Origin of the sequence: Bacillus sp. SH5-2, assembly GCF_008368905.1 — a bacterium.
In the GTDB taxonomy this organism is placed as follows: domain Bacteria; phylum Bacillota; class Bacilli; order Bacillales; family Bacillaceae_G; genus Bacillus_A; species Bacillus_A luti.
On sequence record NZ_QOSD01000013.1, the window covers coordinates 107,776 to 213,825 of the forward strand.

General features: G+C 35.4%; 103 protein-coding genes and 7 pseudogenes. 76 read left to right on the forward strand and 34 right to left on the reverse strand.

Going from position 1 to position 106,050, the window contains the following annotated elements; genetic code table 11:
- Positions 1-643 precede the first annotated feature (643 nt).
- On the reverse strand, positions 644-973 hold the full coding sequence (locus DN410_RS10705) for a 6-aminohexanoate hydrolase (RefSeq protein WP_149176476.1): 330 nt from the start codon (positions 971-973) through the stop codon (positions 644-646).
- 139 nt (positions 974-1,112) lie between these two features.
- Between DN410_RS10705 and DN410_RS28750 the strand changes: the two are divergent.
- The 5 genes and pseudogenes from DN410_RS28750 to DN410_RS10730 all read left to right on the forward strand — a co-directional run.
- Positions 1,113-1,226: pseudogene (locus tag DN410_RS28750) on the forward strand (transposase); the annotation flags it as partial.
- A 378-nt stretch (positions 1,227-1,604) separates the two neighbouring features.
- Complete coding sequence (locus DN410_RS10715) at positions 1,605-2,051, forward strand: MarR family winged helix-turn-helix transcriptional regulator (RefSeq protein ID WP_000817662.1); 447 nt, start codon at positions 1,605-1,607, stop codon at positions 2,049-2,051.
- Positions 2,052-2,083: 32 nt separating this feature from the next.
- Complete coding sequence (locus DN410_RS10720) at positions 2,084-3,028, forward strand: acetyl-CoA carboxylase carboxyltransferase subunit alpha (RefSeq protein WP_149176478.1); 945 nt, start codon at positions 2,084-2,086, stop codon at positions 3,026-3,028.
- Positions 3,029-4,153: 1,125 nt separating this feature from the next.
- Entirely contained in the window at positions 4,154-4,768 is a 615-nt protein-coding gene (locus DN410_RS10725) for a stage II sporulation protein M (protein WP_149176479.1), read from the forward strand.
- Positions 4,769-5,083: 315 nt separating this feature from the next.
- Positions 5,084-5,611 (forward strand): hypothetical protein, encoded by a 528-nt coding sequence (locus DN410_RS10730; RefSeq protein WP_149176480.1) that lies wholly within the window; start codon positions 5,084-5,086, stop codon positions 5,609-5,611.
- 607 nt (positions 5,612-6,218) lie between these two features.
- On the opposite strand, the gene DN410_RS10740 is transcribed toward DN410_RS10730, so the two are convergent.
- The 3 genes and pseudogenes from DN410_RS10740 to DN410_RS10750 all read right to left on the reverse strand — a co-directional run bounded on the left by DN410_RS10740 (position 6,219) and on the right by DN410_RS10750 (position 8,830).
- Positions 6,219-7,310 (reverse strand): low temperature requirement protein A, encoded by a 1,092-nt coding sequence (locus DN410_RS10740; protein WP_149176481.1) that lies wholly within the window; start codon positions 7,308-7,310, stop codon positions 6,219-6,221.
- A 237-nt stretch (positions 7,311-7,547) separates the two neighbouring features.
- Positions 7,548-8,247: pseudogene (locus DN410_RS10745) on the reverse strand (IS6 family transposase).
- An 82-nt stretch (positions 8,248-8,329) separates the two neighbouring features.
- On the reverse strand, positions 8,330-8,830 hold the full coding sequence (locus DN410_RS10750) for a cupin domain-containing protein (RefSeq protein ID WP_149176482.1): 501 nt from the start codon (positions 8,828-8,830) through the stop codon (positions 8,330-8,332).
- Between the two features lie 593 nt (positions 8,831-9,423).
- Here DN410_RS10750 and DN410_RS10755 point away from each other — a divergent pair.
- From DN410_RS10755 to DN410_RS10775, 5 genes are all read left to right on the forward strand, one after another.
- A complete protein-coding gene (locus DN410_RS10755; RefSeq protein ID WP_149176483.1) occupies positions 9,424-10,266 on the forward strand; it encodes a hypothetical protein in 843 nt (280 codons plus the stop codon).
- 72 nt (positions 10,267-10,338) lie between these two features.
- Entirely contained in the window at positions 10,339-11,073 is a 735-nt protein-coding gene (locus DN410_RS10760; RefSeq protein ID WP_149176484.1) for a hypothetical protein, read from the forward strand.
- A 280-nt stretch (positions 11,074-11,353) separates the two neighbouring features.
- Positions 11,354-12,247 carry a helix-turn-helix domain-containing protein gene (locus DN410_RS10765; protein ID WP_149176485.1) on the forward strand — a complete coding sequence of 298 codons (894 nt, stop codon included), beginning with the start codon at positions 11,354-11,356 and terminating at the stop codon, positions 12,245-12,247.
- 286 nt (positions 12,248-12,533) lie between these two features.
- Positions 12,534-12,890 (forward strand): ATPase, encoded by a 357-nt coding sequence (locus tag DN410_RS10770; protein WP_098268475.1) that lies wholly within the window; start codon positions 12,534-12,536, stop codon positions 12,888-12,890.
- A 420-nt stretch (positions 12,891-13,310) separates the two neighbouring features.
- Entirely contained in the window at positions 13,311-13,688 is a 378-nt protein-coding gene (locus tag DN410_RS10775) for a hypothetical protein (protein ID WP_149176486.1), read from the forward strand.
- Positions 13,689-14,573: 885 nt separating this feature from the next.
- Here DN410_RS10775 and DN410_RS10780 read toward each other — a convergent pair.
- Complete coding sequence (locus tag DN410_RS10780; protein ID WP_255446725.1) at positions 14,574-15,632, reverse strand: Ig-like domain-containing protein; 1,059 nt, start codon at positions 15,630-15,632, stop codon at positions 14,574-14,576.
- 710 nt (positions 15,633-16,342) lie between these two features.
- Between DN410_RS10780 and DN410_RS10790 the strand changes: the two genes are divergently transcribed.
- Positions 16,343-17,095 (forward strand): metallophosphoesterase family protein, encoded by a 753-nt coding sequence (locus DN410_RS10790; protein ID WP_149176488.1) that lies wholly within the window; start codon positions 16,343-16,345, stop codon positions 17,093-17,095.
- 244 nt (positions 17,096-17,339) lie between these two features.
- Here DN410_RS10790 and DN410_RS10795 read toward each other — a convergent pair whose 3' ends face one another.
- A complete protein-coding gene (locus tag DN410_RS10795) occupies positions 17,340-17,465 on the reverse strand; it encodes a YjcZ family sporulation protein (RefSeq protein ID WP_000540377.1) in 126 nt (41 codons plus the stop codon).
- 199 nt (positions 17,466-17,664) lie between these two features.
- On the opposite strand from DN410_RS10795, the gene DN410_RS10800 reads away from it, so the two are divergent.
- From DN410_RS10800 to DN410_RS10810, 3 genes are all read left to right on the forward strand, one after another.
- Positions 17,665-17,910: a hypothetical protein gene (locus DN410_RS10800; RefSeq protein WP_016716656.1), complete on the forward strand. Its 246-nt coding sequence runs from the start codon at positions 17,665-17,667 to the stop codon at positions 17,908-17,910.
- 633 nt (positions 17,911-18,543) lie between these two features.
- Positions 18,544-19,128: a CGNR zinc finger domain-containing protein gene (locus DN410_RS10805; RefSeq protein ID WP_149176489.1), complete on the forward strand. Its 585-nt coding sequence runs from the start codon at positions 18,544-18,546 to the stop codon at positions 19,126-19,128.
- A gap of 118 nt (positions 19,129-19,246) precedes the next feature.
- Entirely contained in the window at positions 19,247-19,801 is a 555-nt protein-coding gene (locus DN410_RS10810; protein WP_149176490.1) for an HPP family protein, read from the forward strand.
- A gap of 163 nt (positions 19,802-19,964) precedes the next feature.
- Here the strand turns inward: DN410_RS10810 and DN410_RS10815 are convergent, their stop codons facing one another.
- A complete protein-coding gene (locus DN410_RS10815; protein WP_000505679.1) occupies positions 19,965-20,075 on the reverse strand; it encodes a YjcZ family sporulation protein in 111 nt (36 codons plus the stop codon).
- A 152-nt stretch (positions 20,076-20,227) separates the two neighbouring features.
- On the reverse strand, positions 20,228-20,494 hold the full coding sequence (locus tag DN410_RS10820) for a YmzC family protein (RefSeq protein WP_149176491.1): 267 nt from the start codon (positions 20,492-20,494) through the stop codon (positions 20,228-20,230).
- A gap of 371 nt (positions 20,495-20,865) precedes the next feature.
- On the opposite strand from DN410_RS10820, the gene DN410_RS10825 reads away from it, so the two are divergent.
- The 8 genes from DN410_RS10825 to DN410_RS10860 all read left to right on the forward strand — a co-directional run bounded on the left by DN410_RS10825 (position 20,866) and on the right by DN410_RS10860 (position 27,992).
- Complete coding sequence (locus DN410_RS10825) at positions 20,866-21,222, forward strand: DUF4259 domain-containing protein (RefSeq protein ID WP_149176492.1); 357 nt, start codon at positions 20,866-20,868, stop codon at positions 21,220-21,222.
- A gap of 215 nt (positions 21,223-21,437) precedes the next feature.
- Positions 21,438-22,286, forward strand: coding sequence for a BglG family transcription antiterminator LicT (licT, locus tag DN410_RS10830; RefSeq protein WP_149176493.1), 849 nt, complete (start codon positions 21,438-21,440; stop codon positions 22,284-22,286).
- 139 nt (positions 22,287-22,425) lie between these two features.
- Positions 22,426-24,318: a beta-glucoside-specific PTS transporter subunit IIABC gene (locus DN410_RS10835; protein WP_149176494.1), complete on the forward strand. Its 1,893-nt coding sequence runs from the start codon at positions 22,426-22,428 to the stop codon at positions 24,316-24,318.
- Positions 24,319-24,412: 94 nt separating this feature from the next.
- Positions 24,413-25,852 carry a 6-phospho-beta-glucosidase gene (locus DN410_RS10840; protein ID WP_149176495.1) on the forward strand — a complete coding sequence of 480 codons (1,440 nt, stop codon included), beginning with the start codon at positions 24,413-24,415 and terminating at the stop codon, positions 25,850-25,852.
- A gap of 155 nt (positions 25,853-26,007) precedes the next feature.
- Positions 26,008-26,466 carry a MarR family winged helix-turn-helix transcriptional regulator gene (locus DN410_RS10845; protein WP_149176496.1) on the forward strand — a complete coding sequence of 153 codons (459 nt, stop codon included), beginning with the start codon at positions 26,008-26,010 and terminating at the stop codon, positions 26,464-26,466.
- On the forward strand, positions 26,459-27,043 hold the full coding sequence (gene pssA / locus DN410_RS10850; RefSeq protein WP_149176497.1) for a CDP-diacylglycerol--serine O-phosphatidyltransferase: 585 nt from the start codon (positions 26,459-26,461) through the stop codon (positions 27,041-27,043). Before DN410_RS10845 ends, pssA begins: the two co-directional genes overlap by 8 nt.
- A complete protein-coding gene (locus DN410_RS10855; protein WP_149176498.1) occupies positions 27,034-27,522 on the forward strand; it encodes a DedA family protein in 489 nt (162 codons plus the stop codon). The genes pssA and DN410_RS10855 overlap by 10 nt, the downstream gene beginning before the upstream one ends.
- Before the next feature lie 98 nt (positions 27,523-27,620).
- The gene (locus tag DN410_RS10860; RefSeq protein ID WP_149176562.1) at positions 27,621-27,992 is read left to right on the forward strand and encodes an ATP synthase subunit I; all 372 of its coding nucleotides are present in this window, start codon (positions 27,621-27,623) and stop codon (positions 27,990-27,992) included.
- Between the two features lie 90 nt (positions 27,993-28,082).
- Here DN410_RS10860 and DN410_RS10865 read toward each other — a convergent pair whose 3' ends face one another.
- The 4 genes and pseudogenes from DN410_RS10865 to DN410_RS10880 form a co-directional block, all read right to left on the reverse strand.
- Positions 28,083-28,865 carry a hypothetical protein gene (locus tag DN410_RS10865; protein WP_149176499.1) on the reverse strand — a complete coding sequence of 261 codons (783 nt, stop codon included), beginning with the start codon at positions 28,863-28,865 and terminating at the stop codon, positions 28,083-28,085.
- Positions 28,866-29,126: 261 nt separating this feature from the next.
- Positions 29,127-29,287 (reverse strand): annotated as a pseudogene (locus DN410_RS28915) (IS66 family transposase); the annotation flags it as partial.
- A gap of 87 nt (positions 29,288-29,374) precedes the next feature.
- Positions 29,375-29,812, reverse strand: coding sequence for a hypothetical protein (locus DN410_RS10875; RefSeq protein ID WP_149176500.1), 438 nt, complete (start codon positions 29,810-29,812; stop codon positions 29,375-29,377).
- Between the two features lie 268 nt (positions 29,813-30,080).
- Entirely contained in the window at positions 30,081-30,959 is an 879-nt protein-coding gene (locus DN410_RS10880; RefSeq protein WP_149176501.1) for a phosphotransferase family protein, read from the reverse strand.
- 189 nt (positions 30,960-31,148) lie between these two features.
- Here DN410_RS10880 and DN410_RS10885 point away from each other — a divergent pair, with 189 nt between their 5' ends.
- On the forward strand, positions 31,149-31,802 hold the full coding sequence (locus tag DN410_RS10885; RefSeq protein ID WP_149176502.1) for a DUF2306 domain-containing protein: 654 nt from the start codon (positions 31,149-31,151) through the stop codon (positions 31,800-31,802).
- Positions 31,803-32,135: 333 nt separating this feature from the next.
- Positions 32,136-32,774: a VanZ family protein gene (locus DN410_RS10890; RefSeq protein ID WP_149176503.1), complete on the forward strand. Its 639-nt coding sequence runs from the start codon at positions 32,136-32,138 to the stop codon at positions 32,772-32,774.
- A gap of 98 nt (positions 32,775-32,872) precedes the next feature.
- Here DN410_RS10890 and dhaQ read toward each other — a convergent pair whose 3' ends face one another.
- Together dhaQ and dhaS are read right to left on the reverse strand one after the other, a co-directional pair.
- Positions 32,873-33,871, reverse strand: a complete 999-nt coding sequence (gene dhaQ, locus DN410_RS10895; RefSeq protein ID WP_149176504.1) for a DhaKLM operon coactivator DhaQ — start codon at positions 33,869-33,871, stop codon at positions 32,873-32,875.
- A gap of 19 nt (positions 33,872-33,890) precedes the next feature.
- Positions 33,891-34,457, reverse strand: a complete 567-nt coding sequence (dhaS, locus tag DN410_RS10900) for a dihydroxyacetone kinase transcriptional activator DhaS (RefSeq protein ID WP_000204221.1) — start codon at positions 34,455-34,457, stop codon at positions 33,891-33,893.
- 178 nt (positions 34,458-34,635) lie between these two features.
- Here dhaS and dhaK point away from each other — a divergent pair, with 178 nt between their 5' ends.
- Positions 34,636-36,387, forward strand: a complete 1,752-nt coding sequence (dhaK, locus tag DN410_RS10910) for a dihydroxyacetone kinase subunit DhaK (protein ID WP_149176505.1) — start codon at positions 34,636-34,638, stop codon at positions 36,385-36,387.
- 304 nt (positions 36,388-36,691) lie between these two features.
- The gene (locus DN410_RS10915) at positions 36,692-38,368 is read left to right on the forward strand and encodes a GMC family oxidoreductase (protein ID WP_149176506.1); all 1,677 of its coding nucleotides are present in this window, start codon (positions 36,692-36,694) and stop codon (positions 38,366-38,368) included.
- Between the two features lie 109 nt (positions 38,369-38,477).
- Here DN410_RS10915 and DN410_RS28755 read toward each other — a convergent pair.
- Positions 38,478-38,576, reverse strand: a pseudogene (locus DN410_RS28755) (helix-turn-helix domain-containing protein); the annotation flags it as partial.
- Positions 38,577-38,840: 264 nt separating this feature from the next.
- Here DN410_RS28755 and DN410_RS10925 point away from each other — a divergent pair.
- Positions 38,841-39,230, forward strand: a complete 390-nt coding sequence (locus tag DN410_RS10925; RefSeq protein ID WP_029437700.1) for a hypothetical protein — start codon at positions 38,841-38,843, stop codon at positions 39,228-39,230.
- Between the two features lie 292 nt (positions 39,231-39,522).
- Here DN410_RS10925 and DN410_RS10935 read toward each other — a convergent pair whose 3' ends face one another.
- Both DN410_RS10935 and DN410_RS10940 read right to left on the reverse strand, forming a co-directional pair.
- A complete protein-coding gene (locus DN410_RS10935; protein ID WP_149176507.1) occupies positions 39,523-39,981 on the reverse strand; it encodes a hypothetical protein in 459 nt (152 codons plus the stop codon).
- 238 nt (positions 39,982-40,219) lie between these two features.
- On the reverse strand, positions 40,220-40,426 hold the full coding sequence (locus tag DN410_RS10940; protein WP_149176508.1) for a hypothetical protein: 207 nt from the start codon (positions 40,424-40,426) through the stop codon (positions 40,220-40,222).
- Between the two features lie 302 nt (positions 40,427-40,728).
- Here DN410_RS10940 and DN410_RS10945 point away from each other — a divergent pair, with 302 nt between their 5' ends.
- From DN410_RS10945 to DN410_RS10955, 4 genes are all read left to right on the forward strand, one after another.
- Complete coding sequence (locus DN410_RS10945; protein WP_149176509.1) at positions 40,729-42,468, forward strand: S-layer homology domain-containing protein; 1,740 nt, start codon at positions 40,729-40,731, stop codon at positions 42,466-42,468.
- A 572-nt stretch (positions 42,469-43,040) separates the two neighbouring features.
- Positions 43,041-43,664, forward strand: a complete 624-nt coding sequence (locus DN410_RS10950) for a DUF6241 domain-containing protein (RefSeq protein ID WP_149176510.1) — start codon at positions 43,041-43,043, stop codon at positions 43,662-43,664.
- 121 nt (positions 43,665-43,785) lie between these two features.
- Positions 43,786-43,932, forward strand: a complete 147-nt coding sequence (locus DN410_RS27915) for a hypothetical protein (RefSeq protein WP_179958600.1) — start codon at positions 43,786-43,788, stop codon at positions 43,930-43,932.
- A gap of 236 nt (positions 43,933-44,168) precedes the next feature.
- The gene (locus tag DN410_RS10955; protein WP_149176511.1) at positions 44,169-45,077 is read left to right on the forward strand and encodes an alpha/beta fold hydrolase; all 909 of its coding nucleotides are present in this window, start codon (positions 44,169-44,171) and stop codon (positions 45,075-45,077) included.
- Positions 45,078-45,349: 272 nt separating this feature from the next.
- On the opposite strand, the gene DN410_RS10960 is transcribed toward DN410_RS10955, so the two are convergent.
- Positions 45,350-45,589, reverse strand: coding sequence for a DUF2798 domain-containing protein (locus DN410_RS10960; RefSeq protein WP_149176512.1), 240 nt, complete (start codon positions 45,587-45,589; stop codon positions 45,350-45,352).
- 249 nt (positions 45,590-45,838) lie between these two features.
- Entirely contained in the window at positions 45,839-46,291 is a 453-nt protein-coding gene (locus DN410_RS10965; RefSeq protein WP_149176513.1) for an ACT domain-containing protein, read from the reverse strand.
- Positions 46,292-46,494: 203 nt separating this feature from the next.
- Here DN410_RS10965 and DN410_RS10970 point away from each other — a divergent pair, with 203 nt between their 5' ends.
- Entirely contained in the window at positions 46,495-46,806 is a 312-nt protein-coding gene (locus DN410_RS10970; protein WP_000637511.1) for a YbjQ family protein, read from the forward strand.
- Between the two features lie 514 nt (positions 46,807-47,320).
- Here the strand turns inward: DN410_RS10970 and DN410_RS10975 are convergent.
- The 3 genes from DN410_RS10975 to DN410_RS10985 all read right to left on the reverse strand — a co-directional run bounded on the left by DN410_RS10975 (position 47,321) and on the right by DN410_RS10985 (position 49,005).
- Entirely contained in the window at positions 47,321-47,626 is a 306-nt protein-coding gene (locus DN410_RS10975; protein ID WP_149176514.1) for a hypothetical protein, read from the reverse strand.
- 116 nt (positions 47,627-47,742) lie between these two features.
- A complete protein-coding gene (locus DN410_RS10980; RefSeq protein ID WP_149176515.1) occupies positions 47,743-48,735 on the reverse strand; it encodes a zinc-dependent alcohol dehydrogenase family protein in 993 nt (330 codons plus the stop codon).
- A gap of 129 nt (positions 48,736-48,864) precedes the next feature.
- On the reverse strand, positions 48,865-49,005 hold the full coding sequence (locus DN410_RS10985; protein WP_000273536.1) for a YflJ family protein: 141 nt from the start codon (positions 49,003-49,005) through the stop codon (positions 48,865-48,867).
- A gap of 152 nt (positions 49,006-49,157) precedes the next feature.
- On the opposite strand from DN410_RS10985, the gene DN410_RS10990 reads away from it, so the two are divergent.
- Positions 49,158-49,520 carry a hypothetical protein gene (locus DN410_RS10990; RefSeq protein WP_000582780.1) on the forward strand — a complete coding sequence of 121 codons (363 nt, stop codon included), beginning with the start codon at positions 49,158-49,160 and terminating at the stop codon, positions 49,518-49,520.
- A 25-nt stretch (positions 49,521-49,545) separates the two neighbouring features.
- Here DN410_RS10990 and DN410_RS10995 read toward each other — a convergent pair whose 3' ends face one another.
- Complete coding sequence (locus tag DN410_RS10995) at positions 49,546-49,731, reverse strand: YhzD family protein (RefSeq protein ID WP_000539551.1); 186 nt, start codon at positions 49,729-49,731, stop codon at positions 49,546-49,548.
- A 168-nt stretch (positions 49,732-49,899) separates the two neighbouring features.
- Here DN410_RS10995 and DN410_RS11000 point away from each other — a divergent pair, with 168 nt between their 5' ends.
- From DN410_RS11000 to yhaM, 3 genes are read left to right on the forward strand one after another with little or no spacing between them, the layout of a single operon-like run.
- Complete coding sequence (locus tag DN410_RS11000; protein ID WP_149176563.1) at positions 49,900-51,141, forward strand: metallophosphoesterase family protein; 1,242 nt, start codon at positions 49,900-49,902, stop codon at positions 51,139-51,141.
- Positions 51,138-54,062: an ATP-binding protein gene (locus DN410_RS11005; protein WP_149176516.1), complete on the forward strand. Its 2,925-nt coding sequence runs from the start codon at positions 51,138-51,140 to the stop codon at positions 54,060-54,062. The genes DN410_RS11000 and DN410_RS11005 overlap by 4 nt, the downstream gene beginning before the upstream one ends.
- 41 nt (positions 54,063-54,103) lie before the next feature.
- Positions 54,104-55,048 carry a 3'-5' exoribonuclease YhaM gene (yhaM, locus tag DN410_RS11010; protein WP_149176517.1) on the forward strand — a complete coding sequence of 315 codons (945 nt, stop codon included), beginning with the start codon at positions 54,104-54,106 and terminating at the stop codon, positions 55,046-55,048.
- 54 nt (positions 55,049-55,102) lie between these two features.
- Here the strand turns inward: yhaM and DN410_RS11015 are convergent, their stop codons facing one another.
- Positions 55,103-55,984: a helix-turn-helix domain-containing protein gene (locus DN410_RS11015; protein ID WP_149176518.1), complete on the reverse strand. Its 882-nt coding sequence runs from the start codon at positions 55,982-55,984 to the stop codon at positions 55,103-55,105.
- Positions 55,985-56,926: 942 nt separating this feature from the next.
- Between DN410_RS11015 and DN410_RS11020 the strand changes: the two genes are divergently transcribed.
- From DN410_RS11020 to glpD, 12 genes and pseudogenes are all read left to right on the forward strand, one after another.
- On the forward strand, positions 56,927-57,871 hold the full coding sequence (locus DN410_RS11020) for a ring-cleaving dioxygenase (protein WP_149176519.1): 945 nt from the start codon (positions 56,927-56,929) through the stop codon (positions 57,869-57,871).
- A 44-nt stretch (positions 57,872-57,915) separates the two neighbouring features.
- On the forward strand, positions 57,916-58,893 hold the full coding sequence (locus tag DN410_RS11025; protein ID WP_149176520.1) for a ring-cleaving dioxygenase: 978 nt from the start codon (positions 57,916-57,918) through the stop codon (positions 58,891-58,893).
- Positions 58,894-59,242: 349 nt separating this feature from the next.
- Positions 59,243-60,115: an alpha/beta fold hydrolase gene (locus tag DN410_RS11030; protein WP_149176521.1), complete on the forward strand. Its 873-nt coding sequence runs from the start codon at positions 59,243-59,245 to the stop codon at positions 60,113-60,115.
- Between the two features lie 74 nt (positions 60,116-60,189).
- The gene (locus tag DN410_RS11035; RefSeq protein ID WP_000449226.1) at positions 60,190-60,390 is read left to right on the forward strand and encodes a sporulation YhaL family protein; all 201 of its coding nucleotides are present in this window, start codon (positions 60,190-60,192) and stop codon (positions 60,388-60,390) included.
- Between the two features lie 171 nt (positions 60,391-60,561).
- Positions 60,562-61,413, forward strand: a complete 852-nt coding sequence (locus DN410_RS11040; protein WP_149176522.1) for a DUF2935 domain-containing protein — start codon at positions 60,562-60,564, stop codon at positions 61,411-61,413.
- A gap of 276 nt (positions 61,414-61,689) precedes the next feature.
- The gene (locus DN410_RS11050; RefSeq protein ID WP_149176524.1) at positions 61,690-62,337 is read left to right on the forward strand and encodes a DUF7018 domain-containing (lipo)protein; all 648 of its coding nucleotides are present in this window, start codon (positions 61,690-61,692) and stop codon (positions 62,335-62,337) included.
- 28 nt (positions 62,338-62,365) lie between these two features.
- Positions 62,366-63,439 carry a DUF3994 domain-containing protein gene (locus DN410_RS11055; RefSeq protein WP_149176525.1) on the forward strand — a complete coding sequence of 358 codons (1,074 nt, stop codon included), beginning with the start codon at positions 62,366-62,368 and terminating at the stop codon, positions 63,437-63,439.
- Positions 63,440-63,926: 487 nt separating this feature from the next.
- Positions 63,927-64,022, forward strand: a pseudogene (locus tag DN410_RS28415) (DNA-binding protein); the annotation flags it as partial.
- Positions 64,023-64,102: 80 nt separating this feature from the next.
- Positions 64,103-64,663, forward strand: a complete 561-nt coding sequence (gene glpP, locus DN410_RS11060) for a glycerol uptake operon antiterminator GlpP (RefSeq protein WP_149176526.1) — start codon at positions 64,103-64,105, stop codon at positions 64,661-64,663.
- Positions 64,664-64,890: 227 nt separating this feature from the next.
- The gene (gene glpF / locus DN410_RS11065; protein WP_149176527.1) at positions 64,891-65,712 is read left to right on the forward strand and encodes a glycerol uptake facilitator protein GlpF; all 822 of its coding nucleotides are present in this window, start codon (positions 64,891-64,893) and stop codon (positions 65,710-65,712) included.
- A 13-nt stretch (positions 65,713-65,725) separates the two neighbouring features.
- Positions 65,726-67,216, forward strand: a complete 1,491-nt coding sequence (glpK, locus tag DN410_RS11070; RefSeq protein ID WP_149176528.1) for a glycerol kinase GlpK — start codon at positions 65,726-65,728, stop codon at positions 67,214-67,216.
- Between the two features lie 133 nt (positions 67,217-67,349).
- The gene (gene glpD / locus DN410_RS11075; RefSeq protein ID WP_149176529.1) at positions 67,350-69,032 is read left to right on the forward strand and encodes an aerobic glycerol-3-phosphate dehydrogenase; all 1,683 of its coding nucleotides are present in this window, start codon (positions 67,350-67,352) and stop codon (positions 69,030-69,032) included.
- Positions 69,033-69,231: 199 nt separating this feature from the next.
- On the opposite strand, the gene DN410_RS27920 is transcribed toward glpD, so the two are convergent.
- Positions 69,232-69,396, reverse strand: a complete 165-nt coding sequence (locus tag DN410_RS27920; protein WP_000561154.1) for a hypothetical protein — start codon at positions 69,394-69,396, stop codon at positions 69,232-69,234.
- 394 nt (positions 69,397-69,790) lie between these two features.
- On the opposite strand from DN410_RS27920, the gene DN410_RS11080 reads away from it, so the two are divergent.
- The 4 genes from DN410_RS11080 to DN410_RS11095 all read left to right on the forward strand — a co-directional run bounded on the left by DN410_RS11080 (position 69,791) and on the right by DN410_RS11095 (position 72,665).
- Positions 69,791-70,201, forward strand: a complete 411-nt coding sequence (locus DN410_RS11080; protein WP_149176530.1) for a DUF2283 domain-containing protein — start codon at positions 69,791-69,793, stop codon at positions 70,199-70,201.
- A 245-nt stretch (positions 70,202-70,446) separates the two neighbouring features.
- Positions 70,447-70,980: a sigma-70 family RNA polymerase sigma factor gene (locus tag DN410_RS11085; RefSeq protein WP_149176531.1), complete on the forward strand. Its 534-nt coding sequence runs from the start codon at positions 70,447-70,449 to the stop codon at positions 70,978-70,980.
- 4 nt (positions 70,981-70,984) lie between these two features.
- On the forward strand, positions 70,985-71,392 hold the full coding sequence (locus tag DN410_RS11090; RefSeq protein WP_149176532.1) for a PadR family transcriptional regulator: 408 nt from the start codon (positions 70,985-70,987) through the stop codon (positions 71,390-71,392).
- Positions 71,393-71,399: 7 nt separating this feature from the next.
- Complete coding sequence (locus DN410_RS11095) at positions 71,400-72,665, forward strand: FtsW/RodA/SpoVE family cell cycle protein (RefSeq protein ID WP_149176533.1); 1,266 nt, start codon at positions 71,400-71,402, stop codon at positions 72,663-72,665.
- A 57-nt stretch (positions 72,666-72,722) separates the two neighbouring features.
- Here the strand turns inward: DN410_RS11095 and DN410_RS11100 are convergent, their stop codons facing one another.
- Positions 72,723-73,208 carry a MarR family winged helix-turn-helix transcriptional regulator gene (locus DN410_RS11100; protein ID WP_149176534.1) on the reverse strand — a complete coding sequence of 162 codons (486 nt, stop codon included), beginning with the start codon at positions 73,206-73,208 and terminating at the stop codon, positions 72,723-72,725.
- 282 nt (positions 73,209-73,490) lie between these two features.
- On the opposite strand from DN410_RS11100, the gene DN410_RS11105 reads away from it, so the two are divergent.
- From DN410_RS11105 to DN410_RS11125, 5 genes and pseudogenes are all read left to right on the forward strand, one after another.
- A complete protein-coding gene (locus tag DN410_RS11105; protein WP_149176535.1) occupies positions 73,491-73,856 on the forward strand; it encodes a DoxX family protein in 366 nt (121 codons plus the stop codon).
- A gap of 188 nt (positions 73,857-74,044) precedes the next feature.
- Positions 74,045-74,227, forward strand: a pseudogene (locus DN410_RS11110) (MFS transporter); the annotation flags it as partial.
- 22 nt (positions 74,228-74,249) lie between these two features.
- Positions 74,250-75,701, forward strand: a complete 1,452-nt coding sequence (locus tag DN410_RS11115; protein WP_149176536.1) for an MDR family MFS transporter — start codon at positions 74,250-74,252, stop codon at positions 75,699-75,701.
- 146 nt (positions 75,702-75,847) lie between these two features.
- Positions 75,848-76,393 (forward strand): TetR/AcrR family transcriptional regulator, encoded by a 546-nt coding sequence (locus DN410_RS11120; RefSeq protein WP_149176537.1) that lies wholly within the window; start codon positions 75,848-75,850, stop codon positions 76,391-76,393.
- Between the two features lie 256 nt (positions 76,394-76,649).
- Positions 76,650-79,244, forward strand: coding sequence for an efflux RND transporter permease subunit (locus DN410_RS11125; protein WP_149176538.1), 2,595 nt, complete (start codon positions 76,650-76,652; stop codon positions 79,242-79,244).
- Positions 79,245-79,280: 36 nt separating this feature from the next.
- On the opposite strand, the gene DN410_RS11130 is transcribed toward DN410_RS11125, so the two are convergent.
- The 4 genes from DN410_RS11130 to DN410_RS11145 all read right to left on the reverse strand — a co-directional run bounded on the left by DN410_RS11130 (position 79,281) and on the right by DN410_RS11145 (position 84,224).
- Positions 79,281-79,850, reverse strand: coding sequence for a hypothetical protein (locus DN410_RS11130; RefSeq protein ID WP_149176539.1), 570 nt, complete (start codon positions 79,848-79,850; stop codon positions 79,281-79,283).
- 87 nt (positions 79,851-79,937) lie between these two features.
- Positions 79,938-82,271 (reverse strand): RNA polymerase recycling motor HelD, encoded by a 2,334-nt coding sequence (helD, locus tag DN410_RS11135; RefSeq protein ID WP_149176540.1) that lies wholly within the window; start codon positions 82,269-82,271, stop codon positions 79,938-79,940.
- Between the two features lie 472 nt (positions 82,272-82,743).
- Entirely contained in the window at positions 82,744-83,604 is an 861-nt protein-coding gene (gene prsA / locus DN410_RS11140) for a peptidylprolyl isomerase PrsA (RefSeq protein WP_149176541.1), read from the reverse strand.
- Positions 83,605-84,029: 425 nt separating this feature from the next.
- Positions 84,030-84,224: a hypothetical protein gene (locus tag DN410_RS11145; protein WP_000172690.1), complete on the reverse strand. Its 195-nt coding sequence runs from the start codon at positions 84,222-84,224 to the stop codon at positions 84,030-84,032.
- Between the two features lie 113 nt (positions 84,225-84,337).
- Here DN410_RS11145 and DN410_RS11150 point away from each other — a divergent pair, with 113 nt between their 5' ends.
- A complete protein-coding gene (locus DN410_RS11150) occupies positions 84,338-84,673 on the forward strand; it encodes a DUF1878 family protein (RefSeq protein WP_149176542.1) in 336 nt (111 codons plus the stop codon).
- A 5-nt stretch (positions 84,674-84,678) separates the two neighbouring features.
- On the opposite strand, the gene DN410_RS11155 is transcribed toward DN410_RS11150, so the two are convergent.
- The 3 genes from DN410_RS11155 to DN410_RS11165 all read right to left on the reverse strand — a co-directional run bounded on the left by DN410_RS11155 (position 84,679) and on the right by DN410_RS11165 (position 86,509).
- Positions 84,679-85,236: an HTH-type transcriptional regulator Hpr gene (locus DN410_RS11155; RefSeq protein WP_000834920.1), complete on the reverse strand. Its 558-nt coding sequence runs from the start codon at positions 85,234-85,236 to the stop codon at positions 84,679-84,681.
- A 298-nt stretch (positions 85,237-85,534) separates the two neighbouring features.
- Positions 85,535-85,897 (reverse strand): YtxH domain-containing protein, encoded by a 363-nt coding sequence (locus DN410_RS11160; protein WP_071711168.1) that lies wholly within the window; start codon positions 85,895-85,897, stop codon positions 85,535-85,537.
- 177 nt (positions 85,898-86,074) lie between these two features.
- Complete coding sequence (locus DN410_RS11165; RefSeq protein WP_001016832.1) at positions 86,075-86,509, reverse strand: HIT family protein; 435 nt, start codon at positions 86,507-86,509, stop codon at positions 86,075-86,077.
- A 558-nt stretch (positions 86,510-87,067) separates the two neighbouring features.
- On the opposite strand from DN410_RS11165, the gene ecsA reads away from it, so the two are divergent.
- The 13 genes from ecsA to DN410_RS11230 all read left to right on the forward strand — a co-directional run bounded on the left by ecsA (position 87,068) and on the right by DN410_RS11230 (position 102,324).
- A complete protein-coding gene (gene ecsA / locus DN410_RS11170) occupies positions 87,068-87,811 on the forward strand; it encodes an ABC transporter ATP-binding protein EcsA (protein ID WP_149176543.1) in 744 nt (247 codons plus the stop codon).
- Positions 87,804-89,015, forward strand: a complete 1,212-nt coding sequence (gene ecsB, locus DN410_RS11175; protein WP_149176544.1) for an ABC transporter permease EcsB — start codon at positions 87,804-87,806, stop codon at positions 89,013-89,015. The genes ecsA and ecsB overlap by 8 nt, the downstream gene beginning before the upstream one ends.
- A 13-nt stretch (positions 89,016-89,028) precedes the next feature.
- Positions 89,029-89,733, forward strand: coding sequence for an ecs operon protein EcsC (gene ecsC / locus DN410_RS11180; protein ID WP_149176545.1), 705 nt, complete (start codon positions 89,029-89,031; stop codon positions 89,731-89,733).
- 374 nt (positions 89,734-90,107) lie between these two features.
- The gene (gene gntR / locus DN410_RS11185) at positions 90,108-90,839 is read left to right on the forward strand and encodes a gluconate operon transcriptional repressor GntR (RefSeq protein ID WP_149176546.1); all 732 of its coding nucleotides are present in this window, start codon (positions 90,108-90,110) and stop codon (positions 90,837-90,839) included.
- Positions 90,832-92,367: a gluconokinase gene (gene gntK, locus DN410_RS11190; protein ID WP_149176547.1), complete on the forward strand. Its 1,536-nt coding sequence runs from the start codon at positions 90,832-90,834 to the stop codon at positions 92,365-92,367. The genes gntR and gntK overlap by 8 nt, the downstream gene beginning before the upstream one ends.
- Positions 92,368-92,484: 117 nt before the next feature.
- Positions 92,485-93,831: a gluconate permease GntP gene (gene gntP, locus DN410_RS11195; protein WP_001131717.1), complete on the forward strand. Its 1,347-nt coding sequence runs from the start codon at positions 92,485-92,487 to the stop codon at positions 93,829-93,831.
- Between the two features lie 264 nt (positions 93,832-94,095).
- Positions 94,096-95,505: an NADP-dependent phosphogluconate dehydrogenase gene (gene gndA, locus DN410_RS11200; RefSeq protein WP_149176548.1), complete on the forward strand. Its 1,410-nt coding sequence runs from the start codon at positions 94,096-94,098 to the stop codon at positions 95,503-95,505.
- A 102-nt stretch (positions 95,506-95,607) separates the two neighbouring features.
- On the forward strand, positions 95,608-95,718 hold the full coding sequence (locus DN410_RS28420) for a hypothetical protein (RefSeq protein ID WP_255446726.1): 111 nt from the start codon (positions 95,608-95,610) through the stop codon (positions 95,716-95,718).
- Positions 95,719-96,186: 468 nt separating this feature from the next.
- Positions 96,187-97,554 (forward strand): APC family permease, encoded by a 1,368-nt coding sequence (locus tag DN410_RS11210; RefSeq protein ID WP_149176549.1) that lies wholly within the window; start codon positions 96,187-96,189, stop codon positions 97,552-97,554.
- Between the two features lie 10 nt (positions 97,555-97,564).
- A complete protein-coding gene (locus DN410_RS11215) occupies positions 97,565-99,181 on the forward strand; it encodes an amidohydrolase (RefSeq protein WP_149176550.1) in 1,617 nt (538 codons plus the stop codon).
- Positions 99,182-99,470: 289 nt separating this feature from the next.
- On the forward strand, positions 99,471-100,196 hold the full coding sequence (locus DN410_RS11220) for a (Fe-S)-binding protein (protein WP_149176551.1): 726 nt from the start codon (positions 99,471-99,473) through the stop codon (positions 100,194-100,196).
- 15 nt (positions 100,197-100,211) lie between these two features.
- Positions 100,212-101,642: a LutB/LldF family L-lactate oxidation iron-sulfur protein gene (locus DN410_RS11225; protein WP_149176552.1), complete on the forward strand. Its 1,431-nt coding sequence runs from the start codon at positions 100,212-100,214 to the stop codon at positions 101,640-101,642.
- The gene (locus DN410_RS11230) at positions 101,623-102,324 is read left to right on the forward strand and encodes a LutC/YkgG family protein (RefSeq protein WP_149176553.1); all 702 of its coding nucleotides are present in this window, start codon (positions 101,623-101,625) and stop codon (positions 102,322-102,324) included. Before DN410_RS11225 ends, DN410_RS11230 begins: the two co-directional genes overlap by 20 nt.
- Before the next feature lie 116 nt (positions 102,325-102,440).
- On the opposite strand, the gene yjcZ is transcribed toward DN410_RS11230, so the two are convergent.
- Entirely contained in the window at positions 102,441-102,584 is a 144-nt protein-coding gene (yjcZ, locus tag DN410_RS11235; RefSeq protein ID WP_149176554.1) for a sporulation protein YjcZ, read from the reverse strand.
- Positions 102,585-102,740: 156 nt separating this feature from the next.
- On the opposite strand from yjcZ, the gene DN410_RS11240 reads away from it, so the two are divergent.
- The 5 genes and pseudogenes from DN410_RS11240 to DN410_RS11255 form a co-directional block, all read left to right on the forward strand.
- Positions 102,741-103,322: a TetR/AcrR family transcriptional regulator gene (locus tag DN410_RS11240; protein ID WP_149176555.1), complete on the forward strand. Its 582-nt coding sequence runs from the start codon at positions 102,741-102,743 to the stop codon at positions 103,320-103,322.
- Between the two features lie 2 nt (positions 103,323-103,324).
- Positions 103,325-103,495 (forward strand): hypothetical protein, encoded by a 171-nt coding sequence (locus DN410_RS27925; protein ID WP_170959451.1) that lies wholly within the window; start codon positions 103,325-103,327, stop codon positions 103,493-103,495.
- Between the two features lie 83 nt (positions 103,496-103,578).
- Complete coding sequence (locus DN410_RS11245) at positions 103,579-104,055, forward strand: PH domain-containing protein (RefSeq protein WP_149176556.1); 477 nt, start codon at positions 103,579-103,581, stop codon at positions 104,053-104,055.
- A complete protein-coding gene (locus tag DN410_RS11250; protein ID WP_149176557.1) occupies positions 104,048-105,499 on the forward strand; it encodes a PH domain-containing protein in 1,452 nt (483 codons plus the stop codon). Before DN410_RS11245 ends, DN410_RS11250 begins: the two co-directional genes overlap by 8 nt.
- A 298-nt stretch (positions 105,500-105,797) precedes the next feature.
- Positions 105,798-106,050 (forward strand): annotated as a pseudogene (locus DN410_RS11255) (RNA-guided endonuclease InsQ/TnpB family protein); the annotation flags it as partial.

Genomic DNA, 106,050 nt, shown 5'->3' on the forward strand with positions numbered 1-106,050 from the left:
GTTCCAGGGAAACCGCCCATACCCATTCCAGGGAAACCGCCCATACCTGTTCCAGGGAAACCGCCCATACCCATTCCAGGGAAACTACCCATACCTGTTCCAGGGAAACCGCCCATACCCATTCCAGGGAAACCTATAATACGGTGAGAATCTAATGTCATGTTTACACCCACTCTTCATAAATATTTCATATTCTTTTACATGCTATGCTTAAAGAAAATAAAAGAGCTTATTCTCATTTGAAATTAGGCAGACTAACTACTGATAAGAGGGTTTTATGTCAATTAGTTGGTGAGACCCCTACTAATAAAAATCTTCTATTGCTATAAAAATAAAGAAAAGGCACTGATAAGAGTGTCTTTTCTTTATGGGGGATTGACGGCAAAACGCAGATTTTATACGCTAAGAATATGCAGGATCTCATGCAGACTACAAGAACTGTTTGAGCTCCCAAATACTGTTGTGACAGGAATGTATGAAATCTTGCATACAAAGAAGGGAACGGAAAGCCAGGAACCTACTGATAATGAGACGTTATGTTAACCTCAGATGTATAGAATATACAATTAACTAAAAATGAACAATAAAAAACAGTAGTGTATAAAAAAATCACTACTGTTTTTTATTGTTTCTTACAAGTAAATTATTTAAATTCTTGTCTATATAATTTAAACGAATAAATAGCTCCAACGAAGAATACAAAGGCTTCAAATAATATAAAGATTTGACGGAAATTCTCGATATCTTTACCAACTAAAGAAATAAATATGCAATTCATTAGAATTTGAGTAGTAAACATACAAGAAATAATTTTAAAATAAATAGGATTTGTTTTTTCATCTGGTTTACCAATTTTTTTGTAAATAATAATAAGTGCAATTACTGAACCCAAAAATAGAAGTGCTGTAAGTCCTACAACGATATTGAAATTGCCTGTACTTTCTAACATCCATTTATTTAATAGATCAATCATTATTATCTTCCTTTCCTACATAAGAGAATATTTCGTTCTTCTTCTTCACTATAATAAAAAAAGAAAAAGGAAAACATCGAACTTTCTTACAAACATTCGTGTATTCTTACAGTTTTGTCATTTTGTAAATGTATTCATCGCCGTGCCTTTCACTATTTTCTTTGGAAAACATAGTGAATTACGAGAAAGAGCGCTACAAGATCAACTTCCAAGAAGTAGTGCACTAAACCTCTTAATTAATGCAATTAGTATGTAGAATACTATTTATTTAAGTGAAGCAATAAAAGCTTTGAAGAAAAAACAACATTTTGTTGGTGCTACCCCATGCCCATCAACTTAAGAATTTAGAATTCCCCCCAAAAACGAAATTTTGTTACAAGTTATCACAAAATTTCGTTTTTGAGGTAGTTTTATTTTCTTAGCTTGATTTCGATGAGCGGGACCCCATAAAGGCCCCTGATACATAATTGATGTTCTGCCATTTGTAGAAAACAATCCACTTATACCATTTTAACAAGAAGAAATATCTCGTCCATGTTGTAATATTGGCTTACGTTAAGCTTGTGAAAAAATCATATTCATGTATAATACAATTGATGTATGATACAATAGTTGTAGGAGGGTGACCTTTTTGAAAAGAGAAGATGCCTTAAAACTAAGAACAGATATTAAGAAAATGATTATAATAACTGGGGTTTTTGAATCTCAAAATTTGCCCAATGGACCATTTGAAAAACCTTTACCAACTTCTCAAATGATGGCGTTAGAGGAACTAGAGGTGGAAAAATTAACTGTTTGGCAACTATCCAATAAACTTAGATTAGAGACTTCAACTGTAAGTAGATTGGTAGATAAGTTAGTAAAAAAGGGGCTTATTTATCGTGAAGTAAATGAAAAAAATAGAAGAGAACTTTTTCTGCACCTCACAGAAAAAGGTCACATAACTGTTAATTGCTTAAGAGAGCAATCCATTACGTTTTATCAAAGTATTCTCAATAATTTATCAGAATCAGAACAAAAAATAGTTGTGGATGGTTTTGAATTATTTATTGATTCTATTTCTAAGCCTTTTGATTAGAGTGAGGTAAATCATAACATTTGGAGGATAAAATGAGCTTGGATTTTGAACGTCCTATTATTGAATTAAAAGAGAAATTTGATGAATTAAAGAAAATTATGAAAGAAAATAATGTAGATTTATCGTCAGAAATTCATGAATTAGAAAAACGTTTAAATAAAATGCAAGATAAAATTTATTCTAATATTACATCTTTTCAACGAGTTCAAATTGCAAGGCTACGTAACCGGCCCACGACATTGGACTATATACCTTTATTGTTTACAAACTTTCTCGAACTTCATGGTGATCGATTATATGGTGATGATAAAGCAATGATAGGTGGTATTGCAAAATTTAAAGGGATGCCCGTTACGGTTATTGGTCATCAAAGAGGTAGAAATACAAAGGAAAGTATAGAAAGAAATTTTGGAATGGCACATCCAGAAGGTTATAGAAAAGCGCTAAGACTTATGAAGCAAGCTGATAAATTTAATCGCCCTATTATTACATTTATTGATACAATAGGCGCCTATCCAGGGATAGGGTCTGAAGAACGTGGAATTTCTGAAGCGATAGCTCGAAATCTATTTGAAATGACTATACTTAAAGTGCCAATTGTTTGTATTGTAATTGGAGAGGCATCAAGTGGTGGAGCTCTTGGCATTAGTGTCGGTAACCATATCCATATGTTAGAGTATTCATGGTACTCGGTAATTTCGCCAGAAGGAGCAGCATCTATCCTATGGAAGGACGCTAAGTATGCTCCAGAAGCTGCTGAACATATGAAAATTTCAGCAAAAGATTTAAAACATTTAGGAATTATTGATGAAATCATTCCTGAAATTAAAGGTGGAGCACAAAATGATATAAAATCACAGGCAAAAATGATTGAATCTGTAATCGAATCATCTCTAAAAAAATTGATACTATTATCCTCGGAAGAGCTTATACAACAGCGATATGAAAAGTATAGACAAATAGAGAATTATAAATGAAAGTATTTAAAGTCCGTATTACATTTCGGAGGATTCTCGCAAAAAAATTCTAAATATTTTGTAAGTAGCCTCTTGAACTGGGATATGCTGATACTATTACTCTACAAAAGATGTGTGATCGGTATGGAAAAGGAAAATTTGTTCAAATGGAAGCATTATCACATCGCCATCAACTTAAGAATTCAGAATTACCCCAAAACGAAAAAAATGGGTTCAATTCTTATGGACACCTATGAAAAGATGAAATTTTTACTTTGGGGACACTTCAAAATATTAGCTTGATGGGCATGGGGGACTGACGGCAAAACGCAGATTTTAAACGCTAAGAATATGCAGGACTTCATGCAGACTACAAGAACGGTTTGAGCTGCCAAATACTGTTGTGACAGGAATGTATGAAATTTTACATACAAAGAAGGGAACGGAAAACTAGAAAACTATTGATATGAATGACTTTCCGGGATTTGGTTACCACTGATAATGGGACGTTATGTTAACCTCACATATATACTATATACATTCAAAATTGAATTTAAGTAGGCTACTAGGCATACATCCAATCTAAGCTTTGCCCCTGAGCATAAAATTAGTTATAAGTCTAATTTCAATAAGGAGTGAACCTCGAATCATGGTATATATACGACAAATGCCACTCTATGCCCAGAGCCCTTGGGGTCTTCAAAATTGTATATTTCGATTCACGTATCTGTGGCTTAGAAACGAAGACAATTTCTGGTTTTTTTTGACGACTGTTGGGCACGAAAGAGTTTATGGCTATAGGTTTTTCGGCGGGAGATGGAATCATTATTCGGTTGCTATAAATGATATTGTTTCCTTCCATTGTTCTCCTCCGACTCCAACTCTGTATTAAACACTACGCCTGACCTTCGTAATCTGAACTAACCCATTAGATTTCCATCCTGAACATAAATGATAGAACTTCTGAGAACAAGAATTATGTGGACACGAAAGTCCTCCAGATTATTTAACTGGAGGACTTTTAATAGTCTTCTAAATACATTGAATCCCGATAATGAGACGTTATGTTAACCTCTTGTGTATATGATATACAAGAAAAATTTCTTTACTACCGTATTATTCAGATGGTAAAATTTAGAAAAAGAGGTGAGAGTTATTTCGAATGTAATTAATAAGGTTGTATTTAAAAGAGCTACTAACTTTTTCATATTAGGAGTAGCACTAACAGTTATTGCAACCATAATAACCTTTGTAATCAATCCCGATCTAAAAGAAATAATGGAAGGGCTAGGAAATAGACTGCCAGACCAAGTAAAGGAATCAACAGGTATAGAAAAGGTATGGTCATATATTGTTAATAATGGTTTTATAGTACCTTTACAAATGTTTATATTAGCTTTGATACCAATACAATTTTTATATGTTATACATATAATTTTAACTGTTTCACTTCCTGGGATTCTTTTTGGAATTGGATTACAAGCTGATTTTCAAAAAGGTTTTGGGATAATAATTTCTTCTATCCCTCATTACCTTTTTGAAATTTTCGCTTTTTGTTTATTTGCGGCCATTCTTTTTGAATTAAATAAATGTATTAGAATCAAATTAAAAAATTTATTCAAAAAGGATAAAGAAAGAATATCTCTTGGTAAAAAGATTTTAGAAGTAATAAAAATTTATGTTGTTTTAACTTTACCTATAATTATCATTGCTGCATTCTTAGAAACTTACATAGCTAATATCATACTTGATTTATTTTAGGAACTTTATATGCTTAATGAAAATTGAGATTTACCTAAACATAATACAAACTATGCTTATAACTTCCAATAACGAGAATTATGTAAATGAGCTGTCCAAATGGAGGGCTTATTTTTTTACTTAGCGTGATTTTTTTCCAAAATGCTAGCGGTACGCAATAAATCCTAATGAAATGTAATAGAATCCAATAATTCTATTACAAGCATGAAGCAAATCCGCTTTCGAATTTCAGTTAATGACTTAGGTCATCTTAACTTTCACACTCGAGTATTTATGCATATGATATTAAAAATACTCGAAAGGACAAGTGAGATCATGGATAAAAAACAAGATTGCAAGTGTAGAGAACGAGATTGCGAGTGTACAGAGATTATTAGTGTTAAGGAAATGAGAGAAGTCTTATATAATTTTAGAAATTCACCTAGTGACATTCAAACTGTTAATAGAAGCAATACTGTGTTGAATTTTTCGAATGTTTCCTGTGGAAGTGTTACAGCAAATCTTCCTAATGATGGTGGACAATTGGATTTGGCAATATGTTTTATTTTTTCCTATAGGCCATTAACAAATTCGTCAACATGTGTTCCGGCAACATGCGTTCCGCCAACATGCAATAATTGTCGTTGTCTTGTAGACACCTGTGTAATATCCATACGCAAACGGTTGAAATTACACAAAAAAAATAAACAATTATTAAATATTCATTCAGTTGGATTACAATCGATAAACCGAGTAAAGGTGATTGATGTCTGGGATGGTATAGCTGTATTAAAAGAACCTGGTGTAGAAGATGTAATTTTTGTATCAATATCATTAATTGAAAGTTTAGAACCCACAGTTTAGTAAGTACATCACTCGAAGACAAGGCTCTCCCCAGTAAGCCATAGTTTTGTATAAAGAAACGTAGGAGAAAAACCCAGGAACAATAATAATAAGTTATTGTGTATCATGTAGGGAAGGGTTTGCTTTTACTTCCTACAACGAGAATTATGTAAAAGAGCTGTCCAAATGGATGGCTTATTTTATTTTTTGCTTATCGTGTTTTTTTCCAAAATGCTGGCGGTACCCCTTTTAAGTTTACAAACGCTCTTACCATTAGTGTTGATATGTGATTACCTACTATATTTTAGGAATTTCCCTAAGTAAACCTAGAAGCTGTTTTTTCCCTTGTAAGTCAAGTTGGAAAATTGTGATGCTTGAAATTATTCTTGTTTCAAAACAGCTTCATTAAAAAAACCTTTTCCTTCCTCAGTCAATGAAAGGTATTTTGTTTTCCATTCCTGTTCCCGATTAATTAATCCCGAATCTTCCATTTTGGTAACGTATTACAGCATTTATTTTCTGTTCTGAATTAAATTTAGTCATAAAAAACCGCACCTCAATTGTTAGACTGTGTCTAACAATTGGGGTGCGGTTCAAGTTTTGATACTGGTTTTTTTGATGCTTTTATTTATGTAGTTGTTAATTTAGCATAGATGATAAAAAATAGGGTTAATTGCCCTATTATCACAATATTTGGTACTACTACAACCAAATTAATAACAAAAAAGACTGCTAAAATCCCTAAAAACAAGCATAAATGATAAATTTTCAAACGGTGTTTTTCAAACCTGTATTGATGAAAAACAATTGTAGTTGATAGGAAATAGAGCAATGCAGAACCAAAAACAAAATATAAGATAAAAGAATAATAGACCTCATGTAAAAATAATAGTCTAATGGATGCCGCAACCATACTCAAAGACATTAAAATAAACAGATGACCGTAAATAATAATTTGACCGGAAGTTTGTCTAGACTTGTCGAGTTTCTTCTCCATGTTATCGAAATATTGCCACCACATCGAAATAATGAGGATAAATGAAATGATCGCGAAGCTTATTGAATCCCAATTTCCTTGTTTAGGTTGAATGACCACAAGAGTACTTATAAGTGCTTCCCCAAAGAGAATAATGGAAAATAGACCAAATCTCTCTAACAAGTGAGCTGTATTTGTAGGAACTTTTTCTAAACACTTTCTTCCAAGCAGTGGGACAATAATATCGATAAAAATTCCTAAATACAACGCAGCATATCGAATCCAAGAATCAAAAAAGACGGAGAATAATGAAATAACGATTCCAATCCAAAAATATCTTCCTAAAAAGAGTGCTGCTTTTTTTCGAGCTCCCTCTTCTATACGCTGGACAATAAGATATTGGATTGCAGTCACTGCCCTTAAGCCAATATAGCCAATTAAAAAAGAAAGATAATAAGGATCAAAATCAGCGGATAAGCTTGATGTCATTATTAGGACAAAAAACATCTGCAGGATCAAAAAGATTCGTTGATGAAATAAATCTTTTCCAAACCGGTTAATAAAGATGGTTTGCCCTACCCAAGCCCACCAGATTGGAATAAAAATTAGGACAAACTTTACTAAATACTCTGCATGGATATGACCATCTTCAACATGGAGTAAAACATGAGTCGCAGCCGTCACCGCTGCCACAAATAACAAATCATAAAAGAGTTCTAACCACGTCACTTTCTTTTCTTCCATTTCTACACTCCCTCCTTATAGTTAATAGTATGCTAAAAACATATAGTAATTGGAAGAGAAAATAATACAGACATAGAGCATTTGTCATAGCTTGAAAAACTCGGACCAATAATAAGAAAACTAATGAGAAATCCTTACATCCTAGGCCTTTTGTAGTAAACACTTCATTAAATTGGTTCTGGTGCAAAGATAAACTAAAAGAGAATATAGCACATATATTTCTAGCGGAATTGTATTTTATACTGTTAGCCCGAATAATTGATGGATAAATTCTTTCTGTTTTTGAACAGACTGATCCTGTAAATCAATCTGTTCTTTTTTAATCATATGCATTGCTTCTACTCCTGCAAGAATGGATGTAGCTGTGCTAAAAGACTTGAACCCTAACATAGAACGCACACGTTTTTTAATAAAACGATAATCTTGTTCTACTATGTTATTGGGATATCTAATTTGTCTTAGTTCTATATCTTTGGGCATATGCTTTTCTTCTTTCAACGCTCGAATTGCTACAGGATAAGCGGGGGTCTTATCTACCGTTATCACGCGAGGTTTAGAAACGTATGAAAAAGCCAAGGCTCTCTTGAAAAAGCACTTGGCTGCTTGTTTATCTCCTGATTTACTTAGATAAAAATCAATGGTATTCCCTTCTGAATCAACGGCGCGATACAGGTACATCCATTACCCTTTTAATTTAATATAGGTTTCATCGACTCTCCACGAGTCATTTGTTGATGTCCCGTACTTTCTCTTCTAATTGAGGTCCATATTGATGAACCCAGCTCATAATGGCTGGATGAGCAAAGGATAATCCCTTTTCCTCCATCATTTCCACCAGATTACGAAAGCTTAAATTGTACCGCAGATACCACCTTACTGTTAATAAGATCAGTTCAGACTGATAATGCTTCCACGTGAATAGGTTTTGCTTTTCCATACTGATTACGTCTTTTTTTAGAGTAGTAGCATCAGTATGTCCAAAATTTATAGATGTCCTAAAGTTTTTGCACCAGAACCAGTTATATTTTCAAATCTGGATATGTGATATTAAAAGTCTCTGAAACTTTTACAAGTTTTTGAAGTTCTTCTAAAGAAGGTGGCTTCACTTCAGGAAGAGGTGCATTTTTTGAAACGAGAGTTCCCAATTGTTTTACAAATCGATCAAAACCTGCTGGAGTTGCAGTAACAATAAATTCAGATTGTTCTGAGCCTGATACGAATCTATGAGGAATACCTCGAGGAGCAAATACATAATCTCCAGCTGATACTTCGATAATCTGGTCCCCCACAAAGAAAGTAAATTGTCCTTTTAAAATATAAAATGCTTCGTCTTCATCTTTATGAATATGAAGTGGTGGTCCTAATTTTGGGGGTTCTATAACATGTGCAATAGCATATTCTCCATTTGTTTGTTCTCCTGATACTAAAACCGTCACTTTTTCACTTAGAAAATGATATGTGTTTTGATTGCTTGGAGTACTATGAAAAGCTTCTTTATTTTTATTGTTAATTAATTCCATATTTTGAATCCTCCTTGATTTTTTGAATGAAAAATAAAAATCCAAACAAATAAATTCTACGTAGAGGATTAAAGAACCTTCTTAATACCAAACACGTAAATTTTGTGATTTTAAGCTTTCTCCTTGTTTTTGACTTAATCGGAGATTCCTATAACCTTTAACATTTTTTCAATCTCAAAATTTCATTTTCTCGTCCTAAAACGGTTGTCGCTTCGCTCGATTTTAAGTGAAAGTAAACTTTTAAATATTATTTAACATTCAGATCCCCTGATATCCTCAAAATACAAAATAAAAGTATACATTCAAAACATAATTAAAAATTAAATTACCGCGTATCACCTTTCAGAAAGCAAACAATAGATTGGGATCATACTTCTCAATGAAGAAAATAACTTAACATGGTAAAATAAGTCCAATACATATTATTAAAATTAAAGTGGTTCAAGTCAGAGGAAGGCACCTTTAGGTGTCTTTTTTGTTACCCTCCGACAAAATACGACAAAATAATTGTAACTAAGTCTGTTATGATATTTCAGGAAATCTTACATTTTGCAAATTGCATCCAGGAAAAACAACAAGAATTGAGGACAACTATGAAAAGAATCATTTTAACTATTATCACAGCAATGTTAGTTTTATCAGGTTGTGGTGGACCAGAACAAACCACTGAAAATTTGGATGGTATTGTATCCGGAATATCAAAGGATAAAGAGATTAAAAATCATCTGAAGTCTGTAATATATAAAGAAACGGAGAAATCAGACCAAAATGCTAAAAATCCATATTATTATTATGACATTGTAGCGTACCTTAATGATTCATTTGATAACTTACAACCTAAAGAACAATATGAATACTTGACAACTATAGGGAAAATAATCAAAAAACAGAGCGGAACACCACAAGGTAATGACCGAGAGGGAGAGGTATTCTGTGGTAAAGGTGTAAGATGTGAATTGGGTAATGTAGTTCTAAAAACTGATAAACATGAATACTATGCAAACTATGATCTTCCTGGCTTAATTGGGGAGTGGCTTCGTTTAGATGATAAAGGCAAAAGTGCGGATGAGAAGAATATTATTTACGATGCAAGTGCTAAAGATGGAAAATATATTAAACCTGATATAAGTAATCAACCTGCAAGTAGTAATCCATCACCTTCAACTAGTACTTCTTCACCAGCTAATGAAGAAGTAGAAAAGATTAAGAATGCCACTGGTAGAGATTGGGTTGAATTATCATTTGATGACAAATTTATATATGTTCAAACAGTTATTGAATCAATGAAATCTGCAGGTAGATCGGTAACAGCCGATGCATATTGGTTTATTGATGCATTAAACGCCTACTATGGAGGCGGAGAAGAAGCCACTGTATCAGATAAGATAATTGATATTATGGCAATGTCCGGAGTTTCTGGTGGTGTAATCAAGTAAATTAATAATAACGCACTCGAGAGAGTGCTTTTATTTTATTATCAGACATAAATAAAATTAGGGGGGATATATGTGAAGAAAGGATTTATAGGGATATTATTGGCTGCTTCATGTCTTATGTTCACTGGCTGTTCGGCAGATATGAAAGCAGTGGAGACGGCTACTAAAGATAAATTAGAAGATAGTCAGTTAGGGCCATACATTGAAACAGTTACTTATAAAGCTGGCGAAAAGGAAGATGATGCCACGCCTGTGATTGTTCAAATAAAAGCGAACGAAAAATTCTCTGACTTATCCAAAATGGAAACATACGCAGCTATGAACGACGCGTTCGACAAAATTATAGGATCTTATAATCAGGTTTCTTGTGGAGGTAATAACAACTGCAGATACACAGATATCCAAGTATTAGACAACCAAGATACATATGTTATGAATATCCTGTATAGAGGGCTTCTTATTAACGATTTTGAAACATATACAAAAAATGATTATATAGTAGATGCTGATAGAAAAGAACAAAAAGAAAAATCAAAATCAACTAATAATACTTATACAGGTAACTCCAATAATGCATCTAATTACACACCACATAATAAAGAACAGTATTCTAGTAACGGGATTAATTACAAATCAATATTCACATTCATGAAAGAGCAATATAACATCCTTACAAATTATGATGAAAACTACATCCCTGAAGTACATGATCCTCAAGTTGCTGAAATAGCTGCTAAACGTTTTGGAATCACAGCTGAAGAGGCTGGATACATTTATGAGAAAGTACAAATGGATGCTTTCAACTAAAATATAGATTTGAACAACATTTCTCAATGTGTGAAGTAACTTAACATGATAAAATAATATGTGGATGGGAGTCCAATACATATTATTAAAATTAAAGTGGTTCAAGTCGGAGGAAGGCACCTTAGGGTGTCTTTTCTTGTACATAATAAAAGCCTCACCATCTTATGAAAACGGTAAGACCTTTAAAACGTACAATAATTGCAACTATATTAATTTTACATTAGATTAAAGGTTAGAAAATATTCTTATACTAATAAAGTGCTAAATAGTAGGGGGAAAAATGGAATTTAACGATTTGGGTATCACCATTAAAGAACTTAGAATTAAAAAAAATATGTCACAATCCGAATTATGTCATGGAATATGTTCACAAAGTCAAATTAGCAAGATAGAAAAAGGTATGATTTATCCATCTAGCATATTGTTATATCAATTATCAGAAAGACTTGGTATTGATCCAAATAATATATTTGCACTAACTCAAAACAAAAAAATAAAATATGTAGAAAATGTAAAATACGTAATAAAAGATTGCTTAAAGCAAAAACAATATAAAGAACTTTATGAAATAGTAAAAAAAGAGAAAAATTTAAATAATTTTCAAGCAAAAGAAGAGAAACAATTTCTAATATGGCATGAAGCAATTGCTATATTTGTGGTGGATGAATCAATAAAAACGGCTTTAGATCTTTTAAATCATGCATTAAAACTAACTTTAACTAATTCTGATTTTTTATCAGAAAGAGAAATAGATATTATGCAGACAATGGCTATATTTCATGGGGAAAATAAAGAATATGAAAAAAGTATTAATATATTAAGAAGATGTTTAACTAACTTTAATAAGTTAGATTTTCCTAGAGATAAAGAAATTAAATTAAAAATCGTTTTTAATTTAGCAAAATGTTTAGACCTCACATATCAACATGAAGAGGCAATAAAATACCTTGATAAGGGCATCAAATTAGCTATTAATCTAAACACTTTATATCTATTAGGTGAACTATACTATTTAAAAAGTCAGTATTTATTAAAGGTTAAACAACATAATGAAGAAGACGTTCTTAATAATATGAAAAAAGCATTATTTATATTTGAATTAACAGAAAAAGAACATTATATACAAATGATTAAAGATGAACTTATTGAAATACAGAATAAAAAACACTCATAATTTCGTAAAAACTACTTACAAAGTCCACAGGAAACATCCCTATTAGAACTATGTTATTAAAATTAAAGTGGTTCAAGTCGGAGGAAGGCACCTTAGGGTGTCTTTTTTTATTTCTTAAAGGACCTGCTCATTCATCATTAAAAAGCATAAGGTTATGTAAACTTTATTTTTTATTATTAAAATAAAATGGTTAATTGATTTAGATCATTTTAATAAAGTATTGAATACTATGAAACTATAATCTATAGATTATTAATCCTTTAATTTAGTGGGAGGTGAATTTAATATGCCTTTCTCTACTGGTCCAATTGAAAACGTAGGAAATCAACCTAGTAATGCAACTAGAGCGAGGGTTAAAATTCTCAATCGTACTGCAGGTCCACTTACTGGGGTAGTTAGATCTTTTAGACTTGACGGTACAAGAACATTAATCGAACAGGTAAACTTTAATGTGGCTGCTAATGCTTCTGGTTTTGTAAATCTAAGTTTAGTTCACTCTACTTTGGGACAAGCTCTTCAATACGAAGTTGAAATTGTTCCTAATCAAAACGGTGGTTTATACAGTGTCTACGGAATAGCACCTGGTAATGTTATTATTACTGCACAACGAGTCTTGAATTCAGAACTAACGCAGATTCTTTAGTTTTAAAAGTAAAGTGATTCAAGCCGGAGGAAGACACCTTAGGGTGTCTTTTCTTTATTACTTCAATTTGTAAATTAATAAAAAAGACTAGCAGTATATACTAGTCTTCTAAATGGGGTACCGCCAGGATAGGAATGTATAAAAAATGAATAGATTTATAGAAAAAAAAGTGGATTTCTTTTGAGAGTAGGGATTCGCTTTTTTCTTGCTACTGATAATTTTATGTTATGTTAACTAATTTTGAATATCGTATACAGACTAAAAACAAAAAAAACTTCCTGTTGTGTAGGTTGTTTTTTCTGTTTTTTTGATGATAGTTGTTAACTGATATCTCACATTTCAAAAAATAACTATTTTGTTTGCTTGTCCACACCATTTCACCTCTTTATGAATTTTATAGTATTAAAGGAGGTGAAAAGAATGAATGAAGATATTATTTCAATTGGAGCAAATTGTATAGTGAGAATTAGAAACAGATTCTTTCTTCTAGTAGAAATTGAAGTGGAAGTTGGAAATGTAGCCATAGAGGAATTTGTTTTTATTCGAATATCTGAGCAAGAAGCTAGAACATTATTAGCAGCGGGTATTCAACGTTGTACTATTTCTAATTGTATTCCTAGGTCTCATGATGATTTAGAAGTAGAATTCATTTGTGTTTTAATCGTGGGTAGGGAAGCATTTGCGGTTTTTGATGTAGAAGACGATGTTGATGAAGCTGTACTTGTTCCAATTTCATTAAGAGAAGCCGAGCGTTTAATCTGTAGAGGAGCAAGACGATGTACAGTTATTAATAGATAAGAATAAGCCTTTTGGGAGCTAAAGAGGTTTCATTTTGTGTGGCTTTTTTTAAGAATGATAATGTAAATATGAATATCCTCCAGAGTGCTTAACTGGAGGATATTTTTGTAGACTTCTAGATGTATTAACTACCAATAATGGGACGTTATGTTAACCTCACATATATACTATATACATTCAAAATTGAATTTAAGTAGGCTACTAGGCATACATCCAATCTAAGCTTTGCCCCTGAGCATAAAATTAGTTATAAGTCTAATTTCAATAAGGAGTGAACCTTGAATCATGGTATATATACGACAAATGCCACTCTATGCCCAGAGCCCTTGGGGTCTTCAAAATTGTATATTTCGATTCACGTATCTGTGGCTTAGAAACGAAGATAATTTCTGGTTTTTTTTGACGACTGTTGGGCACGAAAGAGTTTATGGCTATAGGTTTTTCGGCGGGAGATGGAATCATTATTCGGTTGCTATAAACGATATTGTTTCCTTCCATTGTTCTCCTCCGACTCCAACTCTATATTAAACACTACGCCTGACCTTCGTAATCTGAACTAACCCATTAGATTTCCATCCTGAACATAAAGGGTAGAACTTCTGAGAACAAGAATTATGTGGACACGAAAGTCCTCCAGATTATATATTGAATCGCAATAATAGGACGTTATAAAAACCTTTTGTGAATAATCATTCATAAAAGGTTTTTTCTTTTTATAATTATGTTCTTATCTTTTGATCTAGAATACTGATTCGTCGTGTAGGAGCGAAACTTCATAGTATTAAACGTATCAACTTAATAATATCCAAACTCAATCCGAAAAAATAAAAAAAGGCCTGACCATTTTTTAGTCAGGCCTCGTATTAAATTACAGATTATTTCCCTTTAAGCACTAGGAATGTTTGGAATCAAATTCTGAACGACCTTAATGAGGTTATTTGCAATATCTTGTTGTTGAGATGTAGCTGTACCAGATCCCTCAGTAAATACTGTAACGCAGATTGGGCAAGCTTCGATATGAATCCCCAATAGATTTATAGCTAGACCACCTGGTATATCCACAGTGAGGATCGATGTGGAACCTTCAGGAGGCGTACAAGTCTGACAGTTCGTTTCAAGGGCCATAGAGTTACCTCCTTTCTTGATAGAGTTAATATATAAATATGTTCGGAGATACTCAAATGACAAAGGTATTTGTACAAGCCTGGAGAATTGTGTTAGTGACTCAGATTCACCCCCAATGAACTCAAATCCTTCAGCAGATGTTACAATTATTGGATTAGTATTAGTATCCTGTACAATGAAAATTCCACCAAGTTCAATGAATTCAGCAATGATCCCTCCTGGCTGCATCATTGCTATAATGTCCATATCAGTAATATTCCCTTGAATCCCCATCCAAACACACCAGTAATCCGCTGCCAATTGTTTACCTGTAGTGTATTGATCTTTGATAATTGATGGGGATATCTGCACAACAGTATATTTAGTGAGTGACCAGAGCTGTTTAGCAAAATCATAGGAAACAACACCATTCTCAAGGAGTAAGACACCCTTACCAAAGCTGAAAGCTTTGCCAGGAAAATTCATACTGATCGTTTCATTCATAGAAACTGTTCTCTTTATATCCAACGTACAATCATTGGATTCCTTTAAAGTTTTCATTTGAACCACTGGTTCAACAACGGTGAGAAAACTATCCGAACTCATGATTCCGTCTAATCTTGCAAAAATCTGAGCTCCCCCAGTATCAATTGCTGTAGTCAAACCCTTTGTTTCTTCCTCATTTGAAACTATTACACTTGAAGAATTACTGGAGTACCACTCTACAAGATTTGTAATGTCTCTAGTTGATTTATCGGAATATATACCTGTCGCAGTAAATTGGTGACTCGAACCTGAACAAAGAGATAAAATCTTGGGATCTATCTTAATAGAAACCAAGACAAGTATTCTTTTTTCGTAACATCCTTTCTCTTTTGTGATAAACAAAAGAGGGGGAGGGAATTGATGGGGAGTGTTCACCTGTTTTAGCCTCACTTTCTTTATCAATACATTTAATCAATATATGTTGCATACAAAAATCGGTTTGGACTTGATCGTTCTCCTGATTATAGAGGGTAATTTTAGTTCATGTTAACTTGGAACCATCCACTTCCGGTAAAAAAATAATAAGCTGTCTGGACAGCTTATTATTTTTTTACTTAACACGGGGTAGAACCAACATGGCTTTGTTCGGATCTTTTGGTTTAAAATTTACTTTTTGGCTAGAGTGCTGGCTCGTCGTGTGGGGGCGAAACCCCACGTATTACGTATCTATTTTTAGAATAAGAGCGATCTTGGAACGTATGATCTAAGCGGTTCGGCTCGTATACTTGCTAGTCCAAGTCGAGAACCATTGCTTTGCGTTTTGTCTGTCAGCTTGGCGAGAAAAGCACACGAGCCGAAAAAAGTTTTACAAGGGGGACCGTCACATACCCATCAAGCTAAAATTTTATAGTACCCCATCGCCATCAACCTAAAGAATCAATATCCCCCATAACGAAAATTCTATTAATTATTAACTACTGATAATGGGACCTTATGTTAACCTCACATAAATATGATATACAATGATAAAATAGAGATTAGAATTACTATGAGGGAGAATTTTTATGGGGAAAAATATAGCGTTCATAACAGATGTACACGGAAATGCGGTAGCATTACAGGCTGTCTTACAGGAAATAGACAAACGAGAAGATATAGAACACATATACTGTCTAGGCGATATGATTGGTATTGGCCATCAAACAAACGAAGTTTTAGAAGCACTATTTTCTCGTAACGATACCTCAATGATTACAGGTAATCATGATGAAGCTATATTGGCCTTAATTAACGGTGAACAATATCCGGAAAGTCATAATATTGGGGAATTACGTAATCATCATGAATGGATTGCGCAAGATTTGGATAAATCCTTTGTTCTTAAATTAAATAAACTTTCAAGATATATAAAAACAACCATCGAACAAACACCTACAGCATTAATCCATTACCATATTAACCATAACAAACTATCTGAACATATAAGTAAAGATCCTTTCAGCCGAATTGTTCAGCCGATACAAGAACATCTTTTAGACTTATTTCATGACTATGGAGAAACACTAATTTGCTTTGGGCATCATCATCCTGTTCATTTTTTTCAAACAATGAACAAAACTTTTTTAAATCCAGGTTCACTAGGATGTAACCATGAACCATTCGCTCAATACGGTATTGTTAATTTTGATGCTGGGCGATTCTCTGTTGAATTGAAAAAAGTACTATATGATAACGAAAACTTTATAAATCAATACTTAAAGTTACAAATTCCAGATTATAAAACCATTTTAAAGATTTTTTATGGCAAGAACATATAAGCTGATTAAACTAGTAGATTCATTGAATTCCGAGAACGATAATTATGTAAATCAACGTGGTTATCAAGTCGGAGGAAGGCACCTTAGGGTGTCTTTTTTTTATTACCGTCCGCAAAAATATAACGATATAAAAATAAATCATTTGCTACTATGAGATGAGAAATCTTACATTTTCAAAAGAACTAATACAGATCGGAGCGAAAAAAATGAAACAAAAAAAAGACACTCTCAAGAGTGCCTCCCCTTAGCAGCCGAATCCGCCGCCCCAACAGCTAGCTCCTACGATGATTAATAAGATAAAGAGTACAACAAGTAAAGCGAATCCGCCGCCGAAACCGCAGCCACCACCACAACTACCGCCATAGCCCATATTAACTCCTCCTTCCATAAAGACCATTTAATAATGGATTTAATTCACTTTATGTTTTTACGGATAAACTTGAGCAGGTCCTTTTGAAAAATAAAGACGTCACGAATTTTAAAAGAATAGACGACCTTATTTTTGTCACCGGTATTTCATCGTTTACATATTGTATTTTATTCTGTGTATTGGGGGAAGGAGGATCTTTATGGCTAATTCTGAAATGATTTTACGTTTACTTACGGATTTAAAGATTGAACAGCAAGCTTTAAAAGAGCAGTTGGAAAAAATACAAACAGCTGTGAATACTCTTGAAGAAAAATCAGCGATTGTGGAAGAAAAACCAAAGACTATTGAAGAAAAACCAGCTGTTGCTGCTGCGAAGCAAAGAGCTCATTCTGGACACCCAACATCTTTTCGTGCTTGGAGAGCATCTGCTCAAAGGAATTCATAAAAATATAAGAAAAGAAGACATCTAGTAAGATGTCTTCTTTTACTTGTACAATCCAAATGAGTTAAGAAGGTATATCTATATTACTTTAAAAATAAGAAGAAAATAACGATTGTCGACTCCTGTTTTAGTATAGCATGTAATAATAAAGAATTTTATGTAACGTTGCATATATATAGATTATATGATGTTATATAGTATATATTGTAGTTGTCTGTTATTTGTTTTAATTCATTTACTTATATTATTTTTTGAGCGCCCCAGTGAGTGATGGAGCCTTTTTTTATAGTTGTTTTAAAGCGGAAACCCCTGAAGCACAATGAGGGGTTTCATAACTAGGCAAATGATTTCTGGTGCATCTAAATGAATTACTACTTACTTTTAAACAGTTCCCCATAAATGATAAACCATACCGAAAACAAAAAATGCTAGTCCTACAAATAAAACGATTAAAGCAAGCATTCCGTTTTTATTATGTTCCATAAAGTTAGCCCCTTTTCATTTACTTACATACAAAAAAGCCTTTAGTCGTAATTATGTCTAAAGGTTTTAATCTTCATACTTTGTAGTTTATAAAAAAGTTGTACTTCTGTATTAATTTGGAATATGATTGTTTAAAGAGTAGGTGATGAGTACATGCAGGAAACAAAACAATTCCCGCTTATATCTGGAAATCTCTCATTAGATTTAGTAAATACAGAGCTAGTTAGGCGTGGACAACGTTATGATTTATTAATAACAGATGAAGATGTATTAGAATGGCTACATGTAATAAAAGTTAATCTGCCTTTTTGGAATGAAAAAACACTTATAGGGATTCAAGAGCGCATGAATCAAGTTACATCTAGCATATTAGAGGCAAGAGAAGTATTGAGAAAACAGTTTGAGGCAATTGCTGATCAGCACGAAATTTCTAATGATTTTATTACATATTTAGAAAAACAAATTGAAAAGGCACCATTTACATATAAAGTCATTGAACAGCGTCTAGTGCCTATCCCAGTTGGAGAAATTGAGGATGTACTTGTATCGTTAATTGCATTTGATGCTTTAACGTTAATAGCAGAGAATAAGCTTATTTCTCTTAAAAGGTGTTCAAACCCTGACTGTGTTTTATTATTTATAGATAAAAGTGGAAAACGAAAATGGTGTTCTATGAAAATATGTGGGAACCGGAAAAAGGTAGCAAAATTCCAGGATCGAAAATGTGAAGAAGTTTAGGGAATCAACTTATATGAGTTGATTCTTTTTTTCTGCATTTTTAAACTAACCTCTAAAATGAATGTTGACCGGTTAGTTAATTTGAAATATAATTGTTGGTAAATAAAGGAGGAGAATGATGAATCATATAACAGCAGCTAAGCAGAAAGAAGCTCCACCAATAAGTGTGCGATATTTTGCAAAAATGAAAGGGAAAGGAAGAAGTCCATTACAAGTAAATATAAAGGACTCTTTAACGGGACTATTAGGGGGATTTTTAACAATTCTCACCTTAACATATTTAACGAGTATAACTTCTACAGAATTACTAATGGCTCCATTTGGGGCGAGTTGTGTATTAGCGTTTGGAGTTTGGAATGCACCGCTATCTCAGCCGCGTAATATTATTGGAGGACATTTGATTTCAACTTTTATTGGCCTATCAATATATCATTTGTTTGGGAATGAATATTGGACGATAGCTTTAGCAGTAGGGACGGCAATAGCCGTTATGATGTTAACAAGAACAACGCATCCTCCGGCAGGGGCTGATCCAATTATCGTTATTTTAGGGGCAAATAGTTGGAGTTATTTAGTAACACCGGTTTTAGTTGGTTCTCTTGTTATTGTAGTTATTGCTTTATTTATTAATAATATGAGTAGTAAAAGAAGCTATCCAACTTTTTGGATATAGTTTGTAAGAAAAAAACAATGTAAGTATAGTATTTTACTACGTTTCATTTTTTATATACAAAAAAGCCTTTAGTCGTAATTATGTCTAAAGGATCGGATTCTCATACTTTTTTAGTTTACAAAGAAAAGACACCCATATAAGAGTGTCTTTTCCGATAGTTTGTTTAGCAGAAGCAAGCAGCTCCAACGATGATTAATAAAATGAATAACACAACTAATAAAGCAAATCCTCCAGCAAAACCGCAGCCTCCGCCGCAACTACCACCAAATCCCATAATAGTTCCTCCTTTAATAAGAGGGGAAAACAAAGGGTCACTCATGTTTTTTAACGGATTCTATTTACTTTATGTTTGACGCATGAATGTGAGCAGGTCCTTTTAAAAATAAAAAAGACACTGTAAGGTGCCTTCTGTCTAATGTAATTTCATTAATATTCGTTAGCATAAAACTCTTTTATTAGCTTTATTTCATTTGTATCCGGATCAAACTTGAATATTCTAATTTGATTAGATTCGTCTTTATAGGCAAATGTATTATCGCCAACTTGGGTCATGTTGCTGGTATTTAAGATAGGATCGCTACCATGATCACTGATTTCCACAACGCTTTTGCGGTCCCAAAATGCAATGACAATGATTAAGATGATAAGGCATACACGTATGAAACGCAGTTCTTTTGCAATAGGATGTTCCATTTTCTAGTCTCCTTTGCCATGTAATAGATTTTGTGTATAGAAGAGATAGTTCTTATGAGGATATAAATAAAAAAGACACAGTAAAGTGTCTTTTTTATTTGGTTTATGCGCATTACTTAATAAGACGCTAGTTCCTCAGTCCGGATATGAGGAACTATGTAGGGTAATTAAATTATAACATTTTAACCAGTAATGGGTCTATATGGAATTTTTATCATTTGTGTTTAATTATTCGGAATAATAAATATGGTGAAGTATATGCGTTTCCTGTAGTAATTGTAAAATATAATTATATGCATAACTAGTCTTGTAATGAATTTCTTCTGTATTTAACATTGAAGTAGAAAAGTATAAAGAAGGAGCTGTGGAATATGGGTGCTTGGGGAACTGGATTATTTGATGATGATACAACTTGTGATGTGAAAGATCAGTTTATTGAATATATAGAAGAAGGTAACAGTGTAGAAGAAGCAACGAAGCTTGTTTTAGAAGAGTATGTAGATGAGTTTGATATAGGTGAAGATTTAGAGGTTATGTCTTTAGTATACATCGGTCTTGCGGCAATACAATTGGAGAAGGGGTGTCTTCAAGAAGAAGTTCGCAGTAATGCGATTGCGTTAATTGAGCGTGGCGCTGATCTTGAACTTTGGGAAGAAGCTGGTGAAGAAGAGTATGAAGAGAGAAAGAAAGTTTTAGATGAATTTAAGCAACAGCTGATCAACGGTTAGTATTTTTCTTTGTAAAAAAATATTCAATAATTTATCATTGCAACCGCTTACTTTTTATGTATAATAAAGGTAAGTTAATAAGTAAAAGGATTGTTACTGTTCGGCAGGCAAAACCTAAATTGATCTAGAGGCTACGGGTGTAGTGTGGCTTTTGGAATCAGTTTAGGTTTTTTTATTACCCTTTTGTGACTTTAAGAAGAAGAAGGCGGAACAATATGAAAATCCATAAAATCTTAAATAACAATGTTGTTTGTACGATGAAGGATAATGAGACAGAAGTTGTACTTATGGGCAGAGGTTTGGGATTTCAGAAAAAAGTTGGCGATGCGATTGATGAATCTAGGGTAGAAAAGACATTTGTTTTGGAAACAAGAGAATTATCAGAGAAACTTGCTAGGTTGCTAACTGAAATTCCTGTACAAAATTTAGAAATTACAGAGAGAATTATTCAGTTTGCTAAGACAGTTTTGCCGGGGACCTTAAGTGATTATATTTATCTTACATTAACGGATCACTTAAGTTTCGCCTTAACTCGGCATAAAGAAGGAATGGATCTTAAAAATACTTTGCTTTGGGAGATTAAGAGATTTTATCAGAAAGAGTTTGAAATTGGTCTACAAGCTTTGAACATGATTGAAGAGGAGACTGGCTTTAGACTTTCTGAAGATGAAGCAGGGTCAATTGCTTTGCATTTCGTTAATGCGCAGCAAGGAGAGCCGGCAATGCAGCAAACGGTGGCGATGACGAAAATCGTCCAAGATATTTTAAATGTTGTAAAGTACCACTATAAAATGAACTTAGATGAAAATTCATTTAATTATAGTCGGTTCGTAACGCATTTACGATACTTTGCCCAGCGTTTAATGCAGAAGGAATTGCATTCGGCAGAGGATGATTTTTTATACGAGCAAGTGAAAAGTAAGTATGAAGAGGCATATTGTTGTACAGAAAAAATTGAAGCATACTTACAAAAAGCACATAATAGTCATCTTTCAAAAGATGAAAAAGTGTACTTGACGTTGCACATTCATCGTGTAACGAAACGCAATGAATTATGTAATTGAATAAACGGGATTGTTACTGTTTGGCAGGCAAAACCTAAATTGACTTGTAATGGAGTGATTCGTATGTATCGCGCCGTTATGGTTAGTTTAGGTTTTTTCTTTTATAAAAATGGGATGATTGTAGGGAGGGGAAATTACTATGAAGTATGAACAATTGGCAAAAGACATACTGAAACATGTTGGCGGGAGAGAAAATATAAATAGCGTTGTACATTGTATAACTCGCTTACGATTTCAGTTGAAAGATGAGGGGAAAGCAAATACGGAAATACTGAAAAATATGGAAGATATTGTGACTGTTATGAAAAGCGGTGGACAATATCAAGTTGTTATTGGTAACCATGTATCCGACGTGTATAAAGCGGTTATTGTTGCTGGAGGATTTCAAGAAACAGAGGAAGAAAGTGCGGGTGAGAAGAAAAAGAGTAGTCTTATAGATGTTCTTTCTAGCATTTTCACTCCTATTTTAGGAGTACTAGCTGCAACAGGGATGATTAAAGGGTTTAATGCACTCTTTATAGCGTTAGGGTGGTTAAGTAAGCAGTCAGGGACGTATCAAATATTAAATGCAGTCGGCGATTCGTTATTTTATTTCTTCCCAATCTTCTTAGGATATACAGCAATTAAGAAATTCGGAGGATCACCATTTATCGGTATGGCAATTGGGGGCGCTTTAGTTTATCCAGCTTTAGCCGGTTTAAAAGCAAGTGAGCCATTATATACGTTATTTACAGGAACGATGTTTGAATCACCCATTCATATTACGTTTTTAGGAATACCAGTTATTTTAATGAATTATGCATCATCAGTTATTCCAATTATTCTCGCTTCTTATTTTGGAGCGAAAGTAGAAAAGACTTTAAAGAAAGTTATTCCGGATGTTGTGAAAACATTTTTAGTGCCATTCTTTACATTACTAATCGTCGTACCAGTTACATTTCTCGTTATTGGTCCAATCGCGACGTGGGCAGGGCAGTTTTTAGGACAGGCGACACTTTGGGTTTATAATGCAAGCCCGTTAGTAGCGGGTGCTTTACTCGGTGCTTTCTGGCAAGTACTCGTTATTTTCGGTCTTCATTGGGGAATTATTCCGATTGGCTTTAATAATTTAGCAGTGCACGGTATCGATCCGATACTCGCACTTATATTTGCTGCTTCATTTGCTCAAATTGGTGCGGTGCTTGGCGTTTGGATGAAAACGAAAGATAAGAAATTAAAAACACTTAGTATTCCAGCTTTTATTTCAGGTATTTTCGGTGTTACAGAGCCGGCGATTTATGGTATTACACTTCCGCTTAAAAGGCCGTTTATTATGAGCTGTATTGCCGGAGGAATTGGCGGCGCAATACTTGGTGTATTTGGTACACAAGGGTATATGACAGGCGGACTTGGTATATTTGCGATTCCAACATTTATTAGTCCGAAAGATGGGATTACAGCTGGATTTTGGGGAGCAATCCTGGCGATGGCTGTCTCTTTAATAGTCGGTTTTATTCTTACTTACTTATTCGGTTTTACGAAAAAGCAAACATCTACAGAAACAGCTGAGACAAGTAATAAAATTGCTGCATCAAACGATGATGAAGTAATATTTAGTCCTTTTCATGGCGCCGTTATGCCGCTTCAAAATATTGACGATGCAGCATTTGCATCGGGTGCGTTAGGGGAAGGAGTTGCGATTGAGCCTTCAGAAGGAAAGTTGTTTTCACCAGTTTCAGGTACGATTTCTGCGCTTTTCCCGACGAATCATGCGGTAGGAATTACGGCGGATTCAGGTGCTGAAATTTTAATCCATATTGGAATGGATACTGTGAAATTAAATGGCGAATTTTTCTCCTCTCATATTGAACAAGGAGCGAGAGTAGAAAAAGGACAATTACTTATTGAGTTTAATATAGCTGAAATTCAAAAGGCGGGTTATATTGTGACAACACCAGTTGTTGTTACAAATTATGATAAATATAACATGAAAAAAACAGAAGTAGAAAAGATACAAGCAGGAGATTCCTTACTAAAGTTAGGAGTTAAATAGTAGTACATTTCATACAGGTTCACACGAAGAAAGGTATTCTTTAAAACTTGCAATACCTTTCCTCGTTCATTCTTATATAAAGGAGTTTTTCTATATGTCTAAAGTTATTTTTCCTAAAGGATTTTTATGGGGTGGAGCGACTGCAGCGAATCAAGTGGAAGGAGCGTATTTAGAAGACGGGAAAGGATTAACGACGGTTGATTTATTACCAACTGGTGAAAAACGTTGGGACATCATGAAAGGAAATATTCATTCCTTTACACCGGTAGAAGGGGATTTTTATCCGTCACACGAAGCGATTGATTTTTATCATCGTTACAAAGAAGATATCGCTCTGTTTGCAGAAATGGGCTTTAAAGCGTTACGCGTATCTATTGCTTGGACACGTATTTTCCCAAATGGTAATGATGAAAAGCCGAATGAAGCAGGGTTACAGTTTTATGATAATTTGTTTGATGAACTGCTGAAGCATGGCATTGAACCAGTCGTTACGATGGCTCACTTTGATGTCCCTGTTCATTTAGTAGAGAAGTATGGAAGCTGGAGAAGTAGAGAACTTGTAAACTTCTTCGAGACGTACGCAAAAACGATTTTTAGTAGATATAAAGATAAAGTGAAATATTGGATGACATTTAACGAAATTAATATGCTGTTACATTTACCTTTCATGGGAGCAGGTCTAGCGTTTAAAGAAGGGGATAATAAAGAACAAATTCAATATCAAGCAGCGCATCACCAGCTTGTCGCAAGTGCGTTAGCTGTAAAAGCGTGTCATGAAATCATTCCAGATGCAAAAATCGGTTGTATGCTTGCTGCTGGTGCAACGTATCCATACACATGTAATCCAGATGACATTCAACGCGCGATGGAACAAGACCGTGAATCATTCTTCTTCATTGATGTACAAGCAAGAGGAGCATATCCTGGATACGCAAAACGCTTCTTTACAGATAACAATTTAATAATTGAAATGGAAAAAGAAGACGAGGCAATTTTAAAAGAGCATACAGTTGATTATATTGGCTTTAGCTACTATTCAAGCCGAGCAACAAGTACCGATCCAGAAGTGTTAAAAAGCATAACGAGCGGAAATGTATTCGGTTCTGTTCAAAACCCATATCTTGAAAAATCAGAGTGGGGATGGACGATTGATCCGAAAGGCTTCCGCATTACAGCGAACCAACTTTACGACCGTTATCAAAAGCCTTTATTTGTCGTTGAAAACGGCCTCGGAGCAATCGATCAATTAAATGGTGAAGACGAAGTGAATGATGAATATCGTATTGATTATCTAGAGAAGCATATGATCGAAATGTCCGAAGCGATACAAGATGGAGTAGATATTATCGGATACACAAGTTGGGGCCCGATTGATCTTGTAAGTGCTTCTACTGGAGAAATGAAAAAACGTTACGGATATATATACGTTGATAAAGATAATGAAGGAAAAGGTTCATTAAAAAGATCGAAGAAGAAAAGCTTCGATTGGTATAAGGAAGTAATTGAGACGAATGGTAAGAGTTTGGAATCTTAAGTTTGAAGAGGGGACATCTTAATGGATGTCTCCTTTTTTCATTGTGAATAAAGCGCAGAGATCGATTTCCCTTTACACAAATAAAACTGTATACTATAGTTAAGTTAAGTGAACTTAACTATTAAACTGGAATAACAGCATGGAGGACGAATGCTATGACTAGAACGTATAAAGAAATAATTAATGAAATGAACCGAGCCTATAATGAATTTTACATTTTACTATTTCAGGAGTTGAAAGATGAGTACGGTCTTACAGGCCAGCAAGAGAGTATGCTATTTCATATCAATTTAAATGAAAACACGACAGCGAATCACATTGCGACTACTTTTAATATATCGAAAAGCGCTGTGAGCCAAGTTTTATCGAAATTAGAAAAGCAGAAGATGATTTCAAAACAAGTAAATCCTAATAATAAAAGGGAGTATTTCCTTACACTTGGTCCGAACGGTAGTAAGTATATGGAGCAGTTGTCTGAGTTAGATGATGTATTAATTGAGAAATACTTTTCTAAAATCGATATAAATGCTTTAGAACAAATGACGGATACGTTAAAGAAGATAAATAAAGTGATATTGGAAGAAAAACAGAAGGATCTTGATCGTAATGAGTAAGAACCTAGATGAAGCAATGAGTAGAAAGGAGGAGAAGCGTGTGATGAGTTACATACCAAATATGATGACGATAGCGAATTTTATGTGTGGAATATTGGCCATTTATTCTATTTTCTTTCAAGATATATATGGTGCAGTTATGTTCATTATTACAGGTATGGTATTTGATTTGTTTGATGGCATGGTCGCTCGGAAACTCGGTTCTGTTTCAGAAATTGGCGGAGAGCTAGACTCCTTTGCGGATTTAGTTACCTTTGGTGTGGCACCATCTATTCTTGCATATACTGTCGTGTTAAAAGATTTGCAGTCTATCGGGATGATATGTGCGCTTGCTTATAGTGTGTGCGGAATGATTCGGCTTGCGAGATTTAACACGCAGCAAAGTAAACTCCCGACATTTATAGGTATGCCTATTCCATTCGCGGCAATGTGTCTCCTCATTTTATGTTTTTTAAAGAATCCAGTTTCCGTGGCGTTTGGTACATGCATACTCGCGTATTTAATGGTGAGTAAAATCAAATTCCCTCATTTTAAAAAGGATATATCGGAAAAGTTGGAGTCTGAAAGATGGAATTAGTACAGCAGGTTATAGCAGATTATGGTTACCTCGCGATTTTTTTGATGCTTCTTCTTGGAATTATAGGAGTACCAATCCCTGATGAAGTTATGATGACAGTCGTAGGTTATTTTACGAATATTAATGTCCTGAATTATGAGCTTGCTATTTTAGTTAGTTTTGCAGGGGCGTTGTTGGGTATGTTGATCAGTTACATGATTGGCAAAAAGGCAGGACGTCCTTTCATTGATAAGTATGGCAAATGGGTTGGTTTGAAGGAAGAGAGGATGAACAAAGTTTCCAAATGGATGGAGAAATATGGACCATATTCTCTTATTTTTGGTTATTTCATTCCAGGCGTCAGACATATAACCTGTTACCTTTCGGGGGTTAGCAAAATGAAGTTGAAAACTTATATTTTGTTCGCTGCTATCGGCGCATTTTTATGGTGTTTCACTTTTATTACTATCGGTAGGGGTATAGGAATTATCCATGAATAAGAAGGTACTGAATGATCGAAAAGGTTCTAACTAGAAAGATAGTAGTAGATATAATTGGAGGATACGTAAATACAATGAGAAAGATAAAGGAGCATAGCGTGATTCGTATGGCACTAAGATCATTCAACATACAAATATATTGTTTGCTAGGGGTAATGTTATTAGGATGGCTTATGACACCTTTTTCAGCCCAGTTCGTAGGGATAGGCATTGGCCTTTTAGTAAGCATGTACTGCGCCTGGATTTTAGGAAGGCGCATTGAAAAGTTCGGAGACAGCATTGTAAAAAAAGAAAAAGCACCGATGCTTGGCATGATGAACCGGTTCGCAGCCGCAATACTCGGTGCAATTATTATGTACGAAATTGAACACCATGACTTCATGTGGACATTTGCTGCTGGAATTATGGGTGGGTATTTCTTGATTATTATTAATTTGGGGTATTACAGTATGAGGGATGGGAAGGAATAGATGAGTAAACTTTAATTAAAAATTAAAACCCCCTCAAGCATGGAATTACATACTTGAGGGGAGATTTTAACGAGTACAATCAAACCATTTTTAATTTATCTTTCTTCCGAAAAATGTAAAAACAAAAACATCTTTTGTCCATTTTCCTTTCCCATACATATATAATACGAACCCACTAATACTAGTTAGTATAATAAGTACAGCGAAATATATCCAATTTTTGTTATTACCATTCTTTAAGCTATCTATAATTTGCTCCTTAGTATGTCCAATATAAACAAATTTCCCGTATCTATTAGGTAATTCTTTTATTACTTTTCCATCTACTGACCCAAGGACAACTACATTTTCTTTATTTTCTACTGCTCTAAATGAATAAAAACGTTTTTTTCCATCTGTTAACTTTGTAGCATTCGCCTGAATATCATTTATTCTTGTTGAAATTACACTCTGATCATTTAATTCCATAAAGGGTGTTTCCAGAGACGCATTTTCTTTATTTATTAATTTTAATTCTTTATTTCCAATATGTATTGGTTCATTATAAAAAGCTGTTACTTGGCCGTTACTCCATAACGAACGATTTGGTGCAGAAGTCTGTGTATAATATGTCGTTTTTTTCTTTTGAATTCGATTCACTACCGCATACCCATCAGCAAGTAGCGTTTCATCTCCTGTTACACGTTCAGAATATATCTCTCCCCTTACAAAATATATACCATTTGCAACCTCTTTTTCACTTGAAATCATCTGTATATCACCGAGTTCATTCCAGACTAAAAAACTATTTAAACTCTTATACCCATAAAAAGCACATACAATTAATAAAATTGTAAACAATGCCCCTATTTTAATTGTTGCCTTTTTATTCACTGATTGTTATTCCCCCATATACTATTAATATTTTCATCTTAATTATAATTAGAACTATTATTGATGTACATCTATTCATCTTTTTTGCTCTAAGTTAGCTTTGTTACTTCATTTTTTTAGCACTATACATCTAGACGGTAAATCCATTGACCACGACGGCAAGATCTTATCACTTTCTTCTTTATTGTTTAAATCGTTATTGGATAGCGCTTCAAACAAATAACGAAGATAATGATAGGAACTTAGATTGTTCTCTTTTGCGGTTTTAACCGGAAGGTTCTGTACAGATTCATCCCCATGGCCGTGTTTCTTCTTACGACGATAAGTGATTGTTTCAAAGGTTGGTTCGGGAGATCAGAATCCCTTTCTTTCGCAGCCTCATTAAACAGTTCTAAAGCGAGTTTATTATTAGGTGTCTTTTCATAAAAAAATCTCCACATGTAGTATGTAAGGAGATTATCTCATGGGGTATTTACAAATAGTAGGTGTGGAATATTTGACGCTTACTTTTATTTAGGTAGATTATTTTTATGTTTTTTAAACATAAATTTGTAAATTAACCATGTAATAATTATTACCACAGGGGTAATTAATGCACCGTTAAACATTTTTTGATATATGTATAAAACATTTAAAATTAATAAAGAAACTATTGTAATACTCATATTATATTTTGAAAAGGTTTCTACGAATTTAGAATGTGCAAATAACTTTTTGTATATAAAGTAAAAGATTACAAAAAGGATTGTTGTTACTAAACTAAAAACACTAATTTGAATATAAAATATAACTATTAAATTTGTTACTGCTATTATCATTAACCAAAAAATCACAAAAAAATTAGATAAAACTTCTACACTTACTAATAGAGCTCCTAGCGTTGCAATAAAAGCAGCAATTTTATTAGAGGAATCATCTTTGTTATGAGAAGAATTTTGTCTATGCATGAATAAAAATCAGCTCCAATTTAATTTCAACGATTATTATGAGAGAAGAGAAGAAGTAGATGAGTAAACTCTCAAGTATAGAAAGATATACTTGAGGGTTTTTATTATATAAATTTTTAGTTTGTAAAATTTATATAGATGTTTTTACATAAAAAAGTTTGCTCATTTTATACTTGCGTATCTTCCTCAATTGCGCTCGATTGTTGAATAATGAAAAAATCTTTATAAACGGAACATCAGTTATTGACGTTTAATAATTCTCTTTCAACTAGCCTTCCTTCATAAACAAAACGTTTAAATATGCTACACTCTCCTGTAAAAAAGCTTGATGCTCTTCAATACCTCTTCTTTTACACCAACCGATTGCATTAAAAGCATCAGTAAAGCGATAAAACGGTAAAACTTCTTGTAAATTAATAAGTGGACGAATGGATTCATAGCCTTTTTGATACGCATCCCATGTTCCAGGAGATTTCATGAGAATGTCACTATTAATTTTTGTAAAGTCTATTTCGGTTGCACCAATTCGGGTACTTTCAAAATCAATGATGCCGACTACTTGATTTTCATGAACTAAAATATTACCTGGTCGAAAATCCATATGTATAAAACTAGGTCCATCTGGAGCTGGAAGTAATTTCACTTGACGGTCAAAATGCTGCAATGATTGTTCGTATAAACAAGGATCAATCACTTCTTTTACATCTTCTGCAAAGGAATAAAATTGTCGCTCAATAAAATCAGACCATTTCCCATATACATTGGAAACGGGACTTTTGAAATCATGTTCATTTGGAATGATTGCATGCAGCATTGCGTGGTGTACTCCGATATCATAAGCTAGAGCCGTATCCACCTTCTCTGTAATCGGAACACCTTTAATTTCGGATAATAATAAAGCGCCAGTGACATCTTCATTACCTTCCCAATAGTCTAACATTTCTGGTACAGGTAGCTCATTGCGTAATCGTTTAAGTACAGTATACTCACGTTCAAGTTTTACTTTGGAATAAGGAATTTTTATATATACCGTACGATGATCAATTAGCTGGATTTTATATACAGTCGAACTAAAAGACTCAGGAACGTTCTCGACTGCTAACACATTCAACTTAAATGTATCTATTACTTGTTGCAACATATCCATTAGAAAAACCCCCATTTCAGTACCTTGAACAATATAACATATATATTCATTATTTTTGGAAATCTTAATCTATTAAATGTCCCTTTTCTGGGGGTACTCCATTTATATAGAAGGATTTTCTATTTTTACCAAGAATGAACAGTAATGTATAATCTAATTTCCATGAATGTAATAGGGAGGCAGTAAAATTTGAACAGGAAAATTTGGTATGTATTTACTTGTTTTGCTCTTTTAGTATCTAGTTATATTGTTGTCCAATATTTTATTATGAATGGATTTCAAACAGGACTTGTAAAAGTGAAGCTTATGTATGGATCTAAATTAAGTGAATTCTGGTATAGTATGTTATTTACACATATTACAACGAGTATAGTAGCATTAGTAATTGGTCCGTTTACATTATCCACTAAATTTAGAGAAAGGAATATGAACCGTCATCGAATAGCTGGGAGAATCTATATGGTTGGTATATTATTAGGCGGCGTTTCTGGACTATACCTATCCTTTTATGCTACGGGAGGATTGGTAGCGAAGCTAGGTTTCGGTTTGTTATCCGTATTTTGGCTAATATCAGCATATCAAGCATTATATAGAGTTAAGAATAAAAAAATTAAAGAGCATCGAAATTGGATGATTAGAAATTATTCTCTAACCTTTGGAGCAGTTACATTAAGAATTTGGCTACCGTTGTTTATCGTTCTATTTGGAAGAGAGCGGTTTGAACTTAGTTACGCTATTATTGCTTGGTTAGCGTGGGTACCCAATTTAATTGTTGCAGAATTATTTATAAGACAAAGACTTAATAAAGGAAAATACGAGGGAAATGAGGATTTACATTTTTGATGTGAATCTGCTGTCATATTGAGGACAGAATTTTTCAATAGTTCAATGTTTTTATAGGTGTAAGCATATTGCTATCTAACAACGAATAGCGGATTCCTAACAAGATTAATAATAAAAGCCAACATAAAATTTAAGAAAAATTTTATATTTACCCCACTTTTTATTTTAAAAGTTTTTCCTATCCTATAAACAAGTTATAGCAAGGAGGAGACTGAAAATGAAGAAGTGGGGATTTTTTATTTTTAATATATTCCCGATATTTGAAGCGAAAGTACTATTTTTTAAACTATGTTCTAAAATAATAGATGAAAATGTAAAGTTAGGGGATTCTACATGCATACAGGAGTTTTGATGAGTTATTTGTATACTTATTTTTTTACAATTATGTTTTGTATTGTATTTCAAATTGGATGTTATTTTAAAGCGAAAAGAACTATATCTATCTGGCATTTTCTATGGGTGTATGTTTTTCTATTCTACCTTTCGCTAGTGTATAAGGTGACGCAGATCGCCACTGTATGGGATATAAGTCGATATGAAACGTGGATTCGTGTAAATCAAATTAATTTGACTCTATTTGATACGGCAGGTAGTACGACGTATCTTTTGAACATTGTACTGTTTATGCCGTTAGGTTTTTTATTACCGACTATTTGGCCGCAGTTTAGAAAAATAAAAAACACCGTATGTGCAGGATTTCTTTTTTCATTGGCAATTGAGTTAAATCAATTACTAAATAATAGAATTACAGATATTGATGATTTATTTACGAATACTCTCGGGGCGGTTATTGGGTATTTATTATATAAAGCATTATTTAAAATGATATGTAAAAGAGAGGGAAAAAAGCTTGATACGAACTCTTCTCTAGTCATAAAATACGAGGCTATTTTTTGTTTAGTGTGTTCATTTGTAGGGGCGATGTTAATTTATTATCCAGCTTTATTTGGAAGACCTGTCATCCTTCAGTGAGGTGATTACGAATTTCTTTTGAACGCTCGTGCGATATTTCAATTTGCAAAAAGCCTTTAACTCATTATAGTTAAAGGCTTTTATCATCATAATTTTAGTTACCAATTACCCACTCGAGCATCAGCCTTCAACCACTTCACCCAATCCAAATCCTCTACCTTAAGCAAACTAAGCGAAACACCCTTCATATCTAAAGAAGTTAACAGCGTACCAACCTTTACGAATGTAACTTGTAATCCTTCCAATTCACACAAACGGCGAATGTCATTTGCAAAAATGTATTGTTCCATTAATGGTGTCGCACCTAATCCATTAATGAGGATCGCAAAGTTGTCACCTTTTCTCCAACGGTAAATGCTTTTTAATTTGTTCATCAGTTCGATCGCTAATATTTCAGAAGAGGATAGTGCTTCTTTACGGTAACCTTTTTCACCGTGGATGCCAACGCCGTAAAAGACTTCATCGTCGTTTAATGTGAATGAAGCTTTTCCCTTTACTGGATCATTTGCAGGTGAAAGAGCGACTCCTAATGTGTGTAAGTTTTCAGTGATAGAACGGCCGAGTGCTGTTAGTTCTTCTAAAGAATGCCCTTCAAGAGCGGCCGCACCAAGTATTTTTTGAACGAAAACAGTGCCAGCGACGCCGCGTCTTCTTTTATTAAAAGAAGCATCATCTTCAATTGAAACGTCGTCATTTACGATGATGTGGTCAATTTCTCTTCCTTCTTCTTTTGCGATTTGTTCTGCCTCTAAAAAGTTAGCTACGTCATCTTTAAAGTTTTTTATGATGAATAAAATACTTTTTTCTTTTGGTATGAGGCGAGTTGCCACCACAATTTGTTCCACTGTAGGCGGAGTGAAGATGCTTCCGTTTACTGCCGCTGTAAGCATTCCTTTTCCTACATATCCAATATCAGCAGGCTCATGTCCGCTACCACCGCCGCTTATAATCGCGACGTCTTGCTTTAGTTTTTCGATATCTTTTACATAAATGATGTTATGTGATTCATCGTAATTTACTTTGTCGTTATGTTCAAAATAAAAGCCATGCATCATATCTTGAACGATATTTTGTACATCATTCATAATCTTTTTCATTGCTTTTGCCACCCTTTAATTACTTTGCTGATTGCTCAAGTAGAAGTAGTAATTGATTGTTTATCATATTTTTCATGAGAGAAGACATAATGGACGGATTTACTTCGCATTTACTTTCAATCCAATCTTTTATCGTTCCAACGAAGCCGTGACTATAAAAAGAGGCAATCGTATTTTTTGTCTCATCAGAAAGGCTGAATCCACAGCTCACAGATAGTTCATCAATAATCTTCATATATAAGTTTTTCGTATGCTCAAATAAATAGTGATTAAACGAGTTTTGTTCAATGACTTTAAAAGCATTTCGGTAAAATTTTTGATTTTCATAAAAGTAATCAAATAATAAATCAAAAATGTTTTCCCACGTTTCATAGTCGAGAAAGTCGATAATGTTTTCTTTCGTTTCTTCTCTATAAATCCAGCTTAATAGTTCAAATTTATCTTTAAAATGATAGTAAAAAGTTTGCCTGCGCATTTGACAGTGTAACATAATATCGCTTACTGATATTTTATGAAACGACTCTGTTTCCATTAAATACTTCAATGAGTTCGCGATTATCTTTTTAGAAATTATAGAAGAGGTCATCTGAATCATCCCTAGAATGTTAGTAATATGAAAATCCTACCCATAAATGAGAGCGGTGTCTTTAGACAGATTGTCCATTTTGTCCGTTTACTATAAAACGCTTTCATTTTAACATGAGTAGTAAGAAGAAGATTTCAAATATATCACAATATATTAAAGGAATTGAGGGAGAACTACAATGAAAAAGATTATAAACAAACCAGAAACATTAGTAATGGAAATGTGTAACGGAATGGTTATGGCTCACCCAGAGCTTGAGCTTTTGAAAAAATATAAAGTGATTAAGAAGAAAGAAATGAACGAAAACAAAGTAACGTTAATTAGTGGCGGCGGTAGTGGTCATGAGCCAGCGCACGCAGGATTAGTCGGAAAAGGAATGTTAGATGCGGCAGTGTGCGGCGATGTGTTTGCTTCTCCTTCGCAAATTCAGGTATACCAAGCGATTAAAGAGACAGCTAGTAAAAAAGGTACGTTATTAATTATTAAAAATTATAGCGGCGATATTATGAATTTCAAAAACGGTGCACATTTAGCGACGGAAGATGGAATTGAAGTAGACTACGTAAAAGTGGATGATGATATTGCGGTAGAAGATAGTTTGTATACAGTAGGACGCCGCGGCGTTGCGGGCGTTATTTTAGTTCATAAAATTGCCGGTGCAGCAGCGGAAGCAGGGATGGATTTAGGAGCGGTGAAAGCTGTAGCGGAAAAAGCAGCTGCTAACGTGCGCACAATCGGTTTAGCGTTAACGTCTTGTACAGTTCCAGCGAGCGGATCACCTACTTTCACACTTGCTGAAGATGAAATGGAATACGGCGTAGGTATTCACGGTGAACCAGGAATTAAACGTGAAAAAACGATGTCAGCTGATGAATTAGCAAACCGTATGACAAATGATTTAATAAAAGATTTAGGCGTAAAAGATGGCGAGGAAATCGCACTTCTAGTTAACGGTTTTGGTGGAACACCACTGCAAGAACTTTACCTATTTAACAATGCAGTTACGAGAGAATTAGCTGCTAGAAACATTAAAATCAATAGAATATTCGTTGGCAACTATATGACGAGTATCGATATGGCTGGTATGTCTTTAACAGTAATGAAATTAGATGACGAGCTAAAAACATTACTATCGAAAGAATGTAATACACCTGCGTTTAAAGTAGATGGACCAGTTGAAAGTGTAGAGTATGTAAATGTGCTTGAAGAGACAGAAGAGAAGGAAGTTTCCTTTGAACTAGAAACGGCGGAAGAGCACGCTATTATAAAAGATAATGTTATCACATTAAACAATATGATTTATCTCGTTGATAAAATGAGCGACGTTATTATTAAAAATGAAGTACCGTTCTGTGAGTTAGATACGCATGCAGGTGACGGCGACTTCGGAATGAGTGTGGCAAAAGGATTTAAGCAATTAAAACGTGAGTGGCATTCGATTGTAGAACAAGAAAACGTAACGATCGGATCATTCCTTGACGGCTGTTCGATGATTATTATGGAACATTGCGGCGGCGCATCTGGTCCAATTTGGGGCGGTGCATTCCGCGCAGCTAGTAAAGCAGCAGGCGAAAAACGTGAGCTAACAGTGAAAGAATTCGCTGAAATGCTGCAAGCAGCACTGCAAGGCATACAATCTATCGGTGAAAGATCATTCGGTAGAGGAGCGGTAGTTGGTGATAAAACGCTTGTTGACGCACTTGCTCCATGTGTAGACTCTTGGTTAGCTAGCGCTTCAAACGAAGAAGACATGAAAACTGCCTTTGAAAAAGGAGCAGAAGCAGCCGTTAAAGGCGCAGAGTACACGAAAGAAATCGTAGCTCGCATGGGCCGCGCGGGTACAGTTGGCGAAAGAAGTTTAGGCTATCCAGATGCAGGTGCACATGCGCTTGGGGTTATCTTTACGGAGATTGCGGGTAGTTTGAGATAAGAATGGTGTTAGTTTGAAAGAATCCCCTTCATGGTAAGTTGTTTACTGTGGAGGGGATTTTTCTATAAGTTTGAAACGTTTTTATAGACGTATAAATAATTATTTTTAAAGTATGAAGTTATATTTTTTCATCCTGTAATGATAGATTATGTTAATTTCACATGAATGCGATATACAGAAATCCGCAAGAACTGTTACCAAGACATGTTTACAAAGTATGTTGGACAAGTATAGATAAACATACAAGCAAAACAGTCTATTTTCACATTGAATATACTATCATGAATACAGGAGGTTATTGATTTTGTCGTCACATTGTGAAAATGAATTTGATTACATCGTGATTGGTGCCGGAACTGCCGGAGGGGTAATCGCAAAAAAGTTAACAGATGATAAATGTACATCCGTGCTAGTGCTTGAAGCGGGAACGAATATGGAGAATAGCAGTCCTTCTATTGCAGTAGCAGAAATTCGAGCGAATGATAATGAACTGTCTTTTAATATTCTTTCGCAAACAGAGGAACATATTGTACGTCAAATTAGATTAAGAGCAGGGAGAGTAATAGGGGGAAGTTCGCAACATAATTTTATGGCTGCAGTTCGCGGGAGCCGTGAACTTTATGATGAGTGGGCAGCTCTTGTTGGTGATCAGTGGAGTTACAACAAGATTTGTTCTTTATTTAAAAGAAATGAAAACTATAAAGGAGCATCACAAAGCCCTAACCAAAGGGGAACGGAAGGGCCTATTTTTGTTAGGCAACAAAACATACCGAGTAATGGGCTCATCCAGACTTTAGTTGAGGCAACATCTGATGTTCTAGGGATTCCAATTGAAGAGGATTATAATACTGGTATAAGAGATGTTGTACCTTTCAAAACACAACTTCTTCAACAAGAAGTAGAAGATAATATATTTATTCGATCGTCTACTGCAACTGGTTATTTAAATGAAAATATTGTAACACAAGGGGATGAGTCCAATCCGGATGAGTTTGGGGTTGGTAGGAGAAAGTTGGTTATATTCGCAAAATCAACAGTAAACAAAATTCTTTTTGGGTGTAAAAAGGGTGTTAAGATTGCTGTTGGCGTTGAATATGTGAAAGACGGAGTGACACAACGGTCTTTTGCTAGAAAAGGGATTATTGTCTCAGCGGGTATTTTTTCATCGGTCATTCTACAACGTTCAGGAATCGGTAATTCGATAGATTTGGAGAAAATTGGGGTGCCAACTTTAGTAGAAAGTCCAAATGTTGGTCAAAACTTTCGAACGCAGTATTATGTTGGAATGGGAATAGAAGTAGAAACAAACCGACTTTTACAGGTAATATCTTCTGACCCTGTACCAATAACGATAGGTGCTTTTAAAAAGGGAGATGGACCTGGACGTCGCCTTCAATTAGTAGGGTTTCCAGTATCTAATTTTGTTCCAATTCAAGACGTATTCATTAATAATTGGCAATTTAACCCAGGGAAACCTAGCAATGTCATGAGTATCGCAATTGTCGATTTAAACCCAAAAAGCAAGGGCACAATAAAGGTAGCGCATAGCGATCCTGAAGCTTATCCATCGATTAACTTCAATCCACTCGAAAATCCGGATGACTTAAATTTTGTAGTAGATCAATATATTGAAACTTTTAATATTATGAAGAAAGCTCGTGAATTAGATCCAGATGGTATTTATAAGGTTGTATACCCTCCTGAAAATATTTTTAATTTGCCGAATGAAGAAGAAAAGAGAAATCAGCTTGCTACTTATGTAAAGGCCTCTTATGCAAATTTTGACCATTTTGGAGGGCACTGTAGAATGGGTAGGAATATTCAAGAAGGAGTTGTAGATGGATTCCTGAATGTCTTTGGCACCCAAAATCTTAAAGTAGCCGATCTTTCTATTGCTCCCATTTTACCAGATGGCAACACTTCCATGCCTGCTCAAATGATCGGTTTAAATGCGGTACGATTTATTCGAGAGGGCAGATAAGGTCTAGAAGGCATATTTGTGACACTAAGCCCTTTATAAAATAAGTTTATTAGATTGTAAGTGATGTAATTAAATAAAAAAGATAAATCTCCTCGTTTTGTAACCACCTTTTTACACGTTTTTCTATCTTTGAAGCAGGTAATTTTCCGGATTTGATATATGTAAAGACAGTAGATGGTGCTACATTAAGAATTTCAGCTTCCTCTTTTTTCTTTACTGTTTGTCTTGTAATATACAATAAATCTTGTTTCATGAAAGGATACCTTCATAACTATTGTTTGCTAGTATTTTAGATATTTATATATCATATCAGAATCTGATTTGTATTTTAAAAAAGAATTTTGAATCATTGGCTTAGTAAAAACGAGGGTTATTATAGATATATTAATCATATAATTTGTCCCTATCAAAATGAACGTTTTTTGCATTTAATATATTGTAAATATATTTTATTTTGAAAGGATGTGATTATATGGCTCATAAATCTACTGGAGTGTTTCGAGTTCCAGTTTCTGAAAATGGGATTATTCCAACTGCTCTCAACATTATGTTAAACAATGATTCACGCTGCCATACTAGTAATGTAACGGTAACTGTTAAGAGAAGTCCAAACACTTCTTTCCCAACTCAAAATGAATTAGTTGAAATCTCTCGTACTTTTGTTTCTTTAGAACCAAACAGAACAACTAAGATTGTGTTGTTTACTCCAGAATTCCAAATAGAAGATTTCCTTGATGTTATTATTAGTGGAAATAAAGATGATGTTAAGGATGTTCTTGTATATTCTTTCTTAGCAGATTCAGCAGGTCACAATCTGCCATCTACTGTTTTCAGAAATGCAGAATACACTTTTGCTTGCTGACGCGCTTGCTCCATGTGTAGACTCTTGGCTAGAGAGTACTTCAAACGAAGTTTAGGGTATCCAAATGCAGGTGCACATGCGCTTGGAGTTATCTTTACGGAGATTGCGGGTAGTTTGAAGTAGGAATTAGAAGATCCCCTCTGCCTTAAGGTGGAGGGGATTTTTCTATATAGTTGATTGGTAACTTCGCTAGGTGCTCTTAAATCCGAATAGTGGTTTTCATTTGAATGGGTTGTCTATGAATTTAAGTTGTTTCTGCAGTTTTTAAATTTACAAAAGAACTGATAAGCCTCTATAAAAAGTATTTAAAGTAGTAACAAATAGGCACAATAATTCCAACTATAGAAAATACAATGCTTCCTAGATTAAATGCAGAAAGTTTTGCACGATGAACTTGGACTTCACCTAAATCTACTCCTCCACTAAAATGCTTATCCATAACTTTAGCAACGTTTTGTTGCTGAGTAACAAAATAAGGTATTAACCATATGCAGCAGAACAAAATAATACTGCCGAAAAAGAGGGTATCAATAATAGAAGATCCCCAATTGAATGAAGTAGTGACTATGATAGCGAATTCGACCACCATAACGATCATCATAGTTACTGCATATCTAGATTTCTCAGAAACATTTTTAAATACAGTATTGTCCAGAATGTTTTCTATTTTAGCCCATATTATACTGATTAACACGATTAGGCTAATGAAGAAAATAGTAAATAAGACTTTAATTAAAAGATATTCAAACATTACCGACACCACCTGAAATTTTCTAAATTAGAATGTAAAGTTGATTGTACTTAACTCTAGCTTCAAATTTTATTAATTTTTAATAATACAAACTAACTGTTGTGTCATTTGTTTATTTTTCTTTCTTTTTTATATGTAAAGAAAAAACAGATCGTTTAAAAAAAGAATTAGGCTATGAGTAAAACACTACCTAACAAGAAGACCCTTTACAGCAGAATTTGAGGGTCTTGAATGTATTTTATTCTTTAAATTTTTCTGGTTTTTCCACTCTAAATGATTTTACCTCACCGCACTCTAAACAAAATGTGGTTAATAGTTTTGAACTCTTTCCTCCTGAAAAGAACCTACTAGGTTCATCATCGCAAACATACGCATGAAAGGCGTTTCCAACTCGTCCTTCTTTAAAATTAGTAGAACCACAATTATCACATCTTTTATTTTTCATATTATTAACACCTCTTTAGGTTGATATTTATGTTGGTGTATTCTTTACTTCTTTTATGAATAGAAGTAGAGCAACTGGGTTGTAAATGGTATTTTCGACATAATACACTATACCCCTTTATATATTTACAAATAAAACAGCATAATATCACGATGAACTCCTATAACAATATGAATTTTTGCATATTTTGAAATTTAATATATCCTCCAAAAACTTTTAATTGTATAATGTGTCTTGTCATAGTCTTTTAGATTTTTCGACAAAAAAATACAACAATAGAAGACGTATTGGGAGAAGACATTATGTACACAAAATTATTAAAATCAATTACATCATTATCACTTATAGGTGGTGCTTTATTATATACAAATGGCAGTGATGTAAAGGCTGCTGAAGCAGGCATTTTTTCTGATGTGCCGACATCGCATTGGTCGTATCCAGCGATTAAAGATTTAGCGAGTAAAAATATTATTTCAGGTTATGGAAATGGGATATTTGGTTTTGGAGATGTTGCGACGAGGGAGCAAGTAGCGGCTTTAGTATATCGTGTTATGCTTCCGAATAAACAAGGTGGAACGTTTAGTAGCAATAATTCTCTTTATATATTAAAAGATGGATCTAAGTTTAGTAATCCTTATGGCGATATTAACCAAAACTCTACGATGTTCCCTGAGGAAATTTTAATGTTAACGAAGGCAGGGGTATTTAAAGGGGATGAGAAAGGGAACTTTAGACCGAAAGCTCCTGTGAATCGTGCAGAAATGGCGCAAATTCTTACAAATGCTTTTCATCTTTCGGCGAAACAAAAACATACATTTAGCGATGTTCCAAACGATTTTTGGGGCGGAAATGCGATTAGTGCCGTGCAATCAAATGGGATTGCATCTGGTACAGGCGAAGGGAAATTTGATCCATACGGTGTGGTAAAACGTGAACAATATGCGCAGTTTTTATATAATACTTTGAACTATAAAAAGCCTGAAGTTGCCGTGCAAGATACAGGAGATGCGGCGTTATTAACAGCATTTAAAGATGAAGTACAAAAGCGTATTAATACATACGAAACAAATATTACACTTCCATATAAAACGAAAAATAGCAATATGCAAGAAGTGATGGATACGCTTTTTAACGCATATAAAGAAGTTGCAAATAAAAATGAGTATACAAATTATAATAGATCGAATGTTTCATATGGGCTTTCTGGATCACCTGGAAATTACACATTTACGCTAAAAATTACATATCGTGAAACGAAAGAACAAACGGAATATGTAATGAAACAAGCAAAGGCAATTGTCTCTTCTATTATTCAAGTTGGAATGGATGATCATGAAAAAGTGAAGGCGATTCATGATTATGTCGTAAAACATGTTTCTTACGATACGTCTTATAAAGCGTACACAGCATATGAAGCACTCGTAAATCGTTCTGCTGTTTGCCAAGGTTACGCACTATTAACCTATCAATTATTAAAAGAAGCTGGTATTGAAAATCATTTTGTGACAGGCACTGGGGACGGACAACCTCATGCTTGGAATTTAGTGAAAATCGAAAACAAATGGTATCATCTCGATACAACATTCGATGATCCAGTGCCAGATGAGCAAGGCCGCGTAACGTATTCATACTTCAACTTATCGGATGAGCAAATCGCAAGAAATCATGAGTGGAACCGCGGGGACTATCCGCAAGCTACAACAAACTATTATAGTACACTGACGAGTAAAGTTGCGGCAGGTGGCATGAAAAAACCTGCATATGAGCAAATATTAAAAGACACGAAGCTCAACTATTTAGGAAATGAATACATCGCAAATAACTATACCGAATTAAAAAATAAAATGCAGCAGCGTTATAGTGCAAAACCAGAGAAAATTGAAGTGCTTTATAAGCAATCAATGAACGGTGCACTGCAAGATGTGAAAAAGGCAATTGGAGAAATCGGTTATCCGAAAGGGTCCAACCGCGTTTCTTATAAAGCGGAGCCGTATAATGCGAAAGAAGGGTATTCTTTAGTGACGATTACGTTTACGTATTAAGAAGGAAAAACTCCACGGGTTCGATTTTGAAGTACAAAATTGCAATTTGCGGATAAATAATAAAACTAGCTTTCGAATTAACAACATACACAATAATTAGCGTTTAAATTGCTCAGGGCATAAAAGCTCTGAGCGTTTATTATACATTGGCTTATTGAACTAAAGTCACGTTAATTACTTAAATATTGCCAGGATGGATAGAAAAATACATATAGCTGCTGAAGTAAATAAGATGACAGAAGTTACAAGATTTCTCCTGAATTTAATAGCATATGCACAAAAAAAGATTGCCGCAGTTAATTTGGAACAGCTTTGAAAATAAACATATGATGTATTTTTGAAAAGTAATACTTATCTTTTGCAATGGTTGTAATATATGTATTAACAGCGTGATATGTAAAAATCACGTACTAATTCTTTTGCCATTCCCCCGACGATAGTAAGTTCTCTCTTTTTTTGGATATTTCGACAAAATATAACAATATAAAAATGGATCGTTTGTTACTATAAGATGAGAAATCTTATATTTTAAAAAACTATTTAAAATAACTACTACAGATAGGCGGAAAAAAATGAAACGAAAGTTACTTCTGGTGTTAACATGCGGTACATTGCTTATGGGGATAGCTGCTTGTAGCTCAAATGAGAAGACTATAACGGAATCAAAATTTAAACAAGAAGAAAATGTTCAGGAAAAAACGAAAGTTCAAAAGCAACAAAAAGATAGTTATGTAGTAAGTGAAGATGAATTATCTAAAGCGGCACAGGCGATTGGAGAAATCCAAAGCGAGCAAAATATAAATGACATGATGATACATATGTCTTTACAAAAACTTACATTCAATGGGAATAATCTTCATGTTCCTGGTACTCGTGAGGTAGGGCGATTCCAAATGACGAAAGAGAACATTCAATACTTAAAAAATAACTTAAATGTTATCAATAATGATGAAAGACCGAAATATGAATCTATTTTGAACAAATGGTACGATGGAAATTTCGAATCTGCAGTTGAAGACTTTAGAGAAATCCATTATTTACGTTCTGGAACAAAGCAAATTATGAAGGGATCTAAACTAGCTAAAAAAACTTATAGTGATGAAAAAAAATTTATTTGCCATTTCTTTGGTCAAGAAGGATTATATATTCATGATAAAGAGTGGGAATATGGAAAGTCATCTCGCGATAACGGGTAGTAAAACTCCCACCTCAAAATTTGGCTGGAGCAAAGAAGTTAAAGTTTGTTTAATACTATTTTTTTTCGGGAAAAAATGATGAAATTTTCTTAAACATAGTTCTAGTGGGTGGTTGTTTATAATGAGATTCAATACATACACAGTAATGCTCATTTTTCTAGCCATTGGTTCAAATTTCGCATTATTTATATTGCTCAAGCAAGGACTTTTAGGTGTCATCGCTGCATGGACTACAAAAAGACCTCATACAGACGACCAGAATAAATAAACTATTATATTTCTCAATAAACAAAAACAGCTTAGCATAGTAAAATAATAGTTGGATGGGAGTCCAATACATATTATTAAAATTAAGATGGTTCAAGTCGGAGGAAGGCACCTTAGGGTGTCTTTTTCTTTTTTAAAATAAGAGTTTTTCCTTAAAGAAGATATATTTTCAATGGATGATTACCATGAGTATATAGATAAAGTTCATCCATATATTTGTAGAAAGGAGGAATTCAAATGAAGAGAGATGATAATAAGATTGGTCACTTTATATCCGAAAAAGGGAAGGAAGATTTTCAAATCGCCTACGATGAATCAATGGCACTCCTTCCAAAACCTAACGAAACGAAAGATATAAAAACTAAATATGGCACAATTCGTGCTTATTACTTTACTAAAGAGGAAAATAAACATAAGGAACCAATGCTCTTACTCCCTGGACGCGGTGCATCTACTCCAATGTGGGTCCCAAATTTAGAAGGGTTAAGGGAGAAAAGGCCTGTTTATACGATAGACTTACTCGGTGAACCTGGAATGAGTGTGCAAACGAAGGTGATAGAAAACAAAAAGCAACAAGCAGAATGGCTAAATGAAGTAATTGAAGGATTAGGTTTAGAAAAAGTGCATATCGTGGGTGTCTCCATTGGAGGTTGGACAACAATGAACTTGGCTAGATATAATCCTGAGCATATTGCTACGGCTAGTTTATTGGACCCAGTCTTTGTATTTGCGCAAATATCCATAAAGATGATTCTAGCATCTATTCCAGCTTCCGTTCCTATTGTACCTAAGTTTATAAGAGAAAAGATGTTAAGCTATGTTTCTGGAGGAGCAGAAATAAATGACGATGAGCCGATCGCTAAGTTAATCGAATCGGGTATGCGTAACTATAAACTGAAAACGCCAGCGCCTGATCTATTTAGTAAAGAAGACTTAAAGAATATCAATATTCCAGTACTTGCATTAATGGCTGAAAAAAGTACAATGCACAATTCGGCAAAAGCAGTTGAAACTGGGAAAAAATATGTGAAAGATATTGATATAGTTAATTGGAAAAATGCATCTCACGCAATCAATGGTGAGTTTTCTAACGAAGTTAATGCTAGAATCCTTGATTTTGTAGAAAAACATTCTAATGATAACTAAGTTGTAATGACAATTTTACTTCTTCTATTTTCATGAATATGTATAATTACATAAAATTTTAGAGAAAAATAGAGTATACTTTCATATTGTGTAATAAAGATAAAGCCCGCCTACGGAAATAGGCGAGCTTTTTTAACATATAAAGAAAAGACAACTTTTAAGGTGCTTTCCTTCGAGTGGAAACATTTTACGTATATTACTTTACTAGGTTAAGTTTTGTGATGAGTATCTCTTTTAATTTAAATGAATCAGAGTAGTGTATCACTTTATTTTTACGCATCCTTCTCAACAAATGTGAATACTTTCATTATCCTTTTCACTACAAAGGGTAGTAATTTAGAAGCTAAAAATGCAAGCACGAAAGCAATTCCCCATGTTTTTATCCATGATTTGAGAAATAAAGCTGTATACCCAACATTCATTGAAACCATGACGAAAGAGATAATACTAGATATACCTAAAATCATAAAGATATTAAAAATTATTGGTTCAAATTTTTTATTGATTTTCAAAATTAACACCTATTTTCTATATATGTTTTGCTGTATTTAATTTTAACAACATCTAATCTTACAGTTTGCAATCTAGGTTGTCCAGCCTGTTGTACTTTTCTGCAATAGCAACAATTGTTATATAACTACAGAGTAAATAAACGTCTTCATAATATATAATTAATATTTTTGCTTTGGATGATAAGGAGCAGAACTCGATAGGCTGTATGAAGAGAGAAAGGATCCCCTTAAAGGAGATCCTTTTTACATTTAAAAAAAATCTTTCATCATTTTAATGTCTGTAATCTTTACTGTCACACCTTCAACTTTATCTTTCTTCTCATCTTTAGCAATCGTAATTTGTTCTTTATTATCAACCCACGCAAGAAACTCTTCTTTTGAGTCATCTTTATATGTAATGGTTATAGTAGAATGAGCGGATGCTCTCTTTTTTTGATCTAATGTGATTGTTTTAGGAGTGCCATTTTGGACTGCTGAAACGATAGATTTTATCATTTCTTCATTATCTGTTTGAGATTTGGAAGTCTCATTGTTGCCTGTTCTAAATATTTCAATGTCTGTAATATTCGCGGAGTTTAATTGAATGGTTTGTGTATGTTCTTGCTTAGCTTGTGAAGCTTTATCTGTAGCTGAGGTGCTTGTACAACCAATTAAAGTGAAAGATAGAACGGTTATTGCGCATACATAAGTGATTTTTTTCATGTTATCCCTCCTCAACTTTAATTGTAACAATTTTCTGTTAATTTGTGCAGTTATTGTAAGAAAATGGTGGGGATAATATATTACTCTTACAAAATTGTCACATTCATGTAAGGTAATTCAATAGATTAGTTACTTTTTCCATGTCATAATAAAGACATAAGAAAGCGAATGAAAAACAACAACTTATTAGGAGAGTGTCAGTCATGATTGTAACAACAACTTCTGGAATTCAAGGTAAAGAGATTATTGAGTATATCGATATTGTAAATGGTGAAGCTATTATGGGTGCAAATATTGTCCGCGATTTATTTGCTTCCGTTCGTGATGTTGTCGGTGGTCGTGCTGGTTCTTATGAAAGCAAGCTAAAAGAAGCACGTGATATCGCAATGGATGAAATGAAAGAACTTGCAAAACAAAAAGGTGCGAACGCTATCGTTGGTGTTGACGTAGATTACGAAGTAGTTCGTGATGGAATGTTAATGGTTGCTGTAAGTGGTACAGCTGTACGTATATAAGTAAAAAAACAGGCTCACCCCTTGAAGCTTATGCTTTGAGGGGATTTTTTGTTTTCAAGTTGTAGAAGTAAAAAGAATGTAATGTATTCTTTAAGAAAAGAGTCATCTTCAAAATCTTTCACTTCTATTGTTCTTTTATTTATGACTAAAATTGAAATGAAAGATTTATAAATCGAATAAAAAAGGCTAGGATTGCTCCTAGCGCTCAATAAAAGATATGGCATGGAAGATGTTGATAATAAGCAGACGCGTTTGCTTATTTCAAATGTAGTATATAACGTTTTTATTGGGAAAAGTAAGGAATGTAGCAATCTTTATATATGTTTAAAGAAAGTGTTAACTTTATGTTAAATAATAAAATTATTGTTTTGAGGTAATGGGAGAATTAGTGGTATGAATAACTTTAGAGGTGGTTAAGAGGGAATTTGTAATAAAAAACGAAGGTAACGTTGATGCAGAATAAAGGACAATACATATTTTATTACTATGTACTGTCCCGCGTATTCCTTTTGGATTATGAAAAGTTATTTCCTGTCTTGCTATAAAATTCATAGGCGAAAAAACCAAATAAATAGCCCATTCCAGCCCCTAAACTAATTGAAAGCATTAGAGAAGCCGGGAAAAATATGCCGAAAATCAAACCGATTATACAGCCGATAAGCATCCCTATAGGTATTAAACTATCTAGTAAATTTTGAGCTTCGTTTGATTTTTTCTTACCTAATGTTCCCTCTTTATATTTATGTTCCATTCTTTTTATTACATATAATACAATGCCTCCGATTATTACAATAGGCGCAATCGCCGTAATGAACCACATGTTAGACCCTCCTTTCATCTTTTAATAAAATTTTACCATATGTTTACAAATGGATATTCCTAAATGTACTATCTAGTCTATTTAAAAGGTGAGCCAAAAGACCTCTTCAATTGTATTTAATAACTAGTCAAAAACACTTTCCCTTTCGTTTTCTCAGCAGACTGCACAACATCAACCGCCGTTTTCACATCTGCTAGGTCGTATGTAGAATGGACTTTCATAAAACATAATTGTTTATTTTCCACTAAGCGAATTAAGTGACGAAACGTTTCTTGCCATTTATACGGCGGTACGTCTTTATTCCAATGTCGTAAATGAAATATGTTCGCGTGAACCTTTGCTTTCGTGACAATCTCTGCCCAGTTTACTTGTACGCCTGATAGAAGACCGATCGTTAAAAAGTGGCCGTTTGGACGTACACAAAATGCTAATTCATTTCCGTCAGGTCCTCCAATAGAATCAATCGCAGCATCGGCCCCGGTCCCGTTTGTTAACTCCATAACTGTTTCGTGAAGCGGAGCAGTGGACGTATCTATTACATAATCAGCACCCAGTTGAAGTAATTCCTCTGTATGTTTACTATTTCTTGCCACTGCAATGAGTCGGAAATTCAAAATTTGTGATAACTGCGCAAAAAGGTGACCAATAGCGGACCCACAAGCATTTACTAATAAAACGTTACCCTGTTTTAAGTTTAGTGTTTCTGTACACGTAACCCATGCTGTAAGGGGATTAATGTACATTTGTGCCGCCGTGAAATCATCAATGGAATCGGGAATAGGGACGACAAAATCAGCCGATGTTGTAACGAATTCTTGCCAAGTACCTTCCCCGCGTAAAGGTAAAACGCGTTTGCCGATAAAGTCTCTAGAAACGCCCGCACCTACATCTTCTACAATACCAACACCTTCATAACCAGGTATGTTAGGTAATGGGATTCTATGTGCATAAGCTCCGGTAATCGGAATTAAGTCAGACGGATTAATCGGTCTAACTAACATACGAACGAGAACTTCATTATCTTTTAATGATTCTATATTTCTATATTCAACTTGCAATACATCTTTTGGGTTGCCAAACTCATGAAATTGAATGTGTTTTCCGCGCAAGGTAATTTTCCCCCTTAGTGTAGTTGGATTTATTATAGCATTTGTAGTTCAATTGCTTGTTTCATTTACATATAGGAGGGGATATACGCAAAATAAAAAGGAAGCAACCGTAGTTGCTTCCTACATCTATTAAGCCGAAGCCTTCTTCATTCTCTCAAGTAAACTAGATAACACATGTGTACGATACGATTCTAGTTTTTTACCTTCATAAGTGCGGATACCTAATTTTTTAAGTTCTTTTACATACCAACCTTTGCTTCCGAAATACATGTGATCGCTCCCCTTCAACTTTGTTTTTGTTTGTTCTGATCGTACTTGGAGGTACGGGTATTAATGAAGGAAATGAATTTCGCGCGAAAATGGTTAACTTTGTTGCAAAAGACATATATACTAAAGGTAGTATACAACGAGGTGGACAAGACGTGATTATAGAGAAGCACGAAATTCAAATTGACCAAATTACGAGCGGTAAAGTGAATATCTTTACTTTCTATCGAAATAGAAAGCAAATTGATGATCATTTTTTACGATTGCAAGAACCATCGCTTACAGCAAACTACTTCTTCCATTTTCATTTTGATGCAGAGAGTTTGCATCTACTGCAGAAAGAGTTTCCAGGCGTATATCCGTACGAAGGCGGTGAAACAATTCACGACTGGACGGAAAAGATGAAAGCAGAATTGCAACATCAGATCCAAACAGGTAAATGGAATAAGCGCGTACGTATCGGTAATCGCATTCTAGATGTGGTGTTTACGTGGTGTGACGAAGATATAGTAGAGTGAAAAAGAAGCGGATGACGCTTCTTTTTTAGCGCTGGAATAAAACGAGCTTACCTGCAGAAGATGTGCAGCGATGTGTTTTTTCATACAATCCTTTTTCTTGTAAAATAGATTCACCTTTTGCTTTCGCTTCTTTTTCAGTTGCCGCCTCGAATGATTCGTCTAATGCTTTTGAACCATCTTTTTCAAAGACTGTTAGAACGTATACTCCCATGAAATTTCCCTCCAATAATAAAAATCAGAATCTTATAACTATTTTGGCATAAATCACTAGAATATGCAAAGAAATATATGACATTGCGTGGTAAAATAGAGTGAAAGTTTTATGAGCACTAGATTTACTATTCGTAGTAAAGTACGGAAAAGGAAAGGATCGTTATTTGTGAAACAAGTGAAGTTTATACATGCGGCTGATTTGCATTTAGATAGTCCGTTTAAAGGGATGGAGATGAATGTACCGCAGTCTGTTTGGGAAAGAATGAAGCAAAGTACGTTTGAATCGTTCGAACGTATTGTTGATAAAGCGATTCAAGAGCGCGTTGATTTCGTATTACTAGCCGGGGATTTGTATGATGCGGAGACGAGAAGTTTGAGAGCGCAAGTGTTTGTGCGTGAGCAAATGAAGAGACTTTCGCAATACGATATCCCTGTTTTTATTATTCACGGTAATCACGATCATTTAGGAGGAAGCTGGGCAGCGATTGAGTTTCCGGAAAATGTTCATGTGTTTACGGAGCCTTATGTAGAAGAGAAATCGTTTTATAAAAATGGTGAGTTGTTAGCTTCTATTTACGGGTTTAGTTATTTGCAGCAAGCGGTAACGGATAATATGACAGCGCAGTATACGAAAATGCGTGATGCGCCTTTTCATATTGGCATGCTTCACGGGAGTGTGGAAGGAGATGCAGAGCATAATCGCTATGCACCGTTTCAAATTCGTGAGCTGAAAGAGAAGCAGTTTGATTATTGGGCTCTTGGCCACATACATAAACGTGAAATTTTATCAGAAGAGCCGTATATTATTTATCCAGGTAATATACAAGGACGTCATCGTAAGGAAACAGAGGAAAAGGGCGCATACCTTATTGAACTAACAAAACAAGGAACGCATTGTTCATTTTTCCATACGGCAGATGTTGTATGGGGTGAGATTGAAGTGAGTATCGATGGACTGGAAACGGTTGATGATCTTATGACGGCAGTGTCAACAGCGATGAATGAATGCCGAAGAGAAGAGGAAGGGACGCTTTTAACTGCCGTATTTACAGGACAAGGCCCACTTTCTCCTTATTTGCGTGATGAAAAGCGCGTGGAAGAGATTTTTCATATTTTAGCAGCTGGAGAAGAGCGAAAAGATTTCGTATATGTGATGAAGTGGAAAAATGAGACAGTTTCGTTTGCGGAAATCGAGCGTTTGAAAGAAGAAAATCATTTCGTCGGTAGTGTGCTGAAGGAGTTAGAAGCTTTCACAAATATGGACGGCGTGTTGCGCACCATTTGGACATCGCCTATAGCGCGTAATAGTATTGAATCTTTTACAGAAGAAGAGAAGAGAGAGATTCAAAAGGAAGCGGAAAATATTATTTTAGAACAATTATTCCAGCAAGAGAGGGATAAGAAATGAGAATTGAAAAACTCCATATTTATGGGTACGGAAAATTAGAAAATGTGGAAATGGATCTTTCCTTGTTGACTGTGTTGTACGGTGAAAATGAAGCTGGGAAATCGACAATTCGTTCGTTTATGAAAAGTATTTTATTCGGTTTTCCGACGAGAGGACAACGCCGTTATGAGCCGAAAGAAGGCGGGAAGTATGGCGGTGCGATGACTGTACAAACAGAGAAGTACGGTCGTTTGAAAATTGAACGATTGCCGAAAACAGCAGCTGGTGAGGTGACCGTTTATTTTGAAGACGGGAAAACGGGCGGCGAGGAAATTTTGCACGACATATTAAGCGGGATGAATGAAAGTTTATTTGAATCGGTCTTTTCTTTTGATATGCATGGCCTTCAAAACATTCATCAGCTTGGCGAAGCGGATATCGGCAATTATTTATTTTCGGCAAGTGCAGTCGGAAGCGATGCGTTATTGCAGCTCGATAAAAAGCTAGAGAAAGAAATGGATCAGCGTTTTAAGCCGAGTGGTCGTAAGCCAGAAATTAACGTGTCACTGCAAGAGATGAAGAAGCTGGAAGAGAAGATGAAAGAGTGGCAAGGGAAAATTGGCACGTATGAAAAACAAGTGGAGCAGTTAAAAGAAAGTGAAGAGAAACTTGCTTCTGTTCGCGCAGAAAAAGAGTTAGCCGAAAAGCGAAAGCAAGATTATGAAATATTAGCAGCGCTTGAACCTCTCGTTATTGAAAAGCGTACGCATGAGAAAGTGTTAGAAAACGAGCGCGGGCAGTTTCCTGTAAACGGAATAGCGCGTTATGAGGCAATCAAGGCAAAGATGGAGCCGCTTCAGTTGCAAGTTGATTCGCTCCATAAAAAAATAGAGACAGTGCAATCGGAAATGGAATCGATTCAAATAGATGAAGAGTTTTTACGAAAAGAAAGTTACGTAGAAGAACTTCGTATGCAGCATATGTCTTATGAAAATGCACGCCAAGAAATGCGTGATATGAGCGGGAATGTTGCGAATATAAAAGAAGAAATTGCAGAGCTGGAGCAACAAATCGGTGCTACTTTTGAAAAAGAAACGGTTCTTTCGTTTGATATGAGTTTGGCGACGAAAGAGTTAATGACGCAAACAGTGCAAAAGGCGCGCGAGTTAGAAACGCAAAAAGCACAGCTTGATGATCATTTCAAAGTAGCGCAAGAGCAATTAGAAGAACAAGAAGAAAATATAAGACAGATTCAGAAACAAATGTTAGCTGATGAAGAGCGAACTGCATTAGATGAGAAAGAAAAGTCGTTCCAAGATGCGGCGTTTATCGGCATGGGTGCAGAGAGAATGAAGCGTAAGTATGAGGAAAAAGCAGGAGCGGCTATGCAAAAGAAAAAGCAGTGGCAAAGAGTTTGTCTTCTGTTACTTCTTATTAACACGCTTGTTTTATTCACGAGTTTATTTATTGATAACCGCCCGCTTTTGTTTATTAGTGTCATTGTTTTTGTAGGGATTGTTCTTGCCCTTGTTTTATATAAAGATCCATCAAGCGGATTACAAGAAGAGCTCCTTACTCTTCAGCAAAGCGCTGGCGGGAGACAAAGTGAAGAAGCGATGTCTGTGCGCTATCAATTAGAAAAGGATGAAGAAATTCGTAAGCTATTTGAGCGTGAGTCTTATAAGTTACAGCAAATGGAACGTGCTTATGATAAAGTCGTTTCATCGTATGAGGAATGGGAGAGAGAGACGTTCCGCGTCAGCGAACAAGTAGATGCATATAAAACGCGCTATATGTTCCCTGATTTTTATACGTATGCACACATATTGCCGGCGTTTGAGCGTATTGAAAAAATGCAGCAATTGTATCGTGAATTAGAGAAGAAAGGCGCGCGGAAATCCTCATTATATGAAATGATTTCGCAATTTGAACATAAACTAGAAACTGTTATCGGTAGCGCAGAGTATAGTAATTTGCATGAGGCGCAAAGTCGTATGCAAATTGAGAAAGAGAAGCGTCAAACTTGTAAGCAGCTGAAAGAGAAGCTAGTGGAATGGCAAGAAGAATATGAATTTACGCAAGAGCAATTGAAACAACTGTTAGTAGAACGAGATAGTTTATGGCATATTGCAGAGGCTACAGATGAAGAGATGTTTTTAGAAGTAGGTAAACTAGCGGAGAAACGTGAAGATGCCGATAAGCAAGTGGGGCGTTTATTACCCCAAATTGATCTGTTAGAACAACGTTTAACGAGTTTATCATTAGCTGAACATTATGAAGCTGACGGTTATGAGGAGAAATTAAAGCGAGAAATTACAATCGTACAAAACTGTCTTACAGGGGAGAAAGAACTGACAGAGCGTATTGCGAAACATCGTATGGAAATTGCAAATTTAGAAGAAGGAAGTACGTACGGTGATTTGATGCACGAATGGGAAATGAAAAAAGCGCAAGTGCGCGAACAAGTGAAGAAATGGGCTGCTTATGCGGCGGCAAAGAAAGTATTGACGAAAACGAAGCAATATTATCACGAAGTACATCTTCCCCGTATTTTACAAAAATCAGAAGAGTATTTCGTCTATTTAACGGGCGGACGATATAGTAAAATCTTTTCACCGTCAGAGGCGGAACCTTTCATTGTTGAACGTAACGACGGCATGCGTTTTTACAGTCATGAACTAAGCCAAGCGACAGCAGAGCAGTTATATTTATCGCTGAGATTTGCACTTGCGAAAACATTTGAGCATGACTATCCATTTATTATTGATGATAGTTTCGTACACTTCGATGCGGTAAGGACGAATCGAACGATTGAACTGATAAAAGAAATCGCGAAAGATAGACAAGTCATCTTCTTTACATGTCACGTTCATTTATTGTCGTTCTTTACGGAAAAACAGATTATAAAATTAACGCATAAGCGTAAAGAAAATGAGTTGTAATGTGCTATACTAAAAGTAACTGATTTGGTGGAGGAATTCGAATGAAAAAGAAAATTGCAGAGTATGAAGTTGGTGAACAAGTCGATGTTTTCTTGTTAATTAAAACAGCGACGAAAGGTCTCGCGAGTAATGGAAAGCCGTTTTTAACAGTAATCTTACAAGACCCAAGTGGAGATATTGAAGCGAAGCTATGGGACGTATCACCAGAAGTTGAGAAACAATATGTGCCAGAAACAATCGTTAAAGTAGCTGGAGATATTCTAAACTACAAAGGCCGTATTCAATTACGCGTGAAACAAATCCGTGTTGCGAATGAAAATGAAGTAACAGACATCTCGGACTTCGTAGAAAAAGCACCAGTGAAAAAAGAAGATATGGTTGAAAAGATTACGCAATACATATTTGAAATGAGAAATCCGAACATTCAACGTCTAACAAGACATTTATTAAATAAGCATCAAAACGAGTTTTTAGAATATCCAGCAGCGACGAAAAATCATCACGAATTCGTATCTGGACTAGCTTATCACGTAGTATCGATGCTAGATTTAGCGAAAGCAATTTCAACTCTATACCCATCTTTAGATAAAGACTTACTATATGCAGGCGTGATTTTACACGACCTTGGTAAAGTAATCGAGCTATCTGGCCCAATTTCTACAACGTATACGTTAGAAGGAAATTTACTTGGTCACATCTCTATCATGGTGAATGAAATTGGTAAAGCTGCAGATGAGTTGCAAATCGATGCAGAAGAAGTATTAATTCTTCAACACATCGTTCTGTCTCACCACGGAAAAGCAGAGTGGGGTAGCCCAAAACCACCATTAGTAAAAGAAGCAGAAATTCTGCACTACATCGATAACTTAGATGCAAAAATGAACATGATGGACCGCGCATTAGGACGTACAAAACCAGGCGAATACACAGAACGTGTCTTTGCGCTTGATAATCGTTCGTTCTATAAACCGACGTTCCATAATTAATAATGTGAAGCAAATGGCCTCATTAAGTGTTAGTAAGCTTAGTGGGGCTGTTTTTTAATTTCGCTTTTCAAAATATTTTTCTTTAATTATTTTTAACTTGTCTTTGTTTTCTGTTAGTTCGAATATAAATAACGCTTTTTCCATGTTATTAGCAATATCTTCTTCGTTGGAATGTTTAAGTTTCAATAAATTCCAAGCCTTCCCATAGTATAGTTCACCCAATAGGTAGAAAGTATTTAGATTAATAGCGAATTTGATGCCCATATCATTGTATTTTATTGCCTCTTCATGTTGATGTTCATGGCCTAAAATTTTTGCTAAATTAAAAAGGATTTTTAATTTAATTTCTTTATCTTTAGGAAAATCTAGCTTATTAAAATGAGTTAAACATCTTTTTAAGATAGTAATGCTTTTTTCGTATTCTTTGTTGTTCCAATGAAATATAGCCATTGTCTGCATCATATCTATTTCTCTTTCTGATAAAAAATCAGAATTAGTTACAGTTAGTTTTAATGCATCGTTTAAAAGCTTTAAAGCAGTTTTTGTTGATTTATTTACATAAAATCTAGCAATTGATTCATGCCAGATTAGAAATTGTTTATCTTCTTTTGATTGGAAATTATTCTCGTTTTTTTCTTGTTCCACTATTTCATAAAGTTCTTTATATTGTTTTTGTTTTGTGCAATCTCTCATTACATATTTTACATTTTCTACGTATTTTAATTTCTTATTTTGAGTTAGTGCAAATATATAATTCGGATCAATACCAAGCCTTTCAGATAATTGATACAATAATATGCTAGATGGATAAATAATACCTTTTTCTATTTTACTAATTTGACTTTGTGAACATATTCCATGACATAATTCGGATTGTGATATATTTTTTTTAATTCTAAGGTCTTTAATGGTGATACCCAAATTATAAAACTCCATGTTTCCTCCTAATATGTAACACTTTATGAGTATAAGAATAATTTCTAACCTTTAATGTAATGTAAAATAAGTATGGTTGCAATTATTTATTATTTTGATATGAATAATTTTGAATGAGCCTATGTTATAAATAAAATGTTACTGAAAAAAAGTTAGAAGTGGTTATTTGAAGAAATTAATAATATCGTGTTTATTGGCTACATTCCTTCTAAATATTGTAGGATGTTCTAATAATATTGGTACACTAAGGTATAAGTCTAAAGCTTCATCATCTGTGAAGTCTACACACATCAACAAAGCCTGGTACAAACATATGCAATGGGATTAAAAAAACTTGAAATGATTAGTGCTACAGGTTATAAGGGAAGTTTAATAAGGTCAATAGTAGATGCTGCTGTAAATCGTGAGAAAAATATAATAAAATTATATTTGAATTTAAGTAATTAGAACAATTGAATGTAGATATTGATTATGACACTTTTTCTTAATAGGTAATCTTGAAAAAGTGATCAAAAAAACTTTTACAGTAGTTACATAATAAAAGAATCCTTCCATAGAGGTAGGATTCTTTTTGTTTATAAAATCTTTGGTTGAACAAGTGAATTAGAAGCCTTTAATAGGTAAGTAATTGTTTTACAAAAGAACCATTCACCACTCTAAAATGTTATTCAATAAAAAAATATCTTGAATTCGAGATTTTATCCTTGCTTTTTAATCACTTGAGGTGTAAAGTGATAGTAACGAAAGCAAATGAGTCGTATGAAAAACATATACTCATTTGCTTTCGATTTACAAAACAAAGTAACTTATTCAGTAAAAACTAAGATGAATTTACAAAAACATAATTAAGAATAAATTGAAAAGCTAAAAACCATATTAGTTGAGGGAAATGTTATTTTTTAGTTATCACTTGACTAGTAAAATGAAACGGAGGAATTATCGATGTATGAAATTAAAGGGCACCATCACATTTCAATGGTTACGAAAAACGCAAATGAAAATAATCATTTTTATAAAAACGTACTTGGTTTACGTCGTGTAAAAATGACAGTAAACCAAGATGATCCGTCTATGTATCACTTATTTTACGGAGACAAAACAGGAAGTCCAGGTACGGAATTATCGTTTTTTGAAATTCCTTTAGTAGGAAAAACATATCGTGGTACGAATGCAATTACTCGAATCGGGTTACTTGTTCCTTCTGAGGAAAGCTTACATTACTGGAAAGAACGATTTGAGAAATTTGATGTGAAACATAGTGAAATGACAACATATGCAAATCGTCCTGCTTTGCAGTTTGAGGATGCTGAAGGTCTTCGCTTAGTACTACTCGTTTCAAACGGAGAAAAAGTAGAGCACTGGGAAACTTGGGAGAAATCAGAAGTTCCTGCAAAGCATCAAATTCAAGGAATGGGTTCTGTGGAAATGACAGTTCGTAGACTTGATAAAATGGCAAGTACACTTACAGAGATGTTTGGGTATACAGAGGTTAGCCGAAATGATGAAGAAGCAATTTTCCAGTCCATTAAAGGAGAGGCTTTTGGAGAAATTGTTGTGAAATATTTAGATGGTCCTACTGAAAAGCCGGGCCGTGGTAGCATTCACCATTTAGCAATTCGTGTGAAAAATGATGCAGAGCTCGCTTATTGGGAAGAACAGGTGATACAAAGAGGCTTCCAGTCTTCAGGAATCATTGACCGTTTCTATTTTAAAAGCTTATATTTCCGTGAATCAAACGGAATCCTATTTGAAATTGCGACAGATGGACCAGGATTTACAATTGATGAAGATGTAGAACATTTAGGAGAAAAACTTGACTTACCGCCGTTCTTAGAAGATCAGCGAGCAGAAATTGAAGCGAATTTAGCACCTATTGAAGAGAAGTAATAGAAGAGAAAATATAAATTTAAAAACCATTGGAGGAATATAAAATGAACCAATTAAAAGGAATTCACCACGTTACAGCGATTACAAGTAGTGCAGAAAAGAATTATGAGTTTTTCACTCACGTTTTAGGAATGCGTTTAGTTAAAAAAACGGTAAACCAAGATGATATTCAAACGTACCATTTATTCTTTGCCGATGATAAAGGTAGTGCCGGAACAGATATGACATTCTTTGACTTCCCAGGTATTCCAAAAGGCGTACACGGTACAAATGAAATTTCAAAAACTTCATTCCGCGTTCCAACTGATGCATCGTTAGCATATTGGGTGAAACGTTTTGACCGTCTTGAAGTGGAACATACAGGCATTAAAGAGCAATTTGGTAAGAAAACTCTATCTTTCGTTGACTTTGATGATCAACACTATCAATTAATTTCAGATGAACTTGATAAAGGGATCGAATCAGGTACACCTTGGCAAAAAGGTCCAGTTCCATTAGAATATGCAATTACCGGTTTAGGACCTGTATTCATCCGTATTGCAAACTTTAGTTTCTTCAAAGAAGTGTTAGAAAAAGTTCTATTATTTAAAGAGGTTGCGCAAGAAGGAGAATTCTATTTATTTGAAGTGAACGAAGGCGGAAACGGTGCATCTGTTATTGTAGAACATAATACGGTTCTTCCAGAAGCACGACAAGGTTTTGGTACAGTTCACCATGCTGCATTCCGCGTAGAGGACCGTGCTGTATTAGAAGAATGGATTGAGAGAATTAGTAGCGTTGGGCTTCCTTCATCTGGCTATGTAGACCGTCACTTCTTCGAGTCATTATACGCAAGAGTTGCACCACAAATCTTATTTGAATTTGCAACAGACGGCCCAGGATTTATGGGAGATGAGCCATACGAAACACTTGGAGAAAAATTATCATTACCTCCGTTTTTAGAGCCAAAACGTGAAGAAATCGAAAAATTAGTTCGTCCAATTGATACAGTGAGAAGTACGAAGGAATTTATTAAAGAGTAAAAATAGAGATAGTAAGTAGGAGAGTAAGTAGTTTTAGCTGATAGCTGAAGCTGCTTGCTTTTTTTATTAACTAAAAGAAGTAAGGACACCAAGTAATTCGGCAATGCAAAGGAAGGTAGCACCAATTGATTATTAGCTCGCATCAATCGGGCTGCCCGTTAATGCAGATAAAATAATTGACTTACTTTTTATATGTAACTATAATGGTTACAAAACAACCATCAGTAATAGAAGTGAGTAATATTTTTTTAGTATAATTGTAACTGAATCGGTTACAATTAAAATTAATCATAAAATAACCAAAAAATGTAAAAACTTGAAATGGCAACTTGAGAAAGGAGACGGAAATTTGAAACGGTTTAAGTTTTATATAATTAGCGGTATTGTGCTCGTTTTACTTGTAGTGTGTAACTTCGTTGATAAGCCGATTGCGAAGGTTGGAGAAGTGAAAGATACTGTTATGATGAAGCTACATACGAAAGAGAGTATGGCGCAAATTGATGGGCAGACAATTTATTTTAAGCAAATTGGTGAGGGGAAGCCGCCTTTACTTATGCTTCATGGGTTTGGTGGTTCTTCAGATGGATTTAGTGATATTTATCCGGAGCTTGCAAGAGACCATACGATTATTGCAGTTGATATTTTAGGATTTGGGCGTTCTTCTAAGCCGGTTGATTTTGAGTATTCGTTTCCTGCGCAAGTGAATTTATATTATAAGTTAATGAAGAAGCTCGGATACGATCAGTTTGCGGTGCTCGGTCATTCTATGGGTGGAGAGATGTCCCTTAATTTAGCGTATTTATATCCGGACGCAGTGACGCATCTCATTTTAGCAGATTCTACAGGAATTGAGTCTTTCCAGCAAAAAGAAAGTTATGAAGTGCCGCCGCTATCAACGGATTTACAAACGGTAACAGAGATTACGGACTATAATAAAAATGCAGTGAAAAATAGCCGCGATGATAAAGAGCATTATGATCAACTAACGAAAATGAGAGAGCGCCGCATTGCGATGGAAGCAGATAAAATTAAGGTACCGACTTTAATTATATGGGGACGACACGATAAGAGCGTTTCTTGGGAAAATGGTGAGTTGTACCATCAGCTATTTGCAAATAGCACGTTTCATATTATTGAAAAAGGATACCATGCGCCGTTTCGTCAGGAACCAATTGAGTTTATGGAATACGTACAAGCATTTTTCTCGAAGCATCCACAATAAAATAAGCATAAATCCACTTCTTTCCTCATACAGTGAAACTAATAAGGCTTGTCTAAGGAAAGGAATGAAGTGATTTGGAAACTTTACCATGGTGGGTTTATCTTGTAATTGTTGGGATTGTACTAAGCGGCTACATGGTTTTATATACTTCGAAAAAAGAGCAAGATATGGATAATGAGTTTATCGAAAAAGAAGGCGAAGTATATATGAAGCGTTTAGAAGAAGAACGCGAGAAACGTAATCAGAGTAGTGATAAGGATTCGGTTTTGCTTTAATAGAAATTTTGAATGGCTACCATCTAGTAAAAGTTTACATCTAGGTGGTAGCTTTTTCCTTTTTGGGGAGCATGTATACGAAATTCATCATGAGCTTTTATTGATGGTATTTATATATATTTTTACTCATAAGAATGGAACTAGCACAGTATTTACTGGGGGGGATTAACAATGCATAGGGATGACACTACATTACATCCTGATACAGGTGTTACATCTGTAATGTTTGTTGAGCGTTCATTAAATGAAATTCGTTTTTGGTCTAGAATCATGAAGGAGCATTCTTTTTTTCTTCGCTTGGGATTTAGATGCGAGGATACCCAATTAATCGAAGAGGCTAATCAATTTTATCGATTGTTTGAACATATCGAACAAATAGCGCATTCCTATACAAATGAAACAGATCCTGAGCAAATAAAAAGATTTAATGCAGAAGTACAACAAGCCGCAACTAATATTTGGGGATTTAAACGAAAAATTTTAGGATTGATTCTCACATGTAAATTGCCAGGACAAAATAATTTTCCACTGTTAGTTGACCATACAAGTAGGGAAGCTGATTATTTTAGAAAACGTTTAATGGAATTAAATGAAGGGAAATTAGATGCCCTTCCTGATGCTATTATTAAAGAAAATGTTTTCTTTTTACGGATTATGGCAGACCATGCTAAATTTATCGGTCATCTTCTTGATCCATCGGAAAGAAAGCTTGTAGATACAGCACGGAATTTTAGCAATGATTTTGATGCATTAATGTATCAAGCAATTGACTTAGAATCTATGAAACCACAATCCCAAACAGTCCCTCTTTTAGATCAATTTTTAGATCAAAATCGTGTGTCGGTTGCATCTCTTCGGGACTTTAAGAAAACAGCACGTGATTTAATTGAGCAGTGTAAAATAAAGAGTATCATCCACCCATTATTGGCAGACCATGTCTTCCGTGAAGCTGATAGATTTCTTGAAATCATCGATATGTATGATGTTCATCTTACAAATATTAAATCGCAACCTAGATATTAGAAGATAGGGAAAGATACTATTTCGCTTAAGTTGAGAAGTTAACAATTTATTGTTAGCTTCTTTTCTTTTCGCTTAGGTTAATAACTTTCCCTTTAAAGACTACATAAATCCCTTTGACCAAATATGTAATTCTTTGTAAAATAATATATGGAAAGATTATGAATATACAGGAAATCTATGGGGGTAGATTCTAATAAATTATTCTTGGAAAATTTATTAGTTAAGTATATTAACTTGTTTGCACTACATTTTACAAATAAAGGGGTATTAGTAATCATGAAAGCAAAGAAATTAGTAAGTTTAGCGTTACCAGTTATGTTATTGAGCGGTTGTATTACAATTGAAACTGATGGTAAGAAAGCTGAACCAAAGAAAGAAGAAACGCAAAAGGTAGAGAAAGAGAATAAGGCTACTGAAAAAGAGAGTAAGTCAACTGATAGCAAGAAAGAGGATAGCTTATCTGTAGCGAAAGGTGAAGGTACAAACAGTAGTTCATCAAGTAGTCAACAAAGCTCTTCTTCAACTTCTTCAACTGGTAAGGTAACTGGTTCAGATGTTGAAAGGTATAAGGCAGATATCATAAACAGTGCTACTCAAATTGAAGATACAATGAAATTAATTGAAGGAATAGCAGATTCAGACGTAAAAACATACAAACAAAAGAAAAGTGAAGTACAACTGAGTTTAGGTGGAGCGAAGGCAACCGCAACGAAACTGAAGAACCTACAAGCGCCTCCTGAGTTACAGGGAGAACAGGCGAAGATAAAACAATCGATGGAACTGTATGCGGATTGTTTTCAACTTCTCTTTGATGCATTGGACCAAGAAGACGAGAGTAAAATGCATCAAGCAGTAAGCAAAGCGCAAGAAGGTTCAAAACTGTTTGAGGAAGCAGCGAAAAGTATCGGTAGTAAGACCAACTAAGAATAAATTACTTAAAGGGGTATGAGGTATGAAAGTGAAGAAATTAATAGCTACTGCAATTCCAGTTGCCTTATTATTAAGTGGCTGTGTTACAGTAAAAGATTCGGCAAGTAAAGAGGAAAAGACAGAAGAAACAAGCAAATCTAAGGCTGCTGAAACGAAAGAAAAATCAACTAATTCGAAAGAAGAAAGTAAAGATGTTCAAAAGGTTCGAGTTTTGGATGAAGATTATGCACAATATTTATTAGACATTGAACAGGATATGTTAAGACGATTTGATTACTATGATGCTTCTGTAAAGGATTTAAGAAACGGAAGTAAATCAAAAGCTGAGGTATTAGATAGTATTAAAGACATTTATAAAGTATTTGATAAAATAGAGAAGATTTACGCACCACCAAAACATAAAGAAGACCAAAAAGAGATTGAAAGAGCGACGAGTAAACTAAGAGAGACATTTGGTGAAATAGAGAAGTTATTCAGCGATAAAGGATTCAGCTTAGAGACTGATAAGGAAATCTTAAATAAAGCAAATACAAAACTAGAGGAAGCAAAACGTATTTGGAAGCCTACATTCGATAAGTTAAGATCTGAAATAAAAGGTGATACAGCCACAGAAAAATCTACTAGTACAACAAGTGATTCTACACAGGCAAACCCAACTACTGGTAGCCAGGCTCAAACAGATAAAAGTCAAGCTAAAACTGGGGTATTTTCAGGTACAGCTGGTACAAGTGAAGAGTTAGGAATTAGTTATAGAAACATGGAGAAGAACATTAAAGATGGTACTGAGATTATTGGTAATTGGGGTATTGATTACGGTAGTGGTATAAAAACTACGTTAGTACTAAAAGGTGATAAAACATTTGAGTCCTATGCGAATGGTTCTTATCCGAATAAAGATAACTATTTAACAGGAACATATGAGGTAGATGTTCCATCATTCCAGTTATCTTTAAAAGTAACAAAAGCAGTTAAAGACGGTCAAGAAGTAAAGCTAACAAATGATAGTATCATGTATAAATTACAAAACTATGATGGAAACACATTACAAATTTATCATATGGATGATAACGTTCATATTCGGTATGCAAAACAATAAATAATTGGCAAAAACCCCTGTAATAAATTTTACAGGGGTTTTTGTTAGTTCTAATTTTATTTCTTCATTATCTTCCTTGGTGCTATCGATACTAGTATAAGGTGGGAAATGAATAAAATGATTTTCTTTCTGGAGAATGATAAGAAGGGGAATCAGGATAGTGATAAGGATTCGGTTTTATTATAATTATGGGAGCGTGGATAACATGTCGTTATCCACTTTTTTATTTTCTGAAATATATCAACGATTTTTCAAATATATCGAACACAACTTGAAATATATCAACGATTTTTTCAATTTATCGACGATTCGACATGAGATATCGACTTACCGACACGAAACGACAATGTTAAGAAGCACGATTATTGTTCGGGAAATTATTATCGGAGCATAGTATATGAAAGCTACATATTAAATAGCGTCATCATAAGCTGTAACGCACAAGTTGCACAGGACACGCAACGACAACTCGCTTTACTCTTCATCTGTAGCGGATGCACCATACGTAATAAATTTTTTACCTCTCTTATTAATGGTTATAGGTGGCATGGGATCTGATAAGTTGAAGAAAATATATAGATAATGAAGGAATTTCCCTACACTAGCTGTTCTTTCTACTCAAATTGTGTACTATAAAGAATAGATAGGAAGGGGACATATAGAATGGAATTTCATGAACAGAAGATTTTGCCGGCAGTGAGGCAAATTAAAGATTTGGAAAAGTTATTACATAGTTCGTATGAGTATATTGTTATTTTAGATATTCATGTCGGTCAATTGAGGAGTGTTATATCACTTGCGAAGCAATATTGTAAAAAGGTGTTTTTACATGTGGATTTAATTCATGGTTTGCAGAGTGATGGACATGCGACGGAGTATTTATGCCAAGAGTTTAGACCGTACGGGTTACTTTCGACAAAGGCGAGCGTGATTATGAAGGCGAAGCAAAAGGGTGTTGTGGCGATACAACGTATCTTTTTAATCGATTCGAGCGCAATGGAGAAGAGTTGCAATCTGTTAGAAAAGACGAAGCCGGATTATATTGAGGTGCTTCCAGGGGCAATGACGGATATTATCGCTGAAGTGAAAGAGCGTACTGGTGTACCGATTTTAGCGGGTGGTTTCATTCGTACAGTTGATGATGTGGAGAAAGCGTTAAATGCTGGTGCGACAGCAATTACGACATCAAAACGCGAACTATGGAAACATTACCAAAAAAAGTGACGAAAATGTGAAAAAATTCTGTTGACACCGCTTTCACGAGAGGTTAACATTATAGACAAGTTAATAAACGTGACGGAGAAAAGAAGAGATCCACATTTTATTGTTTCTATATATTTTTATATAGAGGCATGTAAGCTGTGGATCTTTTTCTTTTGAAAAAAACGAATGGCCATTCATTTTACCTCTATCACTTTTGAAAGCGTTTAAATTGATTGTGGAGGGATACTATGTCAGCATTTTTAGGAGAGTTAATAGGGACTGCATTGTTAATCTTACTTGGTGGCGGTGTTTGTGCTGGTGTAAGTTTAAAGAAGTCGTTTGCGAAAGATTCTGGTTGGATTGTCATTACAATGGGCTGGGGCTTAGCAGTAGCGGTTGCAGCGTACGCAGTTGGATCAATTAGTGGGGCACATTTGAATCCAGCTTTAACGATAGGATTAGCATTTAAGGGAGCGTTCCCATGGAGTGACGTACCTGGTTATATCGCAGCACAAATGATTGGGGCAATTATCGGGGCAGTTCTTGTATATTTACATTACTTACCACACTGGAAAGAAACAGAAGATCCAGGAACAAAGTTAGGCGTATTTGCAACAGGTCCAGCAATTCCGAACACATTTGCAAACCTTTTAAGTGAAATGATTGGAACATTCATTTTAGTATTTGGTATATTAGCAATTGGTGCAAATAAATTTGCAGATGGATTAAATCCATTTATCGTAGGTTTCTTAATTGTAAGTATTGGTTTATCATTAGGTGGAACGACAGGATACGCAATTAACCCGGCACGTGATTTAGGTCCGCGTATCGCACACTTCTTCCTTCCGATTGCAGGAAAAGGCGGTTCAAACTGGAAGTATGCATGGATTCCAGTAGTAGGTCCGATTTTAGGTGGATCACTTGCAGGATTATTCCATCAAGTTGTATTTGAAGGAAAACAAAATGCAGCACTTATTTATGTGATTATTGCAACTGTGATTGTACTAGCAATCTCTTATATGACAAGTAAAAAAAGCGGAAGCACTACAAATAGTAGAAAAGTAGCATAAGGGGGAAACCGATATGAAAAAATATATTCTTTCATTAGACCAAGGAACAACAAGCTCACGCGCAATTTTGTTCAATAAAAAAGGTGAAATTGTACATTCAGCTCAAAAAGAGTTTACACAACATTTTCCAAAGCCAGGCTGGGTAGAGCATAACGCACAAGAAATTTGGGGATCTATTTTAGCAGTTATCGCAACTTGCTTAAGCGAAGCAGACGTAAAACCAGAACAAATCGCTGGTATCGGTATTACGAACCAACGTGAAACAGCGGTTGTATGGGATAAAGAGACTGGCAAACCAATTTATAACGCAATCGTATGGCAATCTCGCCAAACAGTTGAAATTTGTGATGAGTTAAAAGAAAAAGGCTATAGCGATATCGTTCGCGAAAAAACAGGTCTTTTAATTGATGCATACTTCTCTGGTACGAAAGTAAAATGGATTTTAGATAATGTTGAAGGTGCAAGAGAGAAAGCAGAAAACGGCGAGTTATTATTCGGAACAATTGATACGTGGCTTGTATGGAAACTATCTGGTGGTAAAGCGCACGTAACAGATTACTCAAATGCATCACGCACATTAATGTTTAACATTCATGACTTACAGTGGGATGATGAGCTTCTAGACATGTTAACAGTACCAAAGAGCATGCTTCCAGAAGTACGTCCATCATCTGAAGTTTATGGAGAAACAATTGACTATCATTTCTTCGGTCAAAATGTACCGATTGCAGGTGTAGCTGGTGACCAACAAGCAGCATTATTCGGACAAGCTTGTTTCGGTGAAGGTATGGCGAAAAACACATACGGAACTGGTTGCTTCATGTTAATGAACACAGGTGAAAAAGCAGTAGCTTCTGAGCACGGCCTATTAACAACAATTGCATGGGGAATAGATGGTAAAGTAAACTACGCATTAGAAGGAAGTATTTTCGTAGCAGGTTCTGCAATTCAATGGTTACGCGATGGAATGCGCATGTTTAAAGATGCGAGTGAGAGTGAAGTATATGCTTCTCGCGTTGAATCAACTGACGGTGTATACGTAGTACCAGCATTCGTTGGATTAGGAACACCTTACTGGGATAGTGAAGTACGCGGCGCTATGTTTGGCGTAACGCGCGGTACGACGAAAGAGCATTTCATTCGTGCGACGCTAGAATCTTTAGCTTACCAAACGAAAGATGTATTATGTGCAATGGAAGCAGATTCAGGTATTGAATTAAACACGTTACGCGTTGATGGCGGAGCAGTTAAAAATAACTTCTTAATGAAGTTCCAAAGTGATATTTTAGACGTTCCTGTAGAGCGTCCAGTAATCAATGAAACAACGGCTCTAGGTGCAGCGTATTTAGCTGGTCTTGCGGTTGGATATTGGAAAAACCAAGATGAAATTAAAGAGCAGTGGCATATGGACAAACGCTTTGAACCAACGATGGAAGCGGCAACAAGCGAAGAGCTATATGCTGGATGGAAAAAAGCAATTGAAGCAACAAAAGCTTTCAAATAATCATAAACAGTGTTATAATGGTGACAAGTTAATAATTCGGTAGGAGATTTGGAGAGACCACAACACGCTATAGAGGTGAAATCTATAGCGGAGTTTGTGGTCTCTTTTTTCGTTATCAAAGGGAGGAATTACCATGAAATTTTCAAGTAAACAACGTAAAGACGTATTAAACGGAGTAAATAAACAAGAGTTAGATGTGATCGTAATTGGTGGAGGTATTACTGGTTCTGGTATTGCATTAGATGGAGCAACACGCGGATTATCTACAATTGTGTTTGAAATGCAGGACTTTGCAGCAGGTACATCAAGTCGTTCAACGAAGCTTGTACACGGTGGTCTACGTTATTTAAAACAGCTTGAAGTGAAAATGGTAGCAGAGGTGGGGAAAGAGCGTGCGATTGTATATGAGAACGGTCCCCATGTAACAACACCAGAGTGGATGTTACTTCCGTTCCATACAGGCGGTACGTTCGGATCATTCAGTACATCAATTGGTCTTCGTGTATACGACTTCTTAGCAGGCGTAAAACGAAGCGAGCGTAGAAAAATGTTTAACCGTGAAGAAACATTGAAGAAAGAGCCTCTTGTAAAACAAGAAGGATTAAAAGGCGGCGGTTACTACGTAGAATATCGTACAGACGATGCTCGTCTTACAATTGAAGTAATGAAGGAAGCAATTGAGCATGGCGCAAAAGCTGTTAACTACGCAAAAGTAGATAGTTTCTTATATAAAGATGGAAAAGTATGTGGTGTACGTGTAATCGATTTACTAGACGGTGAAGTATACGAAGTTTACGGTAAGAAAATTGTAAACGCAGCTGGCCCTTGGGTAGATACACTTCGTGAAAAAGATAACTCGAAAAAAGGAAAAGTACTTCAGTTATCAAAAGGTGTTCACTTAGTAATTGACCAAAAACGTTTCCCGTTAGGTCAAGCGATTTACTTCGATACACCAGATAAACGTATGGTGTTCGCGATTCCTCGCGGCGGAAAAACATATGTAGGTACAACAGATACGTTCTATGATAAAGACGCAGCTGTACCGCAAATGACAACAGAAGATCGCACATACATCATTAATGCGATTAACTACATGTTCCCAAGCGTAAAAATTACGGAAAAAGATGTTGAATCAAGCTGGGCTGGTGTACGTCCGTTAATTTACGAAGAAGGTAAGAGTGCATCTGAAATTTCTCGTAAAGACGAAATTTGGACTTCTGAATCTGGCTTAATTACAATCGCAGGTGGTAAATTAACAGGATACCGCAAAATGGCTGAAATGGTAGTAGACTACGTAACGAACTTACTACAAAAAGAAGGTCATAGTGCATATCCGAAGAGCGACACGAAACATATGCCAATCTCTGGTGGACATGTAGATGGTTCACACGGATTCACAGCATTTGTTGCGAAAAAAGCTGGCGAAGGTACGAAATATGGTTTAACGACAGAACAAGCGGAAGAATTCGCGAAATTCTACGGCTCTAACGTTGACGTACTGTTCGAATTAGCGAAAAAACATAAAAACGAAGCGAAAGAATACAACATGCCGCTTGACGTTCTAATCCCGCTTGTATACGCAATGGATTACGAAATGACAGCAAAACCAGTTGACTTCTTCGTACGCCGCAGAGGCGCTGTATTCTTCAACATCCACTGGGTATACGAGTGGAAAGAAGCAGTAATCAACTACATGGCTGTGAAACTAGGCTGGAGCAAAGAAGAGCAAATGAAATACACAGCAGAACTAGAAAAAGCATTAACAGACGCTGTAATTCCTGTAGATCAACAAGAGCAGGCAGCTGCGTTAGCGTAAAATAGAGAACCACCTGAAGGGGAGCCTTTAGGTGGTTTTTTATCTTGACTAAAAATAATTAGAATGTGTTACAATGATGATAGAGTATGTAGTATGAATTTTGCATAAAATAAAGAAGACAGAAGCCTGAGAAACTTCTGCCTTGTGTAACCTAACTTGCTATTGTGGTGGTAGTAGGTGCGGTTATAAGACAATTACATTAACGTTTTAGCCGAGAACCGCCCTTACCTTTTCCACGAAGCAGGGTGGTTCTCGCTTTTTTGTATACAGAAATTAGCCATGGACCGACGTATCTTCTACCGATGACAACGCCAGCTCCGGTTAGGATACCATACACTAATTTAATTACAAACATCGCGATCATATTATCACCTCCCCCCTTTTTTCAAAATGGAAGAGATGATTACCACACCTACTAGTTATAGCGTATTAAGTTACGTATTAATTGTATTATGTTTTAAAACAGGGAACAAGACATATGGATAAAAAGCTCTAGTTTTAAATGATGGATTAGTGTGTAAAGTGTGGTTTGTCATATACAACTTTATTTCTTGTTAAATAAAAAAAGGATACTGATAACAACGTTCAAATGAAATACAAAACAGAACTAGAAAAAGCAGTAGATCAACAAGAACAAACAGCTACGTTAAGTATAGAATTTCAAATACTACACTTGTATTTTATAACCGAAAAACCTAATATTTAGTTTATTGAGAGAAGTTTCATACAAAAAATAAGATACCAATATGAGGTGTATCATGAAAAAATTAATTACTTACGACCCTGAAATCCAGATGGCTTATCTGTATGTAATTCCATTTACTTCAGAAATTAAGATTGAATCGACTGAAGAATTAGAAGAAAATCCAAAACTGAATGTAGATATAGATCAATTTGATCGCATAGTAGGGATTGAGTTTTTTGGAGAAAATGCTCGTAAATTAAAAGCATTAACAAACTTGAGTAAAATATATAAAAAGAAAACTTCAAATAATAACAACTACATATACTCATTTCGGATTTCTCAGGACAATCATTTGCAAAAAGTAGCATTGCATCATGTTGTATTTTATTTTGCAGATAATCAGTATGAAGAGTTTATTGGTTTCGATATTATCAAGCCATCCTTGTATGGTTATGACATATTAGACTCTTTAAGTGAGTTTTAGGAAGAAGGAGGGCCCCTGATTAAATGGGTTCTTTTTTGTTCTTGAAGGGAGATTTCAAAATTAAAAAGCGCCTTGGGAGAAAGACGCTCTTTAGGTGAATGTATTGTAACGAATATTCGGTTTATTATATGTAATTTGCTGAGGAAGTGCTTTATAAAAAAAGTTATTGCCGACCGTATTTTTTATGAATGTATAAAACTTTTCCATAGGTTGCGTCGTCTAATATATGGGAAGGAGGAAATGATGTGGATGAATTAACGGTAGAAGCGTTTGAAATAGAAGATAAGGAGGACCTTATCGATGAAATAATGAACAAGTATGGACAAGAAGTCCTGCAGCTTGTGTATTCATATGTGAATAATAAAGAGGTTGCGGAGGATTTAACGCAAGATATATTTGTGAAATGCTATAAGTCTCTTCATACATATAAAGGGAATTCGAATGTGAAAACGTGGTTATGGAGAATTGCGATTAATCATTGTAAGGACTATATAAAAAGTTGGTATAACAAAAAAGTTATCGTTACAGAGGATGACTTTACGTATATGGAGAGTCAAAAAGAAAGTGTGGAACAAACAGTTATTCAAAATGCAGAGGATAGTAGGCTGGCTTCTGCAGTAATGAATTTACCGATAAAATATCGAGAAGTCATTTATCTATTTTATTATGAAGAGTTATCAATTAAAGAGATTGCTACAGTAATAGAAGTGAAGGAAAATACGATAAAAACGAGACTGAAAAAAGCAAAGGAACTTTTGAAGGAAGGATTGGAGGAATAATCAAATGGAAGATCGATTAAAAGGTTTGCGAAAATCAATGGAGAACATAACGTTTAAACATTTGAGTTTTTCTGAGCAGCATCGGAAGCGGGTGCGTGAAAAAATCAATCAATCGTCCGAAAAGGAAGAAGATATCCTTTTAGCAGTGTTGCAACTTCTTATGAATGAAAAAACAGGTTATGAATTGATTCAGTTACTGCGTGGGAGAGGGATTCAAAAATTCGAAGGTGATGAAGGTTCTCTATACACTTTATTACATCGTCTAGAACAGAATCGCTTTATCCAATCTAGCTGGGACCACGCGGGAGCTAAATATTATCAATTAAATGATAAAGGAAACAAGATGCTACGAAAGGCAGAGAAGAATGCTACGAAGGCACGATTTATATTAAAAGGCTTAGTACAGGAGTGAGAAAAAATTGAACAAAAAAGGGGAGCGTTTTTTAAAGGAAGTTACGAACCATATTAAATCAAAAGAAGCGAAGGACTTAGTAGCAACTGAACTAAATTTTCACTTAAAACAGGCGAAGAATATGTGGATAGAAAAAGGGTTAAGTGAGGAAGTTGCTGAAGATAAGGCCGTTGAACAAATGGGAAGTCCAGTCAAACTTGGGCAAGAGCTTAACAAACTGCATAAGCCAAAGGTTGATTGGTTCCTACTTATTTTATTAGTGGCTGCGATGGGGCTAGGATTTTTGCCAGTTATAGCCTTTGGATATATGAATGATTTACTAATGGATAAGGTGATATCTGTTGTTCTTGGTATTGCAACAGCGTTAGGGATGATGCTGATTGATTATCGGAAGTTAGAGAGATTAGGATGGTTGTTTTATACAATTGGGGTACTTATCTTGTTCATGCTATACTGCTTTCCGAATGCTGGGATGCTTGGAGAACCGATAATAAAAGTTGGTCCTATTGCAATTGACCGTTTAATGGCAGTGCCGTTCTTTTTTCTAGCTTGGGCTTCTTTTTTCAATAATAGTAGATTGAAAGTTAGGTATCTTGTAGTGTTGTATTTATTTTCTTTGTATTTATTCTTAATTGGCGCAGCCTTTTCAGTGATTTTTATTTATATCACGATGGTATTCGTTATGCTTTGGTGGAGTAAGTTAGGAAAGAAAACGGCAGTAATTATTACAATTGTACCAATCTGTTTATTGATTATAAGGGCGTCTTTTTCCTGGCCCTCAGTAAAAGGATATCATTTGGATAGATTTTTAGGGTATTTGAATCCAGAGCGTGATGCACAGGGCGCAGGCTTTATGTATATACGTTTAAAAGAGGTAATGTCGTCAGCAGGTTGGTTTGGTACATATGGAGATGTAAAGCGCATCCCTAATCCAGATACTGATTTTGTATTTGCAAGTTTGACTTATTATTATGGATATGTGCTTGCACTGGTCCTTGTTTTAATTCTTTCTCTTTTTGTAGCACGGCTAATGTTCATATCTTATAAAATAAATGATCGGTATGGTAAATTGCTTCTCATTGGAGGGATGACTCTTTTCGTAGTTCAATTCCTTTATAACGTTGGTATGATTTTAGGTTTATTACCGATTGCTGGGATATCCTTACCTTTTATTAGTTATGGATTAACACCAACTGTATTTCATGCGCTTTTAATGGGAGTCGTGCTAAGTGTATATAGGCGTAAAGATATTCCAGCGAGAAAGTCAGCTTAAAAAACAAACCACCCGTTCCCTATATTTTTTAGGGTGTAGGTGGTTTTATTTACATACTTAACAAGTTTTTCCGTTTTCAGCTTCTTCGCATGAATCAGGAATTTGCTTATCTTTTATTAATTGTAATAGAAGTTCAAAAAACTGCTCACGCTGCTCTAATGTGAGGTTTTGCAAAATATCGTTTGCGACTTTGTCTTGGAAAGCGAGCGCCTGCTCCATATTGGAATGCGCGCGTTCAGTAAGTTGAATTAATGTAGCTCGGCGATCAGTTGGATCTGGTATACGAACTAGGAGCTTGTCTTGTTCGAGTGCATCGACAAAATCGGTAACTGTACGTGCTTTGACGCCTAATTTAGCAGCTAATGCATTCATTCGAATGGGGCCATTTTCAGAAACGGTAGATAGAACGCGTAGCCTAGGACCTGTTAGATGATAAGGTGTGTCAAGAGCTGACAATTGAGATTGAAATTCTCTTTGAACATAGTTGGTCGATTGCATTAATATATGGATGATATCTATTGCAGCTGGATAATTTGATTTCATGAATGGGATGACCTCCTCATTATTTTGTAGTTCATTTTTGCACGTTTCATAAATATATTGTAGATTATTAGTGAGTATCCTCTCTATATTATAAACGATTAGTGAGTAACCTCATTATATCGTATGCTCATAATGTGTAATAGCGGGATAATTACTATTATAACTGATGCTCATGCCTATAGAAAACGATAATAGAGCGAGGTGTATCTATGTAAGGAATTTCAAATCGTTTTAGTATTCAATAGCAATACCCTAAAAAATATATGTAACGGAGGATTGTACATGACTATTGTAGCATTAGTACTTCAATGTTTATTAATTTTTGCATTTTTCTTTTCAAGTGTGAGTAAAATTGCGGGAGCAAAAATGCAAGTAGAAGCTTTCGCTCATTTAGGTTTACCTCAATGGTTCAGAATTGCGACAGGTTGGATCGCTTTAGCAGGAGTGGCGGGACTGATTTTTGGTTTCTGGAATGAGGTCGTATTAGTTTTAGCAGCATTATGGATTGCTTGTATTATGTTAGGAGCTGTATTGTCCCATATGCGTGTTAAAGATCCAATTGGAAAAGTAATGCCGGCAGCAGTGCTTATGATTTTAGCGCTAATTCTTGCATTCGTTCATTCTTCAGCAGTAACAGAACTTCTGTAAAGTAAATTGTAGTTTAGTAGATTTGGTTGAATAGAGGTAGAAACTGAGCACGTACGGTAAAAATGATATCCTCATTATAATAAAATAGTGAGGATATTCATTATGTTGATACTCACTTAAATTTGTATAGATTATGGGAAAGAGAAAAGGAGGTCTACACGATGGTAGATAATTCAACACAAAATGCGGATAATGGTTCTACTTCGCTACAACTCAATCCTTTTGTTGCAAATCAAGCTGCAAATATGTATAGTAATATCTTCGGCGTGATGTCATTATTGATCCTACTTGTAGTTGTGCTCTACCATTTTCAATTTGGCATGGGCGTTTCTACGTTAAATATGACTAACAAAGGTAGTAAAAATTTATAAAAGAATACGAGGAGGTTTATGTATGAATGCTCAAACTGCGTCTGTTTCTTCGCAGTCAAAGGATTTTGACAATGTGAAAAGACTCCCAATTTTAATATCAATGATCATTGGAGCGTTTTTCACCATTTTGAATGAAACATTATTGAACGTTGCTTTTCCGCAATTGATGATTGAGTTGAATGTAACACCGTCGACTCTTCAATGGCTTTCAACAGGGTACATGCTTGTAGTTGCTGTACTAATTCCAGCTTCTGCTTTATTAGTACAATGGTTTACAACAAGACAAGTATTCATAGGTGCTATGGTGGTCTTTACTTTCGGTACATTTGTAAGTGCGATTGCACCTGGATTTTCTATACTATTGGTGGGTCGCTTGTTACAAGCGGCAGGTACGGGATTAATGATGCCTGTATTAATGAATACGATTCTTCTTCTATATCCTCCTGAAAAGAGAGGGGCGGCAATGGGGAGTATTGGGCTTGTAATCATGTTCGCCCCTGCCATTGGGCCGACACTTTCAGGGCTCATTTTGGAAACATTGAATTGGAGATGGCTATTTTATTTCGTTCTTCCATTTGCAATTTTTTCTATCGTTTTTGCGTTTATTTATTTGAAAAATGTCTCAGAGCCTACTAAACCAAAGGTAGATGTGTTATCTATTCTTTTATCTACAATTGGATTTGGCGGGATTGTTTATGGATTTAGTAGCTCAGGTGAAGGTTGGGATAGTTTCCAAGTATATGGCATAATCCTAATTGGTCTTGTAGCAATTCTATTCTTCGTATTACGTCAATTGAAATTGAAAGAGCCATTACTAGATCTTAGTGCATTTAAATATCCGATGTTTACGCTAACGACAATTTTATTGACGATCATGATGATGACGATGTTCTCGACAATGACGTTACTACCATTTCTATTTCAAGGTGCTTTAGGCTTAACTGTCTATGCAACTGGTCTTATTATGCTTCCAGGTAGCCTATTGAATGGTCTGCTTTCTCCAGTTTCAGGGAAGCTCTTTGATAAATTTGGCCCAAGAGCGCTTATTATTCCTGGTACGATATTATTAGCAGGTGTGATGTGGTTCTTTACACAAGTAACGGCAGATACGTCTAAAATAACTTTCATCCTATTACATGTCACTATGATGGTATCCATTTCAATGATTATGATGCCAGCGCAAACGAACGGTTTGAACCAACTTCCGAAGCGATTTTATCCTCACGGAACAGCTATTTTGAATACTCTATCACAAGTAGCTGGTGCGGTAGGAGTTGCTTTCTTTATTAGCGTTATGACTTCCGGGCAAAAGAAATATTTGGATGCATCTTCAAATCCAACTGACCCGGCTCAATTGACGGAAGCGATGGTTTCAGGCGTGCATAACGCATTTACGATTGGCTTTGGTTTGGCGCTACTTGCAGTTGTTGTAGCTTTATTTATAAAACGTTCGCAGACTTCGGGAAATGAATAGAGGGGTTTCGCTAATTCATTTTTTAACACTGTAAAACACCTTGATAATTATCAAGGTGTTTTTTGTAATATACAAAAAGAATTCACTATTATAACCAACTACGGCATACTAAAAGTACAACAAAAGTTACAGGGAGGACAAATAAATTGAGTAACCTCACTCGTTTACGTACACAAATTTTAATAACAAATACTTTTATGGAATTATTAAAAGAAAAACCATTCTCAGCTATTACAATTAATCACATTTGCGAAAAAGCAATGATACATAGAAGTACGTTTTATCGCTATTACGTTGATAAGTATGAGCTTTTTAGTGCTACGGTAAATGCTGTCGCCATAGAGCTCTTTGAACAAACTAAGCAAGGTTTGAATTTAGAACGTACATTTTTTGAAGAAGTAATTGACTACATAGATGTGAATCGTGCGTTGTTTTTTAACGTTACGAGTAAAAATAATAGCCGTGAATTATATGATAAGTTGATTCAACTTGGTGGGGAGGCTTTACATGAAAATGCAGCGCAATATAACGACCCTCTTTCAAGGCAAATCCAAAATTCGGATTATCCAAATGTATTATGTGATTTTTACTGTAGTGGATTTTTTGAGATTATAAAGAAATGGATTAATAATGAATATCCGTATTCAAAAGAAGAACTGATCCATATCGTTAATAATTTTCTCATAAAGTGAAACTTTAATCAGTGAGGGCTTCATCCCCACTGATTATCAGCCCTCACCAATCGGGCATTTACGGACAGTTGATCCCCAAGCTAACTTTTTTGCTTTCGCTGAATTTTGAGGTGGGGATCTTACTGCCAGTTAATGCGGGGTAAATGAACCAAAATAAGACATATGTCTTATTTTGAGACGTATATTCATTTTTATTCATCGTTTTCCTCTAAAGCCTATGATAAATTATTGAGCATAGTAAAGGAGGAAATAAGACATGGATAAGATTTTTCATACAATTGGACGTTTTATCATCAAGTACGCAAAGGTGAATATTGCACTTATAGTATGTTTAACGATATTCTTCGCATTTGGAATAACAAAACTTGATATGAAGATGGGGAATGATGTATTTCTAAGTAATACATCTGATGTTTATAAAGATACTGAAACATATCAAAAGCATTTTGGTGGAGATGGTATATACGTACTGCTTAGTGGAGAGAGCGATACATTGCTTTCACAAGAAACAAATAAAGCGATTGTAGAATTCACTAAAAAAGTAGAAGGTATAAAAGATATTACCGGATCAACACATTATGTTGGCTTATTAAATGAAATGTTATCCGCTCCTACTCCTTCTTTTTCAGCATTTGATACAGGAGTAACAAATGAGAAATTAGAAACAGTTTTGAAAAACTCTATTTCAAGCGGAAAAATGAATGAAATTAATAATAATGTAAAAAGTAGCTTAACGAATGAGCAACGTGAAAAAATGGGAGTGTTTATTCAGCAACAACTTGCAGCTGAACAAATGCAAGAAATACAAAAACAATTAATTGTGCTCGGACATCCGCCTACAGCTGATGAGCAAGAGAAAATAACAGCATCTATTTTAACGGAAAAGCAAAACGATGAGGTTGCAAAGTATACGCAAAGCATTTTAACAGAACAACAAAAAGTTCATATGCAACGAGATATTTTGAAAGCTCTACCGAATGTTCAACATATGAACAATGATTTACTTCATGAAATCGTCTTTTCAAATAAAGGAAAAGTACCAGACCGATTGAAACAACTCATTCCTGAGAATGGAAAACACGTTGTGATTCAGCTTCACACATCGAATAATGCAGAAATGACGACTTACGTACGTATTAATAAAGAGTTAAACGAACTTATTAAAAATACGAACTTCAGTCAAGGTGTAACAGTGAAAGTAGCTGGAATGCCTGCTATTTTAGGAGATATTCAAGAAGAGGTTATAACAACTTTAGGAATCATGCTCGGTTTAGCGGTTCTATTAATGATTGTTGTACTATTCTTCGTGTTCCCTGTAAGGCGTCGCGTTATTTCATTAGCCTTTGTGTTAATCGGGTTAATATGGACATTTGGTTTCATGGGATGGGCCGGAATTCCGATTACAATCGCAACTATGGCAACATTACCAATCATTATAGGGCTCGGCACCGATTTTGGTGTTCAATTCCATAATAGATATGAAGAGGAATATAAAACAAGTGGATTTAATGCGAAACTTGCAACATTACATGCCGTTCGTCATATTGGACCTGGCGTAGGGATTGCAGTTGTAATTATGAGTTTAAGCTTCCTGACGATGTATTTATCGAAAGCGCCGATGATGCAACAATTTGGATTAACGTTAGCGATTGGTGTATTATTCTGTTACGTTATTGAACTATTATTGATGTTCTCAACATTCTACTTATTAGATCGCAAAAAAGCAGCACCTCTATTAAAAAGTGATGCAGATAAAAATACAATGCTATCACGTTTCTTAAATCAATATGCTAATCTAGCTATGAAACTCGCAATTCCTATTTTAATTGTTTCCGTTATTTTATCTAGTCTTGGATTTATGGCAGAAAGGTCTATTCCGACTGAAACAGACTTAACAAAAATGATTCCGCAAAATATGGAGACATTAAAAAATACGAAACAATTACAAAAGATAGTTGGCTCGACAACATATATTACGTATTTAGTAGAAGCAGAGGATGTCACAGAACCGAAAGTGATGTCTTGGATGCATAGTGAAAGTAAAAAGATTGAAAATGAATATAAAGATGTGAGTGATGTTATATCACTACCTAAAGTTATTTTGCAAATCAACGGGAAAAGCCCGTTGCCAGAATCTACTGCACAAGTAGCAAATGAACTTGAAAACGTGCCGAATTCTCTGAAAGAAACGGTTATAAGTAAGAACAAAAAATACGCAACAGTTCAGTTCCAAGTGAATCCAGATCTTTCTTCTGCTGAGCAATTGAAATTGATGCATAACATATCAAAGGACATGAAGCCGATCGATGGTGTGAAAATGAAGCCAGCGGGTGCGCAAGTTATGATGCTTTATGGTATTGATAACATCGGTGCAAATAGTGAACTCATGATTGGCGCGGGGCTACTTATTATTTTCCTATCTTTATTCCTTGTGTATCGCCGCGTAAAACATGCATTATATCCATTAATACCAATTGTTTTAGTATTAGGATTCTCGCCAGGTGCTTTAAAACTACTTGATATTTCATATAATCCACTAACAACAGCACTTAGTTGCCTTGTACTTGGAATTGGAACAGAGTTTACGATTCTCATTATGGAAAGATATCGTGAAGAAGAGGTGAAGGGACTGTCTCCCAAAGAAGCAATTCGCGTTTCTCTTTCAAAAGTGGGGCAAGCCATTACCGCTTCCGGATTAACTGTAATTGTTGGGTTTTCAACGTTAATTTTTGTTAACTTCCCAGTCTTACGTGAATTTGGTATTACAACTGTTATTGATACGACACTTTCTTTATTCTGCGCTTTAACCATATTACCAGTCTTAATTGTGTTGTTTCAAAAACGTAAATAGATAGTAGGAAGAGGGTTATGATAAATAACCCTCTTTTTATGTTGTAATAAGTGAACTCGATTTAATAGAAGTACATAATTCAGAACGAGAAATTGATTCAGCTAGCTGCTGTAAATAGGAGTATTCTTCCTCATCTTTTTCGGATGTGTTAGGATCCAATAAAGGTGAAGAAAGAAGTACATCAATCGTAAGTATGTCTGCATCATGAGATACGATGTTATAACCTGCAAATACAGGGCGTTTTAAGTCTTTTACTTTTTGAATCATCTGATGGAATTTCGTAACACTTATATTGATTTCTGCTAATGGAAAGCATTTTTGGGTAGGATTCTCGATGGTCTTTTTAATTTTATAATCGTATACATAGTAGTACTTTTCTTGCTGCTCAAGTATTTGCAACTCTTTCGTTAATAAGTGGTATTTGTCTGTAAGTCCAGTTGTAAGTGCATCATGTTCTTCGCCAACTAATAATGTGAATGGTCTTGGTGAGGAGATTGAAATAGTGCGGACGTTTAGGTTAGTAAAAGTGTGATTAGATTGTAAAATGGTATGTAATTTTTCGTCAGGAAATTCACCGTCATAAATAGCAATGAAATAATGATTCATGTTTCCACTCCTTATTTTTTTCTAAAATGATATATTCTACTTTAAAGGTGTAAATCCTGCATAAAAAAGAAAACACCTTGATTCGTATCAAGGTGTTGTAATAAGCTCAAAACTCTCCGAGTCAGCCCCAAGTACAAAAGGACTAATTTCGCCAACGCTATAAAGTTGTAACTCATGCATCGCGCGTGTACAAGCAGTATAGAACAATCTACGAACGCTCTCATCGCTGTATACATCTTTAGAAGCATCGTAAATAATAACAGCATCAAATTCGATACCTTTCGCTAAATAAGCAGGGATGATAACGACGCCTTGCTCATACTCAGCGGAGGTGCTCTTCACAAGTTTAATATCTTCAATGCTACCGAGTGCCTCATAGGCAGCGGCGCTTTCGGCTGCAGATTTACATATAATTGCGATCGTATTGTGCTGCTCTGTTTGTAGTTCAGCAACTTTAGCAGTAATATGCTTATGAAGTTCGCTGTAATCAGCTACTTTCGTTACTGTAGGCTTCTCACCGTCACGTTCAAAAGCGTTAATTTTCTTTCCTTCTGGTACGAGATTTCGTGTGAATTCAATAATCGGTTTTGTTGAGCGATAGCTACGAGTTAAGTTGATACCGTTCGTTTCGTCTGGCCCGTATAAATTCGTAAGTGTATCGAAATTCACCGTTTCACTCGCATGAGCAAATATTGCTTGGTTAAAGTCTCCGAGTACCGTCATTTTTGCGGCAGGGAAGAGACGTTTTAAAAACTCGAATTGAAACGGAGAATAATCTTGCGCTTCATCTACGAGTACGTGTTTAATTGATCTGTTCGTTTGGAAGCCTTCAATTAACTCTTTTAAAAGTAAAAATGGAGTCGCATCCTCGTAATATAGCTTTCCTTCATCAAGCATGTTCACCGTTAGTGAGCAAATGTCGTCCCATTCTTTCGGCTTTTCTCCAGTAACCAATGATACATCTGTGAAGAGTTGTTTATATATGCCTGTGAAATTGATGAAACGCAATGTTTGAACACCTTTACGAAGTGGCTTCAATTTTTTACGGACAATCATACGTCCAAGCACTTTCGTTTCTTTCTCAAAATCATTAAAGGAGTTGTCGTCAAACTCGCCCTTTTTCTGCAAGTATTTATAAGCCTTTTGATATTCATCTTTACTAAGTAGTTCAATTTCTTCTTCTACCCAAGGCTTTTTCAGTTCTGCTTTTTCAAGTGCATCTATTTGCTTATTTAGCCAATCCGTTAACTTCTCAATACGGCTATGGAAGCGGAGGGAGGAGTCAGTATTATAAAATTGCTCTGCGATTTCTTTAGCAGAGGCAATCAGTTTTCCTCTAAATTTCATTCCTCTAAATAGCATGCCAGACGATTCAAGAGATTGTCTGTACGTTCTAATCATCTCGAAAAATTGAGTAGATGCTTTAAAGCGAATGCTTGCATTTCTAGTTTTATAGGCAGGGCTATTCGTTTCAGTTAGCATATATTCTAATTGTTCGTATGGATCTTCCACGTCAAATGATTTACTTAGTCTATGATTTAAATATTCCTGGAATGTAACTTGCTGCATATTCTCTTCGCCAAGTTCAGGTAGTACGTTAGAAACGTAGCTGTTGAACATAGAGTTAGGGGAGAAGAGAATGATTTGATCTGCTTTTAACCATTCGCGATATTTATATAGTAAGTAGGCGATTCGTTGCAGGGCAGCAGACGTTTTACCGCTACCAGCAGCTCCTTGCACGATAAGTAGTCGACCTTCATCGTGACGAATAATTTCATTTTGCTCGCGCTGGATTGTCGCAACTATACTTTGCATATGTTTGTTCGTACCTTTTCCGAGCGCTTGTTGCAGGATTTCGTCTCCAATTGTAAGGCTCGTATCGAACATAGAATCAATCTCGCCATTTTGAATAATGTATTGTAATTTTTTCTCTACAGTTCCGTTAATGACACCGCCTGGCGTACTATATTTTGCCGGCCCTGGTGGATAGTCATAGTAGACGCTTGAAATAGGTGCGCGCCAATCGTATATGAGAAAATTTTCGCCGCTTGCATCAGTAAGGGTAGCAACACCGATATAAATTTTCTCAGCCGCAGGTTCGCCTTCTTCTGTAAAATCAATGCGCCCGAAGTAAGGAGCTTTCTGCATACGTTTTAATGCAGCTAGTCGATTAAAAGTGTGCTTATGTGTAATTTGTGTGACAGCTAGTGACTGAGCTTGTTGTCTTAAGTTGATAACTGTTTCAAGATAATCATCAAAAGTATCCGTGTTCACTTTCACGTCATCCCAAAAGTGTTTACGAATATTGATTACTTCCGCCCGGCGTCTACCAGTTTCGTTTTCCAGCTTATCAATTTGTTTCGCAATCGTTTCGATTACGGTATCCAAGCGTTTTTGCTCTAGATCAAGTTTTTTGTTCATACGGTAGCACTCCTTTAAAAGTGAAAAATAGAGGTTGACTGAAGATGTGTTTTGGTGTACAATTAAGATACGGATAAATACGTTCCTTTCATTTTAGAAAACGTGTTTCTGTACTAATTTAACATAGTTTTTGAATTTAATCAATGATAATGAGATAAACCTTGGTTCCATGTGGCGTGGACCAAGGTTTTTTTGTGTTTTAAGAGAGATTCGCAGTTATTGTAAATTTCTGTCGGTAAGTCGATATACTTCGAAAATCGCCGATATAATTGGAGTTGCGTCGATATACTTCGAAAATCGCTGATATAATTGGAGTTACGGTCGATATAATTGAAAAATCGCTGATATAATTTAGAGCAGAGTTTAATTTATTCGGAGAATCAACCATATAATTTCATTTGCCGAATCTGGACGTAATGTACGGCAAGAAGAGAGCATACAAAAAAAGCTCGGGCTTAGCCCGAGCTTTTCATTATTTCTTTTCTTCTTTTTTAGCGTCAGTTTTCTTCTCTTCGAAAAGATCTTTTAAATCTTTATCGTCAACTTTTACGTCAGCAGCTTTGATTTCTTTCATCATAAGATCGTTCATAAATTGTGCATCTTGTGCTTTCTTTTGAACTAGATCTTTTTTGATGTCGCCTTTAACTTCATCAAATGGTTTTTGTTCTTTAATGTCTGTTACTTTAATGATGTGGTAACCGAATTGTGTTTTTACAGGCTCGCTTACTTCATCTTTTTTCAGCTTGTAAGCAGCATCTTCGAATTCTTTAACCATTTTACCAGAAGTAAAGTAGCCAAGGTCTCCGCCTTTTTCTTTTGAACCAGTATCTTCAGAGTATTGTTTCGCTAACTCTTCGAAAGATTTACCTTGTCCAAGTTCTTCTTTCACCTTTTTCGCAGTTGCTTCATCTTTTACAAGAATGTGGCTTGCTTTAATTTCAGGCTTGTAGTTTTCTTTTAATTCTTTATCAGTGATTGTTTTCTCGATAGCTTTTTCTTGAGCTAATTGAGCACGCACACCAGTTTTTATAGTTTCTTCTTTAATACCTTGTTGTTTTAATAGTGTATCGAATTGATCACCGTATTGTTTTTTCATTTCATCGAACTTTTTGTCTACTTCTTTGTCTTCAACTTTGTAGTTTTTAATAAGTACTTTTTCCATAACCATGTTGTTTAATACTTGTTTACCAGCTTGTGTTTTCATTTGCTCGTAGAATTCGTCTTTTGTAATGTCACCAGCTTTAGATGTAACGATTTTGTCTGATGATGATGTTCCACAAGCTGATAGTGCGATTACACTTGTTGCGGCTAAGGCAAGCATAGCTTTCTTCATTCGATAAACACTCCTACTATTATGTATTTTTAATTTATCCTATACCAATGAATTGTAATTCATAAGAGCCCGATTAAGTCTCACTGATACTTTTGCTTTTTATATTGGTAAAGCGCGCTTAACAGGGCTTACCGAGGCTTTAGGATAAAGTTAAGATGCGTGTCATTTATTTCATAGTATAAGCAATATGTACAGAATTTAATATATCATATTTCGACTCGATTTCATATTGATAAAGAAAAATTAACCATATCGTGTCAGATTTTGAAAGTGTGCCATATTGGGCATATGCCGCATATACAGAATAGAGGAGGGGATGGGGATGAATTCTCAACTTATTTTATTACTTGTACTGTTTATTTTATTGGTTATAGTAGGTATAATTTGCTTATAGAGGAAAAAAATGAGGAAGGGGCTTTCCTTCCTCACTTTCCATGAAATATAATTTCTATATAACTAGAAATTAATAAAATTGTTATACATACATTAATAACCCGAAAGACACCGGGTTGGCGGCTCGCAGCTATTTGTTTTCGTTCACACAGTGTATGTGTCATGAAATTCGTGTAAAATATAACAAGAAGTGCGAATGCGACAAAAACAACTGTTATAAGTGTCATGAGGCGAGACCTCCTTTTGGCTAAAATACATATATATATTGTATCACACGATATTTTGTTCGTGTTACAAAATTCAGAAATAGAAGACTTTGTGTTAGAAAGTGAGGGAGAAAATGGACGTTGTTAGAAGATTAGAACAAGCTGAATACTACGTAGACCTACTATTTAAAATGATTGATGAAGAAAAGTGTCCATTTTATTCTTTGATCATAAAGAAAAAAGCTCGTAAAAAAGATATTGAACGTATACTACAACTTTGTGAAAAACTGAACGAACAATACGTAGTGGAGAAAGCAGAAGGGCTTTTATTGTTCGATGCGCTGTTAGATCAATTTGAAAAAGCGCTTCCACATCAGCTCGAAGTACACGAAACTGCGGAAGCGCTAGCAAAACAAGGTTTATTTAAGCCACTTATGAATGAATTCCTAAGCATGATTGCGAAAAAATAAATAGATTACTTCTTAACTAACTTCTGATCGGATTCCGTAAAGTTCTCCTCAATATTTTCTAACGATTTCTCAAAAATATCGATGAAGTCTTGTCCGTAAATATTACGCAGGATTGCGATCAGTTCGATATTTTCTGGGAACTTCCCATAAAAATTACGAAGTGCAAGAGCCCCATTAAACACAGAATTATTTTCAGGATCATACTCCTCCATTAAGCGAAGTAGTAATTCTTCCCCTTTGTCTGTAATTTCAATGTACGTATTTCGTTTATCATCTTCTTTTTTCGAGAATACAAGATAGCCGCGTTCTTCCAGTTTTTTCGAGAAGTTAAACGCCGTTGATACGTGCATAACTCCAAACTTAGCAATCTCAGAAATAGAAGCCCCTTTTAAATGATAAGCGATTGATAAAATGTGATGCTCATTAATGTTTAAATCGTAAGGTTTAATCCACTGTTGCCAATCTTTCTCTACACATTTCCATAACGCTTTCGATAATTGAGCAATGCGTTGGCTGAAAATCATCGCTTCTTTTACCGAGTAATCTTTTTCTCCACTTTTCATTTACTCACCCACTTTAACATTCTTTTTCATTACTATCTATTATGCCAGTAAAATAAAAATTAATAAAGTCTTTTTGTGAGAATTGTGAAAATTTTTTAAAAAAATGACATTCTATACAAATCATGCATAACTATGGAAGCGGTTTATGAGTCAAGAATACATGCGTTGTCTGTACATGTTAAAGGATAACATATATTGTAAATGCATAAAAACACGGCATATCTATGTGATATGCCGTGTTAAGGTCAATTTATCTAAAAAATATTTGTTATATGCAAAAAACTAAGCAGGAATCTGTTTACGCTTTTTCTGGAACAGCTTCTTGTAGTTTCTCAATTGACTTTTGGATGTCTAAAATTTCTTTCTCAATATGGCGCTTGTTTTGAGAAATATCTTGTTTCCAGTTAGAAAGCGTGTCTTGCATATCGTCTTTTAATTCTTGAAACACTTCTTTACCTTCTGAAGCAGTTTCAACGATTTGACGCTTTAATAACTTTGTATCAGCTGTAATATCAGCTAAAGTCTTTTTAATATCAGTTCCTTTTTCTTTCAGCTTGCCGCGCATATCTTTACCCGAAGAAGGAGTTGAGAAAAGAACGGCTAGTCCAGCAACAGCTCCGCCGCAAATAACACCTGTAATAAAGGATTTAGCTTTTGACATAAAAGGAGACCTCCTTATTTTTTGTTCGTATTCATGATGTGAAAAAGTATGCATATCTTTCTTATATGTGCTAGGCACAAACAATCATCCCCGGGCATTGTGAAGAAACAAGTCATGCTAATGTTTAATCATTTTGGGGAATAGACTTGTTATGTATTACGTCTTCTTATAGTGTCACTATTTCACACTATTTGCAATTGTGCTTGCGATGTTTTGTAAATTTTCCATAGTGTATTCATTTTGGTGTGATTTCCAAACAGCACCGAAACCATCGTTTTCACCGTAGCGTGGAATTAAATGAAGGTGGAAGTGGAACACAGTTTGTCCAGCTTTTTCACCGTTATTGTTAAGTAGGTTAAAACCAACTGGATTAAACTCTGCTTTCATTGCATTTGCGATTTTTGGAACGACAGCAAAAATGTGTGATGCGATTTCTGGCGTTAACGCAAATATATCTTGTTTGTGAACTTTTGGAATAACAAGTGTATGTCCTTTTGTTACTTGACTAATATCTAAAAATGCAAGTACATGCTCATCTTCGTATACTTTTGAGCAAGGGATTTGCCCGTCAATAATTTTACAAAAAATACAATTATCCGCTGTATGATTCATCGATCTCATCCTTTCAAGTAGCCTTAGCCGTATTTTACCATAATTACATAATAGAACAAACACGAAAAACAGGAAGCTGACTCAGCTTCCTGTTTTCTGAAGAGGGATTGAAAAAGCATTATCGTAATTTACGTTTCGCAGACACCCCATTTATTTTAAGAAATGCACGGTAAATCGGCTAAAGTTTCTGCCGTAGACACCCCATTTTCAAGTGAAATGAATTGCAATCTTTTTTAAAGGAAATTGTTTATTTTTAAAACAGTATATGCTCTTTCGGAGACACCCCGTTTCTAAAATGAAACAAATAATCTGGTTATGTGTAAATTTCTTTGTCCAACATGGACACCCCTTTTCATGATGACTTCACTATGTTGTTATACTCATCAATTGGTGGTTGCTTTTTCAATGTGTTCCTTCTTCACTAATTATGATGTCCGCTTTCGTAAAAATATATGCGAAGAAATTTAAATTTTTTTTAAGACATCGATACTATGTAGTACAGCGCCATTTTTGGTAAGATGAATATAGAACGAATATAAATGAAGAAAGTGGTGTCGTATGAGCGAGTTATTGCGTGTAGAAAATGTTACAGGAGGATATACGAAACGACCTGTACTAAAAGATGTTTCGTTCTCTGTTAATAAAGGCGAACTTGTCGGCTTAATCGGTTTAAATGGAGCTGGTAAAAGTACGACGATTAAACATATTATCGGTTTAATGGAACCGAAAAAAGGAACTGTCACAATTAATGGGAAAACAATTCGTGATGATATGACAGCGTACCGTTCTAGTTTCTCCTTCATTCCAGAAACACCGGTATTATATGATGAATTAACGTTAGAAGAGCATTTGAAGTTAACAGCGATGGCGTACGGCATCGATGAAAAGCAATATGAAGAACGTGTAGGACAATTATTACAAGAGTTTCGCATGAAAAATCGTTTAAAATGGTTTCCGTCTCATTTCTCAAAAGGGATGAAGCAAAAGGTAATGATTATGAGTGCGTTTTTAGTGGAGCCATCTCTTTACATCGTAGACGAACCGTTCGTTGGGCTTGATCCGTTAGCGATCCAATCGCTTCTTCAAATGATGGATCAAATGAAAAAGAGCGGCGCCGGTATTTTAATGAGTACACACATTTTAGCGACGGCAGAGCGTTATTGTGATTCATTCATTATTCTGCATCAAGGTGAAGTAAGAGCGAAGGGAACATTATCTGAACTGCAATCTGACTTTAATATGCCAGGTGCAACATTAGATGACATTTACATTGCATTAACGAAGGAAGAAGATTATGAATAGCACAGCATTATGGAAAGAACGATTTCGTTACTTTCTACAAGAAGTTCGTACATATAGTAAATACGTATTTAATGATCATTTAAAATTTATTTTCGTATTCATCATCGGCGCAGGAGCGTATTATTACCAGCAATGGTTACAAACGTTAACACCTTCGTTTCAGGCGGCCCTCGTTATGGCAGTGTTGCTTGGACTCGTATTAACGGCTGGGTCAATTCAAACGTTATTAAAAGAAGCAGACCTCGTTTACTTACTGCCAGTTGAAGAAAAGTTAAAGCCGTACTTTACAAAGGCATTTCTCTTTACGTTTATGATTCAGTTATACATAATCGCAATTGTAGCAGCAGCGCTTGCCCCGTTATATTTCCAGCAAATGAAACAAACAGGTGCTGGCTACATATGGCTCGTACTTGCGTTTGTTATTGTAAAAGCGTGGAATTTATTTGTAGCGTGGGAAAAATCATTTTTAACAGATCAAAATGTACAAAGGGCCGATTGGTTCATTCGTTTCATTTTAAATGGCTTATTTGTTTATTTCCTTGTAGAACGTACTTCCGTTATGTTTATTGGTGGAATTGTCCTGCTCATGGTGTTATACCTTGCGATCCTGCATCAAATGGTGAAGGGAAAGCCGCTAAACTGGGAATATTTAATTTCTGAAGAAGGTAAGAAAATGATGCTGCTGTACCGTATTGCAAATATGTTCATTGATGTACCAGCATTAAAAGAACGAGTATCCCGTAGAAAATGGCTTGATTTCATTCTTTCGATAATTGGCGAAAAGCGTACATATTTATACTTATATACGAGAACATTTTTACGCTCGGGCAACTATTTTGGCTTATATGTGCGCCTGCTCGCTCTTGGAGGAGTTATTCTTTACTTCATTCCGTTTTTATATGGGCGATTTATCGTCAGCCTAATCTTCCTATACTTAATCGGTTATCAGCTATTAACTTTATGGAAACATCACCGTATGAAAGTTTGGCTTGATTTGTATCCAGTAGGGGGCGAAGAGAAGAAGAAAGATTTTCTTACTTTATTAAATGCAATCCTCATTACTGGTAGCATTATCTTTACAATTGTATTTCTACTAGCGACGAAAGATTTCATGATGACGGGAATTTTACTAATCGTAAGCATAGTATTTAGTATCGGTTTCGTTTATCAATACGGTGCAAAACGCATTGAGCGCTTAAATTGAAAGGAATGAACCTATGATTACATATGAAGAAAAGGTTATAAAAGAATTGGAGCAGTGGAAAGCTACGTTCATGAAAGATTCTTCTATGATGACACGGTTCTCTAAAAAAGTGCAGGTGAAGGTGCAACAACTAGTGCCCGCGAAAGTGCAAAAGGTACTAACAGAAACGATTCGGATGATGGTGCAAACAATTAGTGCTGGATCAAACTTCATAAAACCGAAGCTAAAAGAAACGAACTGGTCACTGCAAAGACGTGACGATGAAGTCCGTAAAAAAATAGATGAGTACAAAAAAATAGCGGCGGCAGAAGGAGCGGGGACGGGAGCAGGCGGTATCCTTCTCGGCCTTGCTGATTTTCCGCTACTACTTACGATTAAAATTAAATTTTTATTCGATGCCGCAACATTGTACGGATTTGATACGAGTAACAAAGAAGAACGGCTCTTTATCCTTCACGTTTTCCAGCTTGCTTTTTCAAGTGATGATCACCGAAAAGAAATATGGAAAGCGATTGAAACGTGGGATACAGAAGAAAATCATATGGACTGGGAAAAGTTCCAAACAGAGTACCGAGACTATATCGATTTAGCGAAGATGCTTCAGCTCGTCCCGGTAATCGGTGCCCCGGTCGGTGCGTATGCGAACTATCAATTATTGCAACGACTTGGAGAAGTGACGATGAATTGCTATCGTATGCGATTGCTGAATAGAAATTGATTTGCTTTACAAAAAAAGAAAGCATCCTAAATGTGTAAATTAGGATGCTTTTTTATTTATATTTATTATTTCCTGACGGTTGAAAGAATGGAGTGGGTAGGGTTAAAGGGATTGGTATTTTTTTCTTTTTAGGAGTATCGCCTCATACCCATTAAGCTAAAATTTTAAAGTATCCCCTTAAACGGAAATTTTATGTTTTTTACAGTACCAAAGTTTATTTTTATCGTTCTGGGGAGGAATGTGTTTCTTAAGTTGAGGGATGTGGGGCTATCTCCTTAAAAGAATCGAAACAAAAAGTAAAAGCGCTTGCATAATTAAAAATCCGAGTTATAATACTTGTATACAAGTATACTTGATTAACATGAGGTGAAGTTATGACGGAATCAATGGGATTTCTTTATCCTGAAAAATGGCTTTCAAAAGCTTCTGCAGGTGATCGTGTTGCGAGCGAACTGAGAATGCGCATTATTGGAGGTAAAATTGAAAGCGGTACCATCCTGTCAGAAAATAAATTAGCTGCCGATTTTTCTGTAAGTCGGTCACCCGTTCGTGAAGCATTAAAAGTACTAGCTTCTGAAAATATTATTCGCTTAGAAAGAATGGGCGCAGTTGTCATTGGTTTAACCGAGAAAGAAATCGAAGAAATATATGATGTTCGTTTACTTATAGAAACGTTTATCTTTGAGCGACTTGGAAAGATGGACACAAATGATTTAGTAAGAGAACTAAATAAAATAATGGAAATGATGAAAATCGCCATTAAATATCATGATTCTGATGAATTTTCTTATCAAGATCTTTTATTCCATGAAACGATTATTCGAACCATTGAGCATTCCTACATCCTGATGATTTGGAATAATTTAAAGCCTGTTATGGAAAGCTTAATCCTTTTATCAATGCGTACTCGTTTCAAGGAAAAGTACGAAGACTTTGAACGGATTATTAAAAATCATGAGCTTTATATAAAAGCAATCGAATCAAAAGATCGAGCCCTCATGATTGAGGCCTTACATCAAAACTTTGATGATGTTCAAGGGAAAGTTGAAGATCTCTGGATGTCACAACAAATGTTATCTAAAGGAGTTGAGCAAGGACATGAGTAGCTATATGTTAGGTATAGATATCGGTACAACAAGTACGAAAGCAGTTTTATTTACTGAAAAAGGCGAAGTCATCCAAACCAAGAATATTGGTTATCCACTTCGCACACCGGGTATATCCACAGCGGAACAAGATCCAGAAGAGATTTTCCAAGCTGTTTTACAAGCGATATCAAATATAACGAAACAGCATTCAGATAAAAAACCATCGTTTATTTCATTTAGCAGTGCTATGCATAGTGTCATTGCTATGGATGAAAATGATCAGCCGCTGACACCTTGTATCACTTGGGCAGATAATCGTAGTGAGGAATGGGCACATAAAATCAAAGATGAACTGAATGGCCATGAAGTTTATAGACGAACAGGAACACCTATTCACCCAATGTCACCATTAAGTAAAATTACATGGATTGTGAATGACCATCCGGAAATTGCTATTAGAACGAAAAAATATATTGGAATCAAAGAATATATCTTCAAACAATTCTTTGATCAATATGTTGTTGATCATTCCATCGCCTCGTGCATGGGTATGATGAACTTAAAAACGCTAGATTGGGATGAGGAGGCTTTAAAAATTGCTGGTATAACATCAGCTCAATTATCTGAACTCGTACCAACCACCCAAATATTTAGCAACTGCAATCCAGATTTAGCCCAAAAGATTGGTATCGATTCACAAACACCGTTTGTCATTGGTGCCAGTGATGGGGTGCTTTCTAATCTAGGTGTGAATGCAATTCGAAAAGGTGAGATTGCTGTCACAATTGGGACAAGTGGTGCTATTCGGACCATCATTGACAAGCCACAAACAGATAAAAAAGGAAGAATATTTTGTTATGCCTTAACGGAAAAGCATTGGGTAATTGGTGGACCGGTAAACAATGGCGGAATGGTCCTTCGCTGGATTCGTGATGAACTTGCTTCATCAGAAGTAGAAACTGCGAAAAGACTAGGAATTGATCCATACGATGTATTAACTAAAATAGCTGAACGCGTGAGACCTGGTGCAGACGGATTATTATTCCATCCATACCTCGCAGGGGAACGTGCACCATTATGGAATCCAGATGTACGTGGCTCCTTCTTCGGTTTAACGATGTCACATAAGAAGGAACATATGATTCGTGCAGCTTTAGAAGGCGTTATATATAATTTATACACTGTATTCTTAGCGTTAACCGAATGCATGGATGGTCCTGTAACCCGTATTCAAGCAACAGGCGGCTTCGCAAGGTCTGACGTTTGGCGACAGATGATGTCCGATATTTTCGCATCTGAAGTCGTTGTTCCAAAGAGCTACGAAAGCTCATGTCTAGGTGCATGTATATTAGGTCTCTATGCCACAGGAAAAATTGATTCTTTTGAAATCGTTTCCGAAATGGTTGGCAGTACCTACAAACATACACCGAAAGAAGAAGCAACAAAAGAATACAGACAATTACTGCCGATATTTATTAACCTATCAAGGGCGCTAGAAGATGATTATACACGAATTGCAAATTATCAAAGAAATTTAATAAAGTAAAACTTTCATCAGTAATCCCCCACGCCTCGCTTCTATCTAAACCTCGAGGTGGGGGGCCTTACTGCCCACGAATAGCGGGATAAATACAAATACAGCTAAGATTAGGGGGGAACTACGATGCCATTAGTCATTGTAGCAATTGGGATTTTAGCATTACTTTTACTGATTATGCGCTTTAAATTAAATACCTTTATTTCATTAATCATTGTATCGGTCGGGGTTGCTTTAGCACTTGGAATGCCACCAGAAAAGATTTTTAAAACCATTGAAGCGGGATTAGGCGGAACACTTGGTCATTTAGCACTCGTTTTTGGACTTGGTGCGATGTTAGGTAAGTTGCTTTCAGATTCTGGGGGCGCACAACGCATTGCCATGACCCTTGTGAAAAAATTTGGTGAAAAGAACATTCAATGGGCTGTTGTGACTGCCTCATTTATTATCGGGATTGCATTATTTTTTGAAGTAGGATTAGTATTATTAATTCCAATTGTATTTGCGATTTCAAGAGAATTAAAAGTTTCTATCTTATATCTCGGTATTTCGATGGCAGCAGCTTTATCTGTAACACACGGATTTTTACCGCCACACCCAGGACCAACTGCTATCGCTGGTGAATTGCATGCAAACATCGGTGAAGTATTACTTTACGGTTTTATGATAGCGGTTCCAACGGTTGTGTTAGCTGGACCTGTATTTACTAAACTTGCAAAAAAACTAGTACCTGATGCGTTCACAAAAACCGGTAATATCAAATCTTTAGGTGAGCAGAAAGTATTTAAACTTGAAGAAACTCCTGGCTTTGGAATCAGTGTTTTTACCGCTTTACTGCCTGTTCTTTTAATGGCAGTCGCTACAATTATTACTTTGCTGCAAAAAACAATGGGATTCAAAGATAATAGTTTACTAGCAACGATCGAGTTTATTGGGAATGCGGATACTGCCATGTTGATATCCTTACTAGTTGCGATCTATACAATGGGATTGGCAAGAAATATTCCAATCAAAAACGTGATGGAATCTTGTACAACAGCGATCTCGAATATTGGGATGATGCTCTTAATTATTGGTGGAGGCGGCGCTTTCAAACAAGTATTAATTGATGGCGGCGTTGGTAACTATGTAGCCGAATTGTTCAAAGGAACTTCATTATCACCGATCTTGCTCGCATGGATTATCGCTGCCATCTTACGTATTTCATTGGGGTCTGCTACGGTTGCTGCATTAACAACTGTTGGTTTAGTGATTCCGATGTTAGGTCAATCTGATGTTAACCTTGCTTTAGTTGTCCTTGCAACAGGGGCTGGTAGTTTAATTGCTTCACACGTGAACGATGCGGGTTTCTGGATGTTCAAAGAGTACTTTGGTTTAAGCATGAAAGAAACATTTGCAACATGGACTTTACTTGAGACTATCGTTTCTGTAGCCGGATTAGGGTTTACTTTATTATTAAGTTTATTTGTATAGATCTTTCTAAACAGTAAAAGGGATACGGTAGCTGTTTAATGTGATTTTTCATAATTAACCGGTAATTTTTCATGATTGATTAATAAGGATGAAAATTTCTCTTTATTTTTTAACTTGATAGTGATGTGCCGTGTCCCTATAACCTTTTGCACGAATACTGGCGGAGCCTATTGAAATGAAAAAGATTGATTATTTGATTAAAGTGTTATTTTAGGTATATATACTATAATACAGAGTAACATACACGGAAAGGAACGATGGAATATGGAAAAGTTACAAATTGGAGTTGTTGGTGTTGGCGTTATGGGAAAAAGCCTCGCACTTAACTTTGAGAGCAAAGGGTATTCTGTTGCCCTATATGATATTTCAAAGGAAAAAGTTGATGAAATCATTGAGGAAAACCGTGGTAAAAACTTAGTTGGTACTCATATAGTTGAAGAGTTTGTTAACTCACTTGAATCACCTAGAAAGATTTTATTAATGGTTAATGCAGGGGAAATTACAGATAAGGCGATTGATTCTCTAGTCCCTTACCTCGATAAAGGTGATATTTTAATTGACGGTGGTAATACATACTTTGTCGATACAATTCGCCGAAACGAACGTCTTGCCGAAGAAGGAATCAATTTCATCGGGGCAGGTGTGTCAGGCGGCGAAGAGGGTGCATTGAAGGGACCATCTATTATGCCAGGCGGACAGAAGGATGCATACGAAAAAGTAAAGGATATGCTTGAAAACATCTCTGCAAAAGTGAATAACGAGCCTTGCTGTTCTTATATCGGACCTAATGGGGCAGGCCACTATGTAAAGATGGTTCACAACGGTATTGAGTATGGAGATATGCAATTAATTTGTGAAGCATATTTCTTCTTGAAACAAACACTTGATTTGACTGCAGAAGAGTTCCATGAAATATTTGCTGAATGGAATAAAGGTGAACTGAACAGCTATCTAATTGAGATTACAGCCGATATCTTCAAGAAGAAAGATGAAGAAACTGGTAAGCCATTAGTGGATGTTATTCTTGATACTGCAGGACAAAAGGGTACAGGGAAATGGACAAGCCAAAGCGCACTTGATTTAGGTATCTCTCTGCCTATTATCACGGAATCTGTATTTGCACGTTGCATTTCTGCTTTAAAAGAAGAGCGTGTGAACGCAAGCAAAGTTTTATCTGGCCCTAAAGATAAAACAGCAATTGGAGTTGAAAAAGCTGAATTAATTGAAGCAGTGCGCCAAGCTTTATATATGAGTAAAATTTGTTCTTATGCACAAGGATTCACGCAATTGAAGGTAGCTTCTGAAGAATATGATTGGAACCTTGATTTTGGCAGCATTTCTATGCTTTGGAGAGGCGGATGTATTATCCGTGCTGCCTTTTTACAGAACATTAAAGAGGCTTATGAAACAAACACTGACCTACCGAACCTTTTACTTGATCCATACTTTAAAGAAATTGTAGAGTCATATCAAGGTGGATTACGCCAAATTATCTCAATGGCAGTACAACAGGGCATTCCGATACCTGCATTTTCAGCAGCAATTTCTTATTATGACAGCTATCGTACTGCAAAACTACCTGCAAACTTGTTACAAGCGCAGCGCGATTATTTTGGAGCACATACGTATAAACGAGTAGATAAAGAAGGTATATTCCATACAAAATGGATATAAAATAAGAAATGGACTAAGATTAAATTCTTAGTCCATTTTTCATCCCACGATTCGCAGGCAATAAGACTCCTACTGATGGAAATTTCACGTCTGGTTACAGCTATGGGAGGAAATGATTTAAGGATATATGGATTGAGTCATTTAGGAGATTATGAGGCAACATTGTTCTCATTACATAGTCATAATCGAAAATTTGGAGAAGCGTTGTCTTAGGTCAAAAGTTTGAAAGTAAAGATGCATTAGAAGAACTTTTTTTAAGACCGGTTAAATTTGAATTCCAATGATAAGATGTTTTTTATTGAAAATCACTTCTTCAATAAACGAGAGCTTATATTAAACAAACCAAATTGATTTACTTCCGCTAACAAGAATTATGTAAATGAGCTGTCCATATGGACGGCTCATTGTATTTTTTGCTTAGCTTAGTTTTTTTCAAAAATGCTGGCGATACCCTATGCCCATCAAGCTAAGGTTATATAAGTTTAATTTCACGCGAGATAAATATTTCAGGGGTACGGAAAGTATGCAAGTATTCATAATTTATGCAGAAACGGATATTTTCCCGTGGGGAATTTATCCGTGTTTGTTTTATAACATGAGAAAATTATAATTTTTCCATAAGATAACAAAATGGAACAAAAATTGCATAGATAAGTTGCAAAGATGAAAGGGGAGTGAAAAGTGAAAGATGACATTCAGTTAAAGCGTTCTTTGAATTTTTTTCAACTTGTATTGCTGGGTCTGGCCTATATGGCACCATTAACGGTATTTACTACGTTTGGCGTAGTGGAATCTTTATCAAAAGGAGTGATACCAACAGCCTATATACTTGCACTATGTGCGATGTTATTTACAGCATATAGCTATGGACAAATGACAAAAGCGTATCCAATTTCGGGATCAGCTTATACGTATACTCAAAAGTCATTAAGTCCAGGATTAGGTTTCATGGTTGGTTGGGTAATTTTAATGGATTATTTGTTTATCCCCATGATTAACTTCCTCATTATTTCACTCTATTTATCAGATTATTTTCCTTCTATTCCTTCGGGTATATGGATTGTTGCGATGATTATAATTGTGACAGTAATTAATGTTGTAGGGACAAAAGTAACGATTACAATGAACATGATTTTTTTAGGATTCCAGTATATCGTATTAATGGTTTTTTGTATTCTATGTATTAATTCGCTTCTTAATGGAACAGGAGAAGGAACATTATTGTCATTAAAACCGTTTATGAATCCAGATTCGTCAATCATTGCAGCATTTTCAGGGGCATCTGTACTTTGTTTATCCTTTTTAGGGTTTGATGCTTTAACAACTTTTGCAGAGGAAACCATTCAACCAAAAAAGACCATTCCAAAAGCGATTTTCTTTGTCATTTGTTTTTCTGGTATGTGCTATATTATCGTTTCATATCTAGCGCATTTAATACATCCAGACTATTTAGCGTATAAAAGTTTAGATACGGCAGCTGCTGAAATAGCTAGAATGGTAGGAGGAAATTTATTTAGTGCTTTGTTTCTTGCAGGAATGATTGTAACCGCATTCACATCTGCGTTAGCTTCTCATGCTAGTGTTTCACGTATTTTATATGCAATGGGGAGGGATTCTGTACTACCAAAATCATTTTTTGCCTATATACATCCACGTTTTCAAACGCCTATCAAAAATATTATTTTAGTAAGTATTTTTGCTTTGATGGCTCTATTTACTGACCTTGTTACAATTACATCTTTTATTAACTTCGGTGCATTGATTGCTTTTACATTTGTGAATATTTCCGTCATTGCACATTACTTTATTAAAGGAGGGAAAAGATCATTAAAATCTACGATTCTCTATTTGTTAATACCGCTTATTGGTGCATGTATAACAATTAAATTATGGAGTGATTTAGACAAGATGTCTCTCATGCTGGGAGGAGCATGGACCATTATAGGTATTGCATATCTTCTATATATCACCAAATTATTCCGTGTTCAACCACCACAGATGAATTTTGATGAATTACAGAAAGAAGATGGACAAGAATTATCTACTTAGGGGGAGAGTTATGAGAAAAAAAGCGGATATAATTTTAAGTAGTCAAGCTGTGTTTACAGGTATAGGAGAAACGCCTATCTCGGCATCAATTATTGTTAAGGATAATAAGATTATTGCTCTTGTTCCGAAAGAAGAGGTTCATGATTATGTAGATGCTGACACAATTGTACATGATTTTGGGGATCAGCTTATTATGCCTGGATTTCATGATTTCCATATTCATTTAATGTTAGGAAGTTTAGTAAATGAGGGAGTACAGTTAATTCAGGCGCGTTCAGCTAGAGAAGTTGGAAAGCTTGTAAAGGAATTTGCTGAACGAAATAAAGAGATAAATTGTATCATTGGAAGTAGCTGGGAACAGAATTTATGGGAAATTCATGAAGAGCCACATCGGATGATATTGGATGAGTATGTTGCAGATTGTCCGGTGTTTTTATATCATGCTGAATTTCATAGTGTTTGGCTAAATAGTAAAGCACTTGAAATGGCAGGGATTAATAAAGAAACTAAAAGTCCGCCATATGGAGAAATCGTCAGAGATCAAAATGGTGAGCTGACAGGAATCTTAAAGGAAAATGCAGTGGGGTTAGCAACTAGCGTATTGCAGTTTAACTCTAAACGAAATAGGGTATTGCTTCAGAATTTTTTAATAGAAGCTGCGAAATATGGAGTAACTTCTGTGCATGATTTATTGAGGATACCAGAAATGGGCGTGGAAGAAGCTGAGTTATATGATGAGTTTGAAAAAACAGGAGAGTTAACAACGAGAATTCATTTTGTTGCGCCGCTAAATGGAGATGTAAACTTAGCAAAATCCTTAAAGGAGAAATACAAATCTAGTATGGTTCAATTTTGTGGATTTAAACAATTTATTGATGGAGTAACAACTAGTTATACGGCATATTTACTTGAACCATATAATGAGGAAACAACAAGAGGGAATACTACATATCCACCAGAAACTATAAAAAAATGGACAGTGGCGGCCGATAAAGAGGGCTTTCGCGTAAGGTTTCATGCAATAGGAGATGGAGCTGTACGTTTAGCATTAGATGCTTTTGAAGAGGCTGAAGTACAGAATGGAAAAAGAGATGCAAGGCACGCAATTGAGCATGTTGAAATGATTCATCCAAATGATATTGAGAGGTTTCAAAAATTAGGGGTGCTGGCGTCCATTCAGCCTGAACATATTAATCTTACAAGTCGAGAAGTATATAGAAAGTTAATTGGATCAGAAAGGATGCAATACAATTACTTGATGAAAACATTAATGGATGCAGGAACAAAGCTTGTATTTGGCAGTGATTATCCTGTTGTTACAATAAACCCGTTACCAGAAATTTACCGTGCTGTAACAAGGCTAGATGATGAAGGTGTGGAATGGAATTCGCAAGAGAAAATATCATTAGCGGAAGCGTTACGAGCGTACACGTATACTCCTGCGTATGCCTCATTTCGCGAAAATGAACTAGGCATAATAGAAGAAGGGAATCTAGCTGACATAGTTGTGCTAGATCGGAATTTGTTTACTGTACCAGTGGAAGAAATTAAAGAAGCTAAGGTTATTTTTACAATGGTAAATGGCAATATAGTTTTTCGGAATGAGAAAGAAAGCGTTAAAAATTAATGAGGGAAGAAGAGAAAGAAGTGACAATTGGACCAGTTCAATTAGCATGTAATGAAAATATGAAATGAAGCGCAAAATCTACTGTAATTAAAAAAACGTCATACGGACACATAGGCGCTAATTTTAGAAAAAGAAGTTCTAAACATATAAAAAGATTCTCAAACTTGAGAGTCTTTTTTTTGTTATTTCTATTCATATTTTTTAAATGTATTACCAATAATATACAATAAAGGTAAATTTAATTATAAAGTTACTTGAGCTTACTTTACTGTATTTAGGGGTGCAAAATATGAAAGTATCAATATTTATCACGTGTGTGGCAGATGTTTTTTATCCAGAAGTCGGAAGAGATGTTGTGGAAATTCTTGAAGATTTAGGGTGTGAAGTTGATTTTCCGAAAACGCAAACTTGCTGCGGACAACCTGCTTATAATAGCGGGTATGTGAAAGAAACAAAAACAGCTGCAAAACATATGATTGAAGCCTTTGCTAGTTCAGAATATGTTGTGGCACCATCGGGGTCTTGCGCGATGATGGTTCACGAGTTTTCTAGTTTATTTTCTGAAAGTGAAGCAGAATGGCAGAAAAAAGCTACTGAACTTGCAAGTAAAACATATGAATTCACACAATTTCTCGTTGAAGTATTAGGGAAAGAAGATTTAGGTGCAGAGCTTCATAAAAAAGTAACAGTTCATACATCTTGTCATATGAGCCGATTAATGGGGATTAAAGAACCACCGCAAAAATTATTAAAATGCGTAAAGGGACTTGAAGTTGTTTCACTGCCCCATAATTATGATTGTTGCGGATTTGGAGGGACATTCTCAGTAAAGATGCCAGAAATCTCTGAAGAAATGGTTGAGGAAAAAGTAAAGCATATTATGGAAACCGGTGCGGAAGTGTTAATTGGAATGGATTGTAGCTGCTTAATGAATATAAAAGGACGTTTAACACGTAATGGCTATCCAATTGATGTAAAACATATTGCTCAAGTATTAAATGAAGATCGAAAATAAGAGGGGGATATAGAGATGGGAATGAAAATTGGGAAAGATCCCTTTCATAAGCGTACGAAAACAGGTATTGGTGATCCGTTTATGCGGCAGGCTGTTAGGAAAGCGCAAGATGGTCTTAGAGGTAAGAAGTTAAAAGCTACTGAGAGTCTTGGAAACTGGGAAGAATGGCGAGTTTTAGGAGAAGAAATTCGAAAGCATACGTTAGAAAACCTAGACTATTATTTATATCAATTGAGTGAAAATATTGAGAAAAACGGTGGTTATGTTTATTTTGCAAAGACTGCAGAAGACGCAAGGGAATATGTAAAAGAGATTGTAAAAAAGAAAAATGCGAAAAAAATTGTGAAATCAAAATCGATGGTAACGGAAGAGATTAGTTTAAATGAAGCGATTGAAGAAGCTGGAGCGGAAGTGTTAGAAACAGATCTTGCGGAATTTATTCTACAAGTGAACGACCACGATCCTCCGTCACATATTGTTGTTCCGTGTCTTCATAAAGATAAAGAACATATTTGTGAAATATTTAAAACAAAGTTAAATTACACGGGAACATCCGATCCTACGGAAATGGCGAGGTTTGTAAGAGCGTATTTACGTGATGATTTTTTTGCGGCGGATATAGGGGTGACGGGATGTAACTTTGCTGTTGCAGAGTCTGGTTCCATTTCTATCGTAGCAAACGAAGGAAATGCAAGACTTACGACGACACTTCCGAAAACGTTAATTACAGTTATGGGGATGGAGCGTATTGTTCCGACATGGGAAGAGCTTGATGTTTTAGTAACACTTCTATGCCGAAGTTCTGTAGGACAAAAGTTAACAAGTTATATTACAGGGTTAACTGAGCCGGGCGGGACAGATGGACCGGAGGAGTTTCATTTAGTCATTGTTGATAATGGCCGTTCTGATATTGTAGGAACAGAATTCCAAAGTGTCCTTCAGTGCATTCGTTGCGCCGCATGTATTAACGTGTGTCCTGTATACCGGCATATTGGTGGACATGCATACGGGTCTATTTATCCAGGGCCAATTGGAGCTGTGTTGACACCGCTTTTAGGAGGATATGATGAATATAAGGATTTACCTTATGCGTCTAGCCTTTGTGGTGCTTGTACAGAAGCGTGCCCAGTGAAAATCCCGTTACACGACTTATTAATTAAACATCGGAGCCGCATTGTACAAGAAAAATACTCACCTGTAGCTTGGAACGTTGCTATGAAAGGTTTTGAAAAAACGGTGAGGAGTCCTAAATTATTTTCTTTTGCTGCGAAGAGCGCTCCGTATGCATTAAAACCTCTTGCAAAAGGCGATAAAATCGAGCGCGGCATTGGGCCGTTAAAAGCATGGACGGAAGCGAGAGATTTTCCAGTTCCGAAAAAACAACCGTTCCGAGAGTGGTTTGAAAAACGCGTAAAGGAGAACGATGATGGCCATCCAAAATCGTGAGGAATTTTTGCTCCAATTATCAGAAAAGCTTGGTAGGAAACGTCCAGAAGCAGTGGAAAAACCGAAATGGTCTGTTTCCCCGCAGTGGAATGTGTTCGAAGGACTTTCGCAAGATGAACTTGTCTTACAGTTAATGGAACACTGCGAAGTGATTCATACAGAAGTAAAGCGAACAACAAAGGAAAAGCTTGTTGAAACATTGGGGTCTTTTATACAAGAATGGAATATCAAATCTGCGATGTGTGCGAATGATGAGCGCTTTAATGAGTATGGTCTTACTCCATTTTTCAAAAATGAAGGTACAACACAATTTCGTACGTGGGGATTAGATCATAAAGAAGAGGATATAGCATTTGCGAAAGCTGCTGACCTTGGCATTACGTTCAGTGATATGACTTTGGCAGAATCAGGAACCGTTGTACTATTTAATGACGGGTTAAAAGGAAGGCATGTTAGTCTTCTTCCAGAGTCATATATTGCAATTGTTCCTAAAAGTACGATCGTACCAAGGTTAACCCAAGCTACAAAACTGATTCATGATCAAAATATATCAGGAGAAAACTTGCCAGCTTGTGTGAATTTCGTTTCGGGCCCGTCAAATAGCGCGGACATTGAAATGAATCTTGTTGTAGGTGTACATGGGCCGATTAGAACAGCTTATATTATTGTGGATGATCAATAATGAAACATACATGATGTATAAGAATGCTGAAAATAGAAAGCGCTGGTTGTTATATAACTAGAGCTTTCTATTTTGTGTGTCCGGCTAAGCTCGGAATTACTTAAACGATTTTTTTCTTAAAAGCCAAGTCCACTATAGCTAGCTCCAACTACAATCAACACGATAACGAGTACAATGATGAATGGAAATCCGCTTTTACCAGCTTGTCCAGCTTCACCGCCACCAGTGCCACCGCTACCACCTTTACCACCAAGTCCCATATGAACATCCTCCTTATTGTTATATATTGCTTTTATTTTATGTTTTTCTACATTTACCAATAAACCCCTTCTAAAACGCTAACTAGCTTGCAAATCATTCCGTTTCATTTTATAATTTATTTACCGACCGGTAAGTAAAAATAAGTGAGGTACAGTATGACAAAGAATTTACAAACATCGCAAAACATTGTAGAGGCTTCCTTTAAACTCATGGCAGAGCACGGCATGGAGAAGATGAGCCTTTCCATGATTGCGAAAGAAGTTGGAATATCAAAGCCAGCTATTTATTATCATTTTCCATCTAAAGAAGCATTAATTGATTTTTTATTTGAAGAAATTTTTTCTGGTTATCATTTCGCCAATTACTTTGTTATAGAACAATATACGAAAGAAAACTTTGCAGAACAGTTAATCGCAGATGGTTTACATATGCTCTCTGAGTATGAAGGGAAAGAAGGAATACTACGCGTTATAAATGAATTCATCGTAACTGCGACGCGAAATGAAAAGTATCAGAAACGCTTGTTTGAAATTCAAGAAGATTTTTTAAATGGATTTCATGATTTGTTGAAGAAAGGTGTGGAACTTGGGGTTGTATCACAACATGCAACAGAAGAAAATGCCCACACGTTAGCGCTTGTGATTGATAACATGAGCAATTACATACTAATAGGATTTCAGCTTAAGTATCAAAAAATTTGGATTCAAAATGTGAAAAACGTCATGAAGGAGGAGTAAACGTGAAAATGCAAAAAAACTGGTGGCTCGGTTTTCTTGGATTCATTGGGATTTATAAAATACCAGGTATGATTGAAGCTTTTCAAGCGGATGGAAGTTGGATGAAGTTAATCGGTTTCATTTGGCTACTTTGGTTTGGATATTTTATTCCTGAGAAAAAAGAGGATAAATAATAAAATTTCAATTTTATGTAAAGTTATGTAAAATATAGATTGGAAGTATTCATATATTAGATTACTAGATTTGGAGTGGTTACATGGAGCCATTGAAAAATGAAATTCACCCTGACATGGTCAAGGTGTGGAAAACGCGTTCCTTAATTGAGCTAGGGATCAGTATTATAGTCATTTTGGCATATCTTTTCTTTATGATTAAGTTTAATTGGTGGGCTTGGATTTTCTATGTACTCATCGGAGTAACAATTGTATATACGCCGTTTGATTACTTTACGTTTCCGAAGTTACGTCAGCGTTATTATAGCTACCAACTAAATGAAGAAGAACTTGAAATTCAGCACGGTCTTTTCGTCGTAAAGCGCGTATTAGTACCGATGATTCGTGTACAGCACGTTACGATTGAACAAGGGCCAATTATGAGAAAGTATGGATTAGCAGAATTACATATTTCAACAGCAGCAACTTCTCACAGCATCCCAGGCTTAACGATGTATGAAGCAGAAATGTTGAAAACGAAAATCGCAGAATTAGCGAAAGTGAGTGATGAGGATGTATAAGAGGCAGCATCCGATCACGATGTTATTAGAATTAAAAATAACAGACTTTATACCACTCATTATTTTCATGTTTAGCTTAAACGGAAAATTCCCGTTTTGGTATTTAATTCCCGCTGGATTTGGTTTACTTACCATCTTTTCAGCGTTTGAAAAATGGTATTACACAACATATTGGGTTGAAAATAACGTATTACATGTGAAACAAGGACTCTTCGTGAAGAAGGAGAGCTACTTAAATAAAGAGCGTGTCCAAACAATTAATACAAGTTCTAACGTTCTATATCAAATGCTCGGTTTGAAGAAAATTCAAATCGAAACAGCTGGCGGAGGCGATGATGCAGAAGTTAGCTTAGCTGGTATTACGGAAGATGAGGCGAAGGAGCTTATTTCCTTACTAAATGAACCGACTCCAGAAGTGAAAGCAGAAGGAACGTTAGACGACGCAGCAGAACATGCAGTAGAAAAAGAAATCGTTACAGAGGAAAAACAAGCGACAGAGTATAAATTGACTTGGAAAGAAATTTTACTAGCATCTGTTACATCTGGTCAGTTTGGACTATTATTCTCATTAATCTTTTTCGTGTACCACCAAGTAGATGAGTACATTCCGAAATGGATAGAGAATGGCGTAAAGTCGTATGTAATGGAACATGATATATATGGTTGGATTTTTATGATAGCTATTTTGCTCGTCCTTTCGTGGATTATATCTACAATTGGTTACGCGTTAAAACACGGTAATTTCACAGTGAATCGAAGACATGATGAAGTCCGTATTGCTCAAGGGTTACTTGAAAGGAAAGAACTTGTGCTGAAGTTACACCGTATTCAAGGGATTACGATCAAAGAAGGCATTTTCCGTCAAATGTTCGGTTATTGCGCTGTGCAAGTAGAAGTCATTCAAAGTAAGGGAATGGGTGACGAAAAAGAAAAAGTTACACTACATCCACTTATTCAAAAAAATCGTGTGCAAGAGTTACTCACCCATTTACAATTACCATACGAACTGAATACAAACATTATTTCATTACCAAAAGCAGCATTGCGTCGCTATCTCATTGATAGTTTCATCTTCTTCGCCATGCTAGCAATCCCGCTTACTGGGATAAGTATATACTTTGAGAAGTATTTCATCCTGTGGGCGTTAATACCGCTCGCGATCCTCATCTTTACACTTGGATACGCAACATTTAAAACAAATGGTTACAGTGTAAACGGAGAGCAAATTACGCTTGTATATCGTAGTCTCGGAAAATATACAGGGCTTGTCAGAAGAAGACATGTCCAATCAATGGAAAAGACACAATCCTATTTCCAGCGCCGCGCGGATTTATGTACGTACAAGTTTTCTAGTGCATCATCGAATTATAAAATAGAGCATACGAGAGTAGAAGATGCGGAGAGAATGCAGGATTGGTATAAGAAGAGAATAAGTGAGAATTAATTTGAAAAGGCTTGCCTAGTATGAAAGGTAAGCCTTTTTTGTTATAGAGAAATGAGTGATTTACATTGAGACTAGTTTTTTCTTCGTTTCATTTATGTGTGAATACAATTACAGCACGCATTTATCAATACGTATTAAAAAAGGTAGTGTACTTCTATCATTCCTTTCGAGAGGACTCCCACCTCTAAACGTAAGTGAAGGTGGTGAGGTGAATCGAAAGAAATATTTTATTTTCAAGAAAAAAACGGAAACATATGTTCTTTTTTGCTATAATATCCTTAACAAGGAGGTGAATAAAATGACAAAGGAAAATCCATCAAACTATAAAACTCTTCAAATCTGGATTAAGAAAGGGCATCGTATGTATTCTTATTTTCAAGAATTTTGTCATAACGCTAAGAATATGTACAACACCACAAACTTTTATATACGCCAGGTGTACACTGGATTAACACAAGAAAAAGAGTTGCAGCCTTTGCAGAAAGAAGTTCTGGATAATATTCATAAAAATATTGGTAAGATGAATGACAAACAACTTCTTGCCTATCAGA

What these genes read in the sequence shown, in the direction of transcription:
- DN410_RS11115 (WP_149176536.1), top strand. Translation starts at nt 74,250, where the DNA reads ATGAATGCTCAAACTGCGTCTGTTTCTTCGCAGTCAAAGGATTTTGAC.
- DN410_RS11025 (WP_149176520.1), top strand. Translation starts at nt 57,916, where the DNA reads ATGAACCAATTAAAAGGAATTCACCACGTTACAGCGATTACAAGTAGT.
- DN410_RS11240 (WP_149176555.1), top strand. Translation starts at nt 102,741, where the DNA reads ATGACAAAGAATTTACAAACATCGCAAAACATTGTAGAGGCTTCCTTT.
- DN410_RS10845 (WP_149176496.1), top strand. Translation starts at nt 26,008, where the DNA reads ATGACTAGAACGTATAAAGAAATAATTAATGAAATGAACCGAGCCTAT.
- DN410_RS11090 (WP_149176532.1), top strand. Translation starts at nt 70,985, where the DNA reads ATGGAAGATCGATTAAAAGGTTTGCGAAAATCAATGGAGAACATAACG.
- yhaM (WP_149176517.1), top strand. Translation starts at nt 54,104, where the DNA reads ATGAAAAAGAAAATTGCAGAGTATGAAGTTGGTGAACAAGTCGATGTT.
- DN410_RS11105 (WP_149176535.1), top strand. Translation starts at nt 73,491, where the DNA reads ATGACTATTGTAGCATTAGTACTTCAATGTTTATTAATTTTTGCATTT.
- DN410_RS11050 (WP_149176524.1), top strand. Translation starts at nt 61,690, where the DNA reads ATGAAAGCAAAGAAATTAGTAAGTTTAGCGTTACCAGTTATGTTATTG.
- DN410_RS10970 (WP_000637511.1), top strand. Translation starts at nt 46,495, where the DNA reads ATGATTGTAACAACAACTTCTGGAATTCAAGGTAAAGAGATTATTGAG.
- DN410_RS10720 (WP_149176478.1), top strand. Translation starts at nt 2,084, where the DNA reads ATGAGCTTGGATTTTGAACGTCCTATTATTGAATTAAAAGAGAAATTT.
- DN410_RS10995 (WP_000539551.1), bottom strand. Translation starts at nt 49,731, where the DNA reads ATGGGAGTATACGTTCTAACAGTCTTTGAAAAAGATGGTTCAAAAGCA.
- ecsB (WP_149176544.1), top strand. Translation starts at nt 87,804, where the DNA reads ATGAATAGCACAGCATTATGGAAAGAACGATTTCGTTACTTTCTACAA.
- DN410_RS10755 (WP_149176483.1), top strand. Translation starts at nt 9,424, where the DNA reads ATGAAAAGAATCATTTTAACTATTATCACAGCAATGTTAGTTTTATCA.
- DN410_RS10810 (WP_149176490.1), top strand. Translation starts at nt 19,247, where the DNA reads ATGAATCATATAACAGCAGCTAAGCAGAAAGAAGCTCCACCAATAAGT.
- licT (WP_149176493.1), top strand. Translation starts at nt 21,438, where the DNA reads ATGAAAATCCATAAAATCTTAAATAACAATGTTGTTTGTACGATGAAG.
- DN410_RS28420 (WP_255446726.1), top strand. Translation starts at nt 95,608, where the DNA reads ATGGGAGGAAATGATTTAAGGATATATGGATTGAGTCATTTAGGAGAT.
- DN410_RS27915 (WP_179958600.1), top strand. Translation starts at nt 43,786, where the DNA reads ATGAGATTCAATACATACACAGTAATGCTCATTTTTCTAGCCATTGGT.
- DN410_RS11250 (WP_149176557.1), top strand. Translation starts at nt 104,048, where the DNA reads ATGTATAAGAGGCAGCATCCGATCACGATGTTATTAGAATTAAAAATA.
- helD (WP_149176540.1), bottom strand. Translation starts at nt 82,271, where the DNA reads ATGAACAAAAAACTTGATCTAGAGCAAAAACGCTTGGATACCGTAATC.
- DN410_RS10815 (WP_000505679.1), bottom strand. Translation starts at nt 20,075, where the DNA reads ATGGGATTTGGTGGTAGTTGCGGCGGAGGCTGCGGTTTTGCTGGAGGA.
- gntP (WP_001131717.1), top strand. Translation starts at nt 92,485, where the DNA reads ATGCCATTAGTCATTGTAGCAATTGGGATTTTAGCATTACTTTTACTG.
- dhaK (WP_149176505.1), top strand. Translation starts at nt 34,636, where the DNA reads ATGAAAAAGATTATAAACAAACCAGAAACATTAGTAATGGAAATGTGT.
- DN410_RS11040 (WP_149176522.1), top strand. Translation starts at nt 60,562, where the DNA reads ATGCATAGGGATGACACTACATTACATCCTGATACAGGTGTTACATCT.
- yjcZ (WP_149176554.1), bottom strand. Translation starts at nt 102,584, where the DNA reads ATGGGACTTGGTGGTAAAGGTGGTAGCGGTGGCACTGGTGGCGGTGAA.
- DN410_RS10795 (WP_000540377.1), bottom strand. Translation starts at nt 17,465, where the DNA reads ATGGGCTATGGCGGTAGTTGTGGTGGTGGCTGCGGTTTCGGCGGCGGA.
- DN410_RS10770 (WP_098268475.1), top strand. Translation starts at nt 12,534, where the DNA reads ATGCCTTTCTCTACTGGTCCAATTGAAAACGTAGGAAATCAACCTAGT.
- DN410_RS10985 (WP_000273536.1), bottom strand. Translation starts at nt 49,005, where the DNA reads ATGTATTTCGGAAGCAAAGGTTGGTATGTAAAAGAACTTAAAAAATTA.
- DN410_RS11220 (WP_149176551.1), top strand. Translation starts at nt 99,471, where the DNA reads ATGAAAGTATCAATATTTATCACGTGTGTGGCAGATGTTTTTTATCCA.
- DN410_RS10925 (WP_029437700.1), top strand. Translation starts at nt 38,841, where the DNA reads ATGGCTCATAAATCTACTGGAGTGTTTCGAGTTCCAGTTTCTGAAAAT.
- DN410_RS10950 (WP_149176510.1), top strand. Translation starts at nt 43,041, where the DNA reads ATGAAACGAAAGTTACTTCTGGTGTTAACATGCGGTACATTGCTTATG.
- DN410_RS10875 (WP_149176500.1), bottom strand. Translation starts at nt 29,812, where the DNA reads ATGCATAGACAAAATTCTTCTCATAACAAAGATGATTCCTCTAATAAA.
- DN410_RS10765 (WP_149176485.1), top strand. Translation starts at nt 11,354, where the DNA reads ATGGAATTTAACGATTTGGGTATCACCATTAAAGAACTTAGAATTAAA.
- glpP (WP_149176526.1), top strand. Translation starts at nt 64,103, where the DNA reads ATGGAATTTCATGAACAGAAGATTTTGCCGGCAGTGAGGCAAATTAAA.
- DN410_RS10935 (WP_149176507.1), bottom strand. Translation starts at nt 39,981, where the DNA reads ATGTTTGAATATCTTTTAATTAAAGTCTTATTTACTATTTTCTTCATT.
- DN410_RS10800 (WP_016716656.1), top strand. Translation starts at nt 17,665, where the DNA reads ATGGCTAATTCTGAAATGATTTTACGTTTACTTACGGATTTAAAGATT.
- DN410_RS10855 (WP_149176498.1), top strand. Translation starts at nt 27,034, where the DNA reads ATGGAATTAGTACAGCAGGTTATAGCAGATTATGGTTACCTCGCGATT.
- DN410_RS11225 (WP_149176552.1), top strand. Translation starts at nt 100,212, where the DNA reads ATGGGAATGAAAATTGGGAAAGATCCCTTTCATAAGCGTACGAAAACA.
- DN410_RS10965 (WP_149176513.1), bottom strand. Translation starts at nt 46,291, where the DNA reads ATGAAAAAAATCACTTATGTATGCGCAATAACCGTTCTATCTTTCACT.
- ecsA (WP_149176543.1), top strand. Translation starts at nt 87,068, where the DNA reads ATGAGCGAGTTATTGCGTGTAGAAAATGTTACAGGAGGATATACGAAA.
- DN410_RS10705 (WP_149176476.1), bottom strand. Translation starts at nt 973, where the DNA reads ATGATTGATCTATTAAATAAATGGATGTTAGAAAGTACAGGCAATTTC.
- prsA (WP_149176541.1), bottom strand. Translation starts at nt 83,604, where the DNA reads ATGAAGAAAGCTATGCTTGCCTTAGCCGCAACAAGTGTAATCGCACTA.
- DN410_RS10940 (WP_149176508.1), bottom strand. Translation starts at nt 40,426, where the DNA reads ATGAAAAATAAAAGATGTGATAATTGTGGTTCTACTAATTTTAAAGAA.
- DN410_RS11005 (WP_149176516.1), top strand. Translation starts at nt 51,138, where the DNA reads ATGAGAATTGAAAAACTCCATATTTATGGGTACGGAAAATTAGAAAAT.
- DN410_RS11230 (WP_149176553.1), top strand. Translation starts at nt 101,623, where the DNA reads ATGGCCATCCAAAATCGTGAGGAATTTTTGCTCCAATTATCAGAAAAG.
- DN410_RS11130 (WP_149176539.1), bottom strand. Translation starts at nt 79,850, where the DNA reads ATGAATCATTATTTCATTGCTATTTATGACGGTGAATTTCCTGACGAA.
- DN410_RS10880 (WP_149176501.1), bottom strand. Translation starts at nt 30,959, where the DNA reads ATGGATATGTTGCAACAAGTAATAGATACATTTAAGTTGAATGTGTTA.
- DN410_RS10825 (WP_149176492.1), top strand. Translation starts at nt 20,866, where the DNA reads ATGGGTGCTTGGGGAACTGGATTATTTGATGATGATACAACTTGTGAT.
- DN410_RS11015 (WP_149176518.1), bottom strand. Translation starts at nt 55,984, where the DNA reads ATGGAGTTTTATAATTTGGGTATCACCATTAAAGACCTTAGAATTAAA.
- gndA (WP_149176548.1), top strand. Translation starts at nt 94,096, where the DNA reads ATGGAAAAGTTACAAATTGGAGTTGTTGGTGTTGGCGTTATGGGAAAA.
- DN410_RS10730 (WP_149176480.1), top strand. Translation starts at nt 5,084, where the DNA reads ATGGATAAAAAACAAGATTGCAAGTGTAGAGAACGAGATTGCGAGTGT.
- DN410_RS10945 (WP_149176509.1), top strand. Translation starts at nt 40,729, where the DNA reads ATGTACACAAAATTATTAAAATCAATTACATCATTATCACTTATAGGT.
- gntR (WP_149176546.1), top strand. Translation starts at nt 90,108, where the DNA reads ATGACGGAATCAATGGGATTTCTTTATCCTGAAAAATGGCTTTCAAAA.
- DN410_RS11020 (WP_149176519.1), top strand. Translation starts at nt 56,927, where the DNA reads ATGTATGAAATTAAAGGGCACCATCACATTTCAATGGTTACGAAAAAC.
- glpK (WP_149176528.1), top strand. Translation starts at nt 65,726, where the DNA reads ATGAAAAAATATATTCTTTCATTAGACCAAGGAACAACAAGCTCACGC.
- DN410_RS10790 (WP_149176488.1), top strand. Translation starts at nt 16,343, where the DNA reads ATGGGGAAAAATATAGCGTTCATAACAGATGTACACGGAAATGCGGTA.
- DN410_RS11125 (WP_149176538.1), top strand. Translation starts at nt 76,650, where the DNA reads ATGGATAAGATTTTTCATACAATTGGACGTTTTATCATCAAGTACGCA.
- ecsC (WP_149176545.1), top strand. Translation starts at nt 89,029, where the DNA reads ATGATTACATATGAAGAAAAGGTTATAAAAGAATTGGAGCAGTGGAAA.
- dhaS (WP_000204221.1), bottom strand. Translation starts at nt 34,457, where the DNA reads ATGACCTCTTCTATAATTTCTAAAAAGATAATCGCGAACTCATTGAAG.
- glpD (WP_149176529.1), top strand. Translation starts at nt 67,350, where the DNA reads ATGAAATTTTCAAGTAAACAACGTAAAGACGTATTAAACGGAGTAAAT.
- DN410_RS11145 (WP_000172690.1), bottom strand. Translation starts at nt 84,224, where the DNA reads ATGACACTTATAACAGTTGTTTTTGTCGCATTCGCACTTCTTGTTATA.
- DN410_RS11080 (WP_149176530.1), top strand. Translation starts at nt 69,791, where the DNA reads ATGAAAAAATTAATTACTTACGACCCTGAAATCCAGATGGCTTATCTG.
- DN410_RS11155 (WP_000834920.1), bottom strand. Translation starts at nt 85,236, where the DNA reads ATGAAAAGTGGAGAAAAAGATTACTCGGTAAAAGAAGCGATGATTTTC.
- DN410_RS11215 (WP_149176550.1), top strand. Translation starts at nt 97,565, where the DNA reads ATGAGAAAAAAAGCGGATATAATTTTAAGTAGTCAAGCTGTGTTTACA.
- DN410_RS27920 (WP_000561154.1), bottom strand. Translation starts at nt 69,396, where the DNA reads ATGATCGCGATGTTTGTAATTAAATTAGTGTATGGTATCCTAACCGGA.
- DN410_RS10975 (WP_149176514.1), bottom strand. Translation starts at nt 47,626, where the DNA reads ATGTGGTTCATTACGGCGATTGCGCCTATTGTAATAATCGGAGGCATT.
- DN410_RS10805 (WP_149176489.1), top strand. Translation starts at nt 18,544, where the DNA reads ATGCAGGAAACAAAACAATTCCCGCTTATATCTGGAAATCTCTCATTA.
- DN410_RS10840 (WP_149176495.1), top strand. Translation starts at nt 24,413, where the DNA reads ATGTCTAAAGTTATTTTTCCTAAAGGATTTTTATGGGGTGGAGCGACT.
- DN410_RS10835 (WP_149176494.1), top strand. Translation starts at nt 22,426, where the DNA reads ATGAAGTATGAACAATTGGCAAAAGACATACTGAAACATGTTGGCGGG.
- DN410_RS10955 (WP_149176511.1), top strand. Translation starts at nt 44,169, where the DNA reads ATGAAGAGAGATGATAATAAGATTGGTCACTTTATATCCGAAAAAGGG.
- DN410_RS11150 (WP_149176542.1), top strand. Translation starts at nt 84,338, where the DNA reads ATGGACGTTGTTAGAAGATTAGAACAAGCTGAATACTACGTAGACCTA.
- DN410_RS11160 (WP_071711168.1), bottom strand. Translation starts at nt 85,897, where the DNA reads ATGTCAAAAGCTAAATCCTTTATTACAGGTGTTATTTGCGGCGGAGCT.
- gntK (WP_149176547.1), top strand. Translation starts at nt 90,832, where the DNA reads ATGAGTAGCTATATGTTAGGTATAGATATCGGTACAACAAGTACGAAA.
- dhaQ (WP_149176504.1), bottom strand. Translation starts at nt 33,871, where the DNA reads ATGAAAAAGATTATGAATGATGTACAAAATATCGTTCAAGATATGATG.
- glpF (WP_149176527.1), top strand. Translation starts at nt 64,891, where the DNA reads ATGTCAGCATTTTTAGGAGAGTTAATAGGGACTGCATTGTTAATCTTA.
- DN410_RS11055 (WP_149176525.1), top strand. Translation starts at nt 62,366, where the DNA reads ATGAAAGTGAAGAAATTAATAGCTACTGCAATTCCAGTTGCCTTATTA.
- DN410_RS10890 (WP_149176503.1), top strand. Translation starts at nt 32,136, where the DNA reads ATGCATACAGGAGTTTTGATGAGTTATTTGTATACTTATTTTTTTACA.
- DN410_RS11165 (WP_001016832.1), bottom strand. Translation starts at nt 86,509, where the DNA reads ATGAATCATACAGCGGATAATTGTATTTTTTGTAAAATTATTGACGGG.
- DN410_RS11100 (WP_149176534.1), bottom strand. Translation starts at nt 73,208, where the DNA reads ATGAAATCAAATTATCCAGCTGCAATAGATATCATCCATATATTAATG.
- DN410_RS10750 (WP_149176482.1), bottom strand. Translation starts at nt 8,830, where the DNA reads ATGGAATTAATTAACAATAAAAATAAAGAAGCTTTTCATAGTACTCCA.
- pssA (WP_149176497.1), top strand. Translation starts at nt 26,459, where the DNA reads ATGAGTAAGAACCTAGATGAAGCAATGAGTAGAAAGGAGGAGAAGCGT.
- DN410_RS10820 (WP_149176491.1), bottom strand. Translation starts at nt 20,494, where the DNA reads ATGGAACATCCTATTGCAAAAGAACTGCGTTTCATACGTGTATGCCTT.
- DN410_RS11245 (WP_149176556.1), top strand. Translation starts at nt 103,579, where the DNA reads ATGGAGCCATTGAAAAATGAAATTCACCCTGACATGGTCAAGGTGTGG.
- DN410_RS10740 (WP_149176481.1), bottom strand. Translation starts at nt 7,310, where the DNA reads ATGGAAGAAAAGAAAGTGACGTGGTTAGAACTCTTTTATGATTTGTTA.
- DN410_RS10775 (WP_149176486.1), top strand. Translation starts at nt 13,311, where the DNA reads ATGAATGAAGATATTATTTCAATTGGAGCAAATTGTATAGTGAGAATT.